109 protein-coding genes and 2 pseudogenes (1 of these 111 only partly in view) are annotated in these 114,315 nt (G+C 62.1%); 53 read left to right on the plus strand and 58 right to left on the minus strand.

Annotated elements, in window-relative coordinates; all coding sequences use genetic code 11:
* Positions 1-636 precede the first annotated feature (636 nt).
* The 9 genes from atzF to AB3X94_RS21065 all read left to right on the plus strand — a co-directional run bounded on the left by atzF (position 637) and on the right by AB3X94_RS21065 (position 10,031).
* Positions 637-2,487: an allophanate hydrolase gene (atzF, locus tag AB3X94_RS21025; protein ID WP_368612705.1), complete on the plus strand. Its 1,851-nt coding sequence runs from the start codon at positions 637-639 to the stop codon at positions 2,485-2,487.
* A gap of 32 nt (positions 2,488-2,519) precedes the next feature.
* Positions 2,520-3,617: a BMP family ABC transporter substrate-binding protein gene (locus AB3X94_RS21030; protein ID WP_176110888.1), complete on the plus strand. Its 1,098-nt coding sequence runs from the start codon at positions 2,520-2,522 to the stop codon at positions 3,615-3,617.
* A 30-nt stretch (positions 3,618-3,647) separates the two neighbouring features.
* Positions 3,648-4,802, plus strand: a complete 1,155-nt coding sequence (locus tag AB3X94_RS21035; protein ID WP_368612602.1) for an ABC transporter permease — start codon at positions 3,648-3,650, stop codon at positions 4,800-4,802.
* On the plus strand, positions 4,795-5,721 hold the full coding sequence (locus AB3X94_RS21040; RefSeq protein WP_176110890.1) for an ABC transporter permease: 927 nt from the start codon (positions 4,795-4,797) through the stop codon (positions 5,719-5,721). Before AB3X94_RS21035 ends, AB3X94_RS21040 begins: the two co-directional genes overlap by 8 nt.
* 70 nt (positions 5,722-5,791) lie before the next feature.
* A complete protein-coding gene (locus AB3X94_RS21045; RefSeq protein ID WP_368612603.1) occupies positions 5,792-6,484 on the plus strand; it encodes a cysteine hydrolase family protein in 693 nt (230 codons plus the stop codon).
* A gap of 2 nt (positions 6,485-6,486) precedes the next feature.
* A complete protein-coding gene (locus tag AB3X94_RS21050; RefSeq protein ID WP_368612604.1) occupies positions 6,487-8,100 on the plus strand; it encodes an ABC transporter ATP-binding protein in 1,614 nt (537 codons plus the stop codon).
* Positions 8,101-8,143: 43 nt separating this feature from the next.
* Complete coding sequence (locus tag AB3X94_RS21055; protein WP_368612605.1) at positions 8,144-8,806, plus strand: cysteine hydrolase family protein; 663 nt, start codon at positions 8,144-8,146, stop codon at positions 8,804-8,806.
* A 5-nt stretch (positions 8,807-8,811) separates the two neighbouring features.
* Positions 8,812-9,210, plus strand: coding sequence for an oxalurate catabolism protein HpxZ (gene hpxZ / locus AB3X94_RS21060; RefSeq protein ID WP_176111936.1), 399 nt, complete (start codon positions 8,812-8,814; stop codon positions 9,208-9,210).
* Between the two features lie 83 nt (positions 9,211-9,293).
* Positions 9,294-10,031, plus strand: a complete 738-nt coding sequence (locus AB3X94_RS21065; RefSeq protein ID WP_246392232.1) for a GntR family transcriptional regulator — start codon at positions 9,294-9,296, stop codon at positions 10,029-10,031.
* A 109-nt stretch (positions 10,032-10,140) separates the two neighbouring features.
* Here the strand turns inward: AB3X94_RS21065 and AB3X94_RS21070 are convergent, their stop codons facing one another.
* Complete coding sequence (locus AB3X94_RS21070) at positions 10,141-11,103, minus strand: AraC family transcriptional regulator (protein WP_368612606.1); 963 nt, start codon at positions 11,101-11,103, stop codon at positions 10,141-10,143.
* A gap of 101 nt (positions 11,104-11,204) precedes the next feature.
* Between AB3X94_RS21070 and AB3X94_RS21075 the strand changes: the two genes are divergently transcribed.
* Positions 11,205-12,116, plus strand: coding sequence for an SDR family oxidoreductase (locus tag AB3X94_RS21075; protein WP_176110894.1), 912 nt, complete (start codon positions 11,205-11,207; stop codon positions 12,114-12,116).
* Positions 12,117-12,337: 221 nt separating this feature from the next.
* Here the strand turns inward: AB3X94_RS21075 and AB3X94_RS21080 are convergent, their stop codons facing one another.
* On the minus strand, positions 12,338-12,853 hold the full coding sequence (locus AB3X94_RS21080; RefSeq protein WP_176110895.1) for a DUF2867 domain-containing protein: 516 nt from the start codon (positions 12,851-12,853) through the stop codon (positions 12,338-12,340).
* Positions 12,854-13,048: 195 nt separating this feature from the next.
* On the minus strand, positions 13,049-13,624 hold the full coding sequence (locus AB3X94_RS21085) for a TetR/AcrR family transcriptional regulator (RefSeq protein WP_176110896.1): 576 nt from the start codon (positions 13,622-13,624) through the stop codon (positions 13,049-13,051).
* A 146-nt stretch (positions 13,625-13,770) separates the two neighbouring features.
* Between AB3X94_RS21085 and AB3X94_RS21090 the strand changes: the two genes are divergently transcribed.
* Positions 13,771-14,454, plus strand: coding sequence for a glutathione S-transferase (locus tag AB3X94_RS21090; protein WP_176110897.1), 684 nt, complete (start codon positions 13,771-13,773; stop codon positions 14,452-14,454).
* Between the two features lie 160 nt (positions 14,455-14,614).
* Here the strand turns inward: AB3X94_RS21090 and AB3X94_RS21095 are convergent, their stop codons facing one another.
* Both AB3X94_RS21095 and AB3X94_RS21100 read right to left on the minus strand, forming a co-directional pair.
* Entirely contained in the window at positions 14,615-14,995 is a 381-nt protein-coding gene (locus AB3X94_RS21095; protein ID WP_368612607.1) for an aldo/keto reductase, read from the minus strand.
* A 153-nt stretch (positions 14,996-15,148) separates the two neighbouring features.
* The gene (locus AB3X94_RS21100) at positions 15,149-15,829 is read right to left on the minus strand and encodes a GntR family transcriptional regulator (protein ID WP_176110898.1); all 681 of its coding nucleotides are present in this window, start codon (positions 15,827-15,829) and stop codon (positions 15,149-15,151) included.
* A gap of 125 nt (positions 15,830-15,954) precedes the next feature.
* Here AB3X94_RS21100 and AB3X94_RS21105 point away from each other — a divergent pair, with 125 nt between their 5' ends.
* The 6 genes from AB3X94_RS21105 (at position 15,955) to AB3X94_RS21130 (ending at position 21,067) form a co-directional block, all read left to right on the plus strand.
* Positions 15,955-17,103: a mandelate racemase/muconate lactonizing enzyme family protein gene (locus AB3X94_RS21105; protein WP_176110899.1), complete on the plus strand. Its 1,149-nt coding sequence runs from the start codon at positions 15,955-15,957 to the stop codon at positions 17,101-17,103.
* 35 nt (positions 17,104-17,138) lie between these two features.
* The gene (locus tag AB3X94_RS21110) at positions 17,139-18,398 is read left to right on the plus strand and encodes an extracellular solute-binding protein (RefSeq protein WP_176110900.1); all 1,260 of its coding nucleotides are present in this window, start codon (positions 17,139-17,141) and stop codon (positions 18,396-18,398) included.
* Positions 18,399-18,474: 76 nt separating this feature from the next.
* A complete protein-coding gene (locus AB3X94_RS21115; RefSeq protein ID WP_368612608.1) occupies positions 18,475-19,416 on the plus strand; it encodes a carbohydrate ABC transporter permease in 942 nt (313 codons plus the stop codon).
* Positions 19,417-19,426: 10 nt separating this feature from the next.
* A complete protein-coding gene (locus tag AB3X94_RS21120) occupies positions 19,427-20,260 on the plus strand; it encodes a carbohydrate ABC transporter permease (protein ID WP_176110901.1) in 834 nt (277 codons plus the stop codon).
* Positions 20,261-20,408: 148 nt separating this feature from the next.
* A complete protein-coding gene (locus tag AB3X94_RS21125; protein ID WP_368612609.1) occupies positions 20,409-20,636 on the plus strand; it encodes a hypothetical protein in 228 nt (75 codons plus the stop codon).
* A 101-nt stretch (positions 20,637-20,737) separates the two neighbouring features.
* Positions 20,738-21,067 carry a hypothetical protein gene (locus tag AB3X94_RS21130; RefSeq protein WP_368612610.1) on the plus strand — a complete coding sequence of 110 codons (330 nt, stop codon included), beginning with the start codon at positions 20,738-20,740 and terminating at the stop codon, positions 21,065-21,067.
* Positions 21,068-21,312: 245 nt separating this feature from the next.
* Here AB3X94_RS21130 and hutC read toward each other — a convergent pair whose 3' ends face one another.
* From hutC to AB3X94_RS21240, 22 genes are all read right to left on the minus strand, one after another.
* Positions 21,313-22,050: a histidine utilization repressor gene (gene hutC / locus AB3X94_RS21135; protein ID WP_246392234.1), complete on the minus strand. Its 738-nt coding sequence runs from the start codon at positions 22,048-22,050 to the stop codon at positions 21,313-21,315.
* A 76-nt stretch (positions 22,051-22,126) separates the two neighbouring features.
* Positions 22,127-23,737: a histidine ammonia-lyase gene (gene hutH / locus AB3X94_RS21140; protein WP_368612611.1), complete on the minus strand. Its 1,611-nt coding sequence runs from the start codon at positions 23,735-23,737 to the stop codon at positions 22,127-22,129.
* 19 nt (positions 23,738-23,756) lie between these two features.
* Entirely contained in the window at positions 23,757-24,548 is a 792-nt protein-coding gene (locus AB3X94_RS21145; RefSeq protein ID WP_176110905.1) for an ABC transporter ATP-binding protein, read from the minus strand.
* A 25-nt stretch (positions 24,549-24,573) separates the two neighbouring features.
* On the minus strand, positions 24,574-25,320 hold the full coding sequence (locus tag AB3X94_RS21150; protein ID WP_129959160.1) for an ABC transporter permease: 747 nt from the start codon (positions 25,318-25,320) through the stop codon (positions 24,574-24,576).
* Between the two features lie 18 nt (positions 25,321-25,338).
* Entirely contained in the window at positions 25,339-26,061 is a 723-nt protein-coding gene (locus tag AB3X94_RS21155; protein ID WP_368612706.1) for an ABC transporter permease, read from the minus strand.
* Between the two features lie 85 nt (positions 26,062-26,146).
* Positions 26,147-26,947, minus strand: coding sequence for a transporter substrate-binding domain-containing protein (locus AB3X94_RS21160; protein WP_368612707.1), 801 nt, complete (start codon positions 26,945-26,947; stop codon positions 26,147-26,149).
* 963 nt (positions 26,948-27,910) lie between these two features.
* Complete coding sequence (locus tag AB3X94_RS21165) at positions 27,911-28,522, minus strand: SgcJ/EcaC family oxidoreductase (protein ID WP_368612708.1); 612 nt, start codon at positions 28,520-28,522, stop codon at positions 27,911-27,913.
* 28 nt (positions 28,523-28,550) lie between these two features.
* On the minus strand, positions 28,551-29,075 hold the full coding sequence (locus AB3X94_RS21170) for an AAA family ATPase (protein WP_176110910.1): 525 nt from the start codon (positions 29,073-29,075) through the stop codon (positions 28,551-28,553).
* Between the two features lie 195 nt (positions 29,076-29,270).
* A complete protein-coding gene (gene lspA, locus AB3X94_RS21175; protein ID WP_176110911.1) occupies positions 29,271-29,789 on the minus strand; it encodes a signal peptidase II in 519 nt (172 codons plus the stop codon).
* Between the two features lie 106 nt (positions 29,790-29,895).
* Positions 29,896-30,168 (minus strand): hypothetical protein, encoded by a 273-nt coding sequence (locus AB3X94_RS21180; protein WP_176110912.1) that lies wholly within the window; start codon positions 30,166-30,168, stop codon positions 29,896-29,898.
* A 166-nt stretch (positions 30,169-30,334) separates the two neighbouring features.
* A complete protein-coding gene (locus tag AB3X94_RS21185) occupies positions 30,335-31,198 on the minus strand; it encodes a hypothetical protein (protein WP_368612612.1) in 864 nt (287 codons plus the stop codon).
* Positions 31,199-31,297: 99 nt separating this feature from the next.
* Positions 31,298-31,708, minus strand: coding sequence for a GIY-YIG nuclease family protein (locus tag AB3X94_RS21190; RefSeq protein ID WP_368612613.1), 411 nt, complete (start codon positions 31,706-31,708; stop codon positions 31,298-31,300).
* Positions 31,705-32,028, minus strand: a complete 324-nt coding sequence (locus tag AB3X94_RS21195; RefSeq protein ID WP_176110686.1) for a hypothetical protein — start codon at positions 32,026-32,028, stop codon at positions 31,705-31,707. The genes AB3X94_RS21190 and AB3X94_RS21195 overlap by 4 nt, the downstream gene beginning before the upstream one ends.
* A 520-nt stretch (positions 32,029-32,548) precedes the next feature.
* Positions 32,549-32,782, minus strand: coding sequence for a hypothetical protein (locus AB3X94_RS21200; RefSeq protein WP_176110915.1), 234 nt, complete (start codon positions 32,780-32,782; stop codon positions 32,549-32,551).
* A gap of 77 nt (positions 32,783-32,859) precedes the next feature.
* The gene (locus AB3X94_RS21205; RefSeq protein WP_368612709.1) at positions 32,860-33,021 is read right to left on the minus strand and encodes a DUF1488 domain-containing protein; all 162 of its coding nucleotides are present in this window, start codon (positions 33,019-33,021) and stop codon (positions 32,860-32,862) included.
* Positions 33,022-33,102: 81 nt separating this feature from the next.
* On the minus strand, positions 33,103-33,423 hold the full coding sequence (locus AB3X94_RS21210) for a type II toxin-antitoxin system PemK/MazF family toxin (protein ID WP_176111940.1): 321 nt from the start codon (positions 33,421-33,423) through the stop codon (positions 33,103-33,105).
* Complete coding sequence (locus AB3X94_RS21215) at positions 33,417-33,665, minus strand: AbrB/MazE/SpoVT family DNA-binding domain-containing protein (RefSeq protein ID WP_176110917.1); 249 nt, start codon at positions 33,663-33,665, stop codon at positions 33,417-33,419. The genes AB3X94_RS21210 and AB3X94_RS21215 overlap by 7 nt, the downstream gene beginning before the upstream one ends.
* 387 nt (positions 33,666-34,052) lie before the next feature.
* Positions 34,053-34,556 (minus strand): YbaK/EbsC family protein, encoded by a 504-nt coding sequence (locus AB3X94_RS21220; protein WP_368612614.1) that lies wholly within the window; start codon positions 34,554-34,556, stop codon positions 34,053-34,055.
* An 80-nt stretch (positions 34,557-34,636) separates the two neighbouring features.
* Positions 34,637-36,049 carry an aspartate ammonia-lyase gene (locus AB3X94_RS21225; protein WP_176110919.1) on the minus strand — a complete coding sequence of 471 codons (1,413 nt, stop codon included), beginning with the start codon at positions 36,047-36,049 and terminating at the stop codon, positions 34,637-34,639.
* Positions 36,042-37,025: a LysR family transcriptional regulator gene (locus AB3X94_RS21230; protein ID WP_368612615.1), complete on the minus strand. Its 984-nt coding sequence runs from the start codon at positions 37,023-37,025 to the stop codon at positions 36,042-36,044. The genes AB3X94_RS21225 and AB3X94_RS21230 overlap by 8 nt, the downstream gene beginning before the upstream one ends.
* Before the next feature lie 119 nt (positions 37,026-37,144).
* Positions 37,145-38,500 carry an MFS transporter gene (locus AB3X94_RS21235; protein ID WP_176110921.1) on the minus strand — a complete coding sequence of 452 codons (1,356 nt, stop codon included), beginning with the start codon at positions 38,498-38,500 and terminating at the stop codon, positions 37,145-37,147.
* A gap of 242 nt (positions 38,501-38,742) precedes the next feature.
* The gene (locus AB3X94_RS21240) at positions 38,743-39,849 is read right to left on the minus strand and encodes a type II asparaginase (RefSeq protein WP_368612616.1); all 1,107 of its coding nucleotides are present in this window, start codon (positions 39,847-39,849) and stop codon (positions 38,743-38,745) included.
* 275 nt (positions 39,850-40,124) lie between these two features.
* Here AB3X94_RS21240 and AB3X94_RS21245 point away from each other — a divergent pair, with 275 nt between their 5' ends.
* The gene (locus AB3X94_RS21245; RefSeq protein ID WP_368612617.1) at positions 40,125-40,250 is read left to right on the plus strand and encodes a hypothetical protein; all 126 of its coding nucleotides are present in this window, start codon (positions 40,125-40,127) and stop codon (positions 40,248-40,250) included.
* 259 nt (positions 40,251-40,509) lie between these two features.
* Here AB3X94_RS21245 and AB3X94_RS21250 read toward each other — a convergent pair whose 3' ends face one another.
* Positions 40,510-41,529, minus strand: coding sequence for an NAD(P)-dependent alcohol dehydrogenase (locus AB3X94_RS21250; RefSeq protein ID WP_368612618.1), 1,020 nt, complete (start codon positions 41,527-41,529; stop codon positions 40,510-40,512).
* A 123-nt stretch (positions 41,530-41,652) separates the two neighbouring features.
* Between AB3X94_RS21250 and AB3X94_RS21255 the strand changes: the two genes are divergently transcribed.
* Both AB3X94_RS21255 and AB3X94_RS21260 read left to right on the plus strand, forming a co-directional pair.
* Entirely contained in the window at positions 41,653-42,561 is a 909-nt protein-coding gene (locus AB3X94_RS21255) for a LysR family transcriptional regulator (RefSeq protein ID WP_176110923.1), read from the plus strand.
* A gap of 444 nt (positions 42,562-43,005) precedes the next feature.
* Positions 43,006-44,682: an APC family permease gene (locus AB3X94_RS21260; RefSeq protein ID WP_368612619.1), complete on the plus strand. Its 1,677-nt coding sequence runs from the start codon at positions 43,006-43,008 to the stop codon at positions 44,680-44,682.
* Between the two features lie 28 nt (positions 44,683-44,710).
* Here the strand turns inward: AB3X94_RS21260 and AB3X94_RS21265 are convergent, their stop codons facing one another.
* The gene (locus AB3X94_RS21265) at positions 44,711-45,622 is read right to left on the minus strand and encodes a bifunctional 5,10-methylenetetrahydrofolate dehydrogenase/5,10-methenyltetrahydrofolate cyclohydrolase (RefSeq protein ID WP_368612620.1); all 912 of its coding nucleotides are present in this window, start codon (positions 45,620-45,622) and stop codon (positions 44,711-44,713) included.
* Positions 45,623-46,129: 507 nt separating this feature from the next.
* Between AB3X94_RS21265 and AB3X94_RS21270 the strand changes: the two genes are divergently transcribed.
* The 5 genes from AB3X94_RS21270 (at position 46,130) to AB3X94_RS21290 (ending at position 49,557) form a co-directional block, all read left to right on the plus strand.
* Complete coding sequence (locus tag AB3X94_RS21270; RefSeq protein ID WP_176110926.1) at positions 46,130-46,465, plus strand: hypothetical protein; 336 nt, start codon at positions 46,130-46,132, stop codon at positions 46,463-46,465.
* A gap of 123 nt (positions 46,466-46,588) precedes the next feature.
* Entirely contained in the window at positions 46,589-46,978 is a 390-nt protein-coding gene (locus AB3X94_RS21275; RefSeq protein ID WP_176110927.1) for a hypothetical protein, read from the plus strand.
* Between the two features lie 173 nt (positions 46,979-47,151).
* Positions 47,152-48,546 (plus strand): APC family permease, encoded by a 1,395-nt coding sequence (locus tag AB3X94_RS21280; RefSeq protein WP_176110929.1) that lies wholly within the window; start codon positions 47,152-47,154, stop codon positions 48,544-48,546.
* The gene (locus AB3X94_RS21285) at positions 48,543-49,274 is read left to right on the plus strand and encodes a hypothetical protein (protein WP_368612621.1); all 732 of its coding nucleotides are present in this window, start codon (positions 48,543-48,545) and stop codon (positions 49,272-49,274) included. The genes AB3X94_RS21280 and AB3X94_RS21285 overlap by 4 nt, the downstream gene beginning before the upstream one ends.
* Entirely contained in the window at positions 49,261-49,557 is a 297-nt protein-coding gene (locus AB3X94_RS21290) for a hypothetical protein (protein WP_176110930.1), read from the plus strand. Before AB3X94_RS21285 ends, AB3X94_RS21290 begins: the two co-directional genes overlap by 14 nt.
* Positions 49,558-49,585: 28 nt before the next feature.
* On the opposite strand, the gene AB3X94_RS21295 is transcribed toward AB3X94_RS21290, so the two are convergent.
* Complete coding sequence (locus AB3X94_RS21295) at positions 49,586-51,469, minus strand: PAS domain-containing protein (RefSeq protein ID WP_368612622.1); 1,884 nt, start codon at positions 51,467-51,469, stop codon at positions 49,586-49,588.
* Between the two features lie 499 nt (positions 51,470-51,968).
* On the opposite strand from AB3X94_RS21295, the gene AB3X94_RS21300 reads away from it, so the two are divergent.
* A complete protein-coding gene (locus AB3X94_RS21300) occupies positions 51,969-53,351 on the plus strand; it encodes a histidine kinase (protein ID WP_312883664.1) in 1,383 nt (460 codons plus the stop codon).
* 364 nt (positions 53,352-53,715) lie between these two features.
* The gene (gene narL, locus AB3X94_RS21305; protein WP_176110933.1) at positions 53,716-54,369 is read left to right on the plus strand and encodes a two-component system response regulator NarL; all 654 of its coding nucleotides are present in this window, start codon (positions 53,716-53,718) and stop codon (positions 54,367-54,369) included.
* Positions 54,370-54,429: 60 nt separating this feature from the next.
* Here narL (AB3X94_RS21305) and AB3X94_RS21310 read toward each other — a convergent pair whose 3' ends face one another.
* Genes AB3X94_RS21310 through AB3X94_RS21320 form a run of 3 tightly spaced genes read right to left on the minus strand, consistent with a single transcriptional unit; the run spans position 54,430 to position 57,277 of the window.
* Positions 54,430-55,197 (minus strand): HAD-IA family hydrolase, encoded by a 768-nt coding sequence (locus AB3X94_RS21310; protein WP_176110934.1) that lies wholly within the window; start codon positions 55,195-55,197, stop codon positions 54,430-54,432.
* A 44-nt stretch (positions 55,198-55,241) separates the two neighbouring features.
* Positions 55,242-56,114, minus strand: a complete 873-nt coding sequence (locus tag AB3X94_RS21315; protein ID WP_176110935.1) for a phosphoribulokinase — start codon at positions 56,112-56,114, stop codon at positions 55,242-55,244.
* A 14-nt stretch (positions 56,115-56,128) separates the two neighbouring features.
* Positions 56,129-57,277: a fructose-1,6-bisphosphatase gene (locus AB3X94_RS21320; RefSeq protein WP_368612623.1), complete on the minus strand. Its 1,149-nt coding sequence runs from the start codon at positions 57,275-57,277 to the stop codon at positions 56,129-56,131.
* Positions 57,278-57,410: 133 nt separating this feature from the next.
* On the opposite strand from AB3X94_RS21320, the gene AB3X94_RS21325 reads away from it, so the two are divergent.
* Positions 57,411-58,382: a LysR substrate-binding domain-containing protein gene (locus tag AB3X94_RS21325; RefSeq protein WP_176110937.1), complete on the plus strand. Its 972-nt coding sequence runs from the start codon at positions 57,411-57,413 to the stop codon at positions 58,380-58,382.
* Positions 58,383-58,411: 29 nt separating this feature from the next.
* Here AB3X94_RS21325 and AB3X94_RS21330 read toward each other — a convergent pair whose 3' ends face one another.
* Together AB3X94_RS21330 and AB3X94_RS21335 are read right to left on the minus strand one after the other, a co-directional pair.
* Complete coding sequence (locus tag AB3X94_RS21330; protein WP_368612624.1) at positions 58,412-58,765, minus strand: dihydroneopterin aldolase; 354 nt, start codon at positions 58,763-58,765, stop codon at positions 58,412-58,414.
* A 99-nt stretch (positions 58,766-58,864) separates the two neighbouring features.
* Positions 58,865-59,788, minus strand: coding sequence for a LysR family transcriptional regulator (locus AB3X94_RS21335; protein ID WP_176110939.1), 924 nt, complete (start codon positions 59,786-59,788; stop codon positions 58,865-58,867).
* Between the two features lie 301 nt (positions 59,789-60,089).
* Between AB3X94_RS21335 and glyA the strand changes: the two genes are divergently transcribed.
* The 7 genes from glyA (at position 60,090) to AB3X94_RS21370 (ending at position 69,837) form a co-directional block, all read left to right on the plus strand.
* Positions 60,090-61,412, plus strand: coding sequence for a serine hydroxymethyltransferase (gene glyA / locus AB3X94_RS21340; protein WP_246392236.1), 1,323 nt, complete (start codon positions 60,090-60,092; stop codon positions 61,410-61,412).
* 44 nt (positions 61,413-61,456) lie between these two features.
* On the plus strand, positions 61,457-62,704 hold the full coding sequence (locus AB3X94_RS21345; RefSeq protein WP_176110940.1) for an aminotransferase class V-fold PLP-dependent enzyme: 1,248 nt from the start codon (positions 61,457-61,459) through the stop codon (positions 62,702-62,704).
* Positions 62,705-62,786: 82 nt separating this feature from the next.
* On the plus strand, positions 62,787-63,743 hold the full coding sequence (locus AB3X94_RS21350) for a D-2-hydroxyacid dehydrogenase (protein WP_368612625.1): 957 nt from the start codon (positions 62,787-62,789) through the stop codon (positions 63,741-63,743).
* Positions 63,744-63,804: 61 nt separating this feature from the next.
* A complete protein-coding gene (locus tag AB3X94_RS21355; protein WP_176110942.1) occupies positions 63,805-64,992 on the plus strand; it encodes a malate--CoA ligase subunit beta in 1,188 nt (395 codons plus the stop codon).
* Positions 64,993-65,003: 11 nt separating this feature from the next.
* Positions 65,004-65,909 (plus strand): succinate--CoA ligase subunit alpha, encoded by a 906-nt coding sequence (gene sucD / locus AB3X94_RS21360; protein ID WP_176110943.1) that lies wholly within the window; start codon positions 65,004-65,006, stop codon positions 65,907-65,909.
* Positions 65,887-68,799 (plus strand): phosphoenolpyruvate carboxylase, encoded by a 2,913-nt coding sequence (locus AB3X94_RS21365; RefSeq protein ID WP_368612626.1) that lies wholly within the window; start codon positions 65,887-65,889, stop codon positions 68,797-68,799. Before sucD ends, AB3X94_RS21365 begins: the two co-directional genes overlap by 23 nt.
* 54 nt (positions 68,800-68,853) lie before the next feature.
* Positions 68,854-69,837: a CoA ester lyase gene (locus tag AB3X94_RS21370; RefSeq protein WP_368612627.1), complete on the plus strand. Its 984-nt coding sequence runs from the start codon at positions 68,854-68,856 to the stop codon at positions 69,835-69,837.
* An 85-nt stretch (positions 69,838-69,922) separates the two neighbouring features.
* On the opposite strand, the gene folD is transcribed toward AB3X94_RS21370, so the two are convergent.
* The 15 genes from folD to AB3X94_RS21445 form a co-directional block, all read right to left on the minus strand.
* Positions 69,923-70,822, minus strand: coding sequence for a bifunctional methylenetetrahydrofolate dehydrogenase/methenyltetrahydrofolate cyclohydrolase FolD (gene folD / locus AB3X94_RS21375; protein ID WP_176110946.1), 900 nt, complete (start codon positions 70,820-70,822; stop codon positions 69,923-69,925).
* Complete coding sequence (locus tag AB3X94_RS21380; protein ID WP_176110947.1) at positions 70,819-72,186, minus strand: FMN-binding glutamate synthase family protein; 1,368 nt, start codon at positions 72,184-72,186, stop codon at positions 70,819-70,821. The genes folD and AB3X94_RS21380 overlap by 4 nt, the downstream gene beginning before the upstream one ends.
* Before the next feature lie 15 nt (positions 72,187-72,201).
* Positions 72,202-72,900: a protein glxC gene (locus AB3X94_RS21385; RefSeq protein WP_176110948.1), complete on the minus strand. Its 699-nt coding sequence runs from the start codon at positions 72,898-72,900 to the stop codon at positions 72,202-72,204.
* Positions 72,888-73,796 (minus strand): amidophosphoribosyltransferase, encoded by a 909-nt coding sequence (locus AB3X94_RS21390; RefSeq protein WP_176110949.1) that lies wholly within the window; start codon positions 73,794-73,796, stop codon positions 72,888-72,890. The genes AB3X94_RS21385 and AB3X94_RS21390 overlap by 13 nt, the downstream gene beginning before the upstream one ends.
* Positions 73,797-73,847: 51 nt before the next feature.
* Entirely contained in the window at positions 73,848-75,176 is a 1,329-nt protein-coding gene (gene glnT, locus AB3X94_RS21395) for a type III glutamate--ammonia ligase (protein ID WP_176110950.1), read from the minus strand.
* Positions 75,177-75,257: 81 nt separating this feature from the next.
* Positions 75,258-75,932 carry a hypothetical protein gene (locus AB3X94_RS21400; protein ID WP_368612628.1) on the minus strand — a complete coding sequence of 225 codons (675 nt, stop codon included), beginning with the start codon at positions 75,930-75,932 and terminating at the stop codon, positions 75,258-75,260.
* Positions 75,929-78,892, minus strand: a complete 2,964-nt coding sequence (locus AB3X94_RS21405; RefSeq protein ID WP_368612629.1) for a glycine cleavage T C-terminal barrel domain-containing protein — start codon at positions 78,890-78,892, stop codon at positions 75,929-75,931. Before AB3X94_RS21405 ends, AB3X94_RS21400 begins: the two co-directional genes overlap by 4 nt.
* Positions 78,893-79,150, minus strand: coding sequence for a sarcosine oxidase subunit delta (locus tag AB3X94_RS21410; protein WP_176110953.1), 258 nt, complete (start codon positions 79,148-79,150; stop codon positions 78,893-78,895).
* A gap of 13 nt (positions 79,151-79,163) precedes the next feature.
* Positions 79,164-80,351 (minus strand): FAD-dependent oxidoreductase, encoded by a 1,188-nt coding sequence (locus AB3X94_RS21415; RefSeq protein WP_246392237.1) that lies wholly within the window; start codon positions 80,349-80,351, stop codon positions 79,164-79,166.
* A gap of 126 nt (positions 80,352-80,477) precedes the next feature.
* On the minus strand, positions 80,478-81,329 hold the full coding sequence (gene purU / locus AB3X94_RS21420) for a formyltetrahydrofolate deformylase (protein WP_176111943.1): 852 nt from the start codon (positions 81,327-81,329) through the stop codon (positions 80,478-80,480).
* Positions 81,330-81,819: 490 nt separating this feature from the next.
* Positions 81,820-82,464, minus strand: coding sequence for an XRE family transcriptional regulator (locus tag AB3X94_RS21425; RefSeq protein ID WP_176110955.1), 645 nt, complete (start codon positions 82,462-82,464; stop codon positions 81,820-81,822).
* A gap of 129 nt (positions 82,465-82,593) precedes the next feature.
* Positions 82,594-83,253, minus strand: a complete 660-nt coding sequence (narL, locus tag AB3X94_RS21430) for a two-component system response regulator NarL (protein WP_368612630.1) — start codon at positions 83,251-83,253, stop codon at positions 82,594-82,596.
* 78 nt (positions 83,254-83,331) lie between these two features.
* On the minus strand, positions 83,332-83,655 hold the full coding sequence (locus tag AB3X94_RS21435) for a hypothetical protein (RefSeq protein ID WP_368612631.1): 324 nt from the start codon (positions 83,653-83,655) through the stop codon (positions 83,332-83,334).
* 452 nt (positions 83,656-84,107) lie between these two features.
* Positions 84,108-85,514, minus strand: a complete 1,407-nt coding sequence (locus tag AB3X94_RS21440) for an MFS transporter (protein WP_368612710.1) — start codon at positions 85,512-85,514, stop codon at positions 84,108-84,110.
* Between the two features lie 67 nt (positions 85,515-85,581).
* On the minus strand, positions 85,582-86,748 hold the full coding sequence (locus AB3X94_RS21445) for a Xaa-Pro peptidase family protein (RefSeq protein ID WP_176110958.1): 1,167 nt from the start codon (positions 86,746-86,748) through the stop codon (positions 85,582-85,584).
* 186 nt (positions 86,749-86,934) lie between these two features.
* Between AB3X94_RS21445 and AB3X94_RS21450 the strand changes: the two genes are divergently transcribed.
* Complete coding sequence (locus tag AB3X94_RS21450) at positions 86,935-87,930, plus strand: LysR substrate-binding domain-containing protein (protein ID WP_368612632.1); 996 nt, start codon at positions 86,935-86,937, stop codon at positions 87,928-87,930.
* 125 nt (positions 87,931-88,055) lie between these two features.
* Here the strand turns inward: AB3X94_RS21450 and AB3X94_RS21455 are convergent, their stop codons facing one another.
* Genes AB3X94_RS21455 through AB3X94_RS21465 form a run of 3 tightly spaced genes read right to left on the minus strand, consistent with a single transcriptional unit; the run spans position 88,056 to position 91,475 of the window.
* Complete coding sequence (locus tag AB3X94_RS21455; protein WP_176110960.1) at positions 88,056-89,078, minus strand: XdhC family protein; 1,023 nt, start codon at positions 89,076-89,078, stop codon at positions 88,056-88,058.
* A 19-nt stretch (positions 89,079-89,097) separates the two neighbouring features.
* Complete coding sequence (locus tag AB3X94_RS21460; RefSeq protein ID WP_176110961.1) at positions 89,098-90,537, minus strand: aldehyde dehydrogenase family protein; 1,440 nt, start codon at positions 90,535-90,537, stop codon at positions 89,098-89,100.
* Positions 90,534-91,475 (minus strand): LysR family transcriptional regulator, encoded by a 942-nt coding sequence (locus AB3X94_RS21465; RefSeq protein ID WP_368612633.1) that lies wholly within the window; start codon positions 91,473-91,475, stop codon positions 90,534-90,536. Before AB3X94_RS21465 ends, AB3X94_RS21460 begins: the two co-directional genes overlap by 4 nt.
* Positions 91,476-91,753: 278 nt before the next feature.
* Here AB3X94_RS21465 and AB3X94_RS21470 point away from each other — a divergent pair, with 278 nt between their 5' ends.
* From AB3X94_RS21470 to AB3X94_RS21515, 10 genes are all read left to right on the plus strand, one after another.
* On the plus strand, positions 91,754-93,247 hold the full coding sequence (locus tag AB3X94_RS21470; RefSeq protein ID WP_368612634.1) for a UbiD family decarboxylase: 1,494 nt from the start codon (positions 91,754-91,756) through the stop codon (positions 93,245-93,247).
* Positions 93,240-93,854 (plus strand): UbiX family flavin prenyltransferase, encoded by a 615-nt coding sequence (locus tag AB3X94_RS21475; protein WP_368612635.1) that lies wholly within the window; start codon positions 93,240-93,242, stop codon positions 93,852-93,854. The genes AB3X94_RS21470 and AB3X94_RS21475 overlap by 8 nt, the downstream gene beginning before the upstream one ends.
* A gap of 4 nt (positions 93,855-93,858) precedes the next feature.
* A complete protein-coding gene (locus tag AB3X94_RS21480; RefSeq protein ID WP_368612636.1) occupies positions 93,859-96,900 on the plus strand; it encodes a molybdopterin cofactor-binding domain-containing protein in 3,042 nt (1,013 codons plus the stop codon).
* Positions 96,897-97,718 (plus strand): xanthine dehydrogenase family protein subunit M, encoded by an 822-nt coding sequence (locus AB3X94_RS21485; protein ID WP_176110965.1) that lies wholly within the window; start codon positions 96,897-96,899, stop codon positions 97,716-97,718. The genes AB3X94_RS21480 and AB3X94_RS21485 overlap by 4 nt, the downstream gene beginning before the upstream one ends.
* Positions 97,715-98,251, plus strand: a complete 537-nt coding sequence (locus AB3X94_RS21490; RefSeq protein WP_368612637.1) for a (2Fe-2S)-binding protein — start codon at positions 97,715-97,717, stop codon at positions 98,249-98,251. Before AB3X94_RS21485 ends, AB3X94_RS21490 begins: the two co-directional genes overlap by 4 nt.
* Positions 98,244-99,818: an AMP-binding protein gene (locus tag AB3X94_RS21495; RefSeq protein WP_368612638.1), complete on the plus strand. Its 1,575-nt coding sequence runs from the start codon at positions 98,244-98,246 to the stop codon at positions 99,816-99,818. Before AB3X94_RS21490 ends, AB3X94_RS21495 begins: the two co-directional genes overlap by 8 nt.
* Positions 99,819-99,824: 6 nt before the next feature.
* The gene (locus AB3X94_RS21500) at positions 99,825-100,631 is read left to right on the plus strand and encodes an enoyl-CoA hydratase/isomerase family protein (RefSeq protein WP_176110968.1); all 807 of its coding nucleotides are present in this window, start codon (positions 99,825-99,827) and stop codon (positions 100,629-100,631) included.
* A 45-nt stretch (positions 100,632-100,676) separates the two neighbouring features.
* Entirely contained in the window at positions 100,677-102,398 is a 1,722-nt protein-coding gene (locus tag AB3X94_RS21505) for a GMC family oxidoreductase (protein WP_176110969.1), read from the plus strand.
* Positions 102,399-102,464: 66 nt separating this feature from the next.
* Entirely contained in the window at positions 102,465-103,841 is a 1,377-nt protein-coding gene (locus AB3X94_RS21510) for an MFS transporter (protein WP_368612639.1), read from the plus strand.
* A 62-nt stretch (positions 103,842-103,903) separates the two neighbouring features.
* Entirely contained in the window at positions 103,904-104,605 is a 702-nt protein-coding gene (locus AB3X94_RS21515) for a sterol desaturase family protein (protein WP_176110971.1), read from the plus strand.
* On the opposite strand, the gene AB3X94_RS21520 is transcribed toward AB3X94_RS21515, so the two are convergent.
* The 5 genes from AB3X94_RS21520 to AB3X94_RS21540 all read right to left on the minus strand — a co-directional run bounded on the left by AB3X94_RS21520 (position 104,602) and on the right by AB3X94_RS21540 (position 107,818).
* Entirely contained in the window at positions 104,602-105,522 is a 921-nt protein-coding gene (locus tag AB3X94_RS21520; protein ID WP_129961529.1) for a LysR family transcriptional regulator, read from the minus strand. The genes AB3X94_RS21515 and AB3X94_RS21520 overlap by 4 nt on opposite strands.
* A gap of 387 nt (positions 105,523-105,909) precedes the next feature.
* On the minus strand, positions 105,910-106,485 hold the full coding sequence (locus AB3X94_RS21525; protein ID WP_368612640.1) for a hypothetical protein: 576 nt from the start codon (positions 106,483-106,485) through the stop codon (positions 105,910-105,912).
* A gap of 107 nt (positions 106,486-106,592) precedes the next feature.
* Complete coding sequence (locus tag AB3X94_RS21530) at positions 106,593-106,835, minus strand: hypothetical protein (RefSeq protein WP_176110974.1); 243 nt, start codon at positions 106,833-106,835, stop codon at positions 106,593-106,595.
* A 237-nt stretch (positions 106,836-107,072) separates the two neighbouring features.
* On the minus strand, positions 107,073-107,381 hold the full coding sequence (locus AB3X94_RS21535; RefSeq protein ID WP_368612641.1) for a hypothetical protein: 309 nt from the start codon (positions 107,379-107,381) through the stop codon (positions 107,073-107,075).
* Between the two features lie 62 nt (positions 107,382-107,443).
* Complete coding sequence (locus tag AB3X94_RS21540) at positions 107,444-107,818, minus strand: Hsp20/alpha crystallin family protein (protein ID WP_368612642.1); 375 nt, start codon at positions 107,816-107,818, stop codon at positions 107,444-107,446.
* Here AB3X94_RS21540 and AB3X94_RS21545 point away from each other — a divergent pair.
* From AB3X94_RS21545 to dnaK, 7 genes and pseudogenes are all read left to right on the plus strand, one after another.
* Entirely contained in the window at positions 107,817-107,957 is a 141-nt protein-coding gene (locus tag AB3X94_RS21545) for a hypothetical protein (RefSeq protein ID WP_176110976.1), read from the plus strand. The two genes, AB3X94_RS21540 and AB3X94_RS21545, sit on opposite strands and share 2 nt — an antisense overlap.
* 58 nt (positions 107,958-108,015) lie before the next feature.
* Positions 108,016-108,384: pseudogene (locus tag AB3X94_RS21550) on the plus strand (diguanylate cyclase); the annotation flags it as partial.
* Between the two features lie 1,124 nt (positions 108,385-109,508).
* Positions 109,509-110,651 (plus strand): RNA polymerase subunit sigma-28, encoded by a 1,143-nt coding sequence (locus tag AB3X94_RS21555; protein ID WP_368612643.1) that lies wholly within the window; start codon positions 109,509-109,511, stop codon positions 110,649-110,651.
* Between the two features lie 42 nt (positions 110,652-110,693).
* Positions 110,694-110,954, plus strand: coding sequence for a hypothetical protein (locus AB3X94_RS21560; RefSeq protein WP_176110978.1), 261 nt, complete (start codon positions 110,694-110,696; stop codon positions 110,952-110,954).
* Positions 110,932-111,042: pseudogene (locus AB3X94_RS21565) on the plus strand (co-chaperone GroES); the annotation flags it as partial. The gene AB3X94_RS21560 and the pseudogene AB3X94_RS21565, both read left to right, overlap by 23 nt.
* A 95-nt stretch (positions 111,043-111,137) precedes the next feature.
* Positions 111,138-112,757 carry a chaperonin GroEL gene (gene groL / locus AB3X94_RS21570; RefSeq protein ID WP_368612644.1) on the plus strand — a complete coding sequence of 540 codons (1,620 nt, stop codon included), beginning with the start codon at positions 111,138-111,140 and terminating at the stop codon, positions 112,755-112,757.
* 80 nt (positions 112,758-112,837) lie between these two features.
* Positions 112,838-114,315 carry the 5' portion of a molecular chaperone DnaK gene (dnaK, locus tag AB3X94_RS21575; RefSeq protein ID WP_368612645.1) on the plus strand. It continues 463 nt past the right edge of the window, so only the first 1,478 of its 1,941 coding nucleotides appear in the window; its start codon is at positions 112,838-112,840; the stop codon falls past the right edge of the window.

A 114,315-nucleotide genomic window follows, 5' to 3' on the forward strand; every position in this document is an offset into this window, starting at 1 on the left:
CGTTATCCGTTCTATTACTGCCATCGAAGCTCCCCGTGCCGGACAACCGGCGGCAGGACAGCTTACGCGGCGCAAAAGCGGACATTTGAACTTGGCCAGAAGCGGACATTACAACTTAGCCGCTACAAGATTTGATGTTGATAATTAAGATTATGTCAAATGACAGGATTGAAGACTGGCTTCTCTAGCCTCGAGTCGCACACAGGAATTTCTCTCGTGTGACGGAACGATCCGCCAACATTGCACAGCGCTATTGATGCGGCGCAGTACGGGCCCATCCGAAGCGGCGCAGCTCGCGATACAAGCGCAAACAGAGCACGAAGCAGTGGACGGGGTAACCGTCCCCCGGTCCAGCGCCAAAGGCTCGCTCCCGTAAGCGTCAGGATCCGGTGGGTGCCCACCAAGGGCGATAGCCGAGGGAACCACCGCTCGCGCCCTTCCCCTGGTCTGGTGCACGATGAGCGGGACACCTGCACCAACCCGAACTATTCACGACCCACGCTGGATCACAGGTGGAACACTACCGGCACCCACTCCAATGTGAAAATCGTTACCTGGCAAGGACCTCCTGTCAACTTCCACTGCCTGGCACACTTGCTGCAAACACGAGCTCAACTTGTATTCAAGATTGAACTCATGCTTCCCGACGCCTTCTTCAAGGTTCGAGCGCTGCTTGAATCCTATGCCACCACAAGCACGACGCCTCGCGACATCGTCGACACGCTGATCGCCCGGATCGAAGCCTCCTGTCGCCCCGAAGTCTGGATATCGCGCGTGAGTGCCGCCGATCTCGCCAACCGGGCTGACGCGCTCGAAGATGCGCGCGCGCGCCTAGGCGCCGCGATCTTTGAGCGGATGCCGCTGTTCGGCGTACCGTTCGCGGTGAAGGACAACATCGACGTCGCCGGCATACCAACCACGGCAGCCTGCGACTCCTTCGCGTACACGCCTCGCGCCTCGGCATTCGCCGTCGATCGTCTGCTCGACGCCGGCGCCATCCTCATCGGCAAGACGAATCTCGACCAGTTCGCCACAGGCCTGGTCGGCACACGCTCGCCCTATGGGGGTGTGCGACAGTTCAAATCCGACGCGCACATCTCCGGGGGATCGAGCTCTGGCTCGGCGGTCGTTGTTGCGGCTGGGCTCGTTGCGTTCTCACTCGGCACCGATACTGCTGGCTCGGGGCGTGTTCCCGCGGGCTTCAACGAGCTCGTGGGCCTCAAGCCAACGCCAGGCCTCGTGAGCAAACGCGGCGTGGTACCGGCGTGCCGAAGCCTGGACTGCGTGTCGATCTTCGCGCATGACGTGGGCGACGCCTGGGAGGTCCTGCTGCGGATGGCGAAGTACGATGGAGACGACAGCTATGCGCGCCGAGTGCCGGCACTCGGACTGCCCCATGCACCACTGCGCCTCGCCGTGCCGGAGCCGTTGACCTTCCATGATGACGCGCAGGCACATCAGGCCTTTGCCGCCACGCTCGACACGATCGCTTCGCGCCTTGCGCTTTTGCCAGTAAGCGTGCCGTTCGGCCCCCTGCAGCGAACTGCGGCGCTGCTTTACGACGGCCCGTGGGTAGCGGAGCGCCGTGCCGCGCTGGGTTCCTTCTTCGAGACGAATCGCACCGACATCGATCCGGTTGTCGCCGAGGTGATTGCGAAAGCGGACGGCTACAGCGCCGTCGACGCGTTCAACGGGCAGTACGCACTCGCCGCCCTGCGGCGCGAAGTGGAAACGCTGTTCGAGGCGATCGACGTCCTGATCGTGCCGACCACGCCCACGCATCCAACCTTCGACGAAGTGCGTGCGGACCCGATCGGGGCGAACAGCCAGCTCGGCGTCTATACCAACTTCGTGAATCTGCTTGATCTGTGCGCTCTGGCGGTGCCGGGCATTCGCCGTGCGGACGGCCTGCCGGCGGGCGTGACGCTGATCGCCCCAGCGGGCGCCGACCAGCGCCTCGCAGTGCTCGGCGCACGCATCCAGGCGCTTTTCATGGCGAACGCTACACCGGACGACGCTGCCGGCATTGCCGCGCGACCGCTGCCCTTCGAAGAGCCGACGGTGACGCTCGCCGTGGCCGGCGCTCATCTGCGCGGGCAGCCCCTCTGCTGGCAACTGCTCGAGGCTGGCGCGCGTTTCGTCGAGACCACCACCACGTCGTCGGACTACCGACTTTACGCGCTCGCCGGCACGACACCGGCCAAGCCCGCTCTGGTGCGTACGCCACACGAGGCGGGCCGGCCCATCGAAATCGAGCTCTGGGAAGTGCCGCTGCGCAGCTTCGGCGCATTCGTTGCCCACGTGCCGGCGCCGCTCGGCATCGGCAGCGTACAGACAGCCGATGGATTCATCGTCAAGGGATTTATCAGCGAGCCCTCGTCAGTCGCACCAGGCAGCGGCGCACACGACATCACCGCATTCGGCGGCTGGCGTGCATGGCTTGCAACGGCGGCTAGAACGCAAGCCCAATCCGATCTGCAATCCTGACTTTATGCATTGAACTCACGAGGAGTCCAACCATGAAAAACCGTCGCGATTTTCTCAAGGGCGCTGGCGCCCTCGCCCTAGGCAGCACGCTCCCATTCGACCTCGCTTTCGGTGCCGAGCCGCTTACGGTCGGCGTCATCTACGTCGGTTCGCGCGGCGACTACGGCTACAACCAGGCACAGGCGCAGGCTGCGGCTGTCATCAAGAAGCTGCCGAACGTGAAAGTCGTCGAGGAAGAAAACGTGCCGGAGACCGTCGCAGCCCAAAAGACCATGGAGGCGATGATCGAGCAGGACGGTGCGACGCTCATTTTCGCGACCTCGTTCGGCTACTTCGATCCCCATGTGCTGAAGATGGCAGCCAAATATTCGAAGGTTCGCTTCGCCCACTGCGGCGGTCTCTGGAAGAGCGGCAATCCGGCCAACATTTCGAGCTACTTCGGCTATATCGACGAATGCCAGTATCTGAACGGCGTCGTGGCAGGCCATGCGAGCAAGACGAAGAAGCTGGGCTTCGTCGCGGCCAAGCCTATTCCGCAGGTCCTGCGCAACATCAACTCGTTCACGCTGGGCGCGCAGTCGGTGGATCCGTCCATCACCACGCACGTGATTTTCACGGGCGACTGGTCGATGCCGGTGAAGGAGGCGGAGGCCGCGAACAGCCTCGTCGATCAGGGCTGCGACGTGCTCACGTGTCACGTGGACGGACCCAAGGTCGTGATCGAGACAGCCGAGAAACGCGGCGCGATGAGCTGCGGATACCACGCAAGCCAGGCGGCGCTGGCGCCAAAGGGCTATCTGACGGGCGCCGAATGGGACTGGGCGACGCCCTACAAACTGCTCGTCACAAACACGCAGACGGGCAAGCCGCAGCCGAACATTCTTCGCGGCGGCCTGCGCGAAGGCTTCGTGAAGATGTCGCCGTACGGCGCGAAGGTGACGCCCGATGCGCGCACGCAAGCCGACGCCGCGAAGGCGAAGATGGTCGCCGGCGACTACATCATCTTCAAGGGGCCGATGAAGGACAACAAGGGCGGCAGCGCCATTGCGGCCGGCACGAGCTACGCACAGACCGATATCGCGCTTGAAAGCATGAATTATCTGGTCGCCGGTGTGGTTGGCCAGATCTGAGGACCGCAAGCGCCTTCGCCAGGAGTCGTGATGCCCGCTTCCCTTTCTCCCGCTCACGGGCCGTCGCGAAGACTGTCTGCAAGTCTCGCGCGCCTGCTGCTTGCACTGTTGCCCGCGTTGCCGACGGTATGTGCAATCGTGGCAACTCTGGCGATCTTCGGCATCTTCCTGCTCGTGCAGGGGCAGCCGGCCATCGAGGCGCTTGGTCTCATTGGCAAAGGTGCGTTCGGCTCGTCGTTCGCATGGCAGAACACCTTGCTGCGTGCCGCACCGCTCATGCTCACGGCTCTGTGCGTCGCGCTGCCTGCCCAGGTCGGCCTGATCGTGATTGGCGGCGAAGGCGCGCTCGCGCTGGGCGGGCTCGCGGCCGCCGTCGTGCCGCAGTGCCTGCCGCATGCTACGCCGTGGATCGTCGCGACGCCGCTGATGGCGATTGCAGGCATGCTCGCGGGTGGCCTGTGGATCAGCGCGGTGGGCGCGATGCGTCAATGGCGTGGCGTCAACGAGACCATCAGCAGCCTGCTGATGTCGTATATCGCCATCGCCGTTTTCAAGTTTCTCGTCGAAGGACCGCTGCGCGATCCCGCCAGTCTCAACAAGCCGTCGACGCTGCCCCTCCCCGACGCCATGGCCATCGGCTCGCTGCCGGGACTGGACGTGCACTGGGGTCTCTTTTGGGGCGTGCTCGCCTGTCTCGCTGCCTGGGTGCTCGTGCGCCACAGCACGCTCGGATTCGCCATGCGCGTAACGGGTGGCAACGTGCGCACGGCGCGCCTCGTCGGTTTGCCTGTGGGCGGGCTCGCGCTCACCGCCTGCGCGCTAGGCGGCGCATCAGCGGGACTTGCCGGAATGTTCGAAGTCGCGGCCGTGCAAGGCAGCGCGAACGCATCGCTGCTCTCGGGCTACGGCTATGCGGGGATCCTTGTCGCGTTCGCGGCACGCCAGAATCCGTTCGCCGTGATCGTGTGCGCGCTGATGGTCGGCGGTATCGAGGCGAGCGGCAGTCTGCTGCAACGCCGCCTCGGCCTGCCCGACGCCGCCACGCTCGTGCTGCAAGGCCTGCTTTTCGCGAACCTGCTGGCCTGGGAGGCACTTGCTCCCCGACTTGCCGCCTCGCGCGTGAAACTTCAGGCCGCCGCGCTCGACGCCTCGTCTGCTTCACTGGAGCCTACCCGCCATGTCTGACCTTCATTCGCCCGCTGCAGTGCTGTTGGTTTCGCTCTTCGCGGGGGCCATTCGTGTGAGTACGCCCTATCTGTTCGTGAGCCTCGGCGAGTGCCTGACCGAGAAAGGAGGCCGCGTGAATCTCGGTCTCGAAGGCATTCTCGTCTCCGGCGCCATGTGCGGCTATGCGGGCTCGTATCTCTCAGGCTCGCCGTGGATCGGCGTACTCGCGGCGGCTACAGCCGGTCTGATGCTCGGCTGCCTGCATGGGCTGGTGTGCTCGCTGCCGCGTGTTTCCGATATCGCGTTCGGTATCGCGCTCATGCTGTTCGGCACCGGCTTGGCGTTCTATCTCGGCAAGCCGTTCATCGAGCCGCAGGCAGCGATGCTCCCGTCGATCGATCTCGGCGCGTGGGCCGCCTCGCAGCAAGTGCACAACGCGCTGCATATCAATCTGCTCTTCGTGATTGGGGTCGTGCTTGCCGTCGCCTTGCAGTGGGGACTGCGCTCGATGCGCTGGGGCATGACGCTGCGGCTCGTCGGCGAGAACGCCGAGAGCGCGCGTGCAATGGGCTACCCCGTCACGCGGGTACGTGTCATCGCGACGGCGGCGGGCGGGTTCTTCGCGGGTGTGGGGGGCGCCTATCTCTCGCTCGTCTATCCCGGTAGCTGGAACGAGGGGCTTTCGAGCGGCCAAGGCCTGATGGCCGTCGCGCTCGTGATCTTCGCCCGCTGGCAGCCGTTGCGCTGTCTTTGGGCCGCGCTGCTGTTTGGCGCTGCCGGAGCGCTCGGCCCCGCCCTCCAGGCAATCGGTGTGACCAGCGGCTATTACCTGTTCAACGCCGCCCCTTACGTGCTGACGCTCGCGCTCATGATCATCAACTGCAGACCGGACCGCACGCTGGCGGGCGCACCCGGCGAGCTGAGCCTGACGCGCTGAGCGCGGAAAGCTTCCGACCGACTGAATCCAGAATCGCGTGATCGCGAAAGCGCGCGCCCGGAGAATCGACATGACCCGAACCATCGAAGCCCGCCCCTATTCCTGGCCCTACGACGGGAACCTGCGCCCCGACAACACGGCGCTCGTCATCATCGACATGCAGACCGACTTCTGCGGCTACGGAGGCTACGTCGACAAGATGGGCTACGACCTCTCGCTCACGCGCGCGCCGATCGAGCCGATCAAGCGCGTTTTGGGGCTGATGCGCGAACTCGGCTTCACGATCATCCACACCCGTGAAGGGCATCGTCCGGATCTGTCCGATCTGCCCGCGAACAAGCGCTGGCGCAGCCGCCAGGCAGGCACGAACGGTCTCGGCATCGGGGACATTGGACCGTGCGGCCGCATACTCGTGCGCGGCGAGCCGGGCTGGGAAATCATCGACGAACTCGCGCCACTGCCAGGCGAAATCATCATCGACAAGCCTGGTAAAGGTTCATTTTGCGCGACGGACCTCGAACTGATCCTGCGCACGCGCGGCATTGCGAATCTCGTGCTCACGGGCATCACGACGGATGTGTGCGTCCACACGACGATGCGCGAAGCAAACGACCGCGGCTTCGAATGCACGTTGCTCGCGGACTGCTGCGGCGCGACCGACAAGGGCAACCACGACGCCGCGCTGAACATGATCCTGATGCAGGGCGGCGTGTTCGGCACGGTGTCCAGTTCGGCAGCGCTCGTCGCTGCCCTGGAGCAGTGACCATGAGCACCGCGACACGCGCGCTCGGCGTCGAGGTGATAGGCGCGAGCAAGTCGTTCGGATCGTTCCACGCACTCGATGACGTTTCGATCAGGGTTGCTCCCGGAACGGTTCACGCGCTGCTCGGCGAGAACGGAGCGGGCAAGAGCACGCTCGTAAAGGGGCTGGTGGGCTACGGCCTGCTCGATCACGGCACGATTGTGGCCGATGGACGCCAGGTGCACATCGCTTCCCCGCGCGATGCGCAAGCGCTCGGCATCGGCATGGTCTATCAGCATTTCACGCTCGCGGCGGGGCTCAGTGTCGAGGAGAATTTGCTCCTCGCGCGCGGCAACCTGTCATGGAAGATCGACTGGGCGGCAGAGCGCAGAGCGCTCGACGCCTTCATGCGCCGAATGCCGTTTCACCTCGAACTCGATGCGCCGGTTTCGTCACTCGCGGCGGGAGAAAAGCAGAAGCTGGAAATTCTCAAGCAGCTGTATCTGGAGCAGCGCTTCCTGATTCTCGACGAACCGACCTCCGTGCTCACCCCGCAGGAAGCCGACGAAGTGCTAGGCCTCATGCGCACGCTTGCCTCGCGTGGCGACCTCACGGTGCTGATGATCACCCACAAGTTCCGCGAGGTCATGGCCTATTCGGACAACGTCACGGTATTGCGCAAAGGCCGCTTCGTCGGCACCTGCGCGGTGGCCGACACCGACCGAGACCGGCTGGCCGCCTGGATGATGGGCAGCGACGCAAGCTCGCAAACGCGTGAAGGCGCCGCGGAAAACACCGGCGAGATCAGGCTTGCGCGCCAGCCGCACTCACCCGAAGCTCCGGTGCGGCTCTCGCTATCGAGCCTTTCGGTCGTCGACGAGCGCGGGCACGCCGCCGTGCGCGAGGCGTCGTTGAGCGTGCGCGCGGGCGAGATCCTCGGGCTTGCGGGCGTCTCCGGCAACGGTCAGAAGGAACTGATCGAAGCGCTCGTTGGGCAGCGCAAGGTCCAGTCGGGCGCGATGGCCGTGGAAGGTTCGCCCTATGCCGCGACGCGCGCAGAGATGACCCACATGAGCGTGTTCGCCCTTCCCGAGGAGCCGCTGCGCAATGCTTGCGTGGCAGGCATGAGCGTGGCCGAGAACATGGCGCTGCGGGATTTCGACCGCGCGCCGCTGCGGCGCGGCGGATGGTGGCTCGATCGTCGCGCGATGCGCTCGCGCGCCGAGCGGCTGATCGCCGAATTCGACGTGCGGCCTTCGCTGCCCGAGCGCGCCATCGGCGCGCTGTCGGGCGGCAACGTACAGCGCGCCGTGCTGGCGCGCGAGCTTGGGCACGCAGTGAACGTGCTGATCGTCGCGAATCCTGTGTTCGGACTCGACTTTGCCTCCGTCGCGGACATCCACGCCCGCATTCTCGCGGCGCGCGATGCCGGTGCGGCAGTGCTGCTCGTCAGCGAAGATCTCGACGAGCTGCTGGAGCTTGCCGACCGGATCGTGGTGATGGCCGAGGGACGCCTCGTATACGAGACCGCAGCGAGTGAGGCGGATCGCGTGGTGCTTGGGCGTCACATGGCGGGCCATGGCGACGAAGGCAGGCCGCAGACGGCTGAGCCGGCCGAGCTGCACGCAAGCGCCTGAGCGGCGCGCGAACGAAGCACAACACAAACGGAGCAATGTCGCGATGACAACCATCGCCAGCGCAAGACCCGCGCCGTTCACGTTCGACGCGCGTCATACGGCGCTCATCGTAATCGACATGCAGCGCGACTTCATCGAGCCGGGTGGCTTTGGCGAGGCGCTCGGCAACGACGTATCGCTGCTTTCAGGCATTGTGCCGACCGTCGCGCGGCTGCTCGCGCATGCACGCTCGGCGGGATGGCAGGTCGTGCACACTCGCGAGTCGCACGCACCCGACCTCTCCGACTGCCCACCGGCCAAACGCATGCGCGGTATGCCAAATGCGCGCATTGGCGACGCAGGACCGATGGGCCGCATCCTCGTGCGCGGCGAGCCCGGTAACGCGATCATCGACCCGCTCGCGCCGATCGATGGTGAACTCGTCATCGACAAGCCCGGCAAAGGCGCTTTCTACGCCACGCAGCTCGGCGAGGAACTGTCGATACGGGGCATCACGCATCTCGTGTTCGCGGGCGTGACGACCGAGGTCTGCGTGCAGACTTCGATGCGCGAGGCCAACGATCGGGGCTACGAATGTCTGCTGGTCGAGGACGCGACGGCGAGCTACCTACCGGCGTTTCGCGAAGCGACGATTGCGATGATTCATTCGCAGGGCGGCATCGTCGGCTGGACGGCTCCGCTCGACGCACTGCTGGGGACAGACTGATGATCATGGAAGTGAACCGGCCCGAGATCGTCGCACAGGTGGCGGCAGCTTTCGAGGCTTACGAGCGCGCGCTCGTCGACAACGACGTCGAGACGATGAACGCCCTGTTCTGGGACGCACCCGCGACGGTGCGCTATGGCATCGCCGAAATCCAGCATGGTGGCGACGCGATCCGCCGCTGGCGGGAAACCTGCGTGCCGGTGCCTCGCTCGCGGCGGTTGCACCGCACCGTGCTGACGACGTTTGGCGGCGACTACGCGACGGTGAGCACCGAGTTTACGAGCGACACGACGCCTTTGACGGGCCGCCAGATGCAGACCTGGGCGCGGCTGCATGAGGTGAACGATAGGTTCGGCGGCTGGATGATCGTGGCGGCGCACGTAAGCCTCATCGAGCCCGTTTAAGGGCGGATAATAGGGAGCTGGCCCCGTCACCCACCATTGCACCGACGCGCCGCATCACTCTCGACGTTAGCGATACCTGACTCATGCACGACTTGACCGAAGCCGCCGCCGAAGCCGCCGCAGCATCTGGCACGAAGGCGGCCTATAGCGCGAACCCCCTTGCCGAGCAGGTGTATCAGCTGATTAAGCAGGACATCTTCAGCTTTCGGCTGTTTCCCGGCGACCGCTTTTCCGAAAACGACATTGCCCAGCACTACGGCGTGTCGCGCACGCCTATGCGCGATGCGCTGTTCCGACTCGCGCGCGAAGGCTATCTCGAGGTGGGGTTCCGGCGCGGCTGGAAAGTCTGCAATATCGACTTCAATCAACTGGACCAGCTGTATGACCTGCGCATCGTTCTCGAACTGGCGGCGCTCGAGCGGCTCTCGGGTGCCCCACACGTTGCGATGGATGCGTTGCGAGCCATATGGTGCGTTGACGAAGGGGAACGCGAAAGCTGCCCGGCCACGATGTTCGTGCTCGACGAGGGCTTTCACCGCGGCCTCGTGAGCGCTGCCGGCAACAATGAGATGCTGCGCGTGCACAACGAGGTGACCGAGCGCATCCGCATCGTGCGGCGGCTCGACTTTCTCAAGGCGCATCGCACGAGCGCGACGTATGACGAGCATTCGGCGATGCTCCATCTCATCGATCGCGGCAAGTTTGGCGAGGCTGCCATCCTGCTGCGCGCTCACATCACGCAAAGCAAGCTTGAGGTGCGGAAGATCACGCTGTCGATGCTCGCGACTGCGCGCGACGAGAAGCTCCCCTTCGTCAGCTAGGGGTGTCCCCCCGTGATGGCAAAAGTCAATGACCGCCCGGTGCCAATTGAATCCTGATCACTTTCCGGAGCTTACCTGATGAACGCCCTTCGCTTTGCCGCACCACTGGTTACGGATTGCCGTTCTGCCAGACGGCCGCACCGCCAACATCAGCATCAGTCGTCCCCGCCTTTCGCTGTCGAGCATATCGGCGTGGAGAACAGTTCATCACTCGTTTGAACGCCGTACTAAAGGACTTCTCGGATTCGTAGCCAAGGGCGAGACCGATTTCGGAAACGGAATCGCGGCAATGAGTCAATCGGTCTGCGGCCAGCATCATGCGCCAGCGCGTCAAATACTCCATGGGCGAGAGCCCAACCGTCTCCTTGAATCGCAGGGCGAACGTCGTGCGCGACATCGCCGCCTGCTCGGCCATGCTCTGCAAGGTCCATCTGCGGCCCGGTGAGGCGTGCATTGCATCGATCGCAGCCCGCATGCGCTTGTCGGACAATGCGAAAAGCCAACCGACGCTTTCACGGCGCTCGTTCGACAAATGCAGTCGTAACGCCTCGATAAGGACCAGTGTAGCCAACTGCTGTGCGACGATGAAATCGCCCGGCTGCGCATCGCTCAATTCATGCCTCATGCGCTCGACGTACCATCGCACTGTTGCCCGATTCGGCTCCTCGCGGACATGGACAAGCGGCGGCAGCGTGCTCAACAACAGATCGGCTGGGCCATGGAGCGTGAAATAGCCGCCGATGCTCAGAAACTCGCCCCCTCCGTTGTACGTCACGACCCGCCCGTCATGGACCTGTGGCAAGAGCGTACGGACGTCGACTGGTTCGACGGCCAGATCGCTGGCGAGACGAAAAGGCTTTCCTCTCGCTAGCAGGAAGCATTCACCTTCACTCACCTTCACGGGGTCGGGCACCCCCTCGACCAAAACCCAGCACTGGCCGCGAAGCACGGCGTGAAATTTGATGCCGTCGTGCGCGCCGAATTGCACGGCCCAGTCTCCGTTCGCATCGAAGCCGCCGGACAGATAGCTGCGCAGCTTCACTAACGACAACACTTCTGATAGCGGATCCACGCGACAATTCCGAACGATCTAAAACCAAATGCGAACTCTACGACATAGATCGTCCAGCGACAAATCCTTAATCTCTTGCTGAAACGATCAGGAGGTTGGTTATGCGCGTATTTGTCACTGGGGCGACCGGCTGGGTTGGCTCCGCCGTCGTTCGAGAACTGGTTCAAGCTGGGCATCAGGTCATCGGTCTGGTCCGCTCCGCACAGGGCGTAGAGAAACTTGTCGCAGCCGGTGCGCGATCGCTCGTCGGCTCACTCGAAGATGTCGAGCGCTTGCGCGAGGGGGCTTCCGAAGCGGATGCGGTGATCCATACAGCCTTTGATCATGACTGGTCGCGATTTGCCGAGAACAGTCTGGTGGAACGGCGTGCCATTGAGGCGATCGGCGCGACGCTGGAAGGTTCCAGCCGTCCGTTTCTTGTCACATCCGGGGTCGCGTTACTGGCTCCCGGTCGAATCGCGACGGAGAGGGACGTTGCACTTCCCGTCTCCGAATCGTTCCCGCGTGCTTCGGAGGCGGCCGTTTCAGAACTTATCGCGCGCGGTGTTCGGGCGACCACGATACGCCTGGCACCGTCGGTTCACGGTATGGGCGACCATGGTTTCGTGCCGCGTCTGGCCGCCATCGCTCGCGAAAAAGGTGTCTCGGCGTACGTGGGCGAAGGGCTCAACCGCTGGCCTGCCGTGCATCGGCTGGATGCCGCCCGTGTCTACCGGCTTGCCCTGGAGAAAGTTACGGCGGGACCTTTTCATGCAATCGGCGAAACGGGCGTTGCGCTCAAGGACATCGCCGGGGCTATAGGCCGTAGCCTGGGCTTACCGCTAGCTTCACTCTCTGCGGACGAGGCCGCTGAGCATTTCGGATGGTTTGCACCATTTGTGGCAATTGATGCCCCTGCTAATAGTGATCGCACGCGTGTGCTGTTGGGCTGGACGCCTGAGCAAGCTGGCCTCCTCGCCGACCTTGCGCAATCCGGTTATTTCAGCATCGGACCGGCCGCGTCCTCTCACTGAATTTACATCGAAGGAGCCCGAAATGCGGGTTTTCATCGCGGGTGCCACAGGCTTCATAGGCTCCGCTATCGTTCGCAGTCTCTCACCGCTGGGCATGAGGTTATCCTGTGCGAAAAATCGAACGTCAGCCGTTTGATGACAAACGGGCAACGAAATGCGGCCGGATCGCGAGCGGGTTGAAGTCTCTGGCTGAGCCGCGCAGGCGGCTCATTGAAACGGCGTTATGCATTGGGCCATCCTAGCCGCTGCGCCCGATCAAGCGAGGCTCGTACGACAACCCGATGAAAAGGTGCGATGAGCGCAATATAGGCTCGCCCTAGCGGACGATTGTAGAAGACGAGCGTCGTCAGTACGAGGCGGTGTCGACCGTGAGATGACGGCTGCACGAGGACCGACACGCGGAAATCCAGATGCGTGTCATCCTCGCCGATGACGATCTCGTCGTCATATCGTTCGAATACGTGAAACAGGCTGATCCTGTCGCCTCCTTTCTGCTTGAGGTCAACGGCTGTCTTCAAGCCGAACGGCCGCACGAGAATGTCCCGGAATCTCAGCAGCATCCCAATCCATGCGGGCTGCCTGGCAAAGACGTGTCGTGCGAGAGTCTCCGCGTCGTGGCAGGCACTTTCTGGCAGGTCCACCGAGAACGCGTCCCCGAAATCAGCGAGGCGGTACGACGATCTCAGCTGCGAGGCCGGCGGTAAATCGGACTGTTCGATCTTCGGATAGCAGTACATGCGCGATCTCCAGTGCGAGGCGGCTGGGCCGAAACATTAGAGCAGCGAGATGCCGCCATCGACCACCGACTCCGCCCCCAGCAAATACGCGAAACGTCAGTCGCCAGAAATAGCCGCCGCTGTGGCGATATCGCTCGCTTCGCCCATCCGGGCACCTCGAAGGTCCGGAGGCGTCATGCTGACTTTTTTCTACTGCTATGCCGGCAAAAGACCAGCAATACGATAGCTTTCAATTAACCCGTCATAGACAGCGATATCCGCGCGACTTCTGGCGATGAGTTGAGCGCCAGCGACGGCTGCGAAGATCGCGCGAGCACGCCCCTCGCACTCCTTGGCGCTGGTCATGGCCGTGGCGGATAGCACCTTGCTCAGCCATGCAACATTCACGTCAGCAAAGGTTTGGACCTCTTTCGTCACCGCCTCCGGCAAGTCATCGGATTCGGCAGCCATGAAGCTGCAGAGGCATATGCGATTACCACGCTCCAGTGCCTCACGAAATGTATCCGGATAGCGGCGCAGGCAGTCGATCGGATTCGCGGATTCGGCCCAAAGTGCGTCCAGCGTGGCTGCCGAGTCCTCCCAATAACGCCTTGCCACCGCTGCTCCGAGATCGGACTTGCTCGCGAAGTGATGGTAGATGCTCGCGGCCTTGATGCCGACAGCCTCAGCAAGATCACGAAAATTCAGGCCGCTGTAGCCGTGCGCCTGCGCAATCTTTGTAGCAGCCACCAGGATTCGCTCCCTGGAACTCAAGCCCGAATCGTTCTTCACTACGACCGCCTCCGCAAGCTGGGATGACTGTTGACACAGCGAATTATACCTTCTATGGTAAACCTAACAAGCGTTAGGTAGGTTGATGGAGATACTTCGCCATATCCTCCGATCCCGAGCACCAGCCACCACCTGGAGAGGTAAGCATGACATCAAGCATCATTCATCGCGATGTAACCGAACTCCCCGTCATGACGATTTACGATTTTCCCGAGGGACCTTACCCGACACGCGTGCGTATCGCCTTGGCCGAAAAGAATCTGCAATCGCGCGTCGAGTTCGTGATGGTCGATCTTTACAAGGGAGAGCATAAAAGGCCCGAGTTCATCTCAGGGAAAAACTACTCGGGTACGCTACCGGTCCTCGAACTCAATGACGGAACCTGCATCGCCGAATGCACCGCCATTACCGAATACCTCGATACGCTCGATGGCGCACCCACGCTGACCGGCAAAACACCGCTCGACAAGGGCGTGATCCACATGATGAGCAAGCGCGCCGAGCTCGAATTGCTCGACGCCATCAGTGTCTATTTCCACCACGCCACGCCTGGTCTCGGGCCCGAAGTCGAGCTATATCAGAACCCCGAATGGGGGTTTCGTCAGCGCGACAAAGCACTCAGAGGCATGCACTACTTCAATGACGTCCTGAGAAGGCAGCCGTTTGTCGCCGGCGATACGTTCTCGATGGCCGACATCACCGTCATTGGCGGCCTGGTCTTTGCGTCGATCGTGAAGCTGCCGGTGCCCGCAGAGTGCGAAGCCCTTCTCGCCTGGTACGCGAGAATGCGCGAACGCCCGAGCGTCGGGAGCCAGCCGGCATTTGCCTGAAATCGCAGATGTTGTCAGCCTTCATTGATGAGCGACCGATCTTTGGTTGCAAAACTGGCGCGACCCGGTATTCGCGACCTTCGTGCCAGCGATCGCAGGGCTGCCTTAGAGGCGGCGAGCAGCGAGATTTCCGACGACTGGGCACAGCGGAGGTTCAGCCTTACATTGCTTGCTCCCACCAGTCGCGGGTGTTCACGTTAGCGGCGTCGGCGAGAGCTTCCAGTTCCGCGATGTCGTCGTTGGTGAGTGTGATGCTGCCGGCTCGGACGAGACTCTCGATATAGTGGGGCTTGGTGACGCCGATGATCGGCGTCGTGCCCTTGGCGATGGCCCACGCTGCCGCGACATCGGGAGCTGCTGCACCCTGCTTCTGGCCGATTGAGGCGAGTTTGTCCGTCAGCGCCTTCAGGTGAGACAGGATGTCGTTGTAACTTTCCGCCCGGTTGCTGCCTTCCGGCAGCGGGTTTTCCGGGACCGCAGCGAGGCGAGATGGCCGCGCGGCACGTTTGCGTTGCCGGCGTACTCGCAGCCCCGCAAGCACTGGTATCAGTGGTTCATGTCACTCGTCTTGAACCAGAGCGCCTGCGCAATGGCAAATACCGGATGGCGGCGGCTCATCGGCACACGCGTATTTGCGTGTAGCCCTGGGATGCGTCTCAGATACGAGTCGTTGTCGAGCGCGTGCGCTTCTCGCTCAATACATCCCGAGATTGCGCTGCAACGCCGCCGCAAAGTGCGCCGTGACGGCGGCTTCGGCGGCATCCGGATCACGCACCCTGCAAGCCTCGAGAATCGCGAGGTGTTCCCTGAGCGTGCGCAGTACGAGCGGCGCAGTGAGCTTGCGTTCGAGGCGCAACAGTTTCAGGTAATTGTGCATGCGCCGGTAACTGTTCTCGACGAGCGGATTGCCGAGCGACGTGATGACCGCATGATGCAGCGAGGTTTCGAGCGCTTCGACTTCGGTGAGGTGCTGCGCATTGAGACCTTGCTTCTCGATCGCGGTCACCAGCGCGAGATGTCGCTTTTCGAGTGAACGAATCGACTCTTCATCCGCGGTCTCGGCGAACACGCGGATCGCCGCGCGCTCGATGATGCTGCGGAACTGATACGTCGCCCGAGTCAGTTCGAGCCCCGGCTTGATGAACTGAATGCCCGAGCGCGGGTGAATTGTCAGTACCCCTTCCGCTTCGAGCACACGCAATGCGTCACGCAGCGGCGCTACGGGTATACCCAGAAGCTGGACGAGTTCCTTCTGCGAAACGAATGCACCGGCAGGCAGTTTGCGCTCGAACAACCCCTCGAGAATCCGCTCGTACGCAATGTCGCTGAGCCGCGCGCCGCCGCTTGCAGTCTCGGTGGCCGGCGAACTTTCCACGGCTGTTTCACCGGATGCCGTCTCGGCGAGGGCATCTTTTCTCGTTCTACCCACTTGAGATCTCCGATCGTAACGACTAGCATGATATATCACCAACGCCATCTGATCTATCAGCGCACCCAATCATGCGTATCGTTGACTTCCGTATTACGCGTTTCCAGTTTGCCCGAGATCGGGTGATCGGCGATAGCCAGGTCCGGGCCGACGATGCTCACGTCGTGGCGCTCGAGCTGATCGGTGAGAACGGGCTCACCGGCCTGGGCTTTGCGCAGTCATTGTTCGTGCCGTTGCCGCCCGAAGTGGAAATCGAGCGCATTTTCCGCTCTGAAGTCTGGTCCACGCTGGAAGGAGAGCGGCCGCTCGCACTGGTGCACCGTATAGCGCGTCCGCGCGGCGGCAACCACCGCGCGTGGACGTTGCCTTTCCATGAAGCAATCCAGGTCGCGCTATGGGACCTGGCCGCGAAGCAGGTGGGCATGCCGCTTTGGCAGATGCTCGGTGCACAGCGCGACCGGATCAAGGCGTACGCAAGCGGGCTCGACTTTCATCTGGGCGACACCGACTTCGCCGAACTTTTTGGACGTGCCGACGCACTCGGCTATACCGCGTTCAAGATCAAGGTCGGGCACCCGGACTTCGAGCGCGACCTTCATCGCCTCGACTTGCTTAAGAAGCTCGTGCGGGCCGACGCGCAGTTCATGATCGATGCAAACGAAGCGTGGTCGCCCAAGGAAGCCGTCGTGAAACTCGAACGCATCCGCGACGCCGGTCACGCCTTGCTCTGGGTCGAGGATCCGACGTTGCGCAACGATTTCGAAGGCCTGCGGCACATCCGGCACAACGCCACGTGGACCGCGCTGAATACGGGTGAGTATCTCGATGCGAGTGGCAAGCGTGCATTGATGGAGGCCGGCGCGGTCGATATCCTCAACGTGCACGGGCAGGTGACGGATGTCATGCGCGTGGGCTGGCTCGCGGCCGACCTCGGTGTGCCGGTCAGCATGGGCAATACCTTCCTCGAAGTGGGCGTGCACTGCGCATGCGCGCTGCCCGACGTCGAGTGGCTTGAATATTCATTCCAGAACTTCGACGCGCTGGTCGAAGAGCCGATCGCCATTGTCGACGGCATTGCGATGGCACCCGATCGTCCCGGACACGGGCTCGAACTCAGCGAATATGCGCGCCGCGAACTACGGCGGCCCGATGTGCTTGACCGCAGCGAGCTTGGCGCGCCGCCGGTCTCGAAACCAGCGGTCGTACAGACGGCCGGCTAGGCATGGATCTCACATAAAAACCATTGGAGATAGCTGTGCGAAGCCCATTCATCTCACGCATCGCGGTGTGTCTTGCCGGACTCGCATTTTTCGCCGCCGCCACGGCACAGACCCTGACGGTCTGGGACTGGAAGTCGAGCGATCCCGTTACGTCGACGTATTTCCAGAAGGTCAGGAAAGACTTTGAAGCCACGCATCCGGGCGTCACGGTGAAGTTCGTCGGCCAGCCGATCGAGCAGTACTACACGATCCTGGGCACCTCGCTGTCGGCTAACGCCGGGCCCGACGTGTTTCTGATGAACGGCGGCGCGCAGGCACGTGCACGGATGTCGGACCTCGTCGATCTCAACGGGCTCGACAAAGGCATGCTCGGGGTGAAGGAGTTTCAGGACGCAAGCGGCAAGACCTATGCATTGCCGCTGACGCTTCAGGGGTTTGTCGTGTATTACAACAAGGCCCTCTACACGCAGGTCGGACTCGATCCGAACAAGCCGCCGAAGAACTGGGGCGATCTCAAGCGCGTTTGCGCGGCCTTCAAGGCCAAGGGCGGCAAGATCCCGTGCCTTGCGCTCGGCAACAAGGAAGGCTACGGTGCTGAATTCTTCTTCTCCTCGCTGGCCGCGACGTCGATGACACCCGACGAACAGGCGCGATTCGCGGCGGGCAAGCTCAAGTGGTCGAGCCCGCAGGTCAAGGGGATTCTCCGGGCGTGGGTCGATACGCAAAGGGATGGCTGGTATCCGAAGGGCGCGAACTCCACGACGAAGTTCATGGATGAATACGAGCAATTCATGCGCGGCGATGCGGGCAACACGATCGGCCTCATTTCCGATGTCGCGCACTGGAAGCAGTTCGAGAGTTTCCTCACGCCCGAAAAGCTCGGTGTCTACAAGATGCCGTCGCCAACCGTTGCAGCCGGCAATCCGCCCGACGATCCCCGTATGCCCGTGTCCGGCGGTATCGGCTACGGCGTGAACAAGGCGTCGAAGAATGTCGCGCTGGCCAAGCAACTCGTGCAAGAGCTGGCGAGCCCGGCGGCCCTCCAGGTCTTCGCCAACGATGCGGGCGCGCTGCCGGCGAACAGCAGTGTCGACCTCGCTTCGTTCAAGGGCCCGACCGTCAAGATCGTTCTCGGATGGCTCAAGGACTCCGCCGTGACGACGACGCTGCTCGGCGCATCGGCGGTCGAGATGGAAGAGTGGCACCGTCAGAGCCAGCTGCTGCTTAATGGCGATACGACGGTCGACAAGGCCGCTGCGCGTATGGATGAAGTCCAGGCGTCGGCAAAGCGGTGATGTGTAAAGCGAGGCGAACCAGGCCAGCCCCTGGGGACTGGTGGCACTCGAAAGCACGTTGAAATACGACCCAGACATGTCGAAATCTTCTGCATCTGTGACGAGCGGCGCGGCACCCGCATCCAGGGCGTCGCCTGCCGTGGCCAGGCCGGGCGGTGACCGTTCGGAGCAGCGCATGGCGTTCGTGCTGTTGCTTCCCGCTTTGCTGCTCGTCATCGTCTTCCGCATCTTTCCGCTCGGATGGGGCGCAGTGCTGTCGTTCCTCGGCGTGACGCCGTCGGGTGCGGTCGGCTTTGTCGGTGCGTCGAACTACGTTGCGCTCGCGCACGATCCGTCATTCCGCGATTCGATGGTCAACACACTGATCCTGCTGGCCACTCTGCCAATCTGGGTCATGCTGCCGATGGTGCTGGCGATCCTGATTCATCAGGGGGTGCCGGGCGGCAAGGTGTTTCGTGCGGTCTATTTCTTCCCGGCCGTGTTGTCGAGCGTGATCATCGGCTCGATCTTCAATGTGGTCCTGCGATACGACGGCAACCTCAATGCGATGCTCGGTACGCTTGGCATCGATGCGGTCGACTGGCTCGGCAACGGTTCGACCGCACTCATGAGCCTGATCGGCGTGCAGATGTGGTCGACTTTCGGCATGGGCGTGCTGATCTTCATGGCGGGCCTGTCGACGGTACCCGACGAAATGATCGAAGCCGCTCGGCTTGACGGCGCCAATTTCTGGCAGACGTGGATCTACATCATCATCCCGACGCTGCGGCCGATCATCGAATTCGTGGCCGTCGTCACGACGGTCGGCGTGCTGACGTCGATGTTCGGACTCATCTACGTGCTGACCGATGGGGGTCCCGGCACATCGACGACCTTGCCGGAATTCCTGATCTGGATCGAGCAGGGCAAGATGAATCGCCCATCGTATGCGGCGGCGATCTCCGTCGTGCTATTTGCGCTGATGGGCGGCATTGCATGGCTGCAGATCCGGATCATGACCCGTAACGCGAACCTCTGAGGCTCATGGCATGGCGATCACCGTAAAGCAGGACCGGCGAGTGCTCTGGACGCTGTCCGTTCCGATGGCCGTGCTCGCCGTGTCGTGCGTCTATCCGCTGGCGTTTGCGCTCAACAACGCGTTCAAGTCGACGCGTGACTATATCCTTGACCGTTTCGGCATCGCGGCTCATCCGACGTTCGAGAACTTCATTCAAGCTTGCGTGCAGGCCAATCTTGGCGAGTACTACATCAACTCGATACTCGTGACGGTGGGCGCGGTCGCGTGCTTGCTGGTCGTTTCATCGCTCGCGGGCTTTACGTTCGCATTTCTGCGGTTCCCGTATCGCAAGCTGATTTTCGTGGTCATCCTCGCGTCGCTGATGATTCCGGTGCAGGTGGTGCTCGTGCCGTTCTATCAGACGATTATTGCGTTGGGTCTGTTGAACACGCGCGTCGGCCTGATCATTTCCTATACCGCCTTCTTTCTTCCGTTTAGCGTGTATCTGATGACCGCGTTTTATTCGAGCGTGCCGCGTGACCTGCTCGAGGCCGCACGGATCGATGGCGCGAGCATTCTGCAGGCATGGTGGTACGTGATGCTGCCGATGGGCAAGCCTGCGCTCGTCACGCTCGGCATTCTGAACACGCTGTATTGCTGGAACGACGTATTGATTTCGCTGCTCGTGCTCCAGGACAAGCGCACGTTAATGGTCGGTATCGCCGCATTGCGCGGCGAATATACGACGAACGTTCCGCTGTTGTGCGCGGGTCTTGTGCTGGCCGCGGCGCCGATCGTCGTGCTTTACGTCGTGTTCCAGCGGCGCATCGTGTCCGGCATCGCCGTGGGTGCGGTAAAGGGGTGATTCAGCTCATGTACCACCCGAACCATCGCGGTGTACCCCTCGAGGTCGGGGTGGATGGCTTCGGCCGCGGTCGGGACATCGAGTCGTTTTCAACGATGTCGAGACCCGCTGTGCGCCAGGTACAACGACGCGTCTGCGGTACGCCAGGATGCTGGATCGCCTGTGCCGGCATCTTGTCGAGATTGAAGTTCGCAGCAGTAATCCGGCGACCGGAATTGTCGCGTTCCAGCGCTGGCCGGACGATGAGCCGCCTCCTCTCTATCTCGATCCGTCCGCCGACCATCGGTTGCAGGGGTGGGTCGCGCCGACCGGCACAGACGACGAACGCATATCGCAAACGGGGCCATTGTGGCGCTGCTTCTCGGCGGCGGAATAACAGCTGCCGAACTACGGCGGACACAACGTCAACACGTTGTCGTTGATGGTGTGCGACCACATGTGTACGTTCCCAAGCACGGCCCTCGCGAGCCCCGGAAGGTGACGCTCCCTGAGTTCTCACTTGCAGCACTGATCGCCTGGAAGGAGGCGCATGCCCTCGAGGCGGATCATGCACTGCTTTTTACGGCGCCCGGAAATAGCACCTCAATCAACGATGTGTTGTTAGGGGCCGTTGTGAAAGATGCGCTCGCGGCGATCGGGTTTCTCGCGCCCGACATGAGTCCCCGCGTGCTTCGCAATACATTTGCCCGTCGACAGCTGCTGTCGGGCAGGACTAACGAAGATACGACCCGGATGCTGGGTCTCGTGAGCCATCGCACAGTCACGCGGTTGCGCGCGACGATCGTTGAAGCATGCGAGTGTCGCTGATCGACCCAAACCAGCCGGTCGCGCTATCAGCGGCTCAAGGGCAGGTAACGCGACTACTCCGGTCATCCAATGCGCCTTCCGGAGATACCTGGGTCCGTTCCATGAACGACATATTCATGGCGACTGCGTGGGAAACTGGAAGACGTGGCCGCGCGTCAGCTACTGCTTGAACCTGTTCTCTCACCGGCAGGGCTCACCTTTTCGAGGGTATATTCGCCGCGATGTGAGACAGGAGCCCACTCGCTTCATACATGCCCAGCCAAATGAAAGCGTGAGGCGGGATGCCATAGCCGAACCGCTGTCGCGACCGCCTCACCGACCCATGTGCGCCGCCACACCATGAGGCAAGGCTCACCAATGTCCATCTCCAGTTGCCGGCGGATCTGCGCGTCGGGCTTGTGCGCATAGATGCGGAATTCCGCGCGCTGGATCGGTGCCAGCCGCACCATGTAACGATTGGGCGTTTCCAATGAGAAATCCCGCTCCAGATAGTGCGGGAACACCTTTGGATTGACGTAGCGGTCTTCATACTGGATCGGCTCCCCCTCCTCCAGATGCACGATGGTGGAGTGGAACACCGGACCGCTGGCGAGATCGAGTTCGCTGATCGCCGTCTGCAGGTTGCTCGTCCCGAGCCCGATCACGCGCGCGGCGTGTCGATGGCCTCGCGAGGCAATCTCATCGGCGATATTGCGGATTTCAAGCACCGTGGACTCGTACTCGCGCGGCGCCACAAAGGTGCCCAAGCCCTGCACGCGCGTCAGGACGCGCTCGGTGGTCAATTCGCGCAAAGCGCGGGAGACCGTCATGCGAGCCACCCCGAATTCCTTGACGAGCATGGTCTCCGAAGGAATCGCGTCCCCCGGCTTCCACGTGCCGTTCGCGATGCGCTCTATCACGTAGCGCTTGATCTGCTCATATGCGGGCGCAAGCTTGCGCTGCGTCCGTCCTGTTTCTTCCACTGCCTGCACGGTAGAGTTCATGCGCGTCATTTTCCCAACATGATCTATTTTTCTTGCTGGCGCTGTGCAACACCTCGCTCGAGTCCACTCGAGTGCCTCAACTGCCCACTGCGCCAGGCATGGCGTCGTTGGCGGGCTGCGCGGTACTGCGCGCCGCGGGCTCCATCGCCGCGGCCGTCCACAGGACAGGCGCCGACCTCGCGGGCAACGGGTCGGGCACCGGCGGCGGATCGCGATCGGCGATCATGCGGAAGGCCAGCGTCATATCGTCGGCAAGCGGGCGGTCATCGCGATAGGTCGGCACAATGGCGCGAATTTGTGCGTGCAGCCCCTCGGTGTATGGCGCGCGCTCGGCCTTGACCGGCTGCAGGTCGTACGCCTGCACCGCCGCGAGCAGCTCGATGCCGAGGATACGGCTGCTGTTTTCGAGCACCGCGAGCGCCTTGAGCGCAGCCGGCGTCGCGTGGCAGAGATGATCCTCCTGCAGCCCCGAGGTCACGCCACCATCGAGGCTTGCGGGCGCGGCCTCGCGCCGGTTCTGGGCAACCAGCGAGGCTGCCGTGTACTGCGCAATCATGAAGCCCGAGCGCGTGCCGCTTGCTTGCGCCAGGAAGGCGGGCAAGCCGCTCACCAGTGGATTCACGAGCCGGTCGAGACGGCGTTCGGCCATCGCGGCGACCTGAGCCAGCGCGGCGGCGAGACTGTCCATGGCGAGCGCGATCGAAGCGCCCACTGCATGCGCCTGCGAATACACCTGCGGCTCTTGCGGTGTACCCGCGACGATCGGATTGTCGGTCGTCGAGGCCAGCTCGCGATTCACCACTTCCGCCGTGGCGGCCAGTACGTCGCGCGCCGCGCCGTGAACGTGCGGAATCGTGCGCATGCTGAGCGGATCCTGCGTGCGACGTCCGATCGACGCCCCCAACAAGCCGCTACCGGCAAGCGCCGCCCGCATGCGCGCGCCCACCTGGGCAAGCCCGGGCGATACGCGAAACGCCAGCGATCCCGCGTCGAAGGCCGCCATCTGTCCGCCAAGATTCTCGAAGCTCATCGCGGACACCACGTCGGCCCAGTCTAGCAGCCGCTGCGCGCGCCGGAGTGCAAGTGCCGCGAGGCCGGTCACGCAGGGCGTGCCGTTCACGAGGCTCAAACCCTCTTTCGCTTCGAGCGACAGTGGTTCGAGCCCGAGCCGCCGCAGCGCCTCGGCGCCGCTCATGCGTTTGCCGCGCCACTTCACGTGCCCCGCACCCACGCAGACCAGCGCGATGTGCGCCATGTGGCTCAGGTAGCCGACGGAGCCAAAGGCGGGCACCTCGGGCAGGCAGTCCGCTTCGAGCAGCGCGAGCAGACGCTCGACGACTTCAATACGCACACCCGAGTGTCCATGCGCGTAGTTGTTGATGGCGGCCGCAATGATCGCGCGCGTCTCCTCGGCGCCGAGCGGCGCACCAACACCCACCGCGTGGCTCATCAGGATGTTGTGCGACAGATCGTGCTGCTCTGCTGGCGACACCACCACATCGCACAGCGCGCCCACGCCCGTATTCACGCCATACGCGCGAATACCGCGCGCAACGATCTGATCGATGAGTTCGCGAGCGGCACGGATCCGTGCACGCGCGTACGCGGAAAGCTCGAGCGTGGCGCCCGCCGCGACTGCGCAAACGTCGCGCCAATCGAGAGGCTGCTCGGAACGGGTAACTGACATAACGCGGCCTGCCGGTGGATTATTGGGTGTTGCGGTCTTCATGGCTCGACACGAATTGGCGGAAACGCTGCGATTTCAGATCGCCGAAGACCTCCTCGGGCGTGCCGTCCGAGTCCACCTGGCCCTGATGCAGAAACATCACGCGATTGGACACGTGCCTGGCGAATCCCATTTCGTGTGTCACCACGAGCATCGTGCGACCTTCGTCGGCCAGCGCGCGCATCACGCGCAGCACTTCGCCGACCAGTTCCGGGTCGAGCGCCGAGGTCGGCTCGTCGAACAGCATTACCTTCGGACGCATGGCGAGCGCCCGTGCGATTGCCACGCGCTGCTGCTGGCCGCCCGAGAGGTGCGCCGGGTAGTGGCCGCGCTTGTCCGCGAGCCCCACCTTGGCGAGCAGCGCCTCGGCCTCCTCGACGGCCTCCGCGCGGCTGCGCTTTTGCACCCGCATCGGACCTTCGATCAGGTTCTCGATCACGGTCATGTGAGACCACAGGTTAAAGTTCTGGAACACCATACCGAGCTGCGAACGCACGCGGTCCACCTGGCGGCGGTCGTCCGGTTGCAGCTTGCCGTCGCGGCGGCGCTTCATTTTGAGCTCCTCGCCGCCGAGCGCAACCGAGCCATCGTCCGGAATCTCGAGCAGGTTCAGGCAGCGCAGGAAGGTGCTCTTGCCCGAGCCGCTCGCGCCCAGAATGGAAATCACGTCGCCTTCGTGGGCGTCGAGCGAAATGCCCTTGAGGACATGATGGTCACCGAAGGACTTGTGGATGTTTCTCACGGAAAGGGCGACCGGTGCAGCTGCATTCATAAGTTTCTCCGGATGGGGCGGCCGCTCACGAGGCTGCGCGATGGGTTTCGAGTTTCGCTGCGGGGCGGCGGACGACCGACGGCGCGGGGCGCAGATGGTGCGAGAGGCGGCGTTCGAGGAGTCCGAGGATCCGCACGACGAGGAAATTGAGGAACAGGTAGATCAGCGCGGCGCAGGTGAAGACCTCGGTCGTGCGATAGGTCTGCTGGATGATCTGCTGCGCGACGCCGGTCACTTCCCACACGGTGACGAGGCTCGCCAGCGCCGTCGACTTCACGAGCAATACGGCCTCGGTCGAATAGGCGGGCAGGCACTGGCGCAGCGCGATCGGCCCGATCACCCGGCGCAGCAGCGCGAAGCCCGACAGACCGATCGCATAGCCCGCCTCGATCTGCCCCACCGGCACGGCCATCAGCCCGCCGCGGATGATTTCGGCGGTGTAGCCCGCCGTGCACAGTGCCAGTGACAGCACGGCGCAGATGTACGGCTCGCGCAGCACGGGCCACAGGAAACTCTCGCGGATCACACCGAACTGGCCGAGCCCGTAGTACACGAGAAACATCTGGATCAGCAGCGGCGAGCCGCGAAACACCAGAATGTAGGCACGCGCGAAACGGTTGGGCAACCAGTGCGGCGACACGCGCATCGTCACGATCACGAGCGAGAGCAGGCCGCCCAGCACCAGCGACGCGAAGAACAGGCCCAGCGTGATCGGGACAGCCGCGATCAACTGGCGCATCGTGTCGAGAAGGAAGTCGAAATCGATATGCATGATGGGGGCGCCGTGGTGTCAGTTACGTGCGAAATTGCGCTTGAAGGACCGTGCGACGATCGCTTCCGCGCGGCCGAAAACGCGGTTCGACATGCCCGTCATCACGAGATAGAGAGCCCCGCCCACCACGAAGAAGAGGAAATACTGGTGTGTGGAACCGGCGGCCACCTGGCTTGCGCGCAGCAGTTCGGCCAGTCCGGTGACGGAAATCAGCGCGGAATCCTTGAGGCTCAGTTGCCAGACGTTTCCGATGCCAGGGAGTGCGAATCGCAGTACCTGGGGAATCAGGATGCGGCGCGCCATGGTGAGCGTAGGCATGCCGATCGCCCGCGCCGCTTCCAGTTCGCCGCGCGAGACGGCCAATACCGCAGCGCGATACACCTCCGCCTGGTAAGCGCCGGAAATCATGCCTACCGCGAACGCACCGATTGCAAAAGGCGGCACGCCGATGAAGCCGTCCGCGCCGAACCACTGGCCGATCGACGAAACCAGCGTCGAGCCGCCGAAGTAGAACAGATAGATGACGAGCAACTCAGGCACGCCGCGAAAGACGGTGGTGTAGCAGTCACCGATCACGCGCGCCGTGCGATAGCGCGAGAGCTTCGCGGCGGCGATGAGCGCGCCGAATATGGCACCGATCGCGAGCGCAGCGAGCGTCAGGGCAACAGTCATGAGCGCACCGAGCAACAGCACGCCGGCCCAGCCATCAGGACCAAATCCAAGCATTTCGAACAGAGACATTTTCCTACCCCAGGCAAGCTTGCGAACGGGGCCGCGCGCCCTCAACCAGGTGCTGCGCGGCGCGCGGCCAGACCGTAGGCGCCGCTCAGGGCGTCACGTCGGTCTTGAACCACTTCTGCGAGAGCTTTTTCACCGTGCCGTCGGCGAGCGCGGCAGCAATCGCCGTGTCGAACTTCGCCTTGAGGTCGGCGTCCTGCTTGCGGAAAGCGAGCCCTTCGCCCGGCCCCCAGATCGGGCCGCCGATCTTCGGGCCGACCGTCACCGTGGAGGACGCTTCCCTCTTGTCGGCATTGGCGGCGTAGTAGGTCACGTCGTCAAACGAGGCGTCGATGCGGCCGTTGGCCAGATCGAGATCGCGCTCCGGCGAAGTCTTGTACACGCGGATCGACGCGACATCCTTGAAGTTCTCGTTGATGAAGCGTGTATAGACCGTGCCGGACTGGATGCCGATCGTCTTGCCCTTGAACGCGGTGCGCAGCGCGTCCACAGCGGGGGCTTGGGACCGCGCGTCACTATCAAGCTTCAGCGGGGGGGCGCTGGCGGCCGTCTTCGGCACGATCTTCGTGTCGGTCACAGCGAAGGTCGCGGGCGTCGCCGCATAGGGCTTTGAGAATGCAATGATCTTCTCGCGCTCGGGCGTGATCGAGATCGCGTCCATCAGCACATCGAACTTGCCGGCCTGAAGGCCCGGAATCATGCCGTCCCAGTCCTGCGCCACGAGATTGCACTGCAGCTGCGCGCGAGCGCACAGGTTCGCGACCAGCTCAGGCTCGAAACCGCCCAGCTTGCCGCCCGGCAGCGTCAGGTTCCAGGGCGCGTAGCCCCCTTCGAGCGCGATCGTCACCGTCTTCCATTCTTTTGCCTGCGCGACACCGCCGCAGAGCATGGCGGCACCGACTGCAGCACCGATCAATCCCTTCGCCAACCCGCTGTACTTCGCGTGCATCTCGACTCTCCTGTGATTGCGAAACCTCTGGAATGAGCGCGCGACTCTGTTCGCATCGCATCTTGTCTAGACAGGATGCTGAAAAAAAAATCTGGATGCAAGCTGAATTCCAAAAAACCAGGTCTTATCTGGGGTATGCCCCGAGTCGGCGATCAGGCACACCGATCGTGCTGAGAGATGGATCTGCGGAGCCATTGATGACCTCAGTGCGCCATGGCACGGGTCTTGTCGCGCATCGGTGAACCCTGAATTTGGAGCTTCCGGAACATCTTTGCTTCCGGGACCACTCCGCTTCCTGGAAAGTGGGACGCGCCAGGTTTGGTAATGAACAAAGGAATGGTTCGCAGTCACGTTGCCTAGACAACATCGTTTGTTCAATGGTCGCCACTTCGACCGCGAGGACACCGCCCTCTGCGTTCGCGTACGTGCACCGGTGGCTTCACACTGACACGTGGACAGTCAGTTCTTTCCAAGGACCTAAACCGGGGTAAGGCCAACCACATCGAAAAAAATAGTGTCCGCCGCCGGGGCAGCTAACGGAGCAGTGCGCACATCCTGACCGGCGTCTCAAAGACGGTAGTTTTTTTAGGTTTGCCCAACGCCTGCCCGCGAGCGCTGACGCGTGCTTGCGAGCCCGCGGACATGGGCAGGCGTCGAACAAACCGTAAGACAAGCGCGCGTCGCGCATCGGGCGGGTTTCGAAGTGGACCGGCCGTTCGAATGACCTCTGCACGGTTCAGGCGAGCGGCAGAAAGTGGCCGGGTTCTGCCTGATGGGGGCCGCTGGCACTTGGCCGCCACCGGGCCGGCGGCGAATGCACCAAACCGACCCTGAGCCGTCGGCGACGAGCGACAGCTTTTCCAGAGTGCCGTCGTCAGCTTCTGCGTTTGACGGGTCGTGAGGCTATCGACGATCGGCGCATCTCTGTGCCCAGCGCGTGATCTTGACGCTGAGCGGTTGTACGCGGGTATTCCGGAACGATCGGATTAACCAGTCTCCGCCAGATTTTACGAGGACATAGGTTTGATAGGATCTCTTTCGCTCACTTCCTGCAGTATGGACCAGCGCAATGTTGCTCGAGAGTAGGACGATGCTTTCGATTTCGACCGACAGTCCGGTGTCTTTAAGGACGCCTCGGAAGAGCGCGCTGTGTACCGCAGAATTCTCGGCCCGACTGCGAAGATGCATCCCGTTGAATGTGATGTAGTCAGACTGTTCCGCAAAACTCTGTGCATATGCCGCCCCATCGCCACGCGCCCACGCATCGTGCAAACGAGCTAGCAACGAGCGAATTGCTGTCTCGTCCTCAATCGCGACGACTACGGCTACAAAATTGTTTTCGTCTGCCAATGTTTGCCCCTGGAAAGAAGGCGTTAGCCAAGGGTGTAGCGTGGAAAGGTCCGCGTAAGCGAAATCCACGCTCGTTGGAACAGAATACCCAACCCATCGAACGTCCGCTATCTGACGGGCATTTGTTGAGGCCAAGCGTCCGCAGTTGGCCGAGCGCCGCCTCATGCAATCAGCATGCTCGGCGTCTCGCACGCTAAACCGTTCTATTATCCGGAGGTGCCGCAAACAGGCGCTGCATGATTGCTTCAACGGCTTGTTCGACCGAAACCTTTGCGGTGTCGACGACGAGATTTACCGATTCCCATGGTTCGTATTGACGTTCGAGCACGCTCTTCCATGTCGGCAGCTGAAAGCCCGGGATATCAGCCTTTCGCCCCTCGACCCTCTGACGATGCATCGCGGCGTCCGAACAAACCAACTCGATTTCGAAAATTTGCACACCTGCGTCGAACGCCACATTTGTCCAGGCGCTACGCGTAATGTGCAACGAATTGACCGAGTCCGCGACGACGGTCAACCCAAGCCGTAAGTTATCGCCCGCAACTGCATATGCGGCCAGGTAGCCGGCAGCTCCGATATCCGCCTGCCCGTCCCCGGACGCGAAGAATGCCTGTTCCAACGTGTCGATACGCAGATAAACTGCGGCGAGCCTACGTGCGAGTGTTTGCGCTACCGTTGTCTTTCCGGTTCCCGGTAGTCCCCCGAAGGCGATCAACATCCCCAATGCTCCCTGTATAGCGGTTTCTGTCTAATTGTCGCGGATTCCGGAGGAGACCTTGAGTGACCGGTCATGGCCGGACCGGGTCGATGCCGAATGGGCAAGCGGTGACACGAGAGCGGCAAGTATCAGGTGGAAATCACCTAGATAGACTGCTACGTCATCCAGAGCAGTTGTCGGCCGTACTCCTCGGCTTTAGATTCTCAGGCTGTTGCGGTCCGCGGGCAAAGTGGGCTTGCGTTTCACGCTGCTGAGAAGGAGTAGCGCTACGCCGAGCATGATTCCGACGTCCGCGAAATTGAATATGCCCGTTCTCAGGCGTCCGATACCCATGTTGAAGAAATCGAAAACCCGGCCATCATACACACAGCGATCGATGAGATTGCTAAGTCCACCGCCCAGAATGCAAGCTATCGCAATGACGTCAACTCGGCCAAGCTTGGGCGACCGCAACAACCAACCAACCAGACCGACCAGAATCGCCAAAACACCATATACGAGAATTGCATTGCGCGTCGCGTCGGACATTTCCGCCCCAAGGCTAAGGAACGCGCCATGGTTGTAGGTGGGAAGAACCAGGAGACTTCCGGCAAACAGCGACACTACCTCGCCGGACGACAATATTTGCTTAAACAATGCTTTCGTCAACTGGTCGATAACGATCCAAGCGAGCGCGCAAAACAGCGCAGTGGTAAATCTCTGTTTCGTTGTCATTCGAGGACCGACCCGTAGACTGGCTGGATTACATTGTAGCCATTCCGGAATTCTGGGTAAGAAAACGCAGCGATCGTCATCGATCTATAGACATGTCTCCAATGTCCTATTGTGGCCGAAGCCAGCCGGACATGTCCGGCTCCGCCTCGACGCGGCTGCTGCCTGTCGCATCTTTGAACAGTTCGGCGAATGGCTGTGTCTTCTGCGGCGCCTTGACTTTGCGCGCTGCTCCGTAGGCTGGGTTGTGCCGGATCATCCCGACCGGCGCACGTGCAATACGCCAACGTCGCTTGTCCAGCGCTTCCAACTTCCGTTGCGCCGCGCTCCACGCATCTTGCTTGCCGAGTACATGGCGAAGCCAAGCATAGGCCGGAGTCATCCAGAATCCTCGACAGTCTTGATCCGCTCCGCCTGAGGCCGCAGACGCATGTGTGCGCGGCGTACAGTCCGACTCCAGGTTACTCGCTTCATTCGCTACTCCCCGGCAGTTGATTCCCTGCTTTCCTAGTCAGTCTGCCTCTTCCCGTCGGGAAGCGATGTGGCTGTCACAGTTGCCGCGCTGTAGGACGCGCCGGCACCGGTGCGGACGCCGGCCCTGGCAAGCTGGGACGTGGAAGCTTGCTTGCCGCTGCGGCTGCCGCCTGCAGAGACGTCCCGGCTAACACGATCTCTTTCTCATTTGGGGGCAGTCTGTCAATCGAACGGATCGAGGCTTTCATAACCCAGCATGCGTCGGTGACAGAGGCGCCACTCGGGTTGACGGTAACTTGAGCGAGGCGATCGGCATCGGCTTTGTCTTTGACCTCCGTCATCATGAGCTTACCCAGAGCGATAGTGGCGGCCGTGTGTTCGGCAGCTGTAGGCACATGCTGCGGCGAAGTTTGCGCACTCGCGTGCAGCATCCCGGCGATTAGTCCGAGGTACTCGTCAGTGTCTTCATCAGTAAGGTTAGCGAACGTCATCAGGCGACTCGATATGGCAGCCGCCGAGCGTTGTCCGTAGCAATCGTCCGGTAGGTGGGCAGCGGCAACGCGAGCATATAACGACCAGAACTCTGATCTCTTCGCTGGCGAAATGCGCGTCATCCCGTCAGCAATCAGCGCTCGCCCTGCGGGGCTTTCGACCGGCGGGATGCCTGTCGGGAATCGGGCCCTGAGATCGGGCGCGTCGCGAACCGCACGCTGCCATTTGAGCAGGATCTCCGCTTTCTTCGTGCCAGGCTGCACGCCGGCCTGTTTGAGCCGCTGTTCCTCGATGGCCCGCTCAACCAAAGCTTCGGCGTTTGGCGCCGTCGTACCCGTCATTGCAGTCGTCTTGTCACCGGCGGTGGCCGGCGTCGTCGCATTATTCAGAGCGCACGCACTCAGGCAAAGGGCGCACAAGGCTGCGATAGCGATGCTTCGATTCATACAACTCCCCGCTTCAACTTAGATTTTTTTGATCGGACAAGTGACGCCTTTCGAGCCACGGCTTGAGCAAGTCCGCAAGCAACGTTTCCTTGGCAACTTCTACGACAGGTCGCGCCCGATCACATTAAGGGTTGGGTCGAGCCGACGGATCAGGAACGCTTCGATAGCGGGCGCCTCAAAGCGACTTTCATCAGGAAGTCCTATGGTGCGCACCGCGTGCGCCGCGAGCAGTTTCTGATTTTTGACACGACCGGCTGTCCGGTCCGTGTTCCAGCCAAAATGGGAGCCGAGGCGAGCCCCAAGGCCGTCCGCCTTGCCAATGTATAGCAGGTTGTCATCGCGGTCGAAGATGAAATAAACGCCAGCAGACGCGGCGTTAGGAAAGCTGCTCGATACATAATCGTCGACTATGCTGAACGGAGGCCCCAGCTTCGGCCTGGGGAACTCTCGGTTAAATTCGGAGATGGCGGACTCAACATCGCCAAGCGAAATGGTCTTATTGGTTCTCATGGTCTTCCAGTGCCGCGTGTGGCGGCGAATTTTTCTATCCACCCAATGCGTGCTTTAAAGCGAAACCTGCGAGCGCTTTGATCGCGTCGAAGGTCTGGGATGTCTGCGAGCACGTCAACGCCTTCCTCTATGTCCGATAGCTGCTGCCGTAGTAGATCCCAATCACGTTTCATAATTTTCCTAACCGTGATTCCGTTTGCCCGCTCTTTTGCTTCTAACTCGTGAGCACAGAGGGTGATCTTGCGCATCGGGTCCGCATCGGCGCGACGATACTGAAGGAAGCCGATGCCGTAGCCGATAGCCAACCCAAGAATCAACATGCGCATGCTCGACAAAGTGTCTCCAACGAGTGGTTGATCGCGTGACTGAAATCAGTGTTTTCCTATCTAAAGCGGTAGACCCATGTGGCGCTCAAGTTAGCCCATCCTGCTTCCCACACGTACACGTGTGCAATCTCGCGAATATGGCTTGCATGCTCGACAGATTTCATGACAGCGGAAGTGTCATGCGACTCCAACAGCTCGAAGGCACACCCGCCGAGTAGATTCAAGACGACCACCACAGCATAAATCAACATGACTAAGGCAACCATCCAACTCCGCGTCGCACTGACAATCCCTCTCGCCACAAGGATGACGGATGGCTCAATGTACATCCACCAGCTCCCGTTATCGGAGAGATAGAGCATGAGCGAAATGATCACGGTCTGGAATAGCGCCAATCCGACCCATCGCGGAGCGCGATCTTTAAGAATCTCATCGACGCTGGACTCGTTCGTTGCTCAGCTAGCTCCCTCTAGCGCCAACAGGATTTGGGCGCATTCCGTTGTTTTCCCATGCTTCAGTTGTGATCAGCGATGGCGCAATACAGATGCCACCACCACGCCGTCCGTGTCTGAATCGTCTTCATGCATTTCCATGCATCTTGGTCGCCTGCTCGTATAGCCTTGAACGTCTGATCCATATTTGGGCACATACCAAGCCAAAGCGCATATCGCTCGTTCTCGACGCGGACCAGTGCCTTCCCTAGGGTGAAGACTGCTGCGAGCAGAAGCAAGATGAACAGATCGCGCATGGAAGCCTCTCGTTCTCCCGTTGTCAAAAATCATCGGAGACTAGCAGGCAACGACCGGCTGGAAGCCGTGGCGGCAGCTACACTCTCGCGACAGCCTCGATCTGAGCGCGGTGCGCCTCGAACGCTGCCACCAAGTCGGCTCCTCGCACCGAGGGCGAGTCAAAATGATCCTCAAGGGCCTCTGCCGAGATTTCACATTCGACTTCTGCCCTGCCCACCATCGCGACGAAAAGCGACAGTCGTTTTCGGCGTGTACTTCGCGGGCTTGTTTGAAAAGTGGACCACCATCACTGCTCTCCCTTTCCGTTTTTCGATTTTCCCTACTCTGCAAAGACTTCCTGCAAGGTTCGCAGGGTGTCCAACAACGTCTTATCGGCCACTGCGCCCTCTTTCTTGACTAGGCGCACCTTGTCTACTGCGCGAATCTGGTCCAGAAGGATCAAACCTTGTTTGCGCTTGAACGTCACGGGAATCCGAAACGGCGCTGGCCGCCCCTTGGAAGTCATCGGCGCGACGATGACTGTGCGCAAGTGATCGTGCATTTCGGGAGGCGACACCACGACACAGGGGCGCGCCTTTTGAATATCGCTACCAAGCGTCGGATCGAGCGCAACCAACCAGACTTCCCCGCGCATCACCAGGCAAGCTCCGCGTCATCGGCATTTGAAAACTCGCCCATGACCAGCACGTCGCCGCCACTCCCGGCCAGAGCCTTGCTTGCTTCCGCCCAACCCTCACGGGGTTTGTGCTTCGGACGGCGCAGAACAATGGCGTCGTTCTCGACTTCCATCTCCACTTCGCTCTCCAGCCCGAGTTGCGCAAGGAACGGCTTGGGAATTAGCACGCCCTGCGAGTTCCCCATTCTGCGAATCGTCGTCTTCATGAAACCTCCAAAGTAAGAACAATGTTAAACCATGGCGCGGCAGAAGTAAAGACAATGTTATTACGTGTGGCGTCGCCTGTCTCGCCCGCCGCACCGGGTCGGATGACTCTCATAACACCTCGCAAAACATCTGTCGCAGCCTTTTATCGGACACGGCCAGATAGGGCAAAACGTGGTCGAATTCCGCATGACCGAGAGGTTGCTGCACCGTCTCAATGTCGTACCCTGCTCAACAAGGTTGCTGGCAAACGAGCGGTGTCCAGAATGGAATGATCCACCGCGTATCCCCGCATCCCTGTAGAGCGAGCTGTCACTCGAAAGGCCGCTCCTCTCCGATACCTGTCGGACAGCGTATGAGCACTGGTCTTGTCGCACGGATACGGCGTTCTAAGCGACGGCGCGATCAGGGAGCGGTCTCCAGTCGGCGCGATGATCGATGGTTCGGAGGAACGCGTCAAATGCTTGTTTAGAAAGCGAAACGCTTGCGTTGTTCTCTAACGGATGAAAGAGAAACAACGGTTCTGCGTGCAGATCGTAATCCACAATGAGCCGAACACGCTCCCCTTCATCGTTGACCAGCGCAAGCGGACTCAGGGAGCCGGGCAGGACGCCCAGCAGTTCCATGAGTTTGTCTGGCGACGCGAAGGAGAGACGCTTGCTGCCAAGCAGGTCCGCCAAAACAACCAAATCGAGAGACTTGGAGGCCGTCGTAACGATCAGGTAGTAACGTCCCTTTTTGTCTTGAAGCAGAAGATTCTTGCACCGCGCACCCTCAAGCACAAGGTTGAGTTTGCCTGACTCAGCCATATTGAGCACCGAATCATGCTGCTCGCAAGAGAACGGTATTTGTCTATCGTCGAGGAGCTTCAGTAGTTCGACTTTTCCCAACATTGATGTCTTTTAGTCTTTAAAGTCGCAGGGTGATGGCCGGCTCGCGAAACTGTCTGCACGGCCGACCCCATTCATTTCGGTTATGCGTCGAATACAGGATAAGATGCCTTGCGGATCGCAGCGATGGTCGCATCGGGCGACAGCAACCCCGATTCGTCCAGGATGGTTACCAGCGAGCGGCCCTCCGCCACCGACTGGCGAGCGAGCTTACTTACACGGGCGTAGCCGACCTTGGGAACCAACGCCGTCGCAACTGCCATCGATTCCAAAAGATGCTTCTCGTTACGTTCAACGTCGGCCTGGATGCCCTTGACGCATTTCTGTGCGAAACGTTGAATGCCGTTTGTGAGCAGCACGATGCTGTCAAACATACGAGACGCAACTACGGGCTCGAAATGGTTGATTTCCAATTCACCGTACTGCACTGCCTGAGCAACTGTGACGTCGTTTCCAACGACCGCGAAGCTCAGTTGGAGCATTGCCATCGGTAGGACTGGGTTGACCTTCCCGGGCATGATTGAAGAACCGGCCTGTGCCTCTGGCAGCTTCAGTTCGCCCAAGCCACCCACCGGTCCCGAAGACAGCACCGTCAGGTCGGAAGCAACCTTTGCGAGCGATACGGCGGTCGTGCGGAGTTCTGCCGAAACTCGCGAGAACACGTCCATGTTCTGCATTGCATCGAAGGAGTTCGTTGGTGCCTGATAGTCCACCCCTGTGATTTTGCCAAGATGCGAATACACTGCAGCGCGGTAGCCAGCCGGAGCGCCGAAACCAGTCCCGATCGCCGTGCCACCCAGCGGAAGCGTGCGAAGCTTGTCGCGAACTACATTGAGCTCTTCGGCCAGACGCTTCGTCAAAGAAGCATAGCCTCCAAACAGCTGGCCGAGACGCATCGGTTGCGCGTCCTGTAGGCAGGTGCGGCCCAGATGCAGCACATCGGCAAACTCGGTGGCCTTGCCGTCGAACAGAACCGCAAGTTGCGACAACTCTTCGATCAAAGGTCCGAGCATCGCATATGTCGCGATCTTCAAAGCTGCCGGGTAAGCGTCGTTTGTCGACTGCGAAGCATTGACGTGATCGTTCGGATGAACCACTTCGTAACTGCCCGGTGCGCGTCCGAGGAACTGCTGCGCACGGTTGGCGATGACCTCGTTGAAGTTCATATTCGTCGAAGTCCCGCCCGAACCTTCCATCAAATCTACGAGAAGCGACGCGTCGCACCTCCCGGCGATGACTTCCTGACAGGCCTGTGCGATCGCTTCGCACTGTTCCTTGGTCACGACGTTGTTGTCGAAGTTCGCCAGTGCGGCGGCCCACTTCACCTGTGCGAACGCGTCCCGGAATTGTGCGTAGTGGGCCACATTGAGCGGGGACACCGTAAGATTTTCGACGCCTCGAACGGTGTTCACACCGTAGAGCTTGTCAGCCGGAATGGTGACTTTGCCGACGTAGTCCTGCTCGGTGCGCTGCTCGCCTTGAGTAAGCTTATTCATGAGTGTTCCTTTCGCCAACGGTTATAAGAGATTCGATGTTTGAGCCAACGGCTTTCAGCCTCGGCATGAACGATGTTTTGATGACCATATGCGCGGTCTCGCAAGCGTCATCGAAGAATGCGTTGTATTCGCCTCGTCGCGCCACTAGATAAAGCGAGCGCTCCAAGCCCATTTTGTCAACTACGTGAGTAGCGACGTTGCCCGCATGTGTCACAGCTTGGAGATGGCACATGGGAGATGTTATTGCCCAGCCGATGCCTTCGGCGACCATGGACGTGAGGGCGTCCGCATTGTCCAGCTCCAGCCTGTTGGGGGCGCGAACTTCAATTCGCCGAAGATACCGTTCGATCTGCATGCCAACCTGAGAGGTTCGGTTGAACCGGACGATAGGCAAGCTCTTGGAAAGCGACCGCAGATCGTCCAGAGTTCGCACAGGCTTTGTCATCTCCTTTGGGGTTATAACGAAGTACCGTTCTGAGAACAGCCTGTAGCGAACAACGTCATTCGCATCCATCAACGGGTCGCTGGTTATGATGAGGTCCAGGTCTCGGCGCAACAGAGCTTCGCCCTGCTGCGGACTTAGACCGGTGCGTATCGAGAGCTGCGAAACCCTGCTGAGCAGGTTTTTGGTGAAGAGTGAGCCGCAAGTTGATGCGAAGGAGTCGACCAATCCGATACGCAAATCAGGTTTGATTCCTTGACCTGCCTCGACGACCTGCGCCTTCAGGTTGGCAATTTCCTCACTCAAGACTGCTCCGCGATTCCGAAGTGCGATTCCAAACGGCGTTAATGCGAGTGGTCGTGTCGTACGGTTGACCAGCACGACGCCTAACTCTTCCTCAAGCTGCCGGACTATCTGCGACACACCTGATTGTGAGATGCCCATCCTCGCTGCCGCTGCCGACATGCTTCCTTCTTCGGCAACGGCCACAAAGATTTGCACTGCATGCATGTCGAGTGGTTTGTTCGATGACATTGCTCGGTTCCTGATAGTTGCCTGGCCTCACTGTCGCGTATGCTTGCTGACTTCAGAACCGCATGCTTTTCCGCTTTGAGGAACCGACTGCTCGCCACTCACCACGAAGACGTAAGCCGTCAGGCATGGCGCTTAGCAGCAAGGGATTCTTCCTGGGCGGTGGTATCGGCCTTTACGTCGGTCAAATTCTCATTGCCCGTTTCAGGTGCCATCAGGTGACAGAAGGCCCCGCCAAAGAGCAGCACTGCGACGCATACGCCCAACGCCGCGTGAATGCCGACGTGTTGGACCGCCAGCGGAAGCAAGAACGTGCTGATTGCCGAACCGAAGCGACTTGACGCAACTGCCAGGCCCACGCCAGATGCACGCAGATGAGTCGGGAATAGTTCGGGCGGATAGACGAATTCAAGGTTTGCTGCTGCCGAGAGAATGCATGCGAATGCGCCGAATGCGATCATCGTTCCGACGGGGCCGAAATTGGCATAGGCAAGCACCGCCAGAGCAAGCGATGCGAGGTAGAACGTCCCGATCAGGAAGGCGCGGCGAGACAGCCGATCGACCAGCAAGAGCCCGATGATGGCACCGGCGAACAACAGAACGTTGTAGACAAGGCCGCCAACGAATTTGTCTTTGACGTGCAGCGCCTCAAGCACTCGCGGCGCGAACGTCCCCAATGCGAAGTAAGGGATGACCTGACACGTGTAGAAGACGCAACCGACAAGGGTGTTTTTGCGCCAACGCGGCGAGAACAGCTCGGACCATGCGCCGCCGCGATGCTGATTTGCATCGGCCGCGGGCTTCGGAAGGGTAACCTCGGGACCGAACTTACGGCGAATGATGGCCAGAGCTTGGTCGCCGCGTCCGCGTTTCATCAGCCACATCGGCGATTCGGGCACTATGAGACGGAACGGAAGAATCAACAGGGCGGGAACGCCGCTCGCCGCGAGCATGATTCGCCAGGCGTCCGGGCCAATGTCGCGCATTGCGAACCCGGCAAGGTAGGCGCCAACATAGCCGGCCGCCCAAGCCGCGGCAAGAACGCTGAGCAGGCGTCCCCGGTAGCGACGCGGAGAATACTCAGTGACCAGGGACTTACTCACGACATAGTCAGCGCCGAGAATGAACCCTAAAAGCAGACGCAGAACGAATAGCTGCGTAGGCGAGGTGACAAAGTACTGCGCGCCCGAGACGACGGCGAAGAGCAGCATGTCATAGGCAAAGATCGATCGGCGACCGAACTTGTCTGCAAACGGGCCTGCCAACATGCTGCCGAAGAAGAGGCCCGCAAGCGACGCCGCTCCGAGTAGTCCCATCCAGAACGCGTCGAGGTGAAGAGGGCCCGTTGCCATGCTGACGGCGATGCCGATGATGCCAAGCACGAAACCGTCGCTGAATTGGCCGCCCGTGCCACTAAACGCGACGCCCACGTGGAAAGGACGAAGGGGTACGTCTTCGAGTAACACCTGATTGCTCACTGTCGTCTCCTGTCTCGGTGTAATGCCTAAGTGGTCTTGGCATCTTGAAAACAGTCTATGACGAGAAATTCAGTAAAACAGCAGGTCCAGCCCTAGTATCAGAGTTTCTAATACTAACTCGAAGCAAGGCTGAATCTCAGCGGGCGCCGATTTTTTAAGGGCGTAAAAAAAGCCCAGCGCGTAGCGCCGGGCCGTTCAATGGTACTTCGTCCGGTCAGTTCTCCGTCCCACACCTCTGTGTTTCAGAATTGGTGAAGCATCTCCTGAATCCGGGCCGGGTCTTTTGTGACCGTGAGCGCGAGCATCAAGAGAATTCGAGCCTTCTGCGGATCGAGGTTATCCCCGAGAAGGCCAACGTAAGCGGGATCTTCCGGGACGTAACCGCTGCCGGTTCGCGAGGAACGGACCACAATGACACCCTTATCGATTGCCTTCTTGATCGACGGAAGCGCGAGAAGCGACTCGCTGCCTGCGCCTACGCCTGCCACGACGATGCCACGCGCGCCGTGGGCCACTGCACCGTCATAGAGATAACCTCCGTCGTTCTGATAGCCATACATAATGTCCACTTCAGGAAGCGAATCGAGGTTGGACACGTCGAACGGGGTCTGCATTGTGTGAAGTTTCACTACAGCAGTTTCGAAGTGCGGCACGTTGTCAACCAACGTACCAAGGTAGCCGTCGTCCGGGCTCTTGAACGTATCGAGGCTATCAGCGTTAGTTTTAGTCGTATATCTCGCGGAGCCGATCCGGTCGTTGAGAACAATCATCACCCCTCGCCCGCGCGCCGCCGGTGATGCTGCGACAGTCACCGCCTGAAGCAGGTTGCTAGGGCCGTCCGCGCTAATAGCCGTCGAAGGGCGCATTGAGCCGGTCACGACGACCGGCTTGTCGCTCTTAACGACCAGATTCAGGAAATAGGCGGTCTCTTCGAGTGTATCGGTTCCGTGAGTTATAACCACACCAGCGATATCGGGTTGAGCCAACAGTTCGTTTACTCGCTTCGAAAGCTTAAGAAGAATAGCGTTGGTGATGTTTTCGCTTCCAACGTTCGAGACCTGCTCGCCTGATACCTGGGCGACCTTTCCCAGCGATGGAACCGATTTGAGAAGCGCGTCTGCAGTGAGTACGCCCGGTTTATAGCCCGTCGTCTGCGTTTCGGTAGCCGCGGTTCCAGCGATTGTTCCACCGGTTGCCAGTACAGCAACATGAGGCAGGGCGGTTTGCTGCTGAGTCTGGACTTGAGTTTGCGCTTGGGCATTCAACGGCCCAGTCGCAAGAAAGCCAAAGATGAGGAAAGTGCAAGCAAGGCGTTTCACCTGGCTCAATTGAGCGCATGCGTCTTTCACAGCGTACTCCCGGATTAAAGGTAAAGGATCGCCGGCGCGTCATCGCTTGACGCGGTCGATTGAATCGGACCCAATCGGTAGGTGAAGGGATGCGTGGATGCCTGGCTTCAACTGGTACGGTTCCGATGAGCGAAGTGTAGTAATCCGCGCGACACGCCAAAATAATCGGGCAGCACCATTACTAAATCTGATACTGCTATTCCGTCCGCCTGAAACTTCGCGCTACATCGGGTGAATTCTGATTGCACTGTCGGACCGGTACACGATCGCGAACTATGGACTCGGCGGCAAAAGTCCCCGGCCAGCAGGAGGGCTGGGCGAAGTTCACTTGGCCGATCTTCGCGCTCTTCGTCGTTCTTGGAGCATTATTGGTCGTGGCCGCGCAATCTTATGGTTATTGATGTTGGCGCGCCCAGCAGTGTCGGACTGATGCACCGATGAGTTGTCTTCGCCGACGGTATCGAACGACTGCTCCACCACAGTCAGCGGCCATCCGACGGTCTTTGGCTCGACGGGCCGCTTCGGGTCGTACTGGGCCTTTCGAAGCGCTCCACACACCCCCCATTCGGAGTCGATCACTGCCGCCCACGCGGTTCGACAATATCCCCAGGCCTCATGCCCGCGTATCCAGACATCGCCGAACCCTCATCAGTACAGGGTTCAGGCGTCTATCCGGACCACCACCTTCCCGAAGTGCTGTCCGGACTCAAGATGCCTGTACGCGGCAGGCGCGTCGTCAAAGCCAAAGACGTGATCGACCACCGGCCGGATTTGATGCGCCGACACGAGCCTGACAACCTCGTCGAGCATCGAGCGGCTGCCCACCATGATTCCATGCAACCGCTTGATGCCCCCGATCACCGGCAGGAGTCCAAGCTCCGGTCCACTAAAGCCGCTCACACCACCGATGATCGACACGAGGCCGCCCATTTTCGTCGCGGCCACCGAGCGCGGCAGTGTGTCCCGTCCACCGATCTCCAGCACGATATCCGCGCCTACCCCATCGGTCAGCCGGAGAACCTCGTTCTGCCATTCCGGCTTGGTGCGGTAGTTGATCGTCTCATCGGCGCCGAGTTTCCGCGCGCGTTCCAGTTTTTCATCGCTCGACGACGTGATGATCGTGCGCAGACCCGCCGCGCGGGCCAGCTGCAGCGCGAAGATCGACACCCCGCCTGTGCCGAGCAGCACCACCGTGGAACCGGGTTTCGCGTCGCCGTCCACGAATAGCGCGTTCCATGCGGTGACGCCGACGCACGACAACGTGGAGGCTTCTTCATAACCCAGGTGTGCCGGGATCACCGCAAGAGCCGTTTCGTCGACCAGGAACCGCTCGGCCAGCACGCCGTTGACTTTTGCGCCTGGCGAACTGTCGACTTTCCACGGTGCCGGAGCGCCGTCAATCCAACGCGGGAAATATGTGTTGACCACGCGATCGCCCGATTTGAAGCGGCTCACGTCGCGGCCGGTCTCGACGACTTCGCCCGCGCCATCGCACAGCGGGATCAGCGGCACATCGCCAATGCCGAGATAGTCACCGCGGGCGAACATCAGGTCCCGATAGTTCAGCGACGCCGCGTGAACCTTGACAACGACCTCAGTCGGCCCCGGCGATCGCATGGTCGCGTCGCTGCGCTTCAGGCCGGAGATACCGGCGCCGGGTTTCAGTTTCCATGCGTTCATAGCAACTCCTCATCGGGTAGAAGCACCTATGTTAGTGTTGCGGGAAAGGACGCATTGACGAGATTTTGACGACTTATCGTCGCCTTCCAGGAAACATAAACCGCGGTATCGGGAGCTCGCACGATGGACGATCGGCTAAGAGGCATTGCGGAATTTGTGGATGTCGTGGATGCCGGCACCTTCGCCGCAGCGGGCGAACGCCTTGGTGTCACGCGCTCGGCGATCGCGAAGATTGTCGCGAGGCTCGAGCAGCGTCTCGGAGTGAGACTGCTGCAGCGAACCACCCGCCATCTGAGCCTAACCGACGAAGGACATGCGTACTATGAGCAGTGCCGACGCGTGATGGCCGAACTCGGCGCGGTCGAGGCGACACTGGAGGCGGGCCGCCGCGATCCGTCCGGGCGGCTACGCATCACCGCGCCGGTGCTGTTCGGCAGGCAGTGCGTCGCACCCGTGATGCTGAAGCTGGTCGAGCGCCATCCGTTGCTCGACGTCGAGATGTCGTTCAGCGATCGCGTTTCGGACCTGGTCGAGGACGGCTTCGATATCGCCGTGCGGATTGGACCGCTGCCGGACCATGCAACCCTTGTCGGGCGCCGGCTCGGCGTTCAGCGGATGGGCATTTGCGCGTCTCCGGCCTGGCTCGATCGACACGGGCGGCCGTCGGGCCTCGCCGACCTCGGCTCGCACGTCAGCATCGCTTACGGCCGCGGTGGACAGAGCACACCATGGCGAGTGCTCGGCGCAGACGGCGAGGTGCAGGAGTGCCGACTGTCCGCGCGCCTGCGTTATGACGACCTCCAGGCCATCGCCGACGCAGCGGCTGCGGGCGCAGGCCTCGCCTGGTTACCATGCTGGCTCATGGCGCCCTATCTGCGCGACGGCCGGCTGTCGCTCGTGATGGATAGCAACAGCGTGCAGGGCGCCGAGGTTCACGTCATCCGCCCGCAATCGCGACATCTGCCCTCGAAGGTACGCGTCGCAATCGACGCGCTCGTAGACGAGATACCACGAGTGCTTGCCCGGGTCTGAGCCGTAGACCGCATTGAATCTGTCAACGTTGCGACGATAAATGTGTCAATTCGCGTCCTCGCCCATCCGCACGCGTCATGGATGAGCGCGTGTGGAACACGCGGCGCAAATGAAAGCCTCACGCTTTCCAAATCAGCAGTGAGCCGCGGGGGAACCACCTCTCATCCGCCCCTCCGTATCAACGACTCATTCCGGCGACCCAGCCAACCTCCGTCTGGCAGTCAGAGTGACTGAAGGCCTGAATCGCTGTCGAATGGGCTCGCGCCGTAGAAGCATCATTTTTTCCATCGGCACATGCGTGCTACATTCGGTTACCGACAAGCGCTCGCTGTGCCATAAGGCGCACACGAACCGTAGCGCACTCGCGCGACCGTTTTTTTCCCCTCAATTGGCCAATGGAAAGGGGCATCCCACGAGGTGTCCCATCGGAAAAGGAAGACAGCAATGAGCGCGATTCCCGAACCCCACGCCCTCGAACCGCAAGGTTCGTTAAAAAGAAGCATAACGTGGACAGGCGCATTCTGGGTGGCAAGCGGCGCATCGGCGCTGGTCCTTTTCTCAATCGGCTCGATTGCCGCCACGGTCGGCAAGCTCTCGTGGGCCGTCTGGATGATCTCGATAAGTCTGGGCTTTATCCAGTCGTTTTCCTATGCGGAGATTGCGGGGCTGTTCCCGCACAAATCCGGTGGCGCGTCGGTCTACGGTGCGATCGCATGGGTGCGCTACTCAAAACTGCTCGCACCGCTATCTGTGTGGTGCAGCTGGTTCGGATGGTCGCCGGTGATTGCGATTGGATCCGGACTTGGGGCAGGCTATGTCCTGACAATCATGTTCCCGCCGGAAGCCGCAATCAATACCTGGCAGATCACACTCGTCAATCTCGACTGGTTGAGAAGCGGATTGAGCCTCCGGATCAACGCAACCTTCATACTAGGTGCAGCGATTCTGCTTGTCACCTTTGCGATGCAGAATCGCGGCATCCTGCGCACGGCCCGCATCCAGATGACGCTCGGCGTGCTTGCGCTCATACCGCTGATCATCGTTGGCACCGTGCCCCTTCTGCATGCTGATCTGCCGCTTCACAACCTTTTGCCGCTCCTTCCGTTCGCGCGAGACGCGAGCGGACAGATCGTAGATGGCACATGGGGACGCGCCGGAATCACCCTGATGGCGGGTGGACTTTTCATCGCCGGCTATTCGACCTATGCATTTGAGACAGCCATCTGCTATACGCGCGAATTCCGTGATCCGAAGATCGATACGTTCAAGGCCAATCTCTATTCTGGCCTGCTGTGCATCTTCGTCTTCACGGTGTTGCCTCTGTCCTTTCAGGGTGTGCTCGGGCTGGGCCACCTGGTCACCCCTGAAGTCAAGGACGCAGCCGGGCACGTCGTGACACCAGCCGTCTATAGCGGCATGCTGGCCCCCGACATCTATAGCGGTTTGGGTATCGCGAAGGCAATGGCACCGATGATCCACGGTGGCCCGTTTGTAGAACGCGTGCTCGCGGTCATGCTGGTGCTGGCGCTCGTGCAGGCCATCATGACAGCGATGGCGGGGTCCTCCAGGACGCTCTATCAGGCTTCGCGGGAAGGCTGGTTGCCGAAATACCTCTCATACGTCAATCAAGACGGAGCTCCGACCCGGGCGATGTGGACAGACCTGTGCTTCAACCTGATCCTCCTCTTGATGTCGGACTATGTATTCGTGCTGGCCATGTCCAACGTTGGCTATATCATCTTCATCTTTTTGAATCTGAACGCTGCCTGGATTCACCGGCGCGACCGCCCGGACTGGCACCGGCCGTTCCGCGCTCCTAACTGGCTGCTGGCGCTCGGAACGTTATTCTCATTCGTCAACCTCGGACTGCTCGGCATGGGGTCGAACATCTGGGGCTCGGGGACGCTCATTTCGGGCCTCGCTTTCGCCGCAATGATTATTCCCGTTTTTCTTTATCGCCATTACGTCACTGATAAAGGGATTTTTCCCGAAACGATGATGGAGGACATGCATAGGACTGAGGAAGGCAAGTCGGGCATGCGTGCGGGACTCCTGCCCTATTGGACGATCATCGCCGGGGTCCTCGTGGTCGCTGTCACGCGCAGTCTCGCGGTCTATTGACGATATACACGTTCAGACACTGTCCCACTCAAACTGTCAACGTTGCGGCTGGATGATTCGAACGCGCCGCAGCGTTCAGCGTATTCAGCATCAACATCGCGATGGTCATCGGGCCAACCCCGCCCGGCACCGGCGTAATTGCGGTGGTGAGCGGCAACACGTTGTCGTAGTCGATGTCGCCGACGAGGCCCGACTCGCCATTGGTTCTCGTGACCCGGTTAATACCTACGTCGATTGCGACCGCTCCCTCCTTTATCCAGTCCGCTTTCACGAGCTTCGGGATACCGACCGCGGCAACGACGATGTCAGCCTGACGGCAAATGTTCTGCGGCTCGACCGTACGACTGTGGACGATGGTGACCGTGCAATCGTTGTGCATCAGCAGGTTCGCCATCGGCTTGCCGACGATATTGGAGCGCCCTATCACGACCGCATGCTTGCCACGTAGACCATCGCCTAGCACCTGCTTTAGCAAATGCAGGCAACCAAGCGGCGTGCAAGGAACAATGGCTTGTTCGATGTCTCCCGTTCCCAAGCGACCCGCATTTGAATAATGAAATCCATCGACGTCCTTGTTTGGGGCAATCGCCTCGATAACAGCATTGGGATTGATTTGCGGTGGAAGGGGCAGCTGCACCAGGATGCCGTGAATCTCGGGATCCTGATTGAGGTCCCGTATGAGCGCGAGCAGTTCGACCTCGCTGGTGGCCTCGGCTAGATCGTACTGACGGGACAGAAATCCACATTCTTCGGCACGGCGTTTTTTGTTCCGCACGTAGACGCTGCTTGCCGGGTCTCTTCCCACGAGAACCACGGCCAGACCGGGCCGTAGCTTTTCGGCCTGCACTTTCGCCTTGATTGACTCGACGACATTCGAGGCCGCGGCTACGCCATCGATGATGTGAGGCTGTTCAATAGAAGACGCTCGGTTGCTGTTCATTGGCCGTTTTCCGTGTCCGTGGATGAAGAAACATCATCGTTGCGCTGTCACGCGAATCAATGAGAAATGGCAGAGACCAACAGTAGCGAAGCCCACCCAAAGCGTCAACGCCAATCACCTTTTTTTCTCGTCAGGGAACACGAGTACACCCTAAGGGGTATCGCCTCGAATTTCCGCTCACTCGCACAAGCGCTGCCGTCTCCCAGACAGGCATGTCGAAGGCCCCGCCCCACCACGACTTCAGGGACATTTTTCAGGTCCCCACGATTCGTCTCGCCATCACGCGCATCGGCCGCGAACTCCGTCGAGCAGTACCAAACGCGAGTACCTCCAAAAAGGTAGGCGTAGTCACCATTAAACGGGCTACCCCTTGCCCGTTGTTGACAAGGCCACGCGGACACACAGATATTGTCACGAAACTCTGTTGACCCCACAGAACCAGGAAGATAGCCCAATCAGTGATCTTTGCCGGAGTCTCCGGCGTAACCCCAGGAAGGAGTGGACGACATGGAACCCGCAATCCGTAAGCGTATTGATCGAATGTTTTCCCGCGACAAACGTATGGCGCAAATCGCTCTCCTCCTGTTGTGGGCGACCGTGGGCTATGTGTACTTTGCCGTCACCTCCCAGACTGCCGACGCGGCGGTTCGGCTCGCACTATCGATCGGCGCAGGTGCCGTACTGGTGTTCAATTCCGCGTCGATCATCGCGATGATTCGCCACTACAGGGAAGACAAAGATCACATCTACGGCCTCGACATCCGTCACCTGGACGCAAATCGCGCTGCCAAGGCGGAGTTGGCGGGACGCGGCGATGGATCGTTCAGTCCTGCCGTCGACTAGGACTGCCTTTTTCACTTTTTTCTGCGCACGGCCGCGTCACACAGTTGCCCTAGTCGACAACTGTGACGAACGGTATTTGCCTGCGTGCGCAATCCGCAATACCGCCTGAAGAGGAGAATCATCATGGCAGCCGATTACGTACCTCCCGTGCAGAAAGGATTCGGACAGCTTATCGATAGCATCTTTCTGCTCGTTCTCGTGTACTGCAGCCTTCTCGCGCCCCTGTTGCTGAAGGCCCCCGACCAGGCTCTCGCAACGCAGGCTGAGAGCAAGCAGGTGACGTGGCGCGATTTGGGGCAAAACGCCACTATGGAAGGGCAATGGCGCAAGCTGGGTTTCGACGTGCAACAAGCGAAGCCGATCATTACCCAACGTTTCGACTATCAGATTGAACCCGTCTCGCTGATTGCGACGGCACTCGTCATCGTCGGGTACTTCGTGTTCGTGCTGCGCGTATCGGACAAGCAATACCGTCAGGTGATCGCGGAAAAATTTGGGAAGGTGATGTCATGAATCTTTGGCAATGGTCGAGCAATGCCGCATGGGGCCTGTCCGTTCTCATCTTCGCTTGGATTCTCGTCGACGCATTCAGGGTTAGCCGTGAATACGACGATGACTTCCTGATGAGTTCCACGGAAGGGAACGAATAGCCACACAGTGTTGGCCTAAATCACAGGGAGCCACTCATGAGTGACGCAGCAGGAGTAGCACAGACAGGCGAGCGCATCGCTTTGCTGAAGGTGTTGGGCCCGATTCACGTGTGGGCGCTTGGCGTCGGCATCGTGCTGGTCGGCGAGTTCATGGGTTGGAACTTTTCTGTCGCGAAAGGCGGCGCATACGGATCGCTGATTGCATGCTGGATCATCGGTCTGCTCTACACATGCGTCGCGATGATCGACTCGGAAGTGACTTCGACTGTCGCGGCAGCGGGCGGGCAATATACCCAGGCCAAGCACATCATCGGGCCGCTGATGGCGTTCAACGTCGGGCTCTATCTGGTGATGGCTTACACGATGCTCGAGGCTGCGGACGCGCTCGTGGTGGGCGATCTGGTCAAAGCAGTCGCCACGGATTCGGGCTACGCGAATTTCGATTCACGGCCATTCACACTCGTCACGATCGCCTGTCTCGCCTTGCTCAATTACAGGGGCGTGTTCGTCACGCTCACGGTCAACTTCGTCATCACGGCCATTGCGTTCCTCGCGATCGTCATGCTGTTCCTTGGCGTCGCCCCCTGGCATCCGGGACAAACGCTCCTTCATCACGAGTTGCTGACCCAGTTGCCGTATGGATGGCTGGGGGTCGTCGCAGCCCTGCAATTTGGCATGTGGTATTACCTCGGCATCGAAGGCACTTGCCAGGCTGCCGAGGAGGTTCGCTCCGCAGGCCGCTCGATTCCGCTCGGGACGATGTCGGGCATGATCACGCTGCTCGTCGCAGCTGCGATGACGTGGTATGTCGCCACGGGCCTCATGCCCTGGGAGTATCTCGGCCAGGCGGTCACACCCCTCTACGACGCAGCGCGGCTTACCGGCAGCAAGTCGTTGCAGGTACTTTTGTTCGTCGGAACACTATTCTCGGCCGTTGCGTCGGCGAATGGCTGTATCAACGATGCCTCGCGTGCATGGTTTTCCATGTCGAGAGACCGCTATATGCCGATGTGGTTCGGCGCCGTTCACCCACGCTACCGCACGCCATACCGCGCGATCATTTTTCTCGTGCCGATCGCCATCTCCTTCGCGTTCACGGGCCTGCTCGACCAGGTGATCACATTCTCGATTCTTTCCGGCCTGCTCGGCTATACATTCATGTCGATCAACATCGTCAGGTTCCGTCGGAAATGGCCGCTCGGAATCATCAATCGCGGCTACATTCACCCGTTTCATCCGATTCCGTCGATCGTGCTGGCCATACTCTGCACCGCGACGTACTTCGCGACCTATCTCGGGTACGGCACTTCTCTGCTGTCGATCATGGCCTTCTATATCACGGCGTCGATCTGGTTTGCGCTGCATCGCTATAAATACGTCAAGCGTGGCGAGCAGTTCACGATGGACTGGCCGCGTCCAAAGGACTATTGATCGACATTCTCCTTGCCAAAGCCGACGTGAACCCACGTGGAGCGGCCGATATGCACTCAACGGGTATTGCCCTTGCGTTTCTGTTCCTGATTGTGCTCGCACTGATGTACCTGCGTAACAGCAAGGTACTACGAGCGGAGCGAGGCAGGCTGTTCGACGCATGCCTCGCGCTGTTCGAGCAACATCGCCTGACCCAGGACGGTGTCTCCTGGCCCGTGCTGGCGGGGTCCTACGATGGATACGAGGTCCATGTCGCCCCCCTCGTCGACGACGCTGCTTTCCGCAAGGTGCCCTCGCTTTGGCTGCTCGTCACGGTGAAGCGCAAATTGCCGATAAAGGGAGCGGTAGACCTCCTCGCCCGCGCGCAGAACACCGAGTTCTACTCCCCTGCCGACAGCTTGCCTTTACGCCTCGTGCCCCCCCAGGAGTGGCCCAGCCAGACGACGATCAAAGCCGACAAACCTGCCACCGAGTTACCCCTTTCCGTACTGGACCCTCACGTTAAGCAATTCTTCGCGGATCCGCGTGCGAAGGAGATGCTCGTCACGCCACATGGCGTGCGGATCGTCTATCAGGCACAAGGTGCGGACCGCAGTGAGTATCTCGTACTGCGTCGGGCCGTGTTTCGCGAAGCGAGGCTTTCCACAACGCTCGTTGAATCGCTGCTCGACCAGGCCGTGCAGGTGTGTGCAGATGTAATCAGAGGAGGTGTTTATGGACAGACCTGAATCGTCGCGCGCACGGCGTCCCGTGCATCCTTATCTAGTGCTGGTAGCGGGAGCCCTTCTGCCAGGAGCCGGTCAGGTGATCAACCGGATGCCCACGCGTGCCTTGATCATGATGTTCTTCATGCTGTCGCTAGGGTTCGTGACAGTGCAGCTTGCGGCACCCGGTCGGTCTTTTATTGGGCGAAATGCCGGGGGGATTTTCGTCTATGCAATTTCAGTGATGGACGCCTACTTCATCGCACGGTACAGGTGGGAAGCGTTTCGCGTGCGCGCCATCGGGTAATCCGCGCCCGTGCCTCCCCAACCACCTTTCACTCCCCGCTGATGCGCTCACTCGCCCCTTCCCAACCGGAAGCGGACAGTGCGCGGTCGAGGACTTTTCTGGTGTCGGCCATGCCCGCCTCGATCCAACTGCACCCAATCTGCGTTGGAACCTTGAATTCGTGGCCTTCTACCTTAACGGGATCATCAAGGAGTTTCTGCAGGCTGCTCCGTAGCTCCTCCAGCGTCGCGTCGGTGTCTGCCAACCCTCGTTCGGCGAGGTGTTGCGCACCGCCGCCACAGCAGGCAAGTGCTTCGGCGCTGAAGTCGACCAGCAACACCGCGAATACGTGAGAATCCAGCAACGCAGCGCAGTTCAGTTGGCCCTGAATCGCTTCGAGCCTCCTGCCGATGGCGATCAGCACGCGATCCGCGTAATCCTGACCAAAGCGCGTCGCAACACGCTCCAGCTCTCCAACATTGATCGCGAAGATTGCACACGGCAGTGGGTTTCGCGACGACAGAGCCAGGGAAAACTCCAGGCGGCCGAGAAACAGCGGCAGACTCATGAGGCCCGTGGAATTCTCAAAAGTCTGGCTGCGCCGGGCGTCTTCTTCGATCATCTGTCTGCGCGCCACTTCCACGATGAATCCCTCCAGCCCCATCAGTTCGTCCCGGGCAGAATAGACACCGCATCCCTGATCCCAAACCCATTTGGTTTGCCCAGCGCGGTCGACAATCCGGTAAGTCAGTTCATAAGGCTTTCGCGCCACGATCTGCGTCTGCACCTCGTTCCAGACGAATTCGCGATCATCGGGGTGGATCAGCGAACGGAACGTCAGGCGGCTTTCATCGATCAGCTCGAAAGCCTCATAGCCAGTCAGCTCGAAGCAGCCTTCACTCACGAAAGCCATCGACCTGTCACGGTTATTCTGCCCCCGATAAATCATCGCGCGCAAATTGGACAACAGGGTGCGCAGGCTGCGTCGGCTGGCGCGCAAAGCTTCTTCGTGGCGTTCGCGATTCGAGACGTCGATCACAAGTCCGACGGCGCCGACGAGCGCGCCTTCGTGATCGGACACTGCATGACAACGCAGTTCCACCTGCGCCATCGTGTTGTCGGCACGAATGAGTCGCGCTTCCCCGACCATTTCGCTCATGTGTCCGCCGAGCAGCGCTTTGAGCCGGGCATTCAGGGTTTCTGCGTCCTCTGGATGAAAGAAGCCCGAAAATGGTCGGGGCTCCGGGTCGTTCCCGACGGCACGGACGAGGCTGCGCCACGCTGGATTCGAGAAGATCAGACGCAACTCCCGATCCACACGAAAGAGCGCCTGGGGTAGCTGGAGCACGGCATCCTGGCAATGTTGAAGAATTTGCAGCTCGCTGCGCTGAGCGTCCGTACTCGTGTAGGGCGCTGGAAATTGCAGCAGCGTCATGCGCGAGTCGCGCGCACTCAGTGCCGTCACGGGTTGCAAACGGAAACTGCCGTCGCCGTACGCGATCCGCAGCGACGCAGAGGTGCGCTCGCCCCCGTCGCGCGACTGCGTGAGCAGCGCCGTCAGATCCAATAAGGACTGCGGATGAACGAGGTTGCTGAACGGCATCCCGACGATTTCATCCGCGTACGGTTCCCAACGCGCGTACTTGAGGAAAGCGCTATTGACGAACACGAGCGCATCGTTGTCGAGTAACGCGGCGGGCATCGAAAGATTCGCAGCAAATGCGCGCAGATCGGGCAACTTGACTGCGCGTGCAACGCGTGGCGTCGTGCGGCGGGCACTGTAGGCCATCGCCAGCAGAAATGCGGCAAGGCATCCCGACAGTACAATCGCGACGTACAATAAACCACTATTACCGGGACCGTAGCCAAGTCGGGGCAACACTAGCGCGGCGACCGCACCAAGAAGTATCGTGGCGAACAGATAAACCGACATGACATCTTCGCTCGGAAAAATACGATTACAGCTCGGTGACCGGGTTCGGTGCACGTTATTACTTCATTCACCCATGAATACTGCCCGGTCTGAGGCCTCTTACCACTATCCGCTCTTTGCGAAGGTCTGTTCGCTGCTCGCCTGCATCGTCGGCTTGATCGCGCTGCTCTATGTGAGTGGATATATGCAGGCCAAAGGAAACGAAGGATTCCGGCAGACCCTCTCTTCTCTCGACGAAGTCGCTCGTCTGCGAACAGCCGCCGCGAAAGCACAGCCAGGCTCGCCAGGAAAGGCTCAAGCGCTAACTGAGCAGGCCGATTGGCTTGTCAGCAACGATACCCTACTGAACGACTGGAGGCAACGTGGCGCTCCGACGAAAGAACTAGCTAGCGCACTCATAGCCGCGACTGCAGGGTCGACATCAGATAGTGCCCGCGGGCCGGATGCAAAAATTTCGGCACTACGTGCGCTACGTTCGCAAGTCGCTTACCAGGCGCAAGTGCAAAAGGCCGTGCTCGGGCTGCTGCAGGGCGCAACCGCTTGCCTTCTGGTTCTTGGCATCGTTGCGCTCGCAAGGGGTGCGCATCGCGCCTTTGTCACGCGACCAGCCGCGGCGCTGCAGGCGCTCGCGGAATCCGGGCAGACAATACCGCAAGGGGACGACGAAATCGACCGGCTTTTAAAGCTTCAGGCGCAACTTGCCGTTCGACTGCGCACCGAGCAAAGCGAGTCGGCGCAACTCAAGCGAATCGTCGAAGACTACATTGCATTTGCGGACCAATCGCTCGAGCTGCTTCACCACATCTGCGCGCAGCTTGCCGAGCAAGAGCCATCGGGCCGCACACTCGAGGCGCTGTTGCAGCGTCTCGTCGGTGTGTTGCGCGCCCAACGTATTGCGCTGGTGGTCACCGAATCGACGGCCCAGCTGCTCGATATCGATCCCGTCGTAGCGCCGAACGGCGACGTGCCGCAGATCGTCAAGGCACGCGTCACGAACGAACTGATGACGCTTGCGGGCAACTATACGTCTTCTTTGCTCAATGACGGCGGGGTGTCGCCCCCGGTGCTCGCCGCCCCGGTACGCGTGCCGCTCGCAACCTATGGGGTGCTGATCGCGGAGGGCGAGCCGGACACGCGCTTCGAGCAGCGGCATCTGTATCTGCTCGAAACGATCGCCAGCGTGCTCGCACACGCGATCTCCAATGTCAGCCGCGATGTGCGCGACCGGCGTATGGCGCTTTTCGAGGAACGCAATGCCATTGCGCGCGAGTTGCATGACTCGCTCGCGCAATCGCTCTCATATATGAAGATCCAGCTCGCGCGGCTGCAAGCCGTGCTGCCGCCTCAGCTCTCGCAGAGCGATGTCGCCGAAATCGCGCGCGCGATTCGCGAGGGCATCGACAGCGCCTACCGGCAGCTGCGCGAATTGCTCACGACCTTCCGCGCGCCGATGCATGCGCACGGTCTTGCGTCCACGCTCGAGGAGCTTGCCGAAGAATTCGGATCGCGCAGTGAGGTACAAATCTCGATTGACAATCGTGTGCCGCGTATGCGTCTCTCAGTCAACGAGGAAATGCATGTCGTGCAGATCGTGCGTGAAGCGCTGACAAATGTAATCCGTCATGCGCGCGCCACGACGGCGCAGGTGCAACTCATGTCGGACGGACTCACGATGACGGTGACGATCGAGGACGATGGCAAAGGTGTCACCCGCTCACGGGGCGACGAACATCACTACGGCCTCGCAATCATGCGCGAGCGAGCCCGCAGCCTCGGTGGACGTCTGGAACTGAAGCCCGCCGAACGCGGCTCGCGCGTGGTATTGAACTTCATCCCCGCAGCGCACAAGGCTCGCGCCGTCAGTGGTGCCGGTGTCCGTTAGCGTAAATTCGTCAAGCTAACACTCCGGGAGTAGCTCAGGCTACTCACCAGGAGGTAGAGACCTGCACCGATCCATCAAAAAATCCTCTTCCGCAGCCACGAAGGGTATTGCCGACGTGCTTTCTATACCGCGTTAAATGGCGCCGTATCGTTGGGGTTGCGTCTAAGGAAAACCCGCAAAGCGTCAGCATCGGGCAGGAATCTATTTTTCCCATCGCGTCATGTTGCTAGAATGATTCAGGCATCGTCTGAACAATAAAAGCCTCTTCTCCATGTACTCGAGATCGCACTGCCGTGCGCATCGCAGTTGACGGAGCCAGGCCGATCTAGCTGGTCGATCTGGCATATGAGCCCAGGAAGAGCCGATGGTCACTAACACAGTACTTCTGATCGACGATCACGCGTTGTTTCGAAAGGGAGTCGCGCAACTCATTCAGATGAATCCCGCCTTCGAAGTGGTGGGCGAAGCGATTTCCGGAGAAGACGGCGTTGAGATGGCCGTGCGCCTGAAGCCGGACGTCATCCTGATCGACCTGAACATGCCGCGCATGAACGGGATCGAAACGTTGGACCGCATGCGCGAAGCCGGCGTCGAAGCGCGTTTCATCATGCTGACGGTGTCGGATAACGAGCGCGACGTGGTGGCCGCGTTGCGCGCCGGCGCGCATGGCTATTTGCTAAAGGACATGGACCCCGAGGACTTGTGCCTCTCGCTCGAAAAGGCGCTCAGGGGATCTGCCGTTCTCAGCGAGTCGGTGACGGGCGCGCTGGTTCATGCATTGTCGGGTGGCCAGCGCCTTCCTGTCACACAGAACGAGCTGACCGCGCGCGAGCTCGAGGTCTTCGACTTTCTGGTTGCCGGCCTGAGTAATAAGGCCATCGCGCGCAAACTCGATATCAGCGTCGGCACCGTGAAAGTTCATGTTAAGCACGTGCTGCGGAAGCTCGATCTTCACTCCCGGCTCGAGGCCGTGCTCTGGCAGCGGGAACACGGCGCGCGCGCGCACTCTTATTCATGATGGCGCGGCGCGGCTTGAAACCCGCGCCGGCACATCGAGCTGTCACGCGCCTCGTTGAATTCAATTCGGCTGCTGCGCTTGCATCGCCCGCATAGGGATTCTCTGATCAGCATGAGTAGCACTATGCCCCCTGTGAAGACCGCCGAGCAAATCCGTCAGCTCGCCGATGCGGTGAATGACGCGCAAGCAAGGCAACTCCGATACCGGGTGATTGTGGCTGTATCCGTAGCTGACGCACACCATCGGCATATTGGCCGCCTGTGCCGCGAGCGCATCCGTCACGCAATCGCCAACGAATAGCGTATGGGTCGGGTCGACGCCGAGCGCTTCGCACGCCTGCAGGAGTGGCTCGGGATCGGGCTTACGCGGCAAGCGGGCATTTGCATCGACCACCATGTCGAACCATGCATGCAAGCCGAAACGCCATATCAGCGGATCGACGAAGCGCGACTCCGAGTCGGTGACGAGGCCCAGCTTGAGACCCATCTTCCGCAAGCTGTCGAGCGTCGCTTCCGCGCCCGGGTAAAACTCGCTCAACTGGTTCTTATCGCGGCAGATCTGATGATAGGACGCCTCATAGCGGCGCAGGACCAGATCCAGCGTGGCGGGGCGCGCATCGATGCCGAGCAGCGTCAGCGCGCGATCGACGAGGATCTCTGAACCACCGCCTATCAACGTTTGCGCGACGCCAGGCGCGAGCAGGGGAAAACCGTTCTCGGCGAGTGCCCGGTTGAGCGCGTTGCCGATATCGGGCGACGTATGCAACAGCGTGCCATCGAGATCGAATAGCACGGCATCGATCGGCATATTGCGCGGCATGACTTGCATGTTCGTGTCTCCTGTCTGGTGAGTACAAGTGTTCCGGCGGATGGTCACAATGCCCGTTTCTGGCGGTCGATCATCTGCAGGATCATAGGGGTGAAGATCAATTGCATCGCAAGTCCCATCTTGCCGCCCGGAACGACGATGACATTGGGCCGGCTCATGAACGAGTCATGCAGCATGGTGAGTAGATAAGGAAAGTCGATGCCCTTCGGATTGGCAAAGCGGATGACAACGAAGCTCTCGTCGGCGCTTGGTATGTCGCGGGCTGCAAACGGATTCGACGTGTCCACGGTCGGCACGCGCTGGAAGTTCACGTGCGTTCTGCTGAACTGAGGGCAGATATGGTGAGCATAGTCCGGCATGCGCCGCAGGATCGTATCCATGACAGCCTCCCGCGAATAGCCGCGCAGCGCCTCGTCCCGATGAAGCTTCTGTATCCATTCCAGATTGATGATGGGGACGACCCCCACCAGCAGGTCCGTATGTTGTGCGACGTCGATGCCACGGCCGATAAAGCCGCCATGCAGCCCCTCGTAGAAAAGCAGATCGGTGGGCGGCTCGATGTCTGTCCACGGCGAGAACGTACCGGGGTCCACACCATACGGCGCAGCCTGGGCGTCGTCATGGAGGTATTTACGCAACCTCCCCCGCCCCGTCGCCGAATACTCACGAAACAATTCCGCGAGTTCCTGCAGCAGATTCGCTTCAGGGCCGAAGTGGCTGAACTGGTGACGGTTTTCCTCTGCGGCTTTCATTGCAGACTGCATGCCCGCGCGGTCGAAGCGATGAAATGCGTCGCCCTCCACGATCTGCACGTTCAGCTTTTCGCGCCGGAAAATGTGCTGAAAACTGTTCATGACAGTCGTGGTACCGGCACCGCTCGACCCCGTTACCGCAACGATTGGATGTTTGATCGACATGCTCCAACCCCCATCTACACGCGTGCTTCCGGGCGAAACAGGGAGCGCTCGTTGAAAAGCGGTGACGTGAATGGCGTGTCCTCGCCCCGATCGTGTTCCCAGTGGTATCGCTCGATACGCTCGACTTCACCCTGGCTGCCGACGAATAGCGGCGTGAGTGCATGCGCATCGGCGTCGACATCGAATATCCGTGCACGCCCCGAGCTGGCAAGTCCGCCCGCCTGTTTGAGGATCCAGGCGAGCGACTGCGCCTGATATAACAACGGTTGACGTGTCGCACTGGGCCCCCGGCGCCTTTCGCACGGGAAAAGACACAGGCCGCCGCGCATCAGCGTGTGGTGCGCATCGGCCGCCAACGAATCGTTCCAGCGTGTGTCGAAATCGCGCTGGCGCACGCCCGCGCTGCCGTCACGGCACTCGTTCACATAACGCTGTACAGGCCGCTCCCACGAGCGCTCATTGCTGCAATTGATGGCGACCACAGGGCCTTGTTCGGGGATGCGCATTGCGTGATGCGTCAACATGAATTCGCCCCGTTGACGGCAAAGCGTGAACCCATGGGTGCCGCGCCCGACGGTGATCACCAGCATCGTGGAAGGACCATAGAGAGCGTAGCCAGCGGCAATCTGCTTCGTGCCGACGATCTCGCAGTCACCGTCATGGCTTCGCGCCTCTGTCTGCCGTATCGAGAATACGGTTCCGAGCGCAACGTTCGATTCGATATTGGCCACACTATCGAGCGGACTGGCAAACAGGACATATGGCCCTGCAACCGCAGGATGCCGCGCCTGCGCGCAATGCAGCACAATGCCCGCTTTCTGCGTCCTGCACTCGCTCGACGCGATGAAGGCTTCCTTCGCGGCATCACGGCACGACCCGCTATCTGGCGAGGCGCTCGCCACCTTCAGCGTCTGCGAATCGACGATCGTACCCTGTGCGATACGCGCCGCAATGATTTTCGCCGCTTGCGCAATGCCCTGAAGAACGTTACGCAGCGAGACGGCATGCGGATCCTGCTCGACGGCAAGCGCTTGCTCGCGGCCGGTGCCGAGGTGGGCCGCAAGAAAAACCGGCAGCGTCGGTTGGGTCACGATCGCCGCGGTACGTCGATTTCCTGCGCCAACAGCCTGCGCATGCTCAGCTGATTCAATTCGTGCATTCATCGCTACCTCGATCGTCCATTGCTCGCCAGGACTGCTGACTAGAACGGTAAGCCAGCGCGTACTCGGGGAAAACTCAAATGTTTTTACTTGCGTTTTAAGCGATGCTTATCTGTCGCATCCAGGAGTGCCGATCATGCTCAATCTCCTTCGCAATCTCACGCTACGTCAGTTGCAGATCTTCTCTGCCGCCTCTCAATACGAGAGCTTCGCCCGCGCCGCGGAAACCCTGCACCTGACCCAACCCGCCGTCTCAATGCAGATCAAGCAGCTCGAAGAGGCGATTGGAGTGCCTCTATTCGAGCGCATCGGCAGGCGCATTGCCCTGACCGAAGCGGGTATGACGCTTTCTCACCACGCAAAGCGGATTCTCGGTGACATCAAGGATGCCGAAGATGCGATGCGTTGCCTTTCATCGGCGGATGGCGGCAATATCTCCATCGGAATCGTCAGCACGGCCCGCTATTTCATTCCTCGCCAGATTGCGCGCTATGTGGAACGTCAACCCAAGGTCGATATCAGCTTTTCAATCGGCAAGCGTGATGTACTGCTGCGCCAGTTACAGGACAATGAGATCGACCTCGCCGTCATGGGCCGGCCTCCCGTCGAGCTCGATGCGCACAGCGAGCCGCTCGCGTACAACCCGCATGTCGTCGTCGCGAGCACGAATCATCCTTTTATCGACGCCGCATGCTTCGACTTGCACGAAATGCGCAGCGAGACGTTTCTGATGCGTGAGCCAGGTTCCGATACGGAGGGCGTCGCGAGCGAAATGTTTCGCCATCATCTTTTCACTCCGGCCCGCACCCTCACCTGCGACAGCGACGAAACAATCAAGCAGGCGGTGGCTGCTGGCATCGGCGTCAGTGTGTTGCCGCTGCATACGTTACGGCTCGAACTGCTGACAGGCGAAGTGTCAGTCCTGCATGTCAACGGCACGCCCATTAACCGTGTGTGGCACGTGGTTCACATGAACGCGAAGCGGATGTCTCCGACCTGCGTGGCCTTCCGCCGTTTCTTGATCGAGAAGTCGGGTGCGTGGCTCGAAGGCCAGTTCGCCGACCTCACCCCTATGGACCCGGCCGCCCGCCCCTTCGTGCAGATATGACGCACAAACCAGGCGAGCCGAAGTGCCGCTTACGGCCATCGTATGGTGCGCTCGATAGTCACGCCGACAGCCTTCACGTTTGCGAACTTCGCTGGCTTCGCAATTGAAATGCGCACCCAATGCGCGTTGAAATCGGCCAATAGCATCTGCGCAATCGACTCTGCCAGCGCCTCCAGTAATTTCACCCTATGGTTCACGAGTTGCAATTGCAGCGCCTCATGAACCTTGCCGTAGTCGATCGTGTCGGCAATAGCGTCCGTATCGCATGCGTGGCTATGCGGCACTCCGGCCCACAAGTCGATTCGCACGGGTTGCAGCGCAGTCAGTTCGTCGGGATCTATCCCGATGACGGTATCGCCCTGAAAGCCTTCGATGAAGATCATGTCCATCCCCGACGAAGCGAGGTAGGGTCTCGCCGCGAGGTTTTTGTCGATCATATTCATGTGGTTTCCTTTTCGCTATGGTCGCGGGAGCTCCGGGGCCTAGGCTTGCATTGCGACGCGCTCGCCCGCCTCTTGCGCCCCGCTCATCAGGCTCTCCCTGAACGCGGACGCGGCTGAAGAAAGCTGCTTGGATTCTCTGTGCACCAGATACAAATACCGGAGGATCGGAAAGTTCTCGACGTCAAGCACCTTCAGTCGCAAGGTTTCCAATTCGGCCATTATCGTTGCGAGCGCGACGACAGACAGTCCCATTCCCGCCTGCACGGCCCATTTGATGGCCTCATTGCTGCTCACTTCCATCCCGGGCCGCAAATTGATGCGATGCTCGGCAAAGAAGCGCTCTACCGCGCGGCGGGTTCCCGAACCCGACTCACGCATGAGAAAGGTTTCGCGTTCGATCGTGCTCAACGCGATGCGGCGCTCCCGTGCGAGCGCGTGATCGGGTGGCGCGATCATCACAAGCGGATTGCTCGCCACATGCACAGCGACCAGACCCTGTCCTTCAGGCGGGGCCCCCATGATCGCGACGTCCGTTTCGTTGGTAGCGAGCTCGTTGAGAACACACTCCCGATTCCCGACCGAGAGGCTCACCGTCACGCCAGGAAACGCGCGAGTAAATTTCGCGATCAACTGCAGTGCTAGCGGGTTGGCGGTGCCACTAACCAGGGACACTTTCAGCTTTCCTTGCTTCGTGTCGCGCAACTGGTCGAGCGACTCTTCGAGGACGGACAGTTGCTGTTGAAGCAGCCGCGTATGGTTGTAAAGCTCCTTGCCGGCCGCGGTCAGAAACACCTGTCTGCCGACCTGTTCGAACAGCGGCATACCGACGATCGCTTCGAGCTGCTTCAATTGCGACGAAACGCCTGGCTGAGTCAGGTGAAGCTCCCTGGCTGCGCGCGAAAAGCTCAGATGCCGCGCGCTCGCTTCGAATACCTGTAACTGGCGCAAAGTCAGATGCAGCATCGCTTTTCCTTGCCTCCCGAATGCCCGGGCCGCACGCTCGAAGCGGCCTGATTTCACGCCTCAACTCTATCAGCCGGGCTTGGGCGCGCAATGCCCATGAAGAGGTACTCCGCAAGGCGAAAAGGCCGTCCTGCAAGGCTCGCATGCAGGGTTATGGGTCGAATAAGTAAGCCGAATGAGTGTTTCCGCGTGCATGGCGCTACGATCGTTTCACAGGAATGCCAACCAGCCGACCGCAGCAAAGCGGCAAGGGAACGCGCGGGTTGCCGAGTGAACGACTCCACTAAAGCGAGGTTCAGCCATGTTCAGCTACAAAAACACGATTGCGGTGACGGACCCCGAACTGCATCGGGCCATCGCAGGCGAGACTCAGCGCCAGCAGGACCACATCGAGCTGATCGCATCCGAAAACTACACGTCGCCCGCCGTACTGGAAGCGCAAGGGTCGCAATTGACCAACAAGTACGCGGAAGGTTATCCGGGCAGGCGTTACTACGGCGGATGTGAACATGTCGACCTGGTCGAGCAACTCGCGATCGACCGCGCAAAGCAGTTGTTCAACGCAGAATATGCAAACGTTCAGCCCCACTCGGGCTCGCAGGCCAATCAGGCCGTGTATCTCTCCGCACTCAAGCCGGGCGACACGATTCTCGGCATGTCGCTCGCGCATGGCGGGCACCTCACGCACGGCGCCTCCGTCAACGTGAGCGGCAAGCTGTTCAATGCGGTGTCGTATGGCCTGAATCCGGATACGGAAGTCATCGACTACGACGAAGTACGCAAGCTGGCACAGACGCATCGCCCGCGCATGATCGTCGCAGGCGCGTCAGCCTATTCGCTCGTGATTGACTGGCAATGCTTTCGCGAGATCGCCGACAGCGTCGGTGCAACGCTGCTCGTCGACATGGCGCACTATGCCGGTCTCATCGCGGCGGGACTCTATCCCAGTCCGGTCGGCATTGCAGATTATGTGACCACCACCACTCACAAGACGCTGCGCGGGCCACGTGGCGGGCTGATTCTCGCCCACGCACAAGCGGCGAAGGCGATCGACTCGACGATCTTTCCAGGCATCCAGGGCGGCCCCCTGATGCACGTGATAGCGGGCAAAGCAGCCGCCCTGCGCGAAGCGATGACCGGCGAATTCCGTCAATACCAGCAACAGGTACTCCTGAATGCGCGAGTCATGGCGCAAACGCTTCAGCAACGCGGCCTTCGTATCGTGTCGGGACGCACCGACTCACACGTGTTCCTGGTCGATCTGCGCGCGAAGAACGTGACAGGCAAAGAGGCCGAAGCCGCGCTTGGCCGCGCACTCATAACCGTCAACAAGAACGCCATTCCCAACGATCCGCAAAAGCCGTTCGTCACGAGCGGCGTGCGCATTGGCTCGCCTGCCATCACGACACGCGGCCTGCGCGAAGCCGAAACGAGCGAGCTTGCCCATCTGATCGCCGACGTGCTGGATGCGCCCGCCAACGATCTCGTCATCCGCCGCACAGCCGACGCCGTGCTCGCCCTCACCGCGAGGTTTCCGGTCTATCGCGATGGGCCCGTCGCCACGACGCCCGGCGCGTCTGCGAACGACGACGCATCGGCCGCAACTGCGCGCACCGCGCACTGAAACCTCCAGACGATTTCTCACGACCACTACCCAAGGAGACAGTCATGTCAAACACGCCAGTCACGCGCATTCCGGGACGTAACATCCTCGCAGTCCCCGGTCCGACGAACATTCCCGACGCCGTTCAACGCGCGATGGTCGTATCGATGGAAGATCACCGCTCGACGAAGTTTCCCGAACTCGCGCATGGTCTGCTTTCCGATCTGAAAACGCTCTACCGGACGGCAGACGGCCAGCCCTTCATCTTTCCGTCGTCAGGCACGGGCGCGTGGGAAGCGGCTCTCACCAACACGCTCTCGCCCGGTGACCGCGTTCTCGTTCCGCGCTTTGGCCAGTTCAGCCACCTTTGGGCCGATATGGCGCAGCGTCTCGGACTCGACGTGGAAATTCTCGATGTCGATTGGGGCGAAGGGGTGCCCGTCGAACGGATCGGCGAGATCCTGAAGGCGGACCGCCAGCATGCGATCAGGGGCATCCTCGCCTGCCACAACGAAACTGCGACGGGCGTGACGAGCGATATCCGCGCACTGCGCCGCGTGATGGATGACGCGGGCCACCCTGCCTTGCTGTTCGTGGACGGTGTGAGTTCGATCGGCTGCATCGACTTCCGCATGGACGAATGGGGCGTGGATCTCGCCGTGACCGGCTCGCAAAAAGGTCTGATGCTGCCTGCGGGACTCGGCATCCTGTGTGTGAGCCAGAAGGCGCTGAAGATGATTACGCAGGCGAAATCGCGCCGCTGCTACTTCGATCTCGCCGATATGGTGCGCGCCAACGCAACCGGCTACTTCCCTTACACGCCTGCGCTGTCGCTCCTCTACGGGCTGCGCGCAGCGCTCGACCTGCTGTTCGACGAGGGTCTCGACCGGGTCTTCGCACGCCACCACTACCTCGCGTCTGGCGTGCGCGCCGCCGTCGCGGAAGGCTGGGGTCTGGAGTTGTGTGCAAAGGCGCCAAAGTGGCACTCGGACACGGTCTCGGCAATCGTCGTGCCCCAAGGGTTCAACGCCGCACAGGTCATCGACACGGCCTTTCGCCGTTACAACCTCGCGCTCGGCGCCGGGCTCTCGAAGGTCGCCGGCAAGGTATTCCGCATCGGCCACCTCGGAGACCTGAACGAACTGATGCTGATGAGCGCGATAGCGGGCGCGGAGATGGCGATGCTCGATGCCGGTATCGACGTTTGCCCGGGCAGCGGCGTGGGTGCAGCCGGGCAGTACTGGCGCACCCACACGCAAGCCGCGGCAGACCCCGTCGCCAAGCCGGCGCTGCGCCGTGTCGCCGCGGCCTGATTGCGGCGGTCTCGATGAAATCTTCAGGCCGAGGCGCGTCAGATCGCAATCCTTCCGATCACTCTATGGCAGGAATGACATCATGCAACACGAAATCGTCTTTCTCGACCGATCGACATTGAACGCCGATGTCCGTCGCCCGGCGTTCGAACATGGGTGGGTTCAGTTCGCGTCGACATCGTCGCACGAGGTCGCGCATCGGCTCGAACGCGCGACCATCGCCATCACCAACAAGGTGCCGCTGCGAGCCAATGTGCTCGAAAGGCATCCGTCGATCAGGATGATCGCAGTGGCGGCGACGGGCTACGACTGTGTCGATACCGAGTACTGCCGCGAGCGTGGCATCGCGGTCGCGAACATTCGCAACTACGCGACCCATACGGTGCCCGAGCATACCTTCGCGCTGATCCTCGCGTTGCGGCGCAACCTGCTCGCTTACCGCAGCGATGTGTCGCGCGGGCGCTGGCAACAGGCAAAGCAGTTCTGCTTCTTCGATCATCCCATCCGTGACCTGCACGGTTCGACGCTCGGCATCATCGGCGGCGGCGCTCTGGGCCAGGCAACGGCACAGATTGCCCGGGCCTTCGGTATGCGTGTCGTCTTCGCGGCTCACGACGCGAAGCGCTCCCGCTCGCCAGACCTCGAATACGTCTCGCTCGACACGCTGCTGCGCACGTCGGACGTCATCTCCTTGCATGCGCCGCTCACCGCCGCCACGCGCAACCTGATCGGACTCGACGAGCTGCGCCTCATGAAGCGTAGCGCTCTGTTGATCAACACGGCACGAGGCGGGCTCGTGTGCGAGGCGTCGCTTGCCACTGCACTCAAGGAAGGACTAATCGCGGGCGCAGGCTTCGACGTGCTGAGCCAGGAGCCGCCTGTCGCGGGCAATCCCCTGCTCGGGCTCGATTTGCCCAACTTCATCCTGACCCCGCACGTCGCCTGGGCTTCCGGCAATGCCATGCAGTTCCTCGCGGACCAGCTGATCGAGAACATCGAGGCATTCGCGCGCGGCGAGCCCCGCAACCTCGTGGTCTGAGCGCCACGGGACCACGCATAACCTCGCAACGCAAACGACGCAAACCACCGGAGACACCGATATGGACATTCACGAATATCAGGCCAAGGACCTGCTGGCTGGGTTCGGCGTGCCGATCCAGCGCGGCGCGGTCGCCTACACACCTGACCAGGCCGTGTACTGCGCGACGGAACTCGGCGGCTGGCATTGGGCCGTCAAGGCTCAGGTCCACTCTGGCGCGCGCGGCAAGGCGGGGGGAATCAAGCTATGCGAGACCTACCACGACGTGCATGAAGCGGCCACCGGTCTCTTCGGCAAGCGCCTCGTGACGGCGCAGACGGGACCGGATGGCAAGATCGTCGAGCGTGTCTACATCGAGGTCGCGGAGAGATTCGAAAGGGAAATCTATCTCGGTATCGTGCTCGACCGCAAAGCCGAACGTGTGCGCGTCATCGTTTCCGCCCACGGTGGCATGGATATCGAAGAGGTCGTGCACACGAACCCGGAAGCCGTGCTCCAGACAGTCGTCGAGCCCGCCGTCGGCTTGCAGCCATTCCAGGCGCGCGAACTCGCCTTCGGACTCGGCCTGAACATCAAGCAGGTGAGCCGCGCGGTGTCCGCGATCATGGGCGCATACCGGGCGTTTCGTGACCTCGATGCGACGATGGTCGAAATCAATCCGCTCGTCGTGACCGATGACGATCGCGTCATTGCCCTCGACGCAAAGATATCGTTCGACGACAACGGCCTGTTCCGGCATCCGCACGTCTCGGAGATGCGCGACCCGACGCAGGAGGATCCCCGTGAGGCCGAGGCCGCTCAGTTTGGCCTGAACTATGTGGGGCTCGACGGCGATATCGGCTGCATCATCAACGGCGCCGGGCTCGCGATGGCCACCATGGACACGATCAAATATGCCGGGGGCGAGCCCGCCAACTTTCTCGACGTCGGCGGCGGCGCATCGCCCGAGCGCGTGGCCGCCGCGTTTCGCCTCGTGCTCTCGGACGGCAACGTGTCGGCCGTGCTCGTCAACATCTTCGCCGGCATCAATCGTTGCGATTGGGTCGCCGAGGGCGTCGTACGGGTGGCCCGGGGGCTGACGGTGCCTCTCGTGGTCCGCCTCGCGGGGACCAACGTCGAGGCGGGGCGACGCATCATCAAGGACAGCGGCCTGCCAATCATCACAGCAGATTCGCTGCTGGAAGCGGCGCAAAAGGCCGTCGAGGCCTCGAAAGCGCATCGTGCGCGCCGCGCGGCCAACCACAGATAAGGACTACCGACATGAGCATCCTGATCGACGAAACCACTCGCGTCATCGTACAGGGATTTACAGGTGACAAGGCCTCATTCCACGCGAAAGAGATGATCGCCTATGGGACGAACGTGGTCGGCGGCGTGACTCCCGGCAAGGGAGGAAAGCATCACCTCGAGCGACCCGTGTTCGACACCGTGAAAAACGCCGTAAGCGAAACAGGCGCAACTGCGAGCCTCGTGTTCGTGCCGCCCCCTTACTGCGGCGACGCCATCATGGAAGCCGCCGACGCGGGCCTGAAACTCGTCTGTGTGATCACGGACGGCATTCCGGCGCAGGACATGATGCGCGTGAAGCGCTATCTCCTTCGCTATCCGAAGGAGACCCGAACCTTGGTGGTCGGTCCGAACTGCGCGGGCATCATCAGCGCGGGACGCGCGATGCTCGGCATCATGCCCGGCCATATCTACCGCCGCGGCAATGTCGGCATCGTCTCGCGCTCGGGCACGCTCGGTTATGAAGCCGCTGCGCAACTCAATGCGCTCGGCCTCGGCGTCACCACGAGCGTGGGCATCGGCGGCGACCCGATCAACGGCAGCTCGTTTCTCGACCACCTGAAATTGTTCGAGCAGGATCCCGAAACCGAGGCTGTCGTGATGATCGGGGAAATCGGCGGGCCGCAAGAGGCCGAAGCGGCCAGGTGGGTCAGCGAGCATATGACCAAACCTGTCGTCGGCTATGTAGCGGGCTTGACCGCGCCCAAAGGACGGCGCATGGGACATGCGGGCGCCATCATCTCGGCAGCGGGCGACAGCGCGGCCGAAAAAGCGCAAATCATGCAGTCCTACGGTCTCGCGGTTGCGCCCAGCGCGTCCGACCTGGGTTTCACGGTTGCCTCTGTGCTCGAACAAAATGTCACGCGCCGCGTTGCCTGACTGGGGCTATGGCACAGACACACAGTCCGACCCGCCGCGCGTCGAGACTGTGCGCCCCCTCCATGCGCTCGGACACACCGCCGACGACGGGCTGCACAAGCTCGCAGCGGCCTCGGCGTCCTTGCCCACGCTCAGCGCGGAGAACTATGAGCACGCAGTGATCGACCTCCTGTCGCAACTGTTGTGCGACGTCGCGCGCGCCCATCAGCCCGAGGTGGAACGTGCGTTGCGCGGCGAGTCCGCACACGAGTCGATGAGCGAACTGATGCACGAACGGATGAACGATCGCACCGCGCGCGTCGTCCTGCGACGCATGCTGCAGGCCCAGGGCATGTGGTTCCAGTTGCTCAGCATCGCCGAGCAGAGCACCGCCATGCGCCGGCGCCGCGAGATCGAGATCGAAGGCGGCTACGACCGGCTGCCTGACTCGTTTGCACGGGTCATCGCCGAAGTCGCCGGCGCCGGCGTCCCCGCCGCCGCAGTTCGCCACGCGCTGAGCCATCTGAAGGTGCGGCCGGTGCTGACGGCTCACCCGACCGAAGCGAAGCGAGTCACCGTGCTCGAAAGCCACCGGCGCGTCTACCGGCGTCTAATGGAACTCGAATCCCCGCGCTGGACGCCGCGAGAGCGCTACACGCTCGTCCTCGCGCTCCGCAACGACATCGAACTCTTGTGGATGAGCGGCGAATTGCGGCTTGAAAAGCCCACCGTTGCGCAGGAAGTCGCATGGGGACTGCACTTCTTCGGCGAAACGCTTTTCGAAGCCGTGCCGCAACTCATCGACAAGCTGCAGAGCGCGCTCGAGCGTTGTTATCCGGGCGAGCGATTCGACATGCCGCGCTTTTTCCAGTTCGGCTCGTGGATAGGCGGAGACCGCGACGGCAATCCATTCGTCGATGACTGCGTCACACGCGCCACCTTGCACGAGCACCGGGCCGCGTCTCTCAAGCGATACCGGCTACGTCTCGTCGAGTTGACGCAGATGCTCAGCATCACGTCCGAAGCGCTGCCCGTACCGGACAGTTTCCACGCAGCGTTGGCTCGCGCGCTGACGCGCAGCGGCGAACCCGGGCCGATCGCATCGCGCAATCCGGGGGAATTGTTCCGGCAATACCTGACCTGCATCCTGCGCCGCCTCGATGCGACGCTCGTCGACATCAATCAGGCGAGCCACGCTTCGCCGGTTGCGGGCGCATACGCGAGCGCGGATGATCTGGCGGCCGATCTGCTCGTGATCGAGCAGGCGCTGCTCGCGACACAAAGCCAGCAGCTCGCACGGATGCTCGTGCGGCCGCTGCGTCATGAAGTCGAGACGTTTCGCTTCAGCACCGTGCAACTCGACCTGCGCCAGAACACAACGGTCATCGGGGAAACGCTGCGCGCGCTGTGGCGCGCGACATGCGGGACCGCGGGCGAACCGCCCGCGAGCGACTCGCCCGAATGGAAAGCATGGCTGATCGGCGAACTGGGAAAGCCCTTGGAGAGCGAAGCGCAAAGGGCCCGCCGTTTCGAATCGCTGCCGCCCGACGAAGCGCAGACACTGCAGATGTTCCGTACGGTGCTCGAAATGCGTCAACGGGTGGACCGTCATGCGTTCGGCGCGTTCATTCTGAGCATGACGCATCGAGCGAGCGACGTGCTCGGCGTCTATCTGCTGGCAAAGGAAGCCGGCCTCTTTTCCGACTCGCTCGGCACCGAGAGCTGCACGTTGCCCGTCGTGCCCCTGCTCGAAACCATCGACGACCTGCGCCGGGCACCCGAGATACTGCGCGAGTTGCTGGCTGTGCCGATGGTCCGTCGCAGCATACGCGCGCAAGGCGGCGTGCAGGAAGTCATGATCGGCTACTCCGATTCAAACAAGGATGGCGGCTTTCTCGCCAGCAACTGGGAACTGTCGAAGGCGCAAACGAAGCTCAAGCGGCTTGGCGACGAGCTTGGCGTCACGATCGCGTTTTTTCATGGACGCGGTGGATCGGTGAGCCGCGGCGGCGTTCCCGCTGGCCGCGCCATCGCCGCGCTGCCCGCCGGTTCGGTCAATGGACGTTTTCGCGTCACCGAACAGGGTGAAGTGGTCTCGTTCAAATATGCGAATCGCGGCACGGCGCAGTATCACGTCGAATTGCTTGCATCGAGCGTACTTGAACATACGCTGAAGTCCGAGCGGGAGGACGCATTGTTGCCCAAGGGCGAATTCGACGAGGCGATGGAAGCGCTCAGCGGCGCGTCGCGGGCAGCGTACGTGAAGTTCATCGAACAGCCTGGCATGCTTGCGTATTTCCAGGCCGCCAGTCCGCTCGAAGAACTGTCGATGCTCAACATGGGCTCGCGCCCTGCCCGCCGGTTTGGCGCAAAGAGCCTCGAGGATCTGCGTGCGATTCCGTGGGTGTTCGCATGGGCGCAGAACCGGCATGCGCTCACTGGCTGGTACGGCGTCGGCAGCGCGATAGAGGGCTTTCTCGCGGTACGCCAGGAGCGCGGCGCCGAGCTGCTGCGGCGGATGTTCGACGAGTCACGGGTGTTCCGGCTCGTCATCGATGAAGTCGAGAAAACGCTGGCACAGGTGAACCTGACTATCGCGCGCGAATACGCGAGCCTCGTGCAGGATGCCCACATCCGCGACACGATCTTTTCACAAGTCGAAGCCGAATACCGGCTCACCGTGAAGATGGTGCAGGCCGTCACGGGTTCGGCCGGCCTGGGCACGCGCTTTCCGAAGTTCAGCGCCCGCCTGCAGCGGCGCGTGCCCGCCATCGACCTCATCAGCCGGCAACAAATCGAACTGCTGCGCCTCTACCGCACGGCGGAGACCGAACGGCAGCGCCGGGCCTATCAGGTGCCCCTGCTGCTTTCCATCAACTGCATTGCGTCAGGCTTCGGCGCGACGGGCTGAGCGCCCTTGCGCCGGTCCGCGCCGCGCCTATTCAACAACCCAGGAGATTTCACCATGAGTTTCACTGTCATCGAGCAGGCCAAAGCACGGTTGCACCGTTCCGAGTTAGCCGTCCCCGGTTCGAACACCGCGATGTTCGAAAAGGCCGCACGTTCGGCCGCGGACATCGTCTTCCTCGACTGCGAAGATGCCGTCGCGCCGGACGACAAGGAGCAGGCACGCAAGAACATCATCGAAGGACTCCACGACATCGACTGGGGAAACAAGACGATGATGGTCCGCATCAACGGACTCGACACGCATTACATGTATCGCGATGTCGTCGATATCGTCGAGGCATGCCCGCGCCTCGACATGATCCTGATCCCCAAAGTCGGCGTGGCTGCCGACGTGTACGCCGTCGACATGCTCGTCACGCAGATCGAAACGGCACGCAATCGCACACGACGGATCGGCTTCGAGGTGCTGATCGAAACCGCGCTCGGCATGGCGAACGTCGAGAGCATCGCTCAGTCGAGCCGGCGGCTCGAAGCCATGTCGTTCGGCGTCGCGGACTATGCGGCCTCGACGCGCGCGCGCACGACGGTGATCGGCGGCGTGAATCGCGATTACGGCGTGCTCGCGGACAAGAATGAGCGCGGCGAACGCGACTACTTCTGGGGCGATCAGTGGCATGGCGCACAAACGCGGATGATGGTCGCCTGCCGCGCGTACGGTCTGCGTCCCATCGATGGACCGTTCGGCGACTTCGGCGACCCCGATGGCTACATTGCAGCAGCCCGCCGCGCCGCCGTGCTCGGCTACGAAGGCAAATGGGCCATTCATCCGTCGCAGATCGAACACGCGAACCAGGTGTTCACGCCCGCCGAAGCGGAAGTGACGAAGGCGCGCCGCATCATGGACGCCATGGCACAAGCCGCGCAGGAAGGCAAAGGCGCGGTATCGCTGGATGGCCGCCTGATCGATGCCGCCAGCATCCGGATGGCCGAGGCGCTGCTCGCGACGGCCAGCGCGATCGGTAATGACAGCAGCCGTTAGCGATCCTGGAGCGTGGGCCGAGGCAAACAAAAAGGGCGTCCGTAGACGCCCGAAACACACTGGATGAAGCAGAATAATTTGCCGCCTAATTTGCCGGCACCTGCCAGAACGGCTGCGGCGGGTGAAACGCCTGGCCGTCCGCAAACCGTTCGGCGGAGCGCAGCGTGTTCTCGATCAGCATCGTGACCGTCATCGGACCCACGCCGCCCGGCACCGGCGTGATCCATGCCGCCCGCTCCCGCACGGGCTCGAAGTCCACATCGCCGACGATGCGCCCGTCCTGCATTCGGTTGATCCCGACGTCGATGACGATCGCACCCTCCTTCACCATCTCGGCCTTGATGAGCCCGGGCTTGCCCGCCGCAACGACAAGAATATCGGCGTGTATCGTGTGCTGTGCGAGGTCCCGCGTCTTCACGTGGCAAACGGTGACGGTCGCTTCCTTCTGCAGCAACATCAACGCCATCGGCTTGCCGACGATATTGCTCGCGCCTACTACCACGACGTTTTTCCCCGCCACATCGATTCCCGTCGTCTCGAGCAGAAGCTGGACCCCGTACGGCGTACAAGGCGGAAAGATCGAGTTGCCCACCACCAGCGCGCCGACGTTGTACAGATGAAAACCGTCGACGTCCTTGTCGACCACGATGCCTTCCAGCACGCGCCGCACGTTGATCTGCGGCGGCAACGGCAGTTGCACGAGAATGCCGTGCGTGCTGCGCTCGACGTTGAGGGCGGCAATTCGGTCGAGCAGTTCCGCCTCGCGGCAGTCCGCGTGAAAGCGATGCATGAACGAACGTACACCGCATTCCGCGCACGCCTTCACCTTGTTCGCCACGTACAGCTCGGACGCGGCGTTGTCGCCGACCAGCACCACCGCGAGACCGGGCACGACACCTCGCACGGACAAGGCCGCCACGCGCTCGCGAAAGCGCGTGCGCAGACGTCGCGCGAGGTGGCGGCCGTCGATCAGTTGCGCCGTCATCGTGCGCCGTTCACGCCGGGGATCCAGTTGGTCCCGGCAAGCGGCACGCGGGCCATCGCCGCTGCTTCGACCGTGAGCGCCACGAGGTCCTCCAGCTCCAGGTGATGCACGTTCTGCTTGCCGCACGCTCGCGCGATCGTCGTCAGCTCCATGTTCAGCGTCTTCAGATAGTTCTTCAAACGCTTCGCGCCGACATCGGGTTTCAGCCGCTCCTGCAACACGGAGTCCTGCGTCGTGATGCCCACGGGACACTTGCCCGTGTGGCAATGGTGGCAGAAACCAGGCGCCGTGCCGAGTCGCGCATAGTCGTCGAGCGCGTTGACATGGTGGCCGTCCTCGACGTACGAAGCGCTATTGCAGCCGAGCGACACCAGCACCCCCTGACCGATCGCAACGGCGTCGGCGCCCATCGCCAGCGCCTTCGCAATGTCGGCGCCGCTGCGGATGCCCCCGGAGATGATGAGCTGCACCTGCCCCTTCATGTTGAGGTCTTCGAGTGCGTCGACGGCTTGGCGCAGGGCGGCAAGTGTAGGAATGCCGACGTTTTCGATGAAGCAGGTTTGCGTGGCCGCCGTACCGCCCTGCATGCCGTCGACGACGATCACGTCCGCGCCGGCATGCACCGCAAGCTTGACGTCATTGAACGTGCGCGTCGCGCCAACCTTCACGTAGATGGGCTTCTCCCAATCCGTCATTTCGCGCAGTTCGAGGATCTTGATCTGCAGATCGTCGGGGCCCGTCCAGTCCGGATGGCGCGATGCCGAGCGCTGGTCGATACCCTCGGGCAGCGTGCGCATCTTCGCGACACGCGGCGAGATCTTCTGGCCGAGCAGCATGCCGCCGCCACCCGGCTTCGCGCCTTGTCCGATCACGACCTCGATGGCGTCCGCCTTGCGCACGTCGTCGGGATTGAAGCCGTAGCGCGACGGCAGGCACTGATAGACGAGCGTTTTCGACGACATCCGCTCTTCTTGTGTCATACCGCCGTCGCCGGTCGTCGTCGAGGTGCCCATCTCCGTGGCCGCACGGCCGAGCGACTCCTTCACATTGGCCGACAGCGCACCGAAACTCATGCCCGCAACCGTGATGGGAATCGCGAGTTCGATCGGCTTTTTGGCGAAGCGTGTGCCGAGCACCGTCTTCGTCACGCACTTCTCGCGGTATCCCTCCAGCGGATAGCGCGACAGCGATGCACCGAGAAACAGCAGGTCGTCGAAGTGCGGCACGCGCCGCTTCGCCCCCAGGCCACGGATCTCATACAGTCCGTGTGCCGCGGCGTTCTGGATATAGTCGATCGTCTTGCGGTCGAAGCCCCAGGACTCTTCAGTGGCGATGTGTTTCATGTGTACGGGCTTGATTTCCATGGCGGGGTCCCTGGTTCAATATTCCTGATTCGCGTCGGCATTCCAGTGGTACAGCGAGCGAGCCGATGCTACGCGTCTGAATTCCTTGGGGTCGAACTCGGCGAATGCCGGGCCGGCTGCGCGCAACAGCTGTGCAACGGCTTCCACGTCGGCGCCTTGCATCGGCTCTTCACGCGCATCCGCACCCAGCGACTTGACCTTGCCGCGCACGTAGATCACCGCCTCGTACAACGAGTCGCCCAGCGCATCACCCGCATCGCCGCAGATCACGATCCGGCCGGCCTGCGCCATGAACGCCGAAAAGCTCCCAACCGATCCCCTCACGACGATGTCCGCCCCTTTGAGCGAGATGCCGCAACGCAAGCCCGCATCGCCTTCGATGACGAGCAGACCGCCGTGCGCGGATGCACCCGCCGCATTGGAGGCGAAGCCCTTCACGTGCACGCGCCCGCTCATCATGTTCTCGGCCACACCCGTACTGGCGCTACCCGAGATCGTCACTTTCGCTTCCTTGTTCATGCCGGCGGCGTAGTAGCCCGCGTGGCCGTCGATCTCCACCTCGATGGGCAAATCGAGTCCCACGGCGATGTTGTGCGCACCATCGGGATTGGAGATGAACACCTTGCGCGTGCCCGCTTGCGCGGCCTCGCGATGCAGGAAGCCATTCACGTCGGTCACCGAGGCGGACGCCAGGTCGAAGTTCACACTGTCCATACGTACATCTCCTCTGGGGCCGGTTCGAAAACACGCGCGTGCTTGATGTCGGGAAGGTGCGCGAGCGAGCGGAACTCCGAAGCAATGGCGACGAAGTCGTCCGTCTCGGCCACGACGGCCGGCTTGCACGCGAACGGATCGCGGATCAGCGCGAGCTTGTCCGGCGTGCCCATCAGGAACGTGTAGAAACCGTCGAGCTGCTCGAAGCCCTTTTGCAAGGCGGTTTCGAGATCGTCGCCCTCACGCAGCCGGTATTCGAGAAAACGGCATGCTGCTTCCGTGTCGTTGTCCGTGTCGAAGCGAATGCCATGCGGTTCGAGCATGCGCCGTACGCCGTTGGGGTTCGACAGCGAGCCGTTGTGCACGAGGCAAAAGTCTTCGCCAGCCGTGAACGGGTGTGCCCGATCGGGCGTCACGGCCGACTCCGTCGCCATACGCGTATGGCCGACCAGATGCGTGCCCGTCAGCGCGCTGAACGCGTAGCGGTCTGCGACCATGCCGGGCGTGCCCGTGTCCTTGTACAGGTCGATCATGCGGCCGGTCGACAGCACATGCAGCCGGGGATGTGTTTCGCGGATCCAGTGCTTGACCGTCTCGGGATCGATGGCGACGCTCAGGATCGCGTGATTGTCCTTCGCATGCACCGACGCCTTCGCGCCGAGATGCTCGTTCAACTCATGCGCGAGCCCCTGCCAGTTGAAGTCGGCGCCCTCATCGGTGAGGCCCGAGTAGAGGCTGATCTTGCGCACGCCATCCGCAGTGGGCTCCGTGAACACGGCCAACCCTGCCGAATCGGGCCCCCGCTCCGTCATGCCCAGCAACATCGGCACCATCAATTCTCCGAGCCGGCCCCGCAGCTCGGGCTTTTTAACAAGTAATCCTACAATTCCGCACATCGTTTTCTCCTCGCGATCACATTCAAATCGACAAACTGTCCTGGTTTTTGGTCAGAAAAATTCGAGGTACGTCTTCTGTTCCCAGTCCGACACATGGCGCATGTACTCGATCCATTCCATGTTCTTCAGACGCAGGAATTCCCCGCCCGCCGGTCCCAGCGCTTCGAGCATCACTTCATCGCGCTCCAGTGCCTGCAGCGCGGCCGAGAGGTTCTGCGGCAGGATGCTGATGCCGTGCTCATTGAGTTCCTGCGGGGACATTTCGTAGAGATTGGCATTGCACGGCTTGCCTGGCTCCAGACGGTTCTCGACGCCATCGAGCCCGGCCGCGATCACGGCGGCCGTCGCGAGATATGCGTTGCAGGCGGCGTCGGGCAGGCGCAGTTCGATCCGGCCGCCCGGAATACGCACCATCGACGAACGATTGTTGTCGCCATAGCTCACGTAGGCGGGTGCCCATGTCGCGCCAGTCAAGGAACGGCCCACGACAAGACGCTTGTATGAATTGACCGTCGGGGCGCAGATCGCCGTGAGCGCCGCGGCATGCTTGAGAATGCCCGCCGTCCAGTGATACGCGAGCTTCGAAAGGCCAAGACCGTTCTCGTCGTGGTCGTCGGCGAAGAGGTTTTTCTTTCCGTCCGAAATCGACATATGCATATGCATGCCGTTGCCGGGCCGGTTCGCGAAGGGCTTCGGCATGAACGAACAGATCAGGCCGAGTTCGTTCGCGATCTCCGCGGCCGCCATCTTGAAGAAGACGTAGTGATCGCAGGACTTCAGGCAATCCGTGTACGTGTAGTTGATCTCGAACTGGCCGTTGGCGTCTTCGTGGTCGATCTGATAGACATCGATGCCTGCCTTGATGAGCGCATCCGTCAGGCGTTCGAGGAACTCGCGCGAGCGCGAGAGCCCCTTGTAGTCATAGCAGGGTTTGGGCAACGCGTCGGTGTGATCGCATGGCACGATCGCGCCGTCGGGGCCCTTGCGCAGCAGGGAGAACTCGGGCTCGAGGCCCGTGTTCAAAATCCAGCCCCGTTCTTCGAGACGCCGCACCTGCTTCTTGAGCGTCACGCGGCTTTCGAACGGCCAGGGTTCGCGCTTGACATGTCCATCGCACACGATGCGGGCGTAGCCCGGCTGCCATGGCACGAGTTGCAACGTGTCGATGTCGCCGACGGCCATGAAGTCAGGCCCCTGCGGATCGATACCGAGCCCCCACACTGCGAAGCCTGCGAAACCGGCGCCTGCCGTCAGAATGCTGTCCAGGTGAGCGGCGGGCACGGACTTCGTCTTCGCCACTCCGTGGATGTCGACAAACTGGGCGAGGATGTACTTTATCTCGTTTTCTGCTAGAAACTTGCGGGCGAATTCGGGGGTCATGTGAATGTCCTCAAACGTAATAAGTCCAGGGGTTTCGGAGAACGCTGGCCCGTGTTCGCGCCCGCGTCGACCACGTGCTCACTACCGGGGCGGCGACTGATCGATATCCGTAATCGCGGCGATCCCGACCGGGCCGCCGCCAAGCTCGGCAGCGATGCCCGAGAAGGTTTCCCACAGATACAGCCCGTACGTTCCGTCGGCCCAGATCCGGTAGTAAGGCTTGCCTGCCCGGGCGCCTGGCATGACGGTGACGGCGACTCCCGCCATCGAGGTCAGCACGACTGGCCGGGCCGCCAGATCGAGCGCGCGGAAGTTGACATTGCAGGTTTGCAGCAACAACTCGTGCACCGCTTCGCCGCACAGCACGAGCGCGACATCCTGATGCAGCACGGGATACACGTGCACGGGCGTGTCGAGATGCGACATCCGCACCGAGCTGCCTTGAATGACTCCGTCTTCGATCAGATACTCGGCGAGGCCCAGCCGCAACACCACGCCACCGGCGGCGAGCGGCGCCCAGCTATTGGGCTGCGCCGGCACGGGAATGCCCTGTGCCTGTAGCCAGGCGGCCACGCCATTGCCCTTGAAGCCGGCGCGGGCAAGGTACGAAACGTCGGCAATCCCGAGCGTCTGTGCCCGTGCGCTGTCTGCGTCATCGATCTGCTCGACGACGCGCATGTCGTCGCGCACGCTCCATCGCAGGCTCGCCGGCTTGCGTGCATCGCTGACCGGGCTCATTCGAAGTGGCGCGTTCATGCGGTCTCCTTTTTCGGCGAAGCGGTTTCGGTCGTGACGCTGTCCTTCTGACGTGCGTTCTCCGGGTCGTAGAACGGTGTGGAAACGACCGTTGCGGGAACCATCCGGCCATCCGTCAAACGGAAGCTGATGCGCGTGCCGGGCTCGGCCTGGTCCGGCCGCACGAACGCGAGACCGATCGTCTTTTTCAGGGTTGCGCTCCATGCGACGCTCGTCACGCGCCCCGCAATCTCGCCGCGATCGATCACGAGATGACACTCGCGCAGCCCGGTTTCGCGTTGACCCGCGTCCAAAGCAAAGCCGACGAGGCGCTGTTTGGCCGGCGCCCTGTCGATGATCTGCAGGCTGCGCTTGCCGACGAAGAACGGCTTGTCCATCTTCACGGCCCATTCCATGCCCGCGTCGCGCGGCGTCGTCAGACCATCGGTGTCCTGGCTGACGATCACGTGGCCCTTCTCCAGCCGCAACAGACGCTGAGCTTCGACACCGAATGCACGAATGGCGTGTTCCTTGCCGGCTTCGAGAAGCGTGCGCCAGAGCGCCGCGCCGTACTCGGCGGGAATGTGGATTTCGTAGCCCCATTCGCCGACGAAGCCGACCCGCATGAGCCGTGCTGGCACGCGATGCTGATCGAGCGCGATGCCCGTCACGCGCACACCGAGATACGGAAACGCGGCGGACGACAGATCCAGATCGACGAGCCTGGCCAGCACCGCACGCGACGCCGGGCCGGCGAGATTGACCGCCGCAAACGCGCCCGTGACGTTGACGATGCCGCAATCGAGTTGCCAGATGGTGTTGAGCCGCGACAGCTCGCGATAGATGGCGGCAGCGCCCGAGGTCGTCGTCGTGAAGTAAAAGTGATCATCCGCGAGACGCGCGATCACCCCGTCGTCGATCACCACACCCGATTCGTCGCACATCACCGCATAGCGCGTCATGCCGGGCTTCAGGCCTGCGTACTTCGACACGTACACGCGTTCCAGAAATTCGGCGGCCTGCGGCCCGCGCACCTCGATCTTGCCGAGCGTGCCCACGTCGATGACGCCCACGCCATTGCGCACCGCGAGCGCCTCTTCCTCGATGCATGCCCCGCGCGCCTTGCCCGGGACCGCGTAATACTCCGGCCGCTGCCAGACCCCTGCCGCCATCCAGACTGCATTGAGCGACTGATGCTGCGCGTGCAGCGGCGTGCGCCGCTCGGGATTGAAACCACGGCCGGCGAGATGCGACATCGGCACCGGATGGAAGAACGGCCGCGCCGTGGTCGTGCCGACTTCCTGCGGCTTTTTGCCGGTGAGCCGTGCAAGGATGCGCAGGCCGTTCATGTTCGAGTGCTTGCCCTGGCTCGGCCCCATGCCGTTTGTCGAAAAGCGCTTCAACAGTTCGATGTTGTCGAAACCCTCCTGAACCGCATTCGCGAAGTCCTTCAGTTGCAGGTCCTCGTCGAAATCCACGAAGTTCTTGCCGGAATCGTGGCCCACGATCGGCCAGGGATGAGAAGGCGATTCCTGCTCCGCGAGACGCGACCCGGTCGCGCTCGCCGTCTTCACATCGCAGAAGCCGCTGTGCGCCGCCGCCTGAATGCCGGCGCGCGCGCCGTCCAGCAGCCTGCTCTCGAACGTATAGACGCCATTGACACGGCCGCACGCGAAGACACCGGGCGGCAACTGCTCCGGCACGAACTGCTCGACGTCATGGTCGAAGCGCATCTTCGTGTTGGCCTGGTACAGAAGGTTCGCCGCGGGCGCCCAGCCCACGCTCATGAGCAACGTGTCGCATTCGATCAGGCGCGTCGCGACCGTCGAGGCGCGCAAACCGTCTTCCGCCGAGAACGCGCCGACGCGTACGCCCGTCAACTGGCTGCCCTTGGCGTCCGGCACGGCCTCGACGACACAGCTCGACATCAGCACGTCGACATCCTTCGCTCTCAGAACGCGTTCGAGCTCCCGGCATTTGTGCGATGCGCGCAGGTCCACGACCGCAGCGACCGGGATGCCGCGAGCGAGCATGTCCAGTGCCGCGCGATAGCCATCGGCGTTGGCCGTGAGCACCACGGCCCGTTTCCCGGGCGCGACGCTGTAGCGATACGCGAGTCGCTGCGCCGCCGAAGCCAGCATCACACCGGGCAGGTCGTTGTTGCGAAATACTGCCGGCTGCTCGAATGCACCGCTCGCGACGATCACCGCTTTCGCGCGCATCTTCGTAATGCGGGTCGGCTCCACGAGAGGCACCCACAGGTCAGCGTAATACGCCGCCGCGAGCGTTTCCGTCATCACGCGGATGCGCGGGTGTCCAAGCGCCGCCGTCTCCAGCTCACGGGTCCGCTCGAATCGCTTCTCGTCGCCACCCAGTTGATAGCCGCCGCTGCCGCCGATGCGCGCGTTCTCGTCGACGATGACGACGTCGGCGCCCTGTTGAGCCGCAGCGAGCGCCGCCGAAAGACCCGACGGGCCCGCGCCGATCACGAGGACGTCACAGAAGCCATAGCGTTTCGGTGTGCGAATATGCGGCGCGTTGAAGTCGACGGTACCAAGGCCCGTCATCGCGCGAAACATGCGTTCCCAACGCGGAAACCAGCGCTTGCTGTGGAACGCCTTGTAGTAGAAGCCGACGGGGAGGAACGCGGCGAGCTTGCCAATGACGCGCCCTCGATCCGCGTCCACGCCGCCGAACGTGTTGACCGAATGCCAGTTGCCCTGCGTCAGGGCCGTCACATCTGCGCGCACATTCAATCTCGCGCCGTCCTGAAGCATCACGTTGACATCGTGATTGGCGAGCGAAAGCACGCCGCGTGGCCGGTGGTATTTGAAGCTGCGGCCGAGCACGTGCACGCCGGATGCCCACAGTGCGCTCGTGATCGTATCTCCTGTAAGGCCGCTATAGTGCTTGCCTTCGTACGAGAAGCCGATGTGCGTATTGCGTGTGATCCATTCGCCGCGATGAGGTGTGAGACGCATTCAGGCCTCCGCGCCGGCAAGGTAAGTACGCAGCACGAGATCTTTCGCAGTATCGCGCTCGGCAATGAACCACGTGTTGCTCGAGGTGTGGCACCACCACTCCTGCTTCACGCCCGCAGCGCCGTTGCGGCAGAACACGTAGTCGGCCCATTGCGCATCGTCCGCGACCAGCGGGTCTGGCATCGGCCGTATCTCGCCCCAGTATGTAAACTCCGACATCGGGCGCGCACCATTAACCGGACAGGTCATGATCTTCATCGTCTTCTCCAGGTCAGTGGCCAACGGATGCCGCACCCTTTTCGCCCGTCAGCGAGAAGCGGCGGAACCGGTCAAGCGAGAAACCCTCGATCAGCGGGTGGCTGGTGTCGTTCGCCACCGTGTACGACATCGTCTTGCCGCATACGGGCGTGGCCTTGAAGCCCCAGGTGCCCCATCCCGCATCGAGGTAGAAGCCCTCAACGGGAGTCTTGCCCATGATGGGCGCAAAGTCAGGCGTCATGTCGGCCATCCCCGCCCATTGCCGCATCACCTTCGCGTGCGACAGGAACGGGAACATTTCGAGCATGTGGGCAGTGAGGCCTTCCACGAAATCCAGCGTGGAGCGGGTCGAATGCAGCTCGTACGGATCGAGCGACGCACCCATCACGAGTTCCCCGCGCGCCGACTGGCTGATGTAGACATGCAGGCTGCCGGACACGAGGATCGGATCGAGCCAGGGCTTGAGCGGCTCGCTCACCATCGCCTGAAGCGGATGGATGAAGATGGGCGTGCGCACGCCTACCATGTCCGTCATGCGAGGGGTCGAGCCCGCGACGGCGCACAGCACCTTGTTCGTCGAGATGTAGCCGCGCGAGGTCTTCACCCCTTTGACCTTGCCCCCCACCACGTCGATGCCGAGCACCTCGGTTTGCTGATGAATCTCGACGCCTCGCTGATCCGCCCCGCGCCCGTAACCCCAAGCCACGGCATCATGCCGCGCGACGGCGCCTGGCGCGTGATACAGCGCTCCCATGATCGGCGCGACACCCCCGCATGAAATATCGATCATCGGCGCGGCTTTCTTGACTTCGTTCGGCCCGACGACTTCCGAATCCACCCCGTAGTGTTTGTTGACTTCCGCGCGCCAGCGCATCGTGCGCATCGCAGAATCGGTATGGGCAAGCGTGTAGTGGCCGCGCGTCGAATAGAACAGGTTGAGGTCGAAGTCCTGAGAAAGGTCCTGCCAAAGTTTCACGGACTCGTCGTAGAACTTCACGCCTTCGGGCGTCAGATAGTTCGAGCGGATGATCGTGGTGTTACGCCCGGTATTACCTCCACCGATATACCCCTTTTCCAGCACTGCTACGTTCGTAATGCCGTGCTCCTTCGCAAGGTAGTACGCCGACGCAAGACCGTGGCCTCCAGCGCCGATGATCACCACGTCATATGAACGACGCAACGTGTCGTGTCTGGTAAACATTCTCGGTTCGGGGTGTTTCTTCGAGAGAGCGAAGCGGACAAGACGCCATGGCATAACACACACTCCTTTGTGTTGCCCCGCAAGGGGGCGACTCTGCGACCTGAACAACCAAAGATGACCGAGCAACTACCGCAGGACGATGGTCTTGTTGCCGTGGACGAGCACACGATCCTCGAGGTGATAGCGTAAGCCCCGCGCCAGTACGGCCTTTTCGATATCGCGGCCAAGCCTCACGAGATCGTCTGGCCGGTCCGAATGACGCACGCGAATCACGTCCTGCTCGATGATCGGCCCCTGGTCCAGTTCTTCCGTCACGTAGTGACAGGTGGCACCCGTGAGCTTCACGCCGCGCCCGTATGCCTGGTGATAAGGCTTGGCGCCCACGAAGCTCGGCAGGAACGAGTGATGGATGTTGATGATTCGCCCCGGATAGGCCGAGCAAAGGGTCGGAGACAGAACCTGCATGTAGCGCGCGAGCACCATCGTGTCGGCGCGCGCATCGTCGAACAGGCGCTGGACTTGGTCGTACGCCTGTGCCTTGTTGTCGGGGGTGACGGGCACGTAGTGAAACGGAATGCCGTGCCACTCGACGAAGCTGCGCCACGTCTCGTGATTCGAGATCACGCACGGAATCTCGATGTCCAGCTCACCCGCCTTCCAGCGCGCGAGCAGATCGTAGAGACAGTGTTCGAGCTTCGATACGAGTATCACGACCCGCTTCTTGACCGAGTTGTCGGAGATCTTCCAGTCCATCGCATACTCGCGAGCGATGTTGGCAAAGCGCTCGCGAAACGCGTTGATGCCGAATGGCAGCGACTCCGCTGCAATCTCATGACGCATGAAAAAGCGCTTTTCGATCTCGTCCGCGTGATGAGTGGCCTCGGTGATCCACGCGTGATGTTCGGCCAGGAACGTGCTTACAGCGGAAACGATCCCGATGCGGTCGGGACACGAAAGGGTAAGCGTGAAGCGGTGCATGGAGGAGGACATGGTGCGCATCGAACCGAAGTGGAGAGTCGTTGAGCACAACAGTAGCCAGATAAAACGCCACCGTCAACGTGAATCAACTTTTTTTCTTGTCAGGAAACACCCGTACGACTTTTCTACCCATGGGGGAGTATCGCGATGCATGTAATCCCACCGCCCAGAAAATCGCTCCCGTCTACCCCAAAAATGCTCTGCAATCCCCACCCGGAGTCCGAGGTACATCTATGCTCGCGACACGTATCTGTCGAAAGCTTGCCTTTTGAATAGCGTGAATGCGAAGAGCGGGATGAGTGCGCACCCCCGACAGGCAGGTGCGGATTTGCGCGAGGCGTCGAACTTGTGGATGTGCGCTCGGTCGACGCAGCGCTCAATCGCTGTCAGTTCGACTGTGCGCTAGTTGATGCCGTGGCGCGCGAAAGGCAGTCGTCCCGCCGGCGCGCCAGTTCGTGGAAGGTCGTGATGCCAGAACGCAGGTGAAATGCTATTCACTCACGTCGGGCGAGTGCCCGTAGATGATGACGGTAATGAAGCGGATGGGCAATTTGATTAGTCGTTCGGGGCCATGCGCAACCGAACCTTGAAAGGTCAGTGCGTCGCCGGGCTGCAGCAGATAACTGCGATTGCCATGGCGATATTCCATTTTTCCCTGCAGCATATAGATGAACTCGGTGCCGGGGTGCTCGAAAGTCGGAAATACCTCGGCTTCGTCGTCCAGCGTGATGAGGAACGGTTCGAACAGCTTGACGGGCCCCTGGTCATAGGCGAGCAGATGATACGTGTGCCCTTTGGTGGTACCGCGCCGCACTACCTCCATTCCAGTGCCCGACTTCACGTGCTGCGCATTCCCCTGGCGATGCTCGAAGTTCTTGAATAGCGCGGAAATCGATATGCCCAGTGCGCGCGCAAGGCTCACGATAGAGTCCAGGCTGGTCGACACCTGCCCGTTCTCGATCTTCGACACCATGCTGCGCGACAGACCGCTTTGCTCCGCGAGGTCGGCAATCGTCAGTCCCTGATTCGTCCGGTGCTCCTTGACGACCTTCCCAAGGAATGCCTCGATCGACCTCCCGTCGCCAGTCTCATCAGACTCACTGGCAAACAACTCGGAATCTTTTTCGCTTTTCATCGCTCGGCTCTACACGTGACTATCGACAACCGGATGCGGAGACCCATGCGTAACGGCCCGCACTCGCATAGTACCAGCGGCTGGCGAAGGAAGGACGAGTTCTTTCCGTCTGGCTATCGACGTGCGATGTCAGCCGCGGGACAGATTGCGGCGCGCATGGTGCTCCTGGTGCCAGACGACGGCCTCAACCCTCGAATGCAGATCGAGCTTGTGCAACAGGTGCTTGACGTGCACCTTGACGGTTCCCACGCTGATATCGAGCTTGCGCGCTATTTCCTTGTTGCATAGGCCTTTTACCAGATATTCCAGGACTTCGTACTCGCGTGGCGAGAGGCCCGTCCCGTTGACGTGAGGAGGCTGTCTGGCGGACAAAGCATCAAACAGCTTGCCCGTCACCGCTTCGCTGAGCACGGACGTGCCCTGCAGCGCTTTCTGGAGGCAAAGGCACAACTGCTCGGGCTCCATGTCCTTCAGTAGATACCCGCTTGCGCCAGCGCGAAAAGCTGCGATGACATCGCGCTCGCTGTCCGATACGGTCAGTATCAAAAAGCGGGCTTGTACGCCATGTTGCCGTAGCGACTCTAGCGTTTCGATTCCACTCATATCCGGCATGCTCAGATCGACCAGGACAAGATCGGGCTTGAGCTGAATCGCAAGTTCAACGCCTGCACGGCCGGACGAGGCTTCCCCGACGACTCGAAACGCCTGATTCATCTGAATGAGCTGCGCAACACTCTTGCGAAAGAGCGCATGATCGTCGATTAGCAGTACGGTATAGACGGGGTCCATTCCCACTCCTCATGCTTGACCAGCTTGGGCCGGGATTCAGCCACTTGTCACAACTCGATCATCACCCTTGCAGCGAAATCAATCTGCGCGGCTGTGTGAAATCCTCATCACCCCGCGTGCGATCCCCATCCGGTCAGCCAATTGCCGTACCGAGTTTGTGAACTGACTCGCACCTAGTGCGTAGATCCGCAGACCAACGTGCACCGTGTGCATCGAGTGCTCGAGCGCCCACAAGAGGTCCGCTTCCTCGGAGAACCACCGGGCAACGGCGGTCGGCAACACGTGTGCTGCACCGGTGCCGGCCTGCGCCATCAATGGGTCCACCGTCCAAACTTCGATCCGCGAAAGATCCGCCAACGCGGCGAACGCATTCGCGCAATCTTCCAGAGCCGCTTCCGACATGACGAACCAGTGTTCGGTGCCGTTCGGATCCGCTGGAAAAAGAACTCATCGCGGCTTCTCCAGATTAGCCTTCTGACGTCCGAAACAGGATCCTGGAGATTCAAGGCTATATCAATGCCCAGTGCGAGGTAGTCCTGGGAGAAGGTCCTTGAAGGGGCCGCAAACGGTCGCCACCCCCAGATAGCGTCTCAACGATGGGGTACGTGGATGCGCTCCTGTCTTGCCGTGGCGCCTGGCCCCTGCTGGGGCTGCCTACCCCCTGGAGGTATTACTAGAATGAAGTTGCCATATCTAGCACCTGAACTGACACTATGGGCCAATGGAATTCAAGCAAAGATCTGGTCGTGCCGGTGTCATCGCGCTTCTTCGAACGCCGCCCCCTCGCCTGGCTCCCGCTCCAGCACCGAAAACGACCAGGTCCTGGACGGCACGGCAACCGGATCGATTTGCACTCACCGCGCCAGAGGATGCGGCGAGTGCGCGGACGCTCGCGCGCCCGGCGCCACGGCCGCCTCATCTCCCGGCTCCGCGGACAGATCGCGCTTGAAAGTCTCTGCGAGGAAAAACGCGCACACGAGGCTCAGCAATCCTGTCACCGCGATATAGATCGAAATGGGCAACGTGTGGCCAAACGTCGCGAACAGATAGGTGGCGATCAATGGCGTCGGTCCCGACGTGATGATGCCGGCGATCTGATACGGCAGCGAAGCACCTGTATAACGCACCCGGGTCCCGAACAGTTCCGCGAACCACGTCGATTGCACGCCGTACACCGACGCCTGGCTCAACGCGATGCCGCAGACGTACGCCACGAAAATCAAAGTCGGATTGCGTGTCTCGAGCAACGGGAAGAACGCGAATCCATAGATTGCCACGAATACCGCGCCGAGCATGAAGACGGTCCGGCGTCCAATCGCGTCCGACAGCTTGCCGAACAGCGGCAGCGTGAACAGCGCAACCCCGCAGCCCACAATGATGGCGTTCAGCAGCAGTCCGCGCGACAAGCCGAGCCGCGTCGTTCCGTACACCAGCACGAACACGTTGATCACGTTGAAGGTGATGTCGACCGCGAAGCGCGTGCCGATCGTCAGCACGAGGTCTTTCGGATGCCGGCGCAGCAATTCGATCAGCGGCGCTTTCACGACCTGCCTGCTCGCCTTGATCTGTTCGAATACCGGCGACTCCATGACGCGCAGGCGGATGAACAGGCCGATCGCGATCAGCGCGACGCTCAGCAGGAACGGCAGGCGCCATCCCCAAGAGTAGAACGCCTCCGACGGCAGACTCGAGACGGCTTTGAACACGGCGGTCGAGAGCATCAATCCGAGCGGCACGCCCAATTGCGGGAACGCGCCGAAGAAACCACGTTTTCTGGCCGGTGCCGTTTCGACCACCATCAGCACCGCGCCGCCCCATTCGCCGCCGACGCCGAGCCCTTGCAGGAAGCGCATCGCGACCAGCAGCATCGGCGCCCAGACGCCGATCGAGGCGTAAGTCGGCAGCAGGCCGATCACGAAGGTGCCGACGCCCATGATCGTCAGCGTCGCGACGAGCGTCGCCTTACGTCCGATGCGATCGCCGAAGTGCCCGAAAAACACGGCGCCGAAGGGCCGGGCGAGATAGCCGACCGCAAAACTTCCGAACGCCGCGATGGTGCCGACCATCGGATCGAACGAGGGAAAGAACAGCTTGGCGAAGACCAGCGCCGAAGCGGTGGCATAGAGAAAAAAGTCGTACCACCGATAGCGGTCCCGACCACCGAGGCGACCAGCACACGGTTGACGGCCGACCGACCGATAACCGGCGCGTTGCCGGATGAAATGGGCGATGTTTTCACGTCTCCTCCCTTCTCTGGGAATCTATGTTTTGAACTGCTGCGTGTCGGCGGCGCAGGGCCGCCCGCACGTTACGATCAGTTCACTGTGCTCACCAGTGCAGTTCCATCGGGAAATGGTCGAGCGTTTCGACGCCGCCCGAGGTCAACCGCACGATACGTTCCGTGCGCAGGCCGCCGACGTTCGGCACCGTGATCGTCGCCTTCAGCGTAAAGACCATGTTTTCCTGCAGCACGGTCCTGTTGCCCGGCCCGATCCACGGCGCTTCTTCTTCCGGGTCCATGCCGGTGCCGTGACCGGTGCCATGGCCGCGCGCTTCGCTCGAGTATTGCTCGTAGTTCGACTTCACCAGCGCCTGCTGGATCACCGCGTTCAACTCCATGGCCGCCATGCCGGGACGCGCGGCGGCCAGCCCCGCTTCGACCGCGCGCGCCGCTGCCGCGACGATCGCCATCTTCTCTGGATTCGCCGGACCGTAGGTAAAACCGCGTCCGCCGTCGGCCACGTACCCACGATAACGCGCACCGATGTCGGTCATGATGAGGTCGCCCGGTTGCAGGATGCGGTCGGTGGGGCGCGCCAGGTTATACGCCGAGCGCGGACCGGATTGCACCATCGAATCGAACGCGGTCCGGTCCGCGCCTCCCGCGAGCATCGCGCGGTCGGCGATCAAAGCGAGTTCGCGCTCGGTGTAGGGACGGCCGTCGGCGAGCGCGTCGCGAATCGCGGCCATCGCCGAATCGGTCAAGGCCGCGGCTTTGCGCATCAGCGCGACCTCGGGCTCGCTCTTGATCGCCTTGATTTCGGCCAGCACCATCGTCGGTTCGAGCTTCAGTTCGCCGAGACCGGCGTTCAGGCGCTGCAACAGGTCCGCGGGGATATAGGCGGCGCCAGCGAGGCCGACCGTGCCGCTGCGGTGCCGCGCAGAAAAGGCCTGCACCTGTTGCGTGACTTCACGCAGACTGCGCACCTCGAAGGCGGTCACGCTCGTCGCGTAATCGAAGCATTGATCCGACACGAACAGCACGGGGTCGCCGTCCACCGGCAGCAGCAGGATCGCATTGGCAATGTCCGAGACGCCGTCGAGCGGGCGGAACTCGGTGAAGTAGCCGATGTTCGCGCCACGCCAGCAATCGCCGAATGCAAGCAGGCCGACCAGGCCCGCCTTGTCGAGCGCGCTGCGGACCTTGGCGACGCGGCCGAGGAACTCGTCGGTGGTGATGCCTTCCGGCGGGATGTCTGCAGTACGGATGTTCATTAGCTCTTCGCCTCCTGTGCGGCTGCATGCGCGGATGCTGGACGCAGCCGGTCTCGATGCCCATGATGGGAAACCGCCCGCCTTGAAATGCAGGGCGACTGCTGCATAGTAGGATTGTTCGATATGCTTTTATAATGAAAAATAACGCAAGATCTATATCAATACGGAATACATGGAGGCGGCATCGTGAGCTCGGCACTTCATCCGGACAGCGGCGCGGGGGTCATCGCGCCGGGCCGCTTCGATCCCACGCGCCTGAAGACGCGCCAATTGGCCCTGATCGTTCAGCTCGACACCCATCGCTCGGTATTGCGCGCGGCGGACGCCGCGCACATGACCCAACCCGGGGCGACCAAGTTGCTGCGGGAACTGGAAGAGACGATGGGTGTGCCATTGTTCGAACGGCATCCGCGCGGTGTCGAGCCCACCTGGTACGGCGAGGTGCTGATCCGCCATGCGCGCAGCGTGCTGGCGGAGCTGCAGCACGCGTACGACGAAGTGTCCGCGCTCAAAGCCGGCCTGACTGGGCAGGCGATGATCGGCACCGAGGTCACGGCGGCCACCAACCTCGTGCCGCAGGCCGTGGCGCTACTCAAGAAGCGCTTTCCGCAGATTCGCGTCAACATCGAGATGGAGTTCAGCGAGGTGCTGGTGCAGCGTTTGCAGGAAGGCAAGCTGGATATGATCGTCGCGCGAATCCGCAATCCGGACGATCTGGCGGAACTGCACTACGCCCCGCTCGCAGAAGCTCAGCACGCGCTGTTCGCGCGCGTTGGCCATCCGCTCGCCAGGCGTAAGGCTCTCAGTTGGAACGAACTGGCGCCGCAAACGTGGATCCTGCCGCCGAAGGGCAACGTGATGCGTAATCAGTTCACACAACTTTTTCTCGAACGGCAGCTCGCGTTGCCAACGGATGTGGTCGAGAGCTCATCGCTGCCTGTCATCACGAGTCTGCTGCAGATCAGCGATATGATCGCGCCGCTTGCGCGCGAGCCGGTGCGCCCGTATTGCATTGCCGGCGCGCTCGAACCGCTGCCGTTCGAGCTCGATCTGAAGCTCGGGCCGGCGGGCATCGTCACACGGCGCGGAGACAGGCTCTCACCGGGTGCGCGGGCGATGCTGCAAGCGCTGCGCGAGGCCGCCGGATTCGATACCGGAACCCCCGACGCCGACAACGACTGACTTACCTGGACGGGACTCAGCGCAGGCCGTCCACGGCGAAGGTGCGCGTGGCGGTCGATTTCCTGCGCCAGCAGTTGAGCGATGGACCGCTCGCCTTACGGCACCTGTGGTGAAATCGGTTCCGCTCACAAGGCGTCACAGCCCACCGCGTTGCCCGCCATCTCCCGGACCGCCTTGGCGCCTTCGACCCGCAGCAGTTCCGGCAACGACACGCCGTTTTTCGCGGCCGTCAATTCGGCCAGTATCGACAGGGCGATCTCCGGCGGCGTCCGGCTGCCGATGTAGATGCCCACCGGCCCGTGCAGGCGCGCGAGTTCTTCATCGGTGAGATCGAACTCCTTCAAGCGCTTGCGCCGCGCCGCGTTATTGCGACGCGAACCGAGCGCACCCACGTAGAACGCAGGCGTTTTCAGCGCTTCCATCAGCGCGAGATCGTCGAGCTTCGGATCGTGCGTCAGCGCGATCACCGCAGAGCGTTCGTCGAGCTTCATGTCCATCACGGTGTCGTCGGGCATGGCGCGAACGAGGGTCGTGCCGGGCACGTTCCACTCGTCCGTATATTCCTCGCGCGGATCGCATACCGTGACCTGATAATCGAGCCCCACCGCGATGCGGCACAGATAGCGCGACAACTGTCCCGCGCCGATCACCAGCATCCGGTAACGGGGCCCATGGATGCTCAGCAGCGTCGTCCCGTCGAACAGAAGACCGTCCGTCGCCTGCGCGGGTTCGAGGCGCGCAGCCCCCGTCGCCATGTCGAGCGTGCGCGCGACGAGCCTGCCTGCCTCCACCGCTGCACACAGCCCGGCGATATCGCTCGCGAGCGTCAACGGCTCCAGCACGAGCTGAATGGTGCCGCCGCAAGGCAGGCCGAAGCGATGCGCCTCCTGCGCGCTGACGCCGTACTTCAGCACCTGCGGACTTTCCTGTTCGATGCCTCGCTGCCGCACGCGATCGATCAGATCGTCTTCGATGCATCCGCCCGACACCGACCCGACCACCTGCCCGTCGGCGCGCACCGCGAGCATCGCGCCCACGGGACGCGGCGACGATCCCCACGTCTTCACGACCGTCACCAGCAGCACGCGATGCCCGTCTGCCAGCCATCGCGCGCTGCTTTTCAGGACTTCGAGATCCACGCTATCCATTGACTCGCCTCCCTGCCGTTCACCGCAACGGCGCGATACCTTCCGCCACGCCGGCCGGCATGCAGATGTGCTTCAACTCGGTGAAGTCCGCCAGCGCATCGTAGCCGTGCAGCCGACCCAGTCCGCTTTGGCGATACCCGCCCGTTTCGGCTTCGGCGAAAAGCTTGTTGTGGTCGTTGATCCACACCGTGCCGTTGCGCAGCGCACGCGCGACGCGCAATGCGCGCGCTCCGTCGTGCGTCCATACGCTCGCCGAGAGACCGAAGACCGTGTCGTTGGCTTTCTCGATCGCTTCCATTTCGTTCTCAAAGACCTCCAGCGTGACGAACGGGCCAAATATCTCGTCCTGGCAAAAGAACGCCTTCGGATCGTCATGCTCGACGAGCGTCGGCGACAGAAACGCGTGCCCCGAGCAAGTGCCTCGCAGCAGCACACGCTCGGCCGTTCCGCACGCGCGCTCGATCGTCCGTGCCACCGCATCGCGCGTCGTGCCGTCGATGAGCGCGCCGATATCCGTCGCCGGATCGATGCCCGGTCCAACGCGCAGCGACGCAAGCGCCGACGCGAGGTGCTCGCGCATCTCCGCGGCGCGCGACGCATGAACCAGCACCCGGCGCGCCGCCGTGCATTGCTGCCCGGAGATGATCGTCGCGGCGCGCGCGAGACGCGGCGCTATCGCCGCAATGTCGGCATCGTCGAAGACGACGCAGCATGACTTGCCGCCAAGTTCGAGCGACAGCTTCTTCATGCTGTCGGCAGCGGCCGCCATGATCTTCTTGCCCGTCGCCGTCGATCCCGTGAAGCTCACCACGTCGACGCCGTGCGAATCGACGAGCCGCTGGCTGGCCGCGTATCCGCGTTCGTTGACGAGGTTCACCGCGCCTTCAGGCAACGCCGTGTGTTCGAAGCAGCGCAACATCGCGGCCGTGAGCAGCGACGTTTGCGCCGCCGGTTTGACGATCGCCGTGCAGCCGGCCGCGAGAGCGGGCGCGAGCGAGCGCACGAGCAGCACGGCGGGCGCGTTCCAAGGCACGATGATCGCCGCGACGCCGGCCGCTTCGCGCAGCATCGTCGATATCGTGCCCGGTTCCGGTTCGAGCACGTGCCCGGCAATATGGCGCGCGAGCCCCGCGTAATAGCGCACCTCCGATATCGCGCCGGCAATCTCGCCGCGCGATTGCGCGATCGCCTTGCCGTTTTCGCGCGTGAGCAGCGTCGCGAGCATGTCGCGTTCGGCTTCGAGCGCCGAAGCCCAGCCGAGCAGCACGTCCTGGCGCAAGCGCGCGTCTTGCGCCCATGTCGTGCGATCGAACGCGTGGCGAGCGGCGGCGATGGCGGCATCGGCTTCGCTCGATCCGCCGTCGGCGAAGCGGCCGATGGCCTCGCCCGTCGCGGGATCGATGCTGTCGATGTTGGGCGTGCCGGTCCATTCGCCGGCAATCCAGTGTCGTGCGTTCATGAAGATCGTTCCTTGATGGTGTGTGAGGGCTCGTCGCCCGACAGGCTCGACGCGCGGTGCAACTCGTCGCCGATGATCTCGATCAGTGCTTCCGCCGCCGCGCTCAACGGGCGGCGCGGATGATTCACGCAGACGATGTGCCGAACGATGCGAGGCGCCAGAATCGGGTACGCGCGCAACGTGCCATGCCGCGCGGCGCGCTCGACGACGATGCGCGGCAAAATCGTCGCAAAGCGCGTGTGCTCGACGAGCTTGAGAATCGTCGAAAGCACGTCGATCTCGAAGCGCGGCGCGAGCAGCACGTCCTCGTGTTGCGCGGCGCTGTCGAGCACGCCTCGCAGGCCGTGACGTTTGGTGGGCAGCACGAGTTCCAGTTCGGGCAATTGCGCGAGTTCGATTGCATGCGGCAAGTCGGGGCCATGCGCGGCGCTGGTGGCTAGCACCATCTCTTCGTCGAGCAGCGGGCGCGAGTCGAGCGACAAGCGCGCGCGCGGCTTGTTGATGAGGGCGGCATCGAGCTGCCCGCCCGCCACCCAGTCGATGAAGGTCGCACTGTAGCCATCGGCGACGGTGACTTCGACATCGGGGTAACGCGCGTGAAAGCGCGACAGCGAATCCGCGAGCACGCTTTCCGTCACCGATGCGATCAGCCCGATGCCGACATGCCCCGTCACCACTTCATCGCGCTGCACGAGTTGCTGCCGTGCGTGGGCAAGGTCACGCACGATCGGTAAAAACAGGCGGTACATCAGCCGTCCCGCGGCGGTCGGCGCCATGCCGTGCGCGCCGCGCTCGAACAGCTGTTGATGCAGTTCGTCCTCGAGCTTGGCGATCTGCATGCTCAAGGCCGGTTGCACGACGTTCAGCCGCTTCGCGGCACGGGTGACCGAGCCGTCCTCGAATAGTGCGATGAAATACTGGATTTGCTTGAGGTCCATGTTCCCTCTGGGCATCAGCGATGCTAATGGGGCGCGGTGACATCATCACCCTGCGTTCATCGACGATGCAGGGCCCCTTTTGGTAGTGCGCCCTTCGGTACGGGCGTGCGTGAGCGGTCTATTGATACGTAACTGTAAGACCGCTGTCATCCGGGCTAACACCGATATAACGACGAATGATTCATCGCATCAGTAAACGGTATTAGATGTTATGGCGCGATCTCGCTACGCTTCATCCCATGCGCTTGCTACGGTAGCGCGCACAGATGGAGACGCTAATGAACACACGCGATGCCGCAACGCACGGCAATCCCTCATTCACCTGGGCACGAGATCACGCCGACACCGGCTCGCTGTCGCTGCGCGACTGGCTCGCGCATCTCGCGAAAACCGGCCGGGTCGCGACGATCGACAAGCCCGTCGCGCTCGAGCACGAACTCGCCGCCATTGCAAAGCGCCTCGACGGCGAACAGGCTGCGTTTTTCACGCAGCCGCGCGGACATGCGATTCCCGTCGTGAGCGGCTTCATGTCGAAGCGCGCGTGGATCGCGGAAGCGATGGGCGTCGATGAATCGGCGTTGCTCGCGCGTTTTTCCGCTGCGGCCGCGGCGCCGCTCGCATCGAAACTGATTCAACGTGAAGACGCTCCCTGTCAGCAAGTGGTGCATACGAGCGGCATCGATCTTCACGCGCTGCTGCCCATTCCCACGCACAGCGAACACGACAACGGCCCGTACATCACCGCCGGTCTCGTGATCGCGCGCAATCCGCGCACCGGCGTGCAGAACGTCTCGATCAACCGCATTCAGGTGCACGGCCCGGATCGCATGGCGATTCTGCTGCTGCCGCGTCATCTCTACGCATTCCAGCGCGACGCGGAAGCCGCGGGCGATGCGCTCGACGTCGCCATCGCGATCGGCGTCGATCCGCTGACGATGCTCGCGTCGCAAGCGATCACGCCGATCGATCACGACGAGCTCGAAATCGCGGGCGCGCTGCACGGTGCGCCGCTGCCGGTCGCGCGATGCGTGACGAACGGCGTGCACGTGCCGGCGTTCGCGGAGATCGTCATCGAAGGGCGCATTCTGCCGAACGTGCGCGAGCCGGAAGGTCCGTTCGGCGAATTTCCGAAGTACTACAGCGCGAAGGAAGCACGGGAAGTCATCGAAGTGACGGCCGTCACGCATCGGCGCGATCCGATCTTTCATACGATCGTGCCCGCCGAAATGGAGCATCTGCTGCTCGGCGCGATTCCGCGCGAAGCCACGTTGCTCGCGCATCTTCAGCGCAGCCATCCCGCCGTGAAGGACGTGCATCTGTCGGTGGGCGGCGTGTGCCGCTATCACCTGTGGGTGCAATTCGACAAGAAGCGCGAAGGCGAAGCGAAGAACGTCATTCTGTGCGCGTTCGGCGCGCATTACGACATCAAGCAGGTCGTCGTCGTCGATACCGATGTGAACGTGCACGATCCCGCCGAAATCGAATGGGCCATCGCGACGCGCTTCCAGGCAGACCGCGATCTCGTCGTGATAGCAGGCGCGCAAGGCTCGCCGCTCGATCCGTCGACGACGGTCGGTCAGCCCGACGATGCGCCGTCGCATCTGCAAGGCGTCAGCGCGAAGATGGGTCTCGATGCGACGCGCCCCGTCGTCTACCCCGCGCATGTGTTCACCCGCGTGCGCATACCGGGGCAGGACACGGTCGATCTGCAAGCACTCGTCGCCGCCGACAACAGCGCGTTCGACGCCTATCTGTCACGCGATCATGGCTGAACGAAAGAAACGCATCGTCGTCGGCATTTCGGGCGCAAGCGGCGCGGTGATCGGCGTGCGCTTGCTCGCCGCCCTGCGCCGGCTCGGCATGCACGAGACGCATCTCATCGTGTCGTCGTCGGGCGCGGTGACGGCCGCCCAGGAACTCGGCCTCGCGCGCGGTGATCTCGAAGCCGCTGCCGATGTCGTGCACAACGTGCGTGATATCGGCGCGGCCGTGGCGAGCGGATCGTTTCTGACCGAAGGCATGGTGATCGCGCCATGCTCGATGAAAACGCTCGCGGGCGTCGCGAACGGCTTCGCGGACAACCTGCTGACGCGCGCCGCCGATGTGATGCTCAAGGAGCGCCGCCGCCTCGTGCTGGTCGCGCGCGAAACCCCGCTCAATCTCGCGCATCTGCGCAACATGACGCTCGCCACGCAAATGGGCGCGATCGTGATGCCGCCGGTGCCCGCGTTCTACGCGCATCCGCAGACTATCGACGACGTGGTCGACCACACTGTCGGGCGCATTCTCGATCTGTTCGAGATCGAGCACGACGAGATTGCGCGCCGCTGGAGCGGTCTAGCCGATGAATTCGGCGGCCGCGCCGCACGTGAGGAGTAAGGTCATGAATCAGCGCGAAACCGCATTCGCCGACATGGACGCGCGCGTCGCCGGCAACGAGGTGCGCGAAGCGAGCGCACCGCAGCGTCACATCGGACGCTCGATCGAGCGCCTCGAAGACCCGGCGATCCTGACGGGCCGTGGCCGCTATGGCGACGACATCGCTGTCAAGCCGGGCACGCTGCACGCCGCGATTCTGCGTTCGCCGCACGCGCACGCAGACATCCTGTCGATCGATACGCAAGCCGCGTCGAAACTCGCGGGCGTGCATGCCGTGCTCACGCGCGACGATTTGCGTCCGTGGTCGCGACCGTTCGTCGTCGGCGTGAAATCGCCGATGGAACAGTGGGCGATCGCGATGGACCGTGTGCGCTACGTCGGCGAGCCGGTCGCGGTCGTGATGGCCGAATCGCGTGCGCTCGCGGAAGACGCGCTCGATCTCATCAAGGTCGACTACGCGATGCTCGATCCCGTGACGTCGATCGAACAGGCCGCGAAGGACGACGCGCCGGTGCTGCACGAACGCGTCGGCAGCAACGTCATCAGCGACCGGCATTTCCGCTACGGCGAGCCCGAAACGGCCTTCGAGCGCGCGCCGCATCGCGTGAAGCTGGTCGCGCATTATCCGCGCAACACCTGCGCGCCGATCGAGTGCGGCGTGGTCATCGCCGAGTATCTTTCGGGCGAAGAAGGCTACGACGTCACGTCCAATTTCATGGGGCCGTTCTCGCTGCACGCCGTCATGGCGATGGCGTTGAACGTGCCTGCCAATCGGCTGCGTCATAAGGCCCCGCGCGATTCCGGCGGCAGCTTCGGCGTGAAGCAGGCGGTGTTTCCGTATGTCGTGCTGATGTGCCTCGCGTCGCGCAAGGCCGGCGCGCCGGTGAAGTGGGTCGAGGATCGGCTCGAACACTTGAGCGCGGCGACATCGGCGACGGCGCGTGTTTCAACCATAGAAGCGGCGGTCGAAGCCGATGGCCGGATCGTCGCGCTGTCTTACGATCAGCTGGAAGACGTCGGCGGCTACGTGCGCGCGCCCGAGCCGGCGACGTTCTACCGGATGCACGGCTGCCTGACGGGCGCGTACGCGATCCCGAATCTGCTCGTGCGCAATCGCGTCGTGCTGACGAACAAGACACCGACGGGGCTCGTGCGCGGCTTCGGCGGCCCGCAGGTGTACTTCGCGCTGGAGCGGCTGATCCAGCGTATCGCGATCGAACTGAAGCTCGATGTGCTCGACGTGTATCGCCGCAACTTCGTTCCCGCCGATGCGTTCCCGTATCGCGCAGCGGCGGGCGCCCTGCTCGATTCGGGCAACTATCAGGAAGCGCTGCGCCGTTCACTCGACGAAGGCGGATACCGGGAACTCGTTGCGCGCCGCGACGCCGCGCGCAACGAAGGGCGGCTGTATGGCATCGGCTTCGCGGCGATCGTCGAGCCTTCGGTATCAAACATGGGCTACATCACGACCGTCATGCCCGCCGACGCACGCAAAAGAGCCGGGCCGAAGAACGGCGCGATCGCGAGCGCGACCGTCAGCGTCGATCTGCTCGGCGGCGTGGTCGTCACGATCGCATCGACGCCCGCGGGCCAGGGCCACATGACCGTGTGCGCGCAAGTCGTCGCCGATGTGCTCGGGCTCGATCCGAAGGACATCGTCGTCAACGTCGAATTCGATACGCACAAGGACGCCTGGTCCGTCGCGGCGGGCAATTATTCGAGCCGCTTCGCAGGCGCGGTGGCGGGCACGGTGCATCTCGCGGCGACGCGCGTGCGCGACAAGCTCGCGCGCGTGCTCGCGAAGCAGTTCAACTGCGCGCCCGCCGACGTGCGCTTCGAAGGCGCGCGCGTCTTTCCGCACGACGCCGAAGACCGCGCGCTGCCGTTCGCGCGTGCCGCGAGCAATGCGCCGCACTGGGCGCCCGCGCTCCTGCCCGAAGGCGAAGAGCCGGGCCTGCGCGAAACCGTGTTCTGGTCGCCGCCGCATATGGATGCGCCCGACGAACAGGACCGCATCAATACCTCGGCGGCATACGGCTTCGCGTTCGACATGTGCGGGGTCGAAGTGGATCGCGCGACGGGACGCGTGCGCATCGACCGGTATGTGACCGCGCACGACGCCGGCACGCTCCTCAATCCCGCACTCGCCGATGGCCAGATTCGCGGCGCGTTCGCGCAAGGCCTCGGCGCGGCGCTGATGGAGGAGTTCCGCTACGGCGCGGACGGCAGCTTCCAGTCCGGCACGCTCGCCGACTATCTGATGCCGACCGCCTGCGAAGTGCCCGATCCGCTGATCGTGCATCTGGAGACGCCTTCGCCTTTCACGCCGCTTGGCGCGAAGGGTCTCGGCGAAGGCAACAACATGAGCACGCCGCCGTGCATCGCGAATGCGGTGGCGGACGCGCTCGGCGTCGAAGACATTCGCCTGCCGCTCACGCCGCCCAGAGTGATGGCGATGATCGGCATCGACGATCCCGAACCGTCGCGGCCGGAATATCGCGAAGCGCCCGCCGCGAAGCCGGCGACGCCAGGCGGCGGTCGCGCACTGACGGCGCAGGGCGCGGTCGACCTGCCCGCGACACCCGAAGCCGTGTTCGCCGTGCTGCTCGATCCGAAGGCACTCGCTAAGGTCATTCCCGGCTGTCACGCGCTCGACGAGACGGCGCCGAACCAGTATCGCGCTGACGTGACCGTCGGCGTCGGCATGATCAAAGCGCGTTTCGAGGCGCGTATCGGCTTGTCGGAGATCGATGCGCCGCGCCGCCTGCGACTCGCCGGCGCGGGAATCTCGCCGCTCGGCAGCGCGCGCGGCAGCGGCCTCGTTGAACTGACGCCGCAAGGCAGCGGCACGCGGCTCACGTACGACTACGAAGCACAGGTGTCAGGCAAGGTTGCGGCGGTCGGCGGCCGGATGCTCGAAGGCGCGGCGAAGGTCGTGCTCAAGCAGTTGTTCGAATCGCTCGGACGGCAGGCGGCGGGCAAGCCCGTGCAAGCGCACGGATCGTGGATCGCAAGACTCCTTGCACGTTTCAGGAGGCACGCATGAAGCCCGCACCGTTCGATTACCTGCGCGCGATGACCGCGCAAGACGCGCTCGACGCGCTCGCGCAATACGGCGAGGACGCCCGCGTGCTGGCGGGCGGCCAATCGCTGATGGCCGTGCTCAATATGCGGCTCGCGCAGCCGAAGGTGCTCGTCGATATCTCGCGCACCGCCGAACTCGATGCCGTGCGCGTGGACCAGCAGGCGCGGCATCTGGTCGTGAACGCAGCGGCGACGCAAGGCAGCGTCGAATGGCGCAGCACGCTCACCGACGAAGCGCCGCTGCTCGCGATGGCGTTCCCGCATATCTCGCACTTTCAGATTCGCAATCGCGGGACCGTGTGCGGATCGATCGCGCATGCGGACCCGAGCGCGGAGTTGCCACTCGTGCTTGCGGCGCTCGGCGGTGACGTGATGCTGCGCTCGCGAAAAAGGCGCCGCACGCTCGCGGCGCAGGACTTCTTTCAGGGAATGCTGATGACCGCGCGCGAGCCTGACGAACTCGTCGAAGCGGTGCGCTTCCCGCTGCGCAAGGAAGGCGAGCGCTACGCGTTCGCCGAATTTTCCGCGCGGCACGGCGACTTCGCGATCGTCGCGTGCGCGGCCGTGGTCACCGACGAGTCGATCCGCATTGCTGTCGGCGGCGTCGCGGACCGGCCGGTGACCGAGCAATGGCCGCGTCTGCGGGGCGACGACCTGCGCGGCGCACTGAACGATTTGAGCTGGAAACTGAACGCGCAGGACGATGCGCAGATCAGCGCGGCGTATCGCCGGAATCTGGTCCGGCAACTCGGATGGCGCGTGATCGAGGAGGCAAAGTGAGCAAGATGTCGGACACCATCATGCGGCACGGCGAAGTGCGGCGCATCGCGCTGACGCTGAACGGCCGCGAACGAAGCGGCTATTGCGAGCCGCGCGAACTGCTGTCGGACTTCATCCGGCACGAACTGGGCGCGACGGGCACGCACGTCGGCTGCGAACATGGCGTGTGCGGTGCATGTACGGTGCAGGTCGATGGCGTCGCGGCGCGCTCGTGCCTGATGCTCGCGGTGCAGGCCGACGGTCGGCGTATCGATACCGTCGAAGGCCTTGCGCCCGATCAGACGCTCGGCGACCTGCAGCAGGCGTTCCAGCGGCATCACGCGCTGCAATGCGGCTTTTGCACGGCGGGCATTCTGATGTCGTGCGCGGATTATCTGCGGCGCGTGCGCGATCCTTCCGAAGAGCAGGTGCGCGAGATGCTCTCGGGTCATATCTGCCGCTGTACGGGCTACACGCCCATCGTGGCCGCCGTGCTCGACGTAGCGGCGCGCCGCCGGGCCGAGGCAAGCGCGAAGGAGGCCGAACATGCTTGATCTCGGACGCACGTTCCTGCAAAGCGTCGAGCGCAGTCCGAACGCGCTCGCGCTCGTCGACGGCGATGTGCAACTGACCTACGCGCAGTGGCATCGCATGATCCTCAATGTCGCCGATGGCCTGCGCGAACTGGGCCTGGAACACGGCGACCGGCTGCTCGTCGTACTGCAAAACCGCTGGGAAATGGCGACGCTGCATTGGGCCGGACAGTTCGCGGGCATCGTGATCGTGCCGCTCAACTGGCGCGCGAAGCCGGAAGAAGTCGACTACTGCGTGACCGACGCGGGGGCGAAGGCGATCGTCTACGAACCCGTCAGCGCGGATTCCGTCGCGCAGAGCGCCGCCGCGCAAAAAGTGCCGCGCGTCGGACTCGACGATGCGCCCGGCCGCACCAGCACCTTCGATGCGCTCATCGTCGAACGAACGCGCAGTGGAGAGGTGACCGACACGACGCACGTCACCGCCGACGATATCTCGCTGATCCTCTATACGTCCGGCACGACGGGCAAAGGCAAGGGCGTGCCGCGCCGGCATCGGCATGAACGCGCGGGCGCGCTCGCGCACGTCGCGCAGAACCTCTACAGGCGTGGCGAACGCACGCTCGGCGTGATGCCGCTCTATCACACGATGGGCGTGCGCTCGTTGCTCGCGATGGCGCTCGTTGATGGCCTGTTCGTCTGCGTGCGGCGCTGGAACGCGAAGCTCGCGCTCGATTGCATTTCGAAGCACGCGCTCACCTGCCTCTATCTCGTGCCGACGCTCTATCACGATCTGCTCGCCGACAGCGCGTTCGCGAGCACGGACACGTCGTCGGTCAGAAAGCTCGGCTTCGCGGGCGCACCGATGAACGACGGCCTGCTCAAGCGCCTCTCGGCCGCGTTCGAGCCGGAGCTCTTCGTCAATCACTACGGCTCGTCCGAGGTCTACACGTTCAGCATCGACCAGGACGCGACGAAGAAACCCGGCAGCGCGGGCCGCGCGGGCATCAATACGCGGCTGCGCGTCGTGAAGCTCGATGCGCTCTCGCCCAACGAGATCGCCGAAGCCGGCGAAGAAGGACAGATCATCGTGGACCTGCTCGGCGACGAAGCCTTCGAAGGCTACTGGAATCGTCCGGACGCGAATGCGAAGTGCCTGCGCGAGGGCTGGTACTTCACCGGGGACACGGGCTATCTAGACCGCGACGGCGATCTGTACGTGACGGGCCGCGTCGACGACATGATCATCAGCGGCGGCGAAAACATCTCACCGGTGGACATCGAATCGGTGCTGTCGCTGCATCCCGCCGTCGATGAAGTCGCGGTCGCGGGCGTCAAGGACGAGCGCTGGGGGCAGCGCGTGGTCGCGTTCATCAAGCGCCGCGAGTACGTCGATGCCGACTCGCTCGATGCATGGTGCCGCCAGTCGGACCTCGTCAACTTCAAGCGCCCGCGCGATTACGTGTTCGTCGACGACATTCCGAAGTCGCCGGTCGGCAAGATCCTGCGCCGCAAGCTGCAAGCGGGCGAGTACACGCCCGATTCACACGCCCTGCCCGCGCAACCTACAGCAACCACCAAGGAGTAACCCACAATGATTGATCTCACCCATCGCGGCCAGACGCTGCTGCAAGACCTCGACGGCTTCTCGGTCGAAATCGACGCGCAGCGCGAGCGCGCCGACATCATCCTGCATCGGCCGCCGTTCAACGTCATTTCGATGCACGCACGCGATCAGTTGCGCGCCGTGTTCGAAGCCCTCGACGAGGACGACCGCGTGCGCGTGATCGTCGTGCGCGCGAAGGGCGAGCATTTTTCGAGCGGCGGCGACATCAAGGGCTTTCTGGAAGCATCGCCGGAACACGTGTCGAAGCTCGCCTGGAATATCGCGGCGCCCGCGCGCTGCTCGAAGCCGGTCATCGCGGCGAATCGCGGCTTTTGCTTCGGCGTGGGCTTCGAGCTGTCGCTGGCCTGCGATTTCCGGATCGTCACCGATACGACCTTCTATGCGCTGCCGGAGCAGAAGCTCGGCCAGATTCCCGGCTCGGGCGGCTCGGCGCGTTTGCAGTCGATGGTCGGCATCGGCCGAACGAAGGACATCGTGATGCGCTCGCGCCGCATTCCTGGCGAGCAGGCGTACGAGTGGGGCATCGCGGTCGAATTCGTCGCGGACGCCGAACTCGAAGCGGCGACGGACGCGCTCGTCGACGAACTGCGCGCATTCTCGCCGCTCGCGCAGCGCACCGCGAAGAAGCTCTTGAACGATTCGGAAGACGCGCCCTTGTCGATCGCGATCGAACTCGAAGGCCATTGCTATAGCCGTCTGCGCTCGTCGGACGATTTCCGCGAAGGTGTCGAAGCGTTTCATGGCAAGCGCAAGCCGGTGTTTCGCGGCAGTTGATACCTGACACGCCGCACGGCGGACGAGACAAGAGGAGACAACGCGATGAATCGCTTCGACTACGTGATCGTAGGCGGCGGCTCGGCAGGATGCGTGCTCGCGCATCGGCTGTCGGCCGTGCCGTCGGTGCGCGTCGCGCTGATCGAGGCGGGCGCCGACACGCCGCCGGGCGCGGTGCCCGCGGCGATTCTCGACAGCTATCCGATGCCCGTCTTCTGCGGCGACACGTACATCTGGCCCGATCTGAAAGCGAAAGCCACGCCGCACGCCGCGCCGCGCGTCTACGAGCAGGGCCGCGTGATGGGCGGCGGCTCGAGCATCAACGTACAGTCGGCCAATCGCGGCCTGCCGCGCGACTACGACGAATGGGCCGCCAACGGCGCCGAAGGCTGGTCGTGGCGCGACGTGCTGCCGTACTTTCGCAAGCTCGAACGCGACGTGAACTTTCCCGGCGGCGAATTGCACGGCAGCGACGGACCCGTGCCGATCCGCCGGATCATGCCGAAGGACTGGCCGGCGTTCTGTCATGCATTCGCGCAGGGTTTGCGCGCGAACGGCTTCGCGGAACTTCAGGACCAGAACGGCGAATTCGGCGACGGCTTCTTTCCGGGCGCATTCTCGAACATCGACGACAAGCGCGTGTCGACGGCCATTGCCTATCTCGACGAAGCCACGCGCAAGCGTCCGAATCTCACCATCTATTCGAATCTGCGTGTCGAACGCATCGTGATGGAAGGCGCGACGGCCCGCGGTGTCGTCGCGATCGCGGCGAACGGCGAGCGCGTGGGGTTCGATGCGGGCGAGGTGGTGCTGAGCGCGGGCGCGTTGCAGTCGCCCGCGATGCTGATGCGCGCCGGTATCGGTGATGCGCGCCAACTCGTGGCGATGGGTATTCCGTGCGTGGCTGACCTGCCGGGGGTCGGACGCAATCTGCAGGATCATCCGTCGCTCACGTTCTGTCATTTTCTCGAGCCGCGCTTTCGCATGCCGCTCGCGCGACGCCGCGCGAGCATGATGGCCGCGCGCATGAGTTCGGGCGTCGCGGGCTGCGACGAGTCGGACCTGTATCTGTCGAGCGCGACGCGCGCCGCGTGGCATGCGCTCGGCAACCGGCTCGGCCTCTTTTTCCTCTGGTGCAACCGGCCGTATTCGCGAGGCCGCGTGCAACTGGCATCGCCCGATGCGGCCGTTGCGCCGCGCGTCGATCTGAATCTGCTCGACGACGAACGCGATTTGCAACGGCTCGCCGCCGGCGTGCGGATGCTGGCGCGCGTCGTCGACGCATCCGGTCTTGGCCGCGATTCACGCGACTTCTTCCCGGCCGCGTTCTCACCGCGCGTGAAGGCGCTGAGCAAGGTCGGTGAAGGCAATGCGCTTCTGACTTCGATCCTCGGCGTGCTGCTCGATACGCCCGCGCCGCTGCGGCGTCTGCTAATCGAACGCTTCTTCACGCGCGGCCTGCAGATGACTTCGCTGCTCCGCGACGAGCGCGCGCTCGCCGATTTCATCCGCGCGAACGTGTTCGGCGTGTGGCATGCGAGCGGCACGTGCCGCATGGGCGGCGCGCAGGACCGCGACGCGGTCACCGATACCGAAGGCCGCGTGCGAGGCACGCGCGGGCTGCGCGTCGCGGATGCATCGCTGATGCCGCGACTGCCATCGGCGAATACCAACATACCGACCATCATGATCGCCGAGAAGATCGCCGATGCGATGGTCGCCCAGCGACGGGCGAGCGTGGCATCGCCGTTCGCCGCCGCGCACTGACGATTTTTCAACCTCGACAAGAGCGCGCATCCAACAAAGCGCGCCTGTGACACAAAGGAGACGCAAATGTCTGTAGCAGCGCAAGACGGGGCCACCGTGCTTTCGGTCAATCAGCGCCAGGTGATGGGCGCTGTGATGGCTTCATGCTTCGGCTGGGCCCTCGACCTGTTCGACCTGTTCGTATTGTTGTATGTGGCGCCGGTTGTCGGGCGTCTGTTCTTTCCGTCCGAACATGCGATGCTCTCGCTCGCGGCGGTGTACGCGTCCTTCGCGGTGACGCTGCTGATGCGCCCGCTCGGTTCCGCGCTGTTCGGCTCCTATGCCGACCGTCATGGCCGCAAGGGTGCGATGATCGTCGCGGTCGTCGGCGTCGGGCTTTCGACGGCGGCCTTCGGCGCGCTGCCGACGGTCGCCCAGGTCGGGCTCGTGGCTCCGGTCCTGTTTCTGCTGCTGCGTCTCGTGCAGGGCGTGTTCGTCGGCGGCGTGGTGGCGTCGACGCATACGATCGGCACCGAATCCGTCGCGCCGAAGTATCGCGGCGCGGTATCCGGTCTCATCGGTGGCGGCGGGGCCGGGCTCGGCGCGTTGCTCGCATCGCTCACGTATCTGGCGATGTCCGCGGTCTTTCCAGGCGATGCGTTCGACGCCTGGGGCTGGCGTTGCATGTTCTTCACAGGCATCCTGAGTTCGGTGCTCGGTCTGTTCGTGTTCAACGGTCTGGAAGAATCGCCGCTCTGGAAGAAGCTCGCCGCGGAAAAAGCTGCGAAAGCCGCTGATCAGAAGAAGATCGTCAACGCCGATAACGCGCGCTCGCCGATCCGCACGCTGTTCTCGCGGGAATATCGCGGCGTGCTGTTCGTCAATCTGCTGCTGACTATCGGCGGCGGCAGCGGCTACTACCTCACATCAGGCTATCTGCCGACCTTCCTGAAAGTCGTGAGTCATGCGCCGAACGGCGCCGCCGCCGCGATCCTGATGATCTGCAGCGTGGCCGTGGTGATCGCTTCGGTCGCGGCAGGGCACGTCAGTACGTTCGTCGGACGCAAGGGCGCGTTTATCTGGATCGGCATCATCCGGCTCATCGCGATGCCAGCGCTGTTCCTGCTGCTGCCGACGGCGCAAAGCATCACGATGGTCGGCGTCTACGCGGTGCTGCTTTCCGCGCTCGGCAGCGCCGGCTATGCGCCCGTGCTGATCTTCCTGAACGAACGCTTCCCGACCGCGATCCGCGCGACCGGCACGGGTCTGTCGTGGAACATCGGCTTCGCGATCGGCGGAATGATGCCGACCTTCGTTTCCCTCGTCGCGAAGGACGCGGGCCAGTTGCCGTCGACGCTCGCGATCTTCGTCGGTGCGATCAGCGTGATCTTTCTCGTGGGCGCGTTCGTGGTGCCCGAGACGCTCGGCAAGCTCGAAGGCGGTTCCGCGCGCAGTCGATCCTGAGTCATTGGACGTAACGGCGCACGCCAACGGGCGCACGCCTTTCACTATAGCCGGAGACATCGATGAAATACGAAGAAGACGTTCGTGCGCGTTCCTACAAGTTCCGTGACGAGTATGTCAATACCACGCCATGGTGGTATCGCGGCGAAATGCACCTCGGCTTCACATTGCTCTTCACCGGCGGCGTGATCGTGTATTGCCTGATGCAGCTTCATGCACCGACGCTTGCCGAATGGCTGGCGGTCATTCCGCTCTTTCTGTTCGGCAACTGGGCGGAATGGGCGGCGCACCGCTACGTGCTGCATCGTCCGACGAAGTATTTCAGCATGATCTACAAGCGCCATTGCGCGGTCCATCACCGGTTCTTCACGCATGTGACGCTTGAATACAAGGGCCACCGTCACTGGCGCGCGCTGCTGTTTCCGCCTTTTGCGCCGGTTGCGTTCGTGCTGGCGGCCGTGCCGTTCGCGCTCGTGATTGGGTTCGTATTCTCCCGCAACGCAGGTTGCATCGCGCTGCTCACGATGGCGGTGTACTTTCTGATGTACGAGGGCCTGCATACGCTTTCACACGTCACCGACAGCCCGTTGCTCGACCGCGTTCCGCTCGTCAACACAGTGCGGCGCCTGCACGCCACACACCACGATCCCGAAGTGATGGCGACACAGAACTTCAACCTCACGTTCCCGATCTGCGACACGCTGTTCGGCACGCGCAGCGACGTTCCGAGCCGTGCGCGCGAACCGTTGGAACGCGGCCGCTAAGGCGCCTGTTTCCCCAAAACACCCGTCGTCACGCGCTTTATCTCATCAGTGATAATCGTGATGAGCGCCTGGGCGGCCGGTCCGATCGGCCGCTTCGGATGCGTGACCTGAATGATGTGGCGCACGATCGGCGGCGACGCTATCGTGCGTGCGCGCAAGCGCCCTTCCTCCACTTTCGCCTGCACGACGACGCGCGGCAGGATGGTCGCGACACCGCTCTGCTCGACGAACTGCACGATGGTGCTGAGCAGATCGATCTCGAACTTCGGCTTGATGACGACGTCAGCCGCCATCAGCGCGGCATCGAGCGCGCCGCGCAGGCCGTTGCGGCGCGTGGGCAACACGAATTCGATGTCCGACTGCTGCGTGAGATCGATCTCGTCGGGCAGCTTTGGGCCGTGCTCCACGCTCGTCACCAGCACCATTTCCTCGACCAGCAACGGCTCTACGTGGAGCGTCAGCCGTCCGCGCGGCTTGTTGATGATGGCGGCATCGAGCCGGCCCGATTCGACAGCGTCGATCAGCTGCGCGCTGAAGCCATCGGCGACGGAGACTTCGACTTGCGGGAAAAGCGCATCGAATCGGGCGAGCGATTCGGGCAATACGCTCTGCGCCTCCGACGACACCATTCCCAGCGACACGCGGCCCGTCACGATGACATCGCGACGGCTCAGGTGTTCGCGTGCGTGATCGATGTCGCGCATGATCGGGGTGTAAAGGCGGTACATCAACCGTGCGGCTTCGGTCGGCGCCATGCCGTGCGGCCCGCGCTCGAAGAGCTTCTGCCGAATCTCCGTTTCGAGCTTGGCGATCTGCATGCTGAGCGCCGGTTGCGCGATGTTGAGCCGCCTGGCGGCGCGCGTGACGGTGCCTTCTTCGAAAAGCGCGATGAAGTACTGGATCTGCTTCAGTTCCATGGGACAGGCGTATACGTGACGGGCCGACGAAGATAGTACCGCGCACCGTCTTTCATGAGGTGGGCGTCGTATGACTAACCCACGGTATCGAGTCGCTGTTCGCAGCCGAGCGTCCCTATGCGTGCGACGATCGCGCAACTGATGGGCACCGATCTCTCCGTCACGCGCATCGTCCCGATCCGGTCGATATGTTCCCAGTACTTTCATGCGCGAGCGCGAAGGTCTGAGCAATCGTAAAGCTTATCGCCGTCTTCGAGCGGCTTTTCTTTTCTCGTAATGAGTCACCATCATGAAAAAACGCACTTATCTGTCCGCCACGATCGAGCTGCTTGCTCTTTCCTTTCGCTCGCGCTGTACCGAGGCTGGCACCTGCCGTCGGCTGACATGTTAGATACTTGAACGAAAGACGCGCAGTTCAGGGTTGTTGAGGACAACTCGCGAATCTGGCGAGCCCTCAAGGTTCCGGCCGCGGTGGACCGAGCGGTGTACTTGCGGGAGCCTGTCGCGGCCGACCGGCAAGCCAATCGCCGAAAGAGAGTATCGAGCGTGCGAGAAGCCGCTTTCGGGGTAGCGCTCGAAAATCCGGTTAATCTCCGCGACAAGCGGACGGACACGCTCTGGCAACGGCGCGTCAGGCCCCAACGTCAAGGCGGTCTGTCCAAACCTGACAGGTCCGGCCTTGATCATGGCACGCAGCGCGGAATTCGCACTGCCGCGCCCAAACAGTTCAGTGCCATATGCACGGATCATGGCCCGCACAATTGCTTCGGCTGCCGGTGTAAGCGGCGGCATGACCTCAACGAGGCGCAGTTGCGATGAACGGACGTCCGGCGCGGTGAAGCGTCCGATATCGTCGATATCGGATTCCAAACGCTGCGCCGGCAGGTCCGCGCTAAAGAGCAGGATCCGGATGCGTTCATAGAGCGCGTCTTCGGCGGGATCGATGACAGCGGTGTCCGTCATTTTCTTTTCCTCGCGGTGAGTTGAGCCCAAACGGCTCGGGATATCGAACCAGAAGCGGATCGACAGGTGTCCAACTCGCGTCCGGCCAGAGGTTGCTGACCGGCGCGCTAGGTCCGTCGAACGTACCGGTCCGAAACAACCGAGCGTTGCTGGATCCATGCGATAGCAAGCTCGAGTGCTTCGTCGCGAGCCTCCTGGGCGTTGGCAAAGTCCACATCGACGCCGAGCGTGCGTGTATCGCCGGCCCGGTCGGTGACAATGGCCGCCGCCGCGTAGCGACCCGTCTCCGTGGGGGTAACCATCGGCCGGATCTCGTAGCCGTGATACTCCATCACTTTGTCCGTATGCATATGACACCTCCGCAAAGCGTCGCGGCGCACCCGAAACGCGCGAGGCGACGCGGTTTTTCAACCAGTCCTGCCGCCCGCGACTTGCCGCGTAGACCCAAGCCCGCGACACCGGCATGCGCGAGCAACGTTTCAATGACCGCGGGCGTCGCCCGCGCGTCCGCCCGGCCTGCCCTGACAGCCCCGCACCCGCGCGTCACGGCGAGGACGACACGCCTGTCGTTGCGATCGCGCAGCCATTCAGCCTGCGTGTCCCGGCACCGCGATGTCAGGCGTGCGGCTACCTGGCACGAGGGGCGTCTCCGATCTTTCCCCACCGCCATTGCCGGCGGCTTGCCGGCTTACACGCGGTGTGCCGCCCGGGTGAAGCGCGTCGAGAAACGTTCTGCCCTTCCCGGACAGGTACGCGCGGCGTGCGCCCGAGGCACAATGTTCCAGCATGACCAGCTGGCGCTCGAGCAGCGCGTCGAGCTCGGCGCGATTCATGTCGATCTGGTCCGGCGCCTGGCGAACCAGTATCAGGGTCGCAAATTCGTGTGGACTGAGCATTTCCGTCTCCCGTAAAACACGGCCCCTTTAGCAGGCGCACGATGCATAAAAACGACACGTGCTTACTTCAGGCCGTACAAGGGCCGCGCTGCCATGCAGCGTGGCGCCGCGCCGGTGAACCGGCGTCGTCTGAACAGCCCGCGTTGGGTGGCGGGTCTCGTGTAATGCGTCGTTTCATGTTCGACCTCCGGTTCGGGGGCTTGCGTTCGCCGCTGATCGACAGCCCCCTTGTCAATTGGGAGCTCGATCGCTGCCAGGCGAGGCCCCGGCGCGGACGCGACGATCTCGGCGCAGTCGTCGCTGCTGCGACGGTTGACGGAAGGAAAGGATGCGCATCGCGCGCAGGCTCGCGGGAAAGCCGCAAAGACGCCGGCCATCTGCCGGTGCAGGCGGTCGAATTCGCCCGGCCGGTCGATGCTGAAGAAAAGATCGCTCATGGCTGGCTCCCTGAAACCGGCGCCTCTCACGAAGAACGAACCCGACCACGCGCTCCAGTTCGCCCGTCCGTGGAAAAACACCGCCGACAAACAAATCGAAACACGCAGCGCTTATCGCGACTGCCTGAGCGATGATTAAAATAGCGCAAGGAACGGAAATTTCAAGAGGCCCTGCAACATGTCACCCAGGAGGCTGCATGGTCCTTTTCGATATGCTTCAGGAACAGATGGACAGCGTGCGCCTGCCACTCTTTGCCGTCACGGTCACGGCGGCTGCGCAGGTAAATACGCCGCTCATTGCGATACTCCACTGGCACGGTTTCCGGCGAGCGACACCGCTTGTCCTGCCCGGCGTTGATATCCCTCCACGGCCCGTGCCGGCCTCGGCGATCCAGCTTGATGCGCCGTGGCACAGGTTCGAGACCGTGGACACCGTGCTGCTGGATGCAGCACGGCAATGCGGTGCGCGGGATGTCGAGCGCGTCGAGCGGCGCGGCTGCAATGTGATCGGCGCCAGCGCCGCCGAGGCGCTGGCCTGCCGTCAGGCGTTCGGCACCTATGGAGAGGACGTGGCGCCTGGTCCGCAGCTTCTCGATGAGGAAACCGGTCGCGAGGACTTTGGCGTGTATGAAAGGATGCTCGCTGAAAAACTGGGCGCGGCGCCGCCGATCCAGTGACACGGCACCGTTAAGGGCGGCGCCGTCCGGCAGGACACGGACGGGGGTCTCATCAGGTCACACCACTGCGCTGGTCGCCCTCGTTAGATGCGAAAAGTTCTGAGGATTTTCCGCCGAAGGCGCTGGCAGAGAGGGTTGGTAGCGCCGACGTGGGGGCTGACATGAGGTGTCGCGGCGTCACGCATCTGAGTGTCAGATGTATCTTGAAATTTTTAGTCAGTGAAGCTAAGTTATATCCAGCTCAGGCAGTGTGCCCCATGATCCACGGGTCGCACACTGCGTGTTTCGATTTGTTTGCCCCGCAGCATGGCAGGCGAACTGGAGCGCGCAAGCCCGTTCTCTTCCTTGCTGCCTCTGAGGAGAAGACGATGAGCAACCTCCATCCACGCTCGGACTCCCCTCTGATCGAGCGCCTCCACCGCACGACAGCCTCCCTTGCCGACGTTCTGCGACCGCTCCCTGAGCGCGCCCGTCGCATGCTCCATGCACAGGTCAATGCGATGCGACCCACGATCCGACAGTTGAGATCACGCATGCGCAGGCGCTAGCCGGGCGGTTGTGCTGTCGATTCTCTTCGCCGTCATTCTCGCGGTGATCATCGCACCTTTCAGCCTGGATTCGAGCGTCGGGCTGGCGTCGCTGTGCGAGGCTGGGTGAATTTTCTCAATCACATCCTGTTCGGACTGGTGGCAACTGACACGTATCTGGCTCTGGAAGGCCGGGAGTCGGACGTCAATGGAAGGATGGGCGCCGGTTGAACAGGACCAACATTCAGGTGGGCGCCCGGTGATGATCCGGACGCATCGAGTGAGGCGGGGGTTCTCGTGTGCGTGTCTAACATAAGCAGGATCACTAATGACATTTAGGCAAGGCTGCCACGGATGACGAGGCATCAAGGGTGCCGGGATGCGCTGAAAATCCCTGCTCGCCGGGGATGCCAGCTCTGCGTGCTGCGTAGGGTCGCGGACGGCCGGGCGATACCATTGAGGCGGTAGGCCATGGACAGGTTTGAGATGAAAACGGCGATCAGTTACCGTAATTTCGCGAAACTTTCCCGCCCCGGGCTGGAAGACCTGATCAGCCGGCTCACGGATCGGCGTCTGACGCCCCATCTGTCGCACTTCCCGTCCGGGCTGGTACGGCTGCAGGCGACGCTGGAAAGGAGTCTGCATCGCAGTCTCTACCGCGTCCGGCTCAGGCTGGTGCTCCCGGGCGCAACGCTTGCGTGCGGCCACGATGCGCCGGAGCCAGAGACGGCGATCGAGCACGCCATCACTGAGCTGGAGCGGCAACTGGAACGCCACGTCGCACACCTGCGTCACGAGGACGCCTGGCGTCGCAAGGAGCGGCGCGCCGGGTTGCGGCAACTCAGGACGGCGGTGGCCGAACAGACGGACGCCGCGTCCACGCTGTTCGGCGAGACCGTTCGTCCGCTGCTCGCGTCGCTCCAGCGCTTCGTGCAGCGGGAACTCGCCTATCTTCAGACGCGGGGTGATCTCGCTTCGGACGACCCATCGGTCGACGATATTGTCGACGAGGCGCTCGCGCGCGCCTGCGAGCGGTTTGCTGAGCGCCCGCGTCGGCTCGAACCCCTGCAGTGGCTCTACCAGATCGCACTGGAACTGCTTGAAGCAGAAGTCGCACATCGCCAGATGGAGGAAGGCCGATGCATCTCGCTTGAGGGCCGGCTGCCCGTCCAGTTGCACGAACCGCGTGAAGACGATGACGAGCTGCTGTTCGAGTACTGGCAGCCCGATGAAGTGCTGCGCCTTGAGGACGTGGTGCCAGCGACGGACGGCACGCCTGAGGACGCCGTCATCTCGAGGGAGCTGCGCGAGCTGGTCGCCGCGCTTCTCGCCGAGCTGCCAGAGCCATGGCGTTGCGCCGTGACGCTCTGCCGTCTTGAAGCGCAGCCGGAAGCCGCCGCGGCACAGGTTCTGGGGATCACGGAGGAGGAACTCCGGCACCGGCTTGCCCATGCTGACGCTTTTCTCACGGCGAGGCTCGGTGATCTGCGGCTGACACCGCAGCCGTCGGTCGAGCCTGCCGGTTACATCGCGCGGGGCACGCTGCCGCCTGCATCCGGGCTTTCCAGGGATTTTGACGAGGCGACGCGGCGCGATACCCCACAGGGGGCACGGCCCGTTCATGATTGAGTGCGGACGCTGCAACGTCCGAACCAATGACGGAGGGCAACGATGAAAACAGCCACGAGACCAACGCGAGACCGTATCGATGACGTGGACAGAATGCTCGACGAGACGCTGGAGGAAACCTTCCCCGCGAGCGATCCTGTCGCGTGCACGGCGATGCCTTCGATCAGCTCATCAGTCGCGCTGTCGCATAGGCCTGTGCAGACAGTGAAGACGCTGCCCCGGGCAAACCGGACTGCACGCGATCCGAAAACCTATGTGGACCGATCATGCGAGCAGGATCATGAAACTCATGCCCTTGCATGACCGGGTCGTGCTCAGGCGCGTGCCGCAGGAGCGTACGACCGCAGCCGGTATCGTCATCCCCGATACTGCGGGCGAAAAGCCGGACGAGGACAACGTCGGCGACCGCGTACTGTTCGGCGCGGCCCCATAGGCCCGTGCCCGGTGCAACCGTGCTTCGTTTGACAGGTCAGGAGGTAGCGCGAAATGTCTGCCAAAGATGTCAGGTTTCACGAACTCGCCCGCCAGCATATTCTCACGGGCGTCAACATCCTTGCCGATGCGGTCAAGGTCACGCTCGGCCCCAGGGGGCGAAATGTCGTCCTCGAGCGCGCGTACGGCGCACCGACCGTCACCAAGGACGGCGTGTCGGTCGCGAAGGAGATCGAGCTGAGCGACAGGTTCGAGAACATGGGGGCGCAGATGGTCAGGCAGGTCGCCGCCAAAACCTCGGATGTCGCCGGTGATGGTACAACCACCGCCACCGTGCTCGCCCAGGCCATCGTACGGGAAGGCATGAAGTACGTTGCCTCGGGCCTGAACCCGATTGACCTCAAGCGTGGCATCGACCAGGCCACCGCGGCGATTGTCGAGGAGCTCAGCAAGCTTTCCCGGGCTGTCACGACCGGCCGCGAGATCACCCAGGTGGGCACCATCTCGGCCAATGCGGATGAGGAGATCGGCAGTCTCATCGCGCAAGCGATGGACAAGGTCGGCAAGGACGGCGCCATCACCATCGAAGAAGGCAAATCGCTTCAAAGCGAACTCGAGGTCGTAGAGGGCATGCAGTTTGACCGCGGGTGGCTGTCTGCCTATTTCATCACCGATCCCGACAAGCAGTCCGCTGTGCTTGAAGAACCGTACATCCTCGTGCACGACAGGAAGATCTCGTCGATCCGCGACCTGCTGCCCCTGCTGGAAGCGGTGGCCAAGGCAGGCAAGCCGCTTCTCATCATTGCCGAGGACGTCGAGGGCGAAGCCCTGACCACGCTGGTGGTGAATTCCGTGCGCGGCATCCTGAAAACCGTGGCCGTGAAGGCGCCTGGTTTCGGCGACCGGCGCAAGGCGATGCTGGAGGACATCGCGACGCTGACGGGCGGGATCGTCATCGCGGAAGAAACGGGCGGCAAGCTCGAAAACGTCAAGCTGGAGGACCTCGGACGGGCGAAGCGGGTGGAGATCGAAAAGGAGGCAACAACGATCATCGATGGCGCCGGTAACCGGAAGACGATCGATGGGCGCGTCCAGGCGCTCCGTCGCCAGATCGACGAGACGACGAGCGACTATGACAGGGAGAAGCTGCAGGAGCGCATTGCGAAGCTGTCCGGTGGCGTTGCCGTCATCAAGGTAGGAGCCGCTACCGAGATGGAGATGAAGGAGCGCAAGGCACGAGTCGAGGATGCGCTGCACGCAACGCGCGCGGCGGTCGAAGAAGGCATCGTGCCGGGCGGCGGCGTCGCATTGCTGCGTGCCCGGGCCAGCCTCGGCGACGTACGGGGCGCCAATGCCGACCAGGACGCGGGCATCCGCATCGTGCTGCGCGCACTTGAAGAGCCGCTGCGCCAGATCGCCACCAACGCGGGCGAGGAGTCCTCGGTTGTGCTGAACAGTGTGGTCGGGGAGACGGGCAATTTCGGCTGGAACGCGGCTTCAGACACCTACGGCGATCTGGTGGAGATGGGGGTGGTCGACCCGACCAAGGTGGTGCGCACGGCGCTGCAAAATGCCGCGTCGGTGGCCGGTCTTATCCTCACCACCGATGCCGTGGTTGCTGAACTGCCGAAAGACGAGGCAAAGGCGGTTGTGCCTCCGATAGTCGATTATTGATACGGCGGTCCGCACGGCGGCAGAGGGCGTCCGCCTGAGCGGGCGATGCAGTGCAAAGACTGAGTATCGGCGAGGACATCATGGGCAAGATCATCGGTATCGACCTTGGCACCACCAACTCTTGCGTGGCGCTGATGGAAGGCAAGCAGGTCAAAGTGATTGAAAACTCGGAAGGCGCCCGTACGACGCCGTCGGTGGTCGCGTATCTCGATGACAACCAGATACTCGTCGGGGCGCCCGCCAGACGCCAGGCCATCACCAATCCCGGGAATACGCTGTTCGCAGTGAAGCGCCTGATCGGTCGCCGCTTCGAGGAAAAGGAAGTCCAGAAGGACATCGGCCTGATGCCCTACAGGATCATCAGGGCGGATAACGGCGACGCGTGGGTTGAAGCGCACGACGAAAAACTCGCGCCACCGCAAGTGTCCGCAGAGGTGTTGCGCAAAATGAAGAAGACGGCCGAAGACTACCTCGGCGAGCCAGTCACGGAAGCCGTGATTACCGTGCCAGCGTACTTCAACGACAGCCAGCGCCAGGCGACCAAGGACGCGGGCCGTATCGCGGGGCTCGAAGTCAGGAGAATCATTAACGAGCCGACCGCAGCTGCCCTCGCGTTCGGTCTGGACAGGCAGGAAAACCGTGACCGCAAGATCGCCGTATTCGACCTCGGTGGTGGCACCTTTGACATATCCCTGATCGAGATTGCCGACGTGCGCGGTGAAAAACAGTTCGAGGTACTGTCGACGAACGGGGACACGTTCCTCGGCGGTGAAGATTTCGACCAGCGCATCATCGACCATCTCGTCGGCGAGTTCAGGAAGGAGCAAGGCATTGATCTGTCGAAGGACGTGCTCGCACTGCAACGCCTGAAAGAAGCGGCCGAAAAGGCGAAGATCGAACTGTCTTCGAGCCAGCAGACCGAGATCAACCTGCCCTACATCACGGCAGATGCCTCCGGGCCGAAGCATCTGAGCGTGAAGCTCACGCGCGCCAGACTCGAGGCACTCGTCGAGGATCTGATCGAGCGCACGATGGAGCCGTGCCGAATTGCGATCAAGGACGCCGGGTTGTCCACGGACAAGATCGACGACGTCATCCTCGTTGGCGGCATGACACGGATGCCAAGGGTGCAGGAGGCGGTCAAGGCGTTTTTCGGGCGCGAACCCCGCAAGGATGTCAATCCCGACGAGGCGGTCGCCGTGGGCGCGGCGATCCAGGGGGCAGTGCTGTCCGGTGAACGAAAAGACGTGCTGCTGCTTGACGTCACGCCGCTCTCGCTTGGCATCGAGACGCTCGGCGGGGTCATGACCAGGATGATCGAAAGGAACACCACCATACCGACCCGGTTCTCGGAGGTTTTTTCGACCGCGGACGACAACCAGTCGGCAGTCGGCATCAAGGTCTATCAAGGCGAACGCGAGATGGCGAGCGGGAACAAGCTGCTCGGTGAGTTCAAACTGGAAGGCATCCCTCCTGCGCCGCGTGGCATGCCGCAGATCGAGGTGATGTTCGACATCGATGCGAATGGAATCTTGCACGTGTCGGCCAGAGACAAGGC

Source organism: Paraburkholderia sp. BR10923, assembly GCF_040948765.1.
GTDB lineage: Bacteria > Pseudomonadota > Gammaproteobacteria > Burkholderiales > Burkholderiaceae > Paraburkholderia > Paraburkholderia youngii.

Excerpts from the sequence above, each read along its gene's own strand:
- AB3X94_RS21255 (WP_176110923.1), top strand. The coding sequence starts at position 41,653 with ATGGACGATCGGCTAAGAGGCATTGCGGAATTTGTGGATGTCGTGGAT.
- AB3X94_RS21245 (WP_368612617.1), top strand. The coding sequence starts at position 40,125 with ATGGACTCGGCGGCAAAAGTCCCCGGCCAGCAGGAGGGCTGGGCGAAG.
- AB3X94_RS21295 (WP_368612622.1), bottom strand. The coding sequence starts at position 51,469 with ATGTCGGTTTATCTGTTCGCCACGATACTTCTTGGTGCGGTCGCCGCG.
- AB3X94_RS21345 (WP_176110940.1), top strand. The coding sequence starts at position 61,457 with ATGTCAAACACGCCAGTCACGCGCATTCCGGGACGTAACATCCTCGCA.
- glnT (WP_176110950.1), bottom strand. The coding sequence starts at position 75,176 with ATGACCCCCGAATTCGCCCGCAAGTTTCTAGCAGAAAACGAGATAAAG.
- AB3X94_RS21035 (WP_368612602.1), top strand. The coding sequence starts at position 3,648 with ATGCCCGCTTCCCTTTCTCCCGCTCACGGGCCGTCGCGAAGACTGTCT.
- AB3X94_RS21475 (WP_368612635.1), top strand. The coding sequence starts at position 93,240 with ATGGCTGAACGAAAGAAACGCATCGTCGTCGGCATTTCGGGCGCAAGC.
- groL (WP_368612644.1), top strand. The coding sequence starts at position 111,138 with ATGTCTGCCAAAGATGTCAGGTTTCACGAACTCGCCCGCCAGCATATT.
- AB3X94_RS21230 (WP_368612615.1), bottom strand. The coding sequence starts at position 37,025 with ATGTCATCGAACAAACCACTCGACATGCATGCAGTGCAAATCTTTGTG.
- AB3X94_RS21225 (WP_176110919.1), bottom strand. The coding sequence starts at position 36,049 with ATGAATAAGCTTACTCAAGGCGAGCAGCGCACCGAGCAGGACTACGTC.
- AB3X94_RS21040 (WP_176110890.1), top strand. The coding sequence starts at position 4,795 with ATGTCTGACCTTCATTCGCCCGCTGCAGTGCTGTTGGTTTCGCTCTTC.
- AB3X94_RS21335 (WP_176110939.1), bottom strand. The coding sequence starts at position 59,788 with ATGCTGCATCTGACTTTGCGCCAGTTACAGGTATTCGAAGCGAGCGCG.
- AB3X94_RS21315 (WP_176110935.1), bottom strand. The coding sequence starts at position 56,114 with ATGTCGATCAAACATCCAATCGTTGCGGTAACGGGGTCGAGCGGTGCC.
- AB3X94_RS21280 (WP_176110929.1), top strand. The coding sequence starts at position 47,152 with ATGAGTGACGCAGCAGGAGTAGCACAGACAGGCGAGCGCATCGCTTTG.
- AB3X94_RS21050 (WP_368612604.1), top strand. The coding sequence starts at position 6,487 with ATGAGCACCGCGACACGCGCGCTCGGCGTCGAGGTGATAGGCGCGAGC.
- AB3X94_RS21515 (WP_176110971.1), top strand. The coding sequence starts at position 103,904 with ATGAAATACGAAGAAGACGTTCGTGCGCGTTCCTACAAGTTCCGTGAC.
- AB3X94_RS21275 (WP_176110927.1), top strand. The coding sequence starts at position 46,589 with ATGGCAGCCGATTACGTACCTCCCGTGCAGAAAGGATTCGGACAGCTT.
- AB3X94_RS21160 (WP_368612707.1), bottom strand. The coding sequence starts at position 26,947 with ATGCTCTGCGGCGGTGTCGCGCAGGCAAAAGAATGGAAGACGGTGACG.
- AB3X94_RS21185 (WP_368612612.1), bottom strand. The coding sequence starts at position 31,198 with ATGAATCGAAGCATCGCTATCGCAGCCTTGTGCGCCCTTTGCCTGAGT.
- AB3X94_RS21165 (WP_368612708.1), bottom strand. The coding sequence starts at position 28,522 with ATGAGGCGGCGCTCGGCCAACTGCGGACGCTTGGCCTCAACAAATGCC.
- AB3X94_RS21400 (WP_368612628.1), bottom strand. The coding sequence starts at position 75,932 with ATGAACGCGCCACTTCGAATGAGCCCGGTCAGCGATGCACGCAAGCCG.
- narL (WP_368612630.1), bottom strand. The coding sequence starts at position 83,253 with ATGGACCCCGTCTATACCGTACTGCTAATCGACGATCATGCGCTCTTT.
- AB3X94_RS21195 (WP_176110686.1), bottom strand. The coding sequence starts at position 32,028 with ATGTTGATTCTTGGGTTGGCTATCGGCTACGGCATCGGCTTCCTTCAG.
- AB3X94_RS21405 (WP_368612629.1), bottom strand. The coding sequence starts at position 78,892 with ATGCGTCTCACACCTCATCGCGGCGAATGGATCACACGCAATACGCAC.
- AB3X94_RS21365 (WP_368612626.1), top strand. The coding sequence starts at position 65,887 with ATGTCACGCGCCGCGTTGCCTGACTGGGGCTATGGCACAGACACACAG.
- AB3X94_RS21150 (WP_129959160.1), bottom strand. The coding sequence starts at position 25,320 with ATGCATATCGATTTCGACTTCCTTCTCGACACGATGCGCCAGTTGATC.
- AB3X94_RS21485 (WP_176110965.1), top strand. The coding sequence starts at position 96,897 with ATGAAGCCCGCACCGTTCGATTACCTGCGCGCGATGACCGCGCAAGAC.
- atzF (WP_368612705.1), top strand. The coding sequence starts at position 637 with ATGCTTCCCGACGCCTTCTTCAAGGTTCGAGCGCTGCTTGAATCCTAT.
- AB3X94_RS21495 (WP_368612638.1), top strand. The coding sequence starts at position 98,244 with ATGCTTGATCTCGGACGCACGTTCCTGCAAAGCGTCGAGCGCAGTCCG.
- AB3X94_RS21125 (WP_368612609.1), top strand. The coding sequence starts at position 20,409 with ATGCTGGATCGCCTGTGCCGGCATCTTGTCGAGATTGAAGTTCGCAGC.
- glyA (WP_246392236.1), top strand. The coding sequence starts at position 60,090 with ATGTTCAGCTACAAAAACACGATTGCGGTGACGGACCCCGAACTGCAT.
- AB3X94_RS21080 (WP_176110895.1), bottom strand. The coding sequence starts at position 12,853 with ATGTACTGCTATCCGAAGATCGAACAGTCCGATTTACCGCCGGCCTCG.
- AB3X94_RS21540 (WP_368612642.1), bottom strand. The coding sequence starts at position 107,818 with ATGAGCGATCTTTTCTTCAGCATCGACCGGCCGGGCGAATTCGACCGC.
- AB3X94_RS21105 (WP_176110899.1), top strand. The coding sequence starts at position 15,955 with ATGCGTATCGTTGACTTCCGTATTACGCGTTTCCAGTTTGCCCGAGAT.
- AB3X94_RS21030 (WP_176110888.1), top strand. The coding sequence starts at position 2,520 with ATGAAAAACCGTCGCGATTTTCTCAAGGGCGCTGGCGCCCTCGCCCTA.
- AB3X94_RS21500 (WP_176110968.1), top strand. The coding sequence starts at position 99,825 with ATGATTGATCTCACCCATCGCGGCCAGACGCTGCTGCAAGACCTCGAC.
- AB3X94_RS21215 (WP_176110917.1), bottom strand. The coding sequence starts at position 33,665 with ATGAAGACGACGATTCGCAGAATGGGGAACTCGCAGGGCGTGCTAATT.
- AB3X94_RS21250 (WP_368612618.1), bottom strand. The coding sequence starts at position 41,529 with ATGAACGCATGGAAACTGAAACCCGGCGCCGGTATCTCCGGCCTGAAG.
- AB3X94_RS21180 (WP_176110912.1), bottom strand. The coding sequence starts at position 30,168 with ATGACTCCGGCCTATGCTTGGCTTCGCCATGTACTCGGCAAGCAAGAT.
- hpxZ (WP_176111936.1), top strand. The coding sequence starts at position 8,812 with ATGGAAGTGAACCGGCCCGAGATCGTCGCACAGGTGGCGGCAGCTTTC.
- AB3X94_RS21055 (WP_368612605.1), top strand. The coding sequence starts at position 8,144 with ATGACAACCATCGCCAGCGCAAGACCCGCGCCGTTCACGTTCGACGCG.
- AB3X94_RS21310 (WP_176110934.1), bottom strand. The coding sequence starts at position 55,197 with ATGCAAGTCATGCCGCGCAATATGCCGATCGATGCCGTGCTATTCGAT.
- hutC (WP_246392234.1), bottom strand. The coding sequence starts at position 22,050 with ATGAACTCTACCGTGCAGGCAGTGGAAGAAACAGGACGGACGCAGCGC.
- AB3X94_RS21545 (WP_176110976.1), top strand. The coding sequence starts at position 107,817 with ATGGCTGGCTCCCTGAAACCGGCGCCTCTCACGAAGAACGAACCCGAC.
- AB3X94_RS21265 (WP_368612620.1), bottom strand. The coding sequence starts at position 45,622 with ATGAACAGCAACCGAGCGTCTTCTATTGAACAGCCTCACATCATCGAT.
- AB3X94_RS21320 (WP_368612623.1), bottom strand. The coding sequence starts at position 57,277 with ATGAATGCACGAATTGAATCAGCTGAGCATGCGCAGGCTGTTGGCGCA.
- AB3X94_RS21530 (WP_176110974.1), bottom strand. The coding sequence starts at position 106,835 with ATGCATACGGACAAAGTGATGGAGTATCACGGCTACGAGATCCGGCCG.
- AB3X94_RS21330 (WP_368612624.1), bottom strand. The coding sequence starts at position 58,765 with ATGATCTTCATCGAAGGCTTTCAGGGCGATACCGTCATCGGGATAGAT.
- AB3X94_RS21390 (WP_176110949.1), bottom strand. The coding sequence starts at position 73,796 with ATGTGCGGAATTGTAGGATTACTTGTTAAAAAGCCCGAGCTGCGGGGC.
- AB3X94_RS21200 (WP_176110915.1), bottom strand. The coding sequence starts at position 32,782 with ATGCGCGATCTGTTCATCTTGCTTCTGCTCGCAGCAGTCTTCACCCTA.
- AB3X94_RS21470 (WP_368612634.1), top strand. The coding sequence starts at position 91,754 with ATGAACACACGCGATGCCGCAACGCACGGCAATCCCTCATTCACCTGG.
- AB3X94_RS21260 (WP_368612619.1), top strand. The coding sequence starts at position 43,006 with ATGAGCGCGATTCCCGAACCCCACGCCCTCGAACCGCAAGGTTCGTTA.
- AB3X94_RS21410 (WP_176110953.1), bottom strand. The coding sequence starts at position 79,150 with ATGAAGATCATGACCTGTCCGGTTAATGGTGCGCGCCCGATGTCGGAG.
- AB3X94_RS21190 (WP_368612613.1), bottom strand. The coding sequence starts at position 31,708 with ATGAGAACCAATAAGACCATTTCGCTTGGCGATGTTGAGTCCGCCATC.
- hutH (WP_368612611.1), bottom strand. The coding sequence starts at position 23,737 with ATGTCAGTTACCCGTTCCGAGCAGCCTCTCGATTGGCGCGACGTTTGC.
- AB3X94_RS21415 (WP_246392237.1), bottom strand. The coding sequence starts at position 80,351 with ATGTTTACCAGACACGACACGTTGCGTCGTTCATATGACGTGGTGATC.
- AB3X94_RS21090 (WP_176110897.1), top strand. The coding sequence starts at position 13,771 with ATGACATCAAGCATCATTCATCGCGATGTAACCGAACTCCCCGTCATG.
- AB3X94_RS21445 (WP_176110958.1), bottom strand. The coding sequence starts at position 86,748 with ATGAACATCCGTACTGCAGACATCCCGCCGGAAGGCATCACCACCGAC.
- AB3X94_RS21290 (WP_176110930.1), top strand. The coding sequence starts at position 49,261 with ATGGACAGACCTGAATCGTCGCGCGCACGGCGTCCCGTGCATCCTTAT.
- AB3X94_RS21525 (WP_368612640.1), bottom strand. The coding sequence starts at position 106,485 with ATGACGGACACCGCTGTCATCGATCCCGCCGAAGACGCGCTCTATGAA.
- AB3X94_RS21380 (WP_176110947.1), bottom strand. The coding sequence starts at position 72,186 with ATGGAAATCAAGCCCGTACACATGAAACACATCGCCACTGAAGAGTCC.
- AB3X94_RS21465 (WP_368612633.1), bottom strand. The coding sequence starts at position 91,475 with ATGGACCTCAAGCAAATCCAGTATTTCATCGCACTATTCGAGGACGGC.
- sucD (WP_176110943.1), top strand. The coding sequence starts at position 65,004 with ATGAGCATCCTGATCGACGAAACCACTCGCGTCATCGTACAGGGATTT.
- folD (WP_176110946.1), bottom strand. The coding sequence starts at position 70,822 with ATGACGGCGCAACTGATCGACGGCCGCCACCTCGCGCGACGTCTGCGC.
- AB3X94_RS21505 (WP_176110969.1), top strand. The coding sequence starts at position 100,677 with ATGAATCGCTTCGACTACGTGATCGTAGGCGGCGGCTCGGCAGGATGC.
- AB3X94_RS21425 (WP_176110955.1), bottom strand. The coding sequence starts at position 82,464 with ATGAAAAGCGAAAAAGATTCCGAGTTGTTTGCCAGTGAGTCTGATGAG.
- AB3X94_RS21115 (WP_368612608.1), top strand. The coding sequence starts at position 18,475 with ATGTCGAAATCTTCTGCATCTGTGACGAGCGGCGCGGCACCCGCATCC.
- AB3X94_RS21270 (WP_176110926.1), top strand. The coding sequence starts at position 46,130 with ATGGAACCCGCAATCCGTAAGCGTATTGATCGAATGTTTTCCCGCGAC.
- purU (WP_176111943.1), bottom strand. The coding sequence starts at position 81,329 with ATGCACCGCTTCACGCTTACCCTTTCGTGTCCCGACCGCATCGGGATC.
- AB3X94_RS21075 (WP_176110894.1), top strand. The coding sequence starts at position 11,205 with ATGCGCGTATTTGTCACTGGGGCGACCGGCTGGGTTGGCTCCGCCGTC.
- AB3X94_RS21220 (WP_368612614.1), bottom strand. The coding sequence starts at position 34,556 with ATGTTGGGAAAAGTCGAACTACTGAAGCTCCTCGACGATAGACAAATA.
- AB3X94_RS21325 (WP_176110937.1), top strand. The coding sequence starts at position 57,411 with ATGCTCAATCTCCTTCGCAATCTCACGCTACGTCAGTTGCAGATCTTC.
- AB3X94_RS21555 (WP_368612643.1), top strand. The coding sequence starts at position 109,509 with ATGAAAACGGCGATCAGTTACCGTAATTTCGCGAAACTTTCCCGCCCC.
- AB3X94_RS21355 (WP_176110942.1), top strand. The coding sequence starts at position 63,805 with ATGGACATTCACGAATATCAGGCCAAGGACCTGCTGGCTGGGTTCGGC.
- AB3X94_RS21120 (WP_176110901.1), top strand. The coding sequence starts at position 19,427 with ATGGCGATCACCGTAAAGCAGGACCGGCGAGTGCTCTGGACGCTGTCC.
- narL (WP_176110933.1), top strand. The coding sequence starts at position 53,716 with ATGGTCACTAACACAGTACTTCTGATCGACGATCACGCGTTGTTTCGA.
- AB3X94_RS21065 (WP_246392232.1), top strand. The coding sequence starts at position 9,294 with ATGCACGACTTGACCGAAGCCGCCGCCGAAGCCGCCGCAGCATCTGGC.
- AB3X94_RS21460 (WP_176110961.1), bottom strand. The coding sequence starts at position 90,537 with ATGAACGCACGACACTGGATTGCCGGCGAATGGACCGGCACGCCCAAC.
- AB3X94_RS21435 (WP_368612631.1), bottom strand. The coding sequence starts at position 83,655 with ATGTCGGAAGCGGCTCTGGAAGATTGCGCGAATGCGTTCGCCGCGTTG.
- AB3X94_RS21455 (WP_176110960.1), bottom strand. The coding sequence starts at position 89,078 with ATGGATAGCGTGGATCTCGAAGTCCTGAAAAGCAGCGCGCGATGGCTG.
- AB3X94_RS21480 (WP_368612636.1), top strand. The coding sequence starts at position 93,859 with ATGAATCAGCGCGAAACCGCATTCGCCGACATGGACGCGCGCGTCGCC.
- AB3X94_RS21145 (WP_176110905.1), bottom strand. The coding sequence starts at position 24,548 with ATGAATGCAGCTGCACCGGTCGCCCTTTCCGTGAGAAACATCCACAAG.
- AB3X94_RS21560 (WP_176110978.1), top strand. The coding sequence starts at position 110,694 with ATGAAAACAGCCACGAGACCAACGCGAGACCGTATCGATGACGTGGAC.
- lspA (WP_176110911.1), bottom strand. The coding sequence starts at position 29,789 with ATGACAACGAAACAGAGATTTACCACTGCGCTGTTTTGCGCGCTCGCT.
- AB3X94_RS21510 (WP_368612639.1), top strand. The coding sequence starts at position 102,465 with ATGTCTGTAGCAGCGCAAGACGGGGCCACCGTGCTTTCGGTCAATCAG.
- AB3X94_RS21155 (WP_368612706.1), bottom strand. The coding sequence starts at position 26,061 with ATGTCTCTGTTCGAAATGCTTGGATTTGGTCCTGATGGCTGGGCCGGC.
- AB3X94_RS21385 (WP_176110948.1), bottom strand. The coding sequence starts at position 72,900 with ATGGACAGTGTGAACTTCGACCTGGCGTCCGCCTCGGTGACCGACGTG.
- AB3X94_RS21045 (WP_368612603.1), top strand. The coding sequence starts at position 5,792 with ATGACCCGAACCATCGAAGCCCGCCCCTATTCCTGGCCCTACGACGGG.
- AB3X94_RS21535 (WP_368612641.1), bottom strand. The coding sequence starts at position 107,381 with ATGCTCAGTCCACACGAATTTGCGACCCTGATACTGGTTCGCCAGGCG.
- AB3X94_RS21170 (WP_176110910.1), bottom strand. The coding sequence starts at position 29,075 with ATGTTGATCGCCTTCGGGGGACTACCGGGAACCGGAAAGACAACGGTA.
- AB3X94_RS21350 (WP_368612625.1), top strand. The coding sequence starts at position 62,787 with ATGCAACACGAAATCGTCTTTCTCGACCGATCGACATTGAACGCCGAT.
- AB3X94_RS21520 (WP_129961529.1), bottom strand. The coding sequence starts at position 105,522 with ATGGAACTGAAGCAGATCCAGTACTTCATCGCGCTTTTCGAAGAAGGC.
- AB3X94_RS21370 (WP_368612627.1), top strand. The coding sequence starts at position 68,854 with ATGAGTTTCACTGTCATCGAGCAGGCCAAAGCACGGTTGCACCGTTCC.